Below are 114,461 nucleotides of genomic sequence, written 5' to 3'. Positions count from 1 at the left end.
TGCGCGGGCACCTGTTCAGCGGGGCTCCGCACGGGGTCGTCGAGGCGTACGCCCTCGGCGCGGCGGGCCCCTGGGCCGCGCCGACCGCCGTGGCGCTCGCCTGCGGAGGGCTGTGGACCCTGACGATGCTGGCCGGCGAGGTACTGCACGCAAAGCGCCGCCGAGGGGTGCGCCGGACCGAACTCGTCGAACGCGCACCCCTGTTGCCGGGAGAGGAGCCGGGCGGACGGCTGGTGGTCCTGGAGGGCGAACGCCCGGACGCCTACTGGCTTCCCGGTACCACACCCCAACTCGTCGTCACCACGGCCGCCCTCCGCCGACTCAAGGGCAGCCGCCTGGACGCCCTGTTGGCCCACGAACAGGACCACGCCCGCTTCCGCCACGACTGGCTGCTGCACTGCTCCGCCGCCCTGGCCGGCGGTTTCCCCCAGGTCCCGGTCTTCGCCGCCTTCCGCGACGAGATGCACCGCCTGGTCGAACTGGCCGCCGACGACACCGCCTCCCGCCGCTTCGGCCGCATCACCACGGCCCTCGCCCTGGTCGACCTCAACGAGGACCGAGGCGTCTTCGGCCCCTCCCCCACCCCCCACGCCCAACTTCCCCACCGCGTGAACCGCCTCCTCACAGCCCTGCCCCGTCTCCCGGCACCCCGACGCCTCCGCCTGACGGCGACGGCCGCGCTGGTACCGGTACTCCCGGTGATCGTCGCTTTCGTTCCGGGGCTGGGGGCGTTGCGTTAGGGTCTGTCGCCCGCACCGGGCCGACGCGTCGGGTGATGCATCGGGGCCCTCATCGACGAGGATCGCCCCATGCCCCACCAACCCACCCGGACCACCCTCCTCGCCCTCTCCTCCGCCCTGCTCCTCGCCCTCGTCGCCCTCAACTGGTCCCCCCTCCTCGCCCTGGACGAAGACATCGCCCGCACCACCCACCGGTGGGCCGTCAGGGACCGGGGTCTCACGCAGACCTTCCGGGTGCTGACCGACTGGGTCTGGGACCCGGTGACCATGCGGCTGCTCTGCGCCGGGGTTGCGCTGTGGCTGGTCTGGAGAAGGGCGGCCTGGTGGACGGCGTTGTGGCTGCTGGTCACCTGTGCTGTCGCGGCCGTGGTGCAGCAGACCGTGAAGGCGGCTGTCGCGCGGCCACGGCCGGTGTGGCCGGACCCCGTGGACAGTGCGCGCTATGCCGCGTTCCCGTCCGGGCATGCCATGACGGGAACCGTGGTGTGCGGCTTGCTCCTGTGGCTGATCCGTCAACACGGGGTCCGTGGGGCCCGTTGGTACGGTGCGGTCGCCCTGGCCGCCGTCTCCGTACTCGGCGTCGGCCTCACGCGGGTCTGGCTGGGGGTGCACTGGTTCTCGGACGTGCTCGGAGGCTGGCTGTTCGGCGCCCTGATGGTGGCTTGCGCCGTGCTGGTTCATGAGCGGCACCGCAGGAGTAGGGTCCGCGCATGACCGCTGTGCTGTTCGACTTCTCGGGCACGTTGTGCCGGATCGAATCCACCGAGTCCTGGCTCCGCGCCACCCTCGCGGCGACCGGCACCAGGATGGAGGAGCCCCAACTCATCGAAGCGGCAACCGCGTTGGAGAGCGCGGGTGCGCTGCCCGGCGGTGCCGAACCGAGCGCCGTGCCGGAGGAGTTGGCCGGGGCGTGGGCCGAGCGGGACCTCAGTGCCGCTTCGCACCGAGCCGCGTACACCGGCCTCTCCCGGCAGGTGCCCTTGCCCGCGGACGCCCTCCACGACGCGCTGTACGCCCGGCACATGACCCCCGCCGCGTGGACCCCGTACCCCGACACGCTCTCCGTCCTGAAAGAGCTGCGCCGGCGCGGGATGGCCGTCGGCATCGTCAGCAACATCGGCTGGGACCTGCGACCGGTCTTCCACGAGCACGGGCTCGACGCTTACGTGAACGCGTACGTGCTGTCCTACGAGCACGGCGTGCGGAAGCCGGACCCCCGGCTGTTCGCCGCCGCCTGCGCGGAGTTGGGGGCGGAGCCCGAGCGCACGCTGATGGTCGGGGACAGCAGGGTGGCGGACGGGGGCGCGGCCGCGCTCGGCTGCCGGGTGCACTTCGTGGACCATCTGTCGGTGGCCGACCGCCCGGACGCGCTGCTGCCGGTGCTGGACCTGGTGCCGGAAGCGGAACTGCCGTCCGTCTGAGGCGCTCCCCCGCGGCGCTCAGACGAACGGCAGCCCTGATAAGGCCCCGCGCGATGCGGTGCCTCACGCCTTGAGTATAGTTGGCTGACAGCCAGTCAACGCAGGAGTTCGACAATGTCCCCGCGCAGCGCCTCGGTCAATGAAGAGCTGCGGCGACGTTCACGCGAGCGGCTCCTCCAGGCTGCGGTCGAACTGGTGGACGAGCGCGGGTTCGAAGCGACCACCCTCGGCGACATCGCGGACCGCGCCGGATCGGCGCGCGGACTGGTCTCGTACTACTTCCCAGGCAAGCGCCAGCTCGTGCAGTCCGCCGTGCACCGGCTGATGCACCGCACGCTGGAGGAGGCGCTGGAGCGGGAGCCGCGTACCGAGGACGGGCGGGAGCGGCTGGCCCGTGCCATCGACGCGATCCTCGGCCTGGCGCGGGAGCGGCCGGTGCTCATGCGCCAGCACATGGCGGGCCTGCTGCGCGAAGAGGGCTTCGTGCAGTGCCCGGAGCAGCAACGCCTCTCCGAACTCCTCGGCGACACGATCGCCCGCAGCGGCGCGGACGACATCACGGCCGGCTACCCGATGCTCCGGGCGCTGCTGATGGGCGCGGTGTACGCGGCACTGGTGCCGGGCGTGCCGATGCCGATCCCCGTCCTGCGTGCGGAGCTGTTCGAGCGGTACGGGCTCGACGGGGAGCTGGGCCTGCCGCCCGGCGACGACATGGGCGGCGAGCCCGGCCGGGGCGACCTGTCCCGCTTCTTCGCCACGGAGAAGCAGCCGGACGACCGGGGCGAGTAGCCCGGCCCCCCTGCCGACACCGCCGCGCGGTGCCATGCTGGAGCCGTCAGGGCTGTCTCCCGATGCCACGGGGTGAGGAGTACACCGTGCTGCGGGTCGCCGTCGTCGGCTCCGGACCGAGCGGGTGCTACACCGCGCAGAGCCTGGTGGAGCGCCACCCCGACGTGCACGTGGACGTGCTGGACCGGCTGCCGGCCCCCTTCGGGCTGGTGCGGTACGGCGTCGCCCCGGACCACGAGAAGATCAAGTCGCTCCAGGGCAGCCTCCGGGCGGTGCTGGAGCACGACCGGGTGCGGTTCCTGGGCGGGGTCGGGGTGGGCGGCCCGGACGGGGTGCCGGTGGAGCGGCTGCGGGAGCTGTACCACGCGGTGGTGTACTGCGTGGGCGCGGCGGCGGGCCGCCCCCTGGGCATTCCGGGCGAGGAGCTGCCGGGGAGCTGGTCGGCGTCGGAGTTCGTCTCCTGGTACAGCGCGCATCCGGACGCGGCCGACGAGGGTTTCCTGCGCGATGTGCGCTCGGCGGTGGTCATCGGGGTCGGCAATGTGGCCGTCGACGTCACGCGGATGCTGATGCGCGGCGCGGCCGAGCTGCACGGGACGGACATGCCGCAGGCCGCGTTGGAGATGCTGACCGGGGGCGGGGTCGGCGAGGTGACGATGGCCGGGCGGCGCGGGCCCACGCAGGCGCGGTTCACCACCAAGGAGCTGCGTGAGCTGGGCCACCTGCCGGGCGTCGGGGTCTCGGTCGACCCGGCTGAGCTGGCGCTCGATCCGGGTTTCACGGACCTGTCGACGCTGCCGGCCGCCCAGCGCCGTAACGCGGAGGTGCTGCGCGACTGGGCCGCCGCCTCTCCCCCGGACACCGAGCGGACGATCCACCTGCGGTTCTTCCTGCGCCCGGTGGAGGTGCTGGAGGCGGACGGCCGGGTGGGCGGGGTCCGCTTGGAGCGCACCGAGCCGGACGGGCAGGGCGGGGTGCGGGGCACGGGCGCGTTCGAGGACGTCCCCGCACAGTTGGTGCTCCGCTCGGTGGGGTACCGGGGGATGCCGCCGGAGGGACTGCCGTCCGACCCGGTGACCGGGACGGTGCCGCATCTGGCGGGCCGGGTGCTGAGCGACGGCGTACCGGTGCCGGGCGAGTACGTGGCCGGGTGGATCAAGCGCGGCCCGACCGGCGTCATCGGCAGCAACCGCTCCTGCGCCAAGGAGACGGTGACCTCGCTGCTGGAGGACGCCCCGGCGCTGGAGTCCCGTGAGGTGCCGCAGGACCCGCTTCCGGGGCTGCGGGCGGCGGGCGCCGACCCGGTGGCGTGGCCGGGCTGGCTGGCGATCGAGCGGGCCGAGGCGGAGCTGGGCGCGAGCCTGGGCCGGAACCCGGTCAAGCTGTCCGACTGGGACGCCCTGTGGGCGGCGGCGCGGTCGCAGTAGCGCGGCGGAGGGTGTCTCCACCTTTCACGTGGGCATGACACACAGCGGCAACGCACCGGAAATCAACAATCTGTTCAAGGCCCCTACGGTCTCGTGCAGTCCGGTTGCCGCTCCCCGCCCGCCGCTCAGGAGGCCCCATGGCCACGACCGCCGAAGTGCACCCCGTCGACGAGATACCCCCGGTACGGCAGCTCGCGGCCTTCGGGCTCCAGCATGTGCTGGCCATGTACGCGGGCGCCGTGGCGGTCCCGCTGATCGTGGGCGGCGCCATGCGGCTCTCCCCCGCCGACCTGGCGTATCTGATCACCGCCGACCTGCTGGTGTGCGGGGTGGCGACGCTGATCCAGTGCGTCGGCTTCTGGTGGTTCGGGGTACGGCTGCCGATCATGCAGGGGTGCACCTTCGCGGCCGTCTCGCCGATGGTGCTGATCGGTACGACGGGCGGCGGGCTGCCCGCGATCTACGGTTCGGTGATCGTCGCGGGCCTGGCGATCGTGCTGCTGGCGCCGGTCTTCGGCCGGCTGCTGCGGTTCTTCCCACCGCTGGTCACCGGCACGGTCATCCTGATCATCGGGGTCTCCCTGCTGCCGGTCGCGGGCAACTGGGCGGCCGGCGGAGCGGGCGCGCAGGACTTCGGGGCGCCCCGGAATCTGGCGCTGGCCGCGTTCGTCCTGCTGGTGGTGCTGGGTGTGCAGCGCTTCGCCCCGCCCTTCCTGGCCCGGGTGGCCGTGCTGACCGGCATCGTGGTGGGTCTGGCCGTCGCGGTGCCGTTCGGCTTCACGGACTTCGGCGGGGTCGCGGACGCGGACTGGGTGGGGATCAGCACCCCGTTCCACTTCGGGGCGCCCGAGTTCCGGGCGTCCGCGATCGTGTCCATGCTGGTGGTGGCGCTGGTGACGATGACGGAGACCACCGGCGACCTCATCGCTGTGGGCGAGCTGACCGGCCGCGAGGTCGAGCCGCGCTCCCTGGCGGACGGCCTGCGCGCGGACGGTCTCTCGACCGTGCTGGGCGGGGTCTTCAACACCTTCCCGTACACCGCGTACGCGCAGAACGTGGGCCTGGTCGGCATGACACGGGTCCGCAGCCGCTGGGTGGTCGCCACCGCGGGCGCCCTTCTCGTCCTTCTCGGCCTGCTGCCCAAGCTGGGCGCCGTCGTGGCCGCCGTCCCGGCGCCGGTGCTCGGCGGGGCGGGCCTGGTCATGTTCGGCACGGTCGCGGCGAGCGGCCTGCGCACCCTGGCCCGCGTGGACTTCCGGGACAACCACAACCTCACCGTCGTCGCCGTCTCGGTCGCCGTCGGCATGCTGCCGGTGGGCGTGCCGACGGTGTACGCGAAGTTCCCGCACTGGTTCCAGACGGTGATGAACAGCGGCATCAGCGCGGGGTGCCTCACGGCGATCGTGCTCAACCTGCTGTTCAACCACCTGCCCGGCCGGAAGGCCGAGGAGGGGCCCGTGCTGGTCGAGGAGAGCGTCTAGGCCGGTTCCTCCGTCGGCACCAGTCCCGCGACGATCTCCTCCAGCCGGGGCAACGTCCGCTGGGCCGCCAGGGCGGCGGCGATGGCCACGGCGACGCCCGCCCAGGCCACCGGGCCGAGCGGGGTGCAGCCGACCAGGTGACTGACGGCGGGTGTCTGGATGACGGCCACCAGGACCGCGGCGGAGCCTAGGGCGGTGACGCGGACCAGGGTGCTGCCGCGGCGGTCGAGGAGGGTCTGCACGAGCTGGGTGCCGACGACGCCGCACAGGGCCATGGTGCTGGAGCGGCGGGCGGTGCCGGGGGTGAAGCGGCCGATGAGCCAGGCCGTGAGGGCGCCCAGTGCGGTGGTCAGGGCGCGGTGCCGGATCTGCCGGATCAGCGGCGCGCCGAGGACTCCGCCGGTCACGTCCTGTGGAGCCGCGGTCCGGCTGCGGACCTCGGTGTCGTCGCCGTCCTTGGGCGTCACGGCCACCGCCATGGCCGGGAACAGGTCGGTGAAGAGGTTGACCAGCAGCATCTGCCGGGTGGACAGCGGGGCGGTGCCGGAGACCAGGGTGCCGAGGATGCCGAAGCCGACCTCGCCCGCGTTGCCGCCGATGAGGATGGCGATGGCGTCCGCGACGCTGTGCCACAGTGAACGCCCTTCGCCGATGGCGTCGATGAGAACGGTCAGGTCGTCGTCGGTGAGGACGATGTCGGCGGCGTTGCGCGCGGCGGCCGAGCCCCGCGCGCTGATGCCGACGCCGATGTCGGCGGCGCGGATCGCGGCGGCGTCGTTGGCGCCGTCGCCGACCATGCCGACCACCCGGCCCGCGTCCCGCAACGCCTCCACGACCTGGAGTTTCTGTTCGGGCGCGACGCGGGCGACGACCCCGGCGTCCCGCAGCATCCGGGCGCGGGCGCGCCGGTCGGCGGCGGCCAGTTCGTCACCGGTGACGACCTCGGTGTCCTCGGGCCAGCCGAGTTCCCGGGCGATCGCACGGGCGGTCTGCGGGTGGTCGCCGGTGAGCATGACCGGCCGTACACCCTCCTCGTAGAGGCCGCGTACCAGCGCCTTCGAGGTCTCGCGGGGTACGTCGGACAGCGCGAGCAGGCCGGTGAACTCCAGTCCGTGCAGCAGGCCTTGGAGGGCGTCGGACTCCGTCTCACCCTCGTCGAGCCGGCGCATGGCCACCGCGAGGACGCGCAGGCCCGCACCCGCGAGGGAGTGCGCGGAGTCGTGGGCGCGGTCGGAGAGGTCGACGCAGCCGGGCAGGACGGTCTCGGGGGCGCCCTTGACGACCAGGGTCCGGGGGCCGTCGCCCTCGCGGCCCACGGCGGCGGCGTATCCCCGTGCGGCCTCGAAGGAGAGACCGCCGAGCTGGGTCCAGCCGGGGTCGGGGGCGGCGGCGTCGATGACGGCCTCGTCGGTGGCGTGCACCGGGCGCCCGGAGGCGCCGTTGACGCGCGGGCAGGCCCGGGCGGCGCGGCGCAGGGTCGCGGCGGGGCCCGCCTCGCCCGCGTCACCGGCCGCCCACTCGGTGCCCTCGGCGTCGGAGACCCGGACGACCCGGAGCCGGTTCTCGGTGAGGGTGCCGGTCTTGTCGAAGCAGAAGGTGTCGACGCGGCCCAGCGCCTCCAGAGTGCGCGGGGTGCGGACCAGGACGCCGTCGCGGCTCAGCCTGCGGGCGGCGGCGAGCTGGGCGACGGTGGCGACCAGCGGCAGCCCCTCGGGCACGGCGGCGACCGCGACGGCCACGCCACCGCTGACCGCCTCACGCACCGGCGTGCCGCGCAGCAGGGCCAGCCCGGTCACGGCGGCGCCGCCTGCCAGGGTCAACGGCAGTGTCTTACGGGTGAGTTCCTGGAGCCGGGCCTGTACCCCCGCCGCCGGGGGCGTACGGGCGGCGAGGTGGACGGCGCGGGCTGCCTCGGTACGCTCGCCGGTGTCGACGACGACGGCGTGCGCGGTGCCCGCCACGACGGTGGTGCCCTCGAAGACCATGCAGCGCCGGTCGGCGACGGCCGCGTGCGGGGTGGCCCCGACGTGCTTGTGCACCGGCAGGGACTCGCCGGTCAGCGCGGACTCGTCCACCTCCAGGCCGTCCTGCCACAGCAGACGGGCGTCGGCGGGGACCACGTCGTCGCCCTTCAGCTCGATCACGTCGCCCGGCAGCAGTTGTCCGGCGTCCACCGTGCGGGTGCCGCCCGCGGGCGCCTCCTCCGGCGGGGGCGCGACCCGCGCCTTGCGCTGCTGCTCGGTGTGCAGCCCGGACAACGCCCGCTCGGCGCGCAGCCGCTGGACCCCGCCGACCAGTGCGTTCAGGTCGAGGGCGCCGACGACGAGCAGGGCGTCCACGACCGAGCCGAGGATCGCGGAGGCGGCGGAGCCGACGGCCAGCACCGGGGTGAGCGGGTCGTCCAGCTCCCCCCGTACGGCCTGGCCGAGCTGCCAGGTGAAGCGGGCCGGGGCGAGGGCGGGGACGCGGGCGATCCGGCCGGCCCTCTTGCGGGCCTCGGCGGCGGCCCGCTCCAGCACGCCCGGCTCGGCGGGTGCCTCGCGGTCCAGGCGTTCCACCGCCTCGTCGGGGTCCAGTTCGTGCCAGCGCACGCGGGCGCGCGGGTGCGGGGCGCGGGCGGCGGCCACCCTGAGGGCGGCCCAGACGCCGTACACCAGGGCGGTGAGCGCGCCGGTGTCGACGGGGGCGTGCCGCAGTCCGGGCAGGACCGAGCGGCGCCCCCGGCCGCGCCGGGCCTCGCCGATGGCCACCAGCAGTCCGGAGAGCGCGGCGCCGGAGCGGGCCAGGATCTGGCCCCGGCTGCCGACGGCGCGGGCGGCCGGGATCGCGGTGAGCAGCCGCCACACGTCGGGCAGGCCGTGCGGGGCGAGGATGTCGGCGCCCCAGATGACGGCGCCCTCCAGGTCGGTGAGCGCGACGGCGATGTCGGCGGCGTCGAGCCCGGCCAGTACGTCGGTCTCCTCCAGGGCGCGCGGCCGGGCGACCGTGATGACGACGCGTTCCTCGCCGCCCTCCGCCTCGTCCTCGGCGTCCAGTTCACCGCGCAGGGCGTGGACGACGTCGTCCAATGGCCTTCTGGCGTCCACCACTTGGTCCGCGAGCCCGGTGAAGTCCTCCAGCGCCGGGTCGTCGACCAGGACGACGCGCAGCCGGGCGCGGCGGGCCGCGTCGAGCACGGCCTCGGTCCACGGGTCGGGGAGCCCCTCGTCGGTGCGTAGCGCGCTCGGGTGCAGCAGGAGGGTGCCGGCCATCTCCAGTTGTCTGAGCCGTTCCGGGTCGCGGACCAGCACGTCGGCGCGGGCGAGAGCGGTGCCGAGTACGGCGTGGAAGGCGGCGGGGGCGTACCGGGCGGCCTTGGGCGAGCCGGAGAGGGCGGCCTCGGCGGACGAGCTCAGGTCCCGCTTGACCAGCAGCGCGACCATCGCGCCGAGCACGCTGCCCGCCGAGGCGTGGGCGGCATACACCTGGGCCGGGGACTCGCGCAGCGGTGGGCGCGGGGAGCCGGTGGGGGCGACGCTGAGGCGCTCGGGGCCGCACAGCTCGTCGTGCAGGGAGTCGAAGGCGGCGGCGCGGGCCACGGTCTCGGCGAGCTGGAGGGAGCGCAGGGTGCCGTCGAGGACGAGCGAGGTGGGGGTCTGCCCGGCGGCGTGCACGAGCGCGTTGGCACCGGCCAGCAAGAGGTCCATGCGGGCGGCGCCGATCCGGCGGCGCAGCAGGGCGCGGACGCGGGGGTTCTCCCGCAGCAGGGTGACGCAGGCGGTGGCCGCGCGGGGCGTGGGGGGCAGCCGCAGCATGTAGCCGGTGAGGGCGGCGGCGATGCCGATCAGGTCGACGCCGAGGGTGGTGGCGGCGGCGCGTACGCCGGCCGGGTCGGCGGGGTGGTCGTACTCCTCGGGGTCGCCGCCCGCCACGAGCAGTCCGTCGCGTACGGCGAGTTCGGCGGCGCGGTCCACGACCCGGTCGCTGACGGCGTCCTCGGTCATGGTCACGACCAGGCGGGCGAGGCCGTCGTCCCAGTAGGCGAGGAGGACGTCCGGCCGGTCGGCGAGGGCCGCCGCGATCCGGCGGGCCAGGTGGGCGCGGCCGCCCTCGCCCCGGACCTGGCCGGGTTCGGCGGTGCGCAGCGGAAGGTGGACGCGGGCGCCTGAGCGCCAGTGGGCGGGGCCGCCGGGCAGCGCGGTGCGGGCGACCCGCGTCACGCGTACAGCCGCGTCCGCGCCGCGTACGCCCGCCCGCGCGGTGCCCACGGCGGCACCCGCCGCCGCACCGATCAGGGGGGCGGCGGCCTCCGCGAGGAGCCGGGGCAGGCGGGTGGCGGCGGAGGGGGCGGTGAGGAGGTTGAGGACCATTCGGGGCCGTCAGAGGCTGGTGCGTTCGGGGCGGGCGGTGGGCCCGAGTTGGCCGGTGGCGCCCTTGGGCTGCTTGCCGGACTTCTTGCCGTGCTTCTTGTGCGACTCCGGGTGCGCGGGCTCCGGATGCGCGGGCTCGGTGTCCGTGGCCTTCACCGGGCCGGGGGCGTCATGGTGCCCGGTCCGCAGGGCCGCCTCGCCCACCTCGGCCTCGCTCGCGGGGGCAGGCTCCTCGATCAGGACGTCCGTGGTCTCGGCCACCGGGGTCACGAGCGGCGGACGGGGCTGGGTCAGCCAGGCGATGGCGGCTCCGGTCAGCGCCACGGGCCACTCAACGACCCCGGCGACGCCGAGTACGCCCGCCCCGGTGTACACCGCGAGGCGCCGCCCCCGGGGCGAGACCACGCCGATCACGTCCAGCGTGTCCTGGGCCGCCTTGGAGACCATCGACGCGCCGGGCACCTTGCTCAGGACGGAGGCGGCGCCGCGCAGGGGCGCGGTGAGGACCGACGACGACGTGTGCTCAGCCATGACTCTCCTCGGGCGAGATCGCCTGCCGTGCCCCACCCGGTGCCCGGAAGCACGCGCACGCTGGTCACCCCCTCCACTCCCAGGAGACGCCAAGCACCGGGCCCGCGCCACTCGGCGAGACACCCCCTAGGACGTGGCCAGCTCCCGCTGGTATCCGGCGTAGGCCGCCCGGAGCGCGTCGCCCGGCCAGTCGGCGGGGAGCAGGGGGGCGGGGAGGACCGGGTCGGTGAGCAGATGGCGCACGACGGCCGCGTAGGCGGTGAGGCGGTCGGCCGGGTGGCGGGCGCCGGTGGCCCGGCCCAGGAGGGCGCGCGCCTCGACCGCCCAGGTGTCCAGGGGCCACAGCCGGGCCACGAGTTCGGCGGCGGGCTCGTCGGGGCGGGCGGCGTACGTCAGGGCCACCCCGGTCAGCTCTGCGGGCAGCGGCCGGGCGAGGTTGGCGGGGCGCAGCCAGACGCCCTCGCGGAGTTCGGCCAGGCGCAGCGCGGCCAGCCGGGCACGCAGGTCGGCGCGCTCGGCCGGCCCGCGTCCGGTCGCCGTGATCACGACCATCTCCCAGTCGCCGTCCCACGCGCGCGTGCGCGGCGCGACGGCCTCGTCCTGGCGGCGCTGCCGGGCCAGCAGGCGGTCACTGAGCCCGTACACGGCGTCGGTGCGGCGCAGGTCGCCCGCGGCCACCATCCGGCTGAGCGCGGCCCGCAGCGTGGAGCCGCCCACGCCGAACGGCTCGACCAGCCGCACCAGCTCCCGTACCGGCAGCCGGGGCGGGTGCGCGCCGAGCAGCAGGCTCAGCACGACCGACCGCGCGGACAACGGCCTGGTCACCGGATCGGCCGACGGGTTGATGCGCATGGGGACGTACTGTACGTGCGCCGATCTGTGTTGCGTCATTGCTACAACCGTATGGAGAGTGCAACATGGTCGTATGGTCCCGATGCCCGAGCAGTCGCCGCCGTTCGCCACCCACGACGTCACCAACCAGCCCCCGCCGCTGGCTCCCTATGACGCGTCCGCCGACGCCGCCCTGCTGGAGGGGCTGCGCCGGGAGGGCGCCGGGTGGGCCGAGGACGGTGTCCGGCTGCTGGGGCTGCGCGCGGGCGGTGCCGAGGCGCAGGAGTGGGGCGAGCTGGCCAACCGGCACGAGCCGGAGCTGCGTACGCACGACCGGTACGGCAATCGCGTCGACGAGGTCGAGTTCCACCCGAGCTGGCACCACCTGATGCGCACCGCCGTCGCCGAGGGCCTGGCGGGCACCCCGTGGGCGGAGGACCGCCCCGGCGCGCACGTGGCCCGTACGGCGGGCGGCCTGGTCTGGGGGCACACCGAGGCGGGACACGGCTGCCCGACCTCGATGACGTACGCCGCCGTCCCCGCCCTGCGCGCCCAGCCGGACCTGGCCAAGGTGTACGAACCCCTGCTCACCAGCCGGGAGTACGACCCCGGGTTGCGCGTGCCCACCGAGAAGCGGGGCCTGCTCGCCGGGATGGGCATGACCGAGAAGCAGGGCGGCTCCGACGTCCGCACCAACACCACCGTGGCCACGCCCACGGACGAGCCCGGCGTGTACACGCTGCGCGGGCACAAGTGGTTCACCTCGGCGCCGATGTGCGACGTGTTCCTGGTGCTGGCGCAGGCTCCGGGCGGGCTCTCCTGCTTCCTGGTGCCACGGGTGCTGCCGGACGGCACCCGCAACACCTTCCGCATCCAGCGCCTCAAGGACAAGCTCGGCAACCGCTCCAACGCGTCCTCCGAGCCGGAGTTCGACCGTACGGTGGCGTGGCTGGTCGGGCCGGAGGGGCGAGGGGTGAAAACCATCATCGAGATGGTCAACTGCACCCGGCTGGACTGCGTGATGTCCTCGGCGACCCTGATGCGCAAGACGCTGGTCGAGGCCGGCCACCACGCCCGGCACCGCAGCGCCTTCGGCGCCCGGCTGCTCGACCAGCCCCTGATGCGGAACGTCCTCGCCGACCTCGCGCTGGAGTCGGAGGCGGCGACGACACTGACCCTCCGGCTCGCGGGCGCGGCGGACCGGGCGGTGCGCGGCGACGAGGGCGAGCGCGCGTTCCGCCGGATCGCCACCGCCGTGGGCAAGTACTGGGTCACCAAACGCGGCCCGGCCTTCACCGCGGAGGCCCTGGAGTGCCTCGGCGGCAACGGCTACGTCGAGGACTCCGGCATGCCCCGCCACTACCGCGAGGCCCCGCTGCTGTCGATCTGGGAGGGCTCGGGCAACGTCAACGCCCTCGACGTCCTGCGGGCGTTGGGCCGGGAGCCGGAGAGCGCGGAGTCGTTCTTCGGGGAACTGGCCCTCGCGCGCGGGGCGGATGCCCGGCTGGACGCGACGGTGACCTCGCTGAAGCGGGAGCTGGCGGAGGCGGACCAGGTGAGCGCGCGGCGGGTGGTGGAACGGATGGCCTTGGCCCTCCAGGCGTCGCTCTTGGTCCGCCATGCGCCCTCGGCGGTGGCGGATGCGTTTTGCGCGACGCGGCTGGGGGGCGACTGGGGGCACTCCTTCGGGACGCTGCCTTCGGGGACGGATCTGGCGACGATCGTGGATCGGGCCCTGCCGGTCTGAGGGCCCTGCCGGTCTGAGGGCCCTGCCGGTCTGAGGGGGCTGCCGGTCTGAGGGGGCTGCCGGTAAGAGGGCGCGGTTCACCGGGGCGAGCGCCGCGCGAGCGGGTTGGGCACGCCTGCCTGGGGCAGCCGTTGTCCGCTGGGCCGGGCGCTGCCCGGCGCCCCGGGGGGCGTCAGCCCGTCATGCGGCCCCACTGGGGGCCCAGGCGGGACCACTCCGCGTCCCAGAGGGACAGGCGGTGGCGTTCCAGGCGGGCGAGGAGGAGGCGGCTTGCGGCGAAGGGGACGGCTGCTGCTGCGGCGCCGGCCAGTGTGCCGATGAAGGCGGCGCGCACGGCGGCCTCGGTGGGGGTGGCGGGACGGTTGGCGAGGCGGCCGTGCTCGTCGGTCCAGATGGCGACCGGTGCGCCGGTGGCCGCGCCCGCCGTGACCCGGACCCGGCCGGTGCGGGGCGAGCCGTCGGCGGCGGTCCAGCGGACCTCCGCCCAGACCTGTTCGCCGCTGGAGCTACGGGCGCCGGAACGGCCGGGGGCGTGCGCGACGACGTAGGCGACCATCGGACGCGTGGCGGCCCGCTCCTGGGCGAGGCTGTGCTCGACCGCCCGCGCGGTCACAAGCCCCGCCACCGCCCCGGCCAGCAGGGTCAGCAGCCAGGTGCCCACCAGTACCCACCCCTCCACCACGTCGGCACGACGCCGCAGCGGACTCCTCCGCCACCGCCAGAGCCACCGACGCGGACCACGGAACGCCTTCAAGGCCAGCCTCCTCCCGAGCGCACCGAAAGACCGGACCGCCTTCCGATACGTGCGCCCGCCGCCCGTTGCTCAGGGTCACTGTCAGTGGTGGGGTGCAGACTGGGCGGAATCGGAAGACGCCGCGTCCGACACCGATGCGGCACAGTGGACAACGAAGTCCCGGAGGTGGTCGTCATGACCGAGGTACTGCTCGCCGTGGGAACCCGCAAGGGCCTGTTCATCGGCCGACGGCGCGGAGGCACCTGGGAGTTCGACGACGGCCCCCGCTTCAACGCCCAGGCGGTCTACGCGGTCGCCATCGACACACGCGGTGACGCGCCCCGGCTACTGGCCAGCGGCGACAGCTCGCACTGGGGCCCGTCCGTGTTCCACTCCGACGACCTGGGCCGCACCTGGTCCGAGCCGGCTCAACCCGCCGTCAGGTTCCCCAAGGACACGGGCGCCTCGCTGGAGCGCGTCTGGCAACTGCACCCGGCCGCCGCCGAGCCGGACGTGGTGTACGCGGGTACGGAACCGGCCGCGCTGTACCGCTCCGAGGACCGGGGCGAGAGCTTCGCGCTGGTGCGCCCGCTGTGGGAGCATCCGACCCGCTCGCGGTGGGTGCCGGGCGGTGGCGGGGAGGGGCTGCACACGGTACTGACCGACGCCCGCGATCCGCGCGCGGTGACGGTGGCGGTCTCCACGGCCGGAGTCTTCCGCACGACCGACGGCGGCGAGAGCTGGGCCCCGTCGAACTCCGGCGTGTCCGCCGTGTTTCTGCCCGACCCGGACCCGGAGTTCGGCCAGTGCGTGCACAAGGTCGCCCGGGACGCGGACGACCCCGACCGCCTGTATCTCCAGAACCACTGGGGCGTCTACCGCAGCGACGACGCGGGCGCCCACTGGACCGACGTCGGCGAGGGCCTCCCCTCGACCTTCGGCTTCGCCATCGCCGCACACCCGCACCGAGGCGGCACGGCTTACGTCTTCCCCATCAACGCCGACACCGACCGCGTCCCCGCCGACCACCGCTGCCGCGTCTTCCGCACCCCGGACGCCGGCAAAAGCTGGGAGCCCCTCTCGCGGGGCCTCCCCCAGGACGACCACTACGGCACGGTGCTCCGCGACGCCCTGTGCACCGACGACGCGACCCCGGCGGGCGTGTACTTCGGCAACCGGAACGGGGAGGTGTTCGCCTCCGCGGACGACGGGGACACGTGGCAGCAGTTGGCGTCACATCTGCCGGATGTGCTGTGTGTGCGGGCGGCGGTGGTGGGCTGAGGAGCGCGTTCGCTGCGGGCAGGGGGAGGCCGAGGCGGCCATCGTTGACACGCCCGGCGAGCAGCGGATGCGGGCGGGGGGCGGCACTCACAGAGGTCGCGGCCCGGCGCGGGTGCGCCGGGCCCTTCTCGCGGCGCCGATCCGCCCCCCTACGGCAGGCGCCAGTCCACCGGCTCCGCGCCCTGGTCGGTCAGCAGTTCGTTGGCTCGGCTGAAGGGGCGGGAGCCGAAGAAGCCGCGGTCGGCCGACATGGGTGAGGGGTGGGCGGACTCGATGGCCGGGTAGTCGCCGAGGAGGGGGCGGAGGTTGCGGGCGTCGCGGCCCCAGAGAACGGAGACCAGCGGCTTGCCGCGGGCGGCGAGGGCGCGGATGGCCTGCTCGGTGACCTCTTCCCAGCCCTTGCCGCGATGCGCGCCGGGCTTGCGGGGCGCGGTGGTGAGGGCCCTGTTGAGCAGCAGGACGCCCTGGGAGGTCCACGGGGTCAGGTCGCCGTTGGAGGGCCGGGGCAGGCCCAGGTCGGTGTTCAGCTCCCGGTATATGTTCTCCAGGCTGCCCGGCAGCGACCGCACCTCGGGCGCCACCGCGAAGCTCAGCCCGATCGCCATGCCCGGCGTCGGATACGGGTCCTGACCTACGATCAGGACCCGCACGTCGTCGAAGGGCTGCTGGAAGGCCCGCAGGACATTCGCCCCGGACGGCAGATAGGTCCGTCCCGCCGCCACCTCGGCACGCAGGAAGTCCCCCATGGCCGTGATGCGGTCGGCCACCGGGTCCAGGGCCTTCGCCCAGCCGGCCTCTACAAGTTCGTTCAACGGTCGTCGTGCCACGTCAAGTCACTCTACTGGCCACCACTGACATCACCCGAACGGCTGTGGACCGCCCCCCGCGCACTTCCCGTTCCCCGCTACCCTGCCTCCGTCGTAGGCGCTCCGGAGAGAAAAGGGGAATCCCATTGTTCCCAGAGGGCAGCGCGGCTCACCCGCCCAACTCCGGCTTCCTCGCGGTCGATTCCGGGGGTTCCGGCCTGCGCGTGGCCGTGGGTGCGTACGGCGGACCGCCACCCGTGGAGGGCAAGTCCGGTCGACCGGTACGAACCGGGGAACGCGGCATCGACCCGGCCCACCTGCTGGAACTGCTACTGCCGTTGGCCCGCACCCTCGCGGCGGAGGCCGGGGTGGAGGAGCTGACCATGGCCGTGATCGGCGCCGCCGGCTTCGCCACCCTGGGCGACGCCCTCCGCACCGAGCTGCCGGACGCGCTGACCGCGGCCCTGGGCGTACGGACCGTGGCCCTGGCCGCCGACGCGGTCACCGCGTACATCGGCGCCCTCGGACCACGTCCGGGAGCCGTGCTCGCGGCCGGCACCGGCCTGATCGCCATCGGTACGGACCTGACCGCCTGGCGCCGCGCGGACGGCTGGGGCCACCTGCTGGGCGACTGCGGCGGCGGTGCCTGGATCGGGCGAGCCGGCCTGGAGGCGGCGCTGCGGGCGTACGACGGCCGCGCGGGCGGCTCCGTACCGCTGCTGGAGCGGGCGCGGGAGCGGTTCGGGCCGCCCCCGGAGCTGCCGGCCCTGGTCTACCCTCGCCCCGACCGCGCCGCCGTACTCGCCTCCTTCGCCCCCGAGGTCGCCGCCTGCGCCCCGCACGACCCCGTCGCCACCGGCATCCTGCGCGCGGCCGCCCGGCACATGGCCGAGTCCGTGGCCGCCGTGTGCCCGAAGTCCGGCGAGCCCGAAGTGGCGTGCACAGGTGGGCTCTTGAAGTTGGGAGAGCCTCTTCTCCCCTTCCTGTCAGAGGAGTTGGCGCAACAGGTACCTCACGCCAGACAGACCGCACCCCAGGGCGATCCACTGCACGGCTCAGCCCGGCTCGCAGCCGCGATCGCGGCGGGAGACGCCGTCTGGCCCGAGGACCCGCGCCTGCTGTGTGTAACCGCCGCACGGAAGAGCGCGACATAAGGGGGAATCCATCCCACCGAGCCCCCAACTACCCAATACGGGACGGGATCAGCCGCCCCATGTACGCAACTCATCCGACAAAACCGGACGGATACCGCTCACCTGCACCCTCCCCGAACAGGGGCGCTCGGGAAACCAGTAACATGCGGCGCCATGAGCTCCCCCACTGGACCCGAGTCCGGCCTGCCAGTACGAATGCCGCGACCCCGCCAGCCCGGACGGCACCGCCGTCCGGAGCCGCTGGTGGCTCCCGAGGGCGCGCCCGCGTTCGTCCTCGCGGTGCCCGGTGCGCCCAGCGCCGCCACGCGCAGCCTCGCCGAGGAGGTCGTGAGCATCGCCCGCTCCGAGCTGCCCGGCCTCGACGCGCGGATCGGTTACCTGGACGGGGACGACGACGAATTCCCGACCCTGAGCGCCATCCTGGCGCGCGCCGCCGAGGAGCGCACGGCCCGCCACGAGCAGGCCGTCGCCGCCGGTTCCGACGCCAAGGCGCCGGACGGCCCGGTGGCCGTGGTCGTACCGCTGCTGGCCGGTCCCGACAACGCCCTGCTGCGGCAGACCCGCCAGGCCGTGATGGACAGCCGGGTCGCCGCCGAGCTGACCGACGTCCTCGGCCCGCACCCGCTGCTCGCGGAGGGGCTGCACGTGCGGCTGTCGGAGGCGGGCCTCGCCCGTGCCGACCGCGCCCGCCTCTTCACGGTGGCGACCGCGGCCGACGGCATCATCCTGGCGTCCGTGGGGGGCGAGGAGGCCGTGCAGGCCGCCGGCATCACCGGCATGCTGCTCGCCGCGCGCCTCGCCGTGCCGGTGATGGCCGCCGCGCTCGACCAGGAGGGCTCCATCGCCTCCATCGCCGAGCAGCTCCGCGCCTCGGGGTCGCAGCAGCTCGCGCTCGCGCCGTACCTGATCGGCCCGGAGATCGACACCGCGCTCCTGACGGCCGCGGCCGCCGAGGTCGACTGCGCCACCTCCGAGGCCCTCGGCGCCTACCCGGCCATCGGCAAGCTGGCCCTCGCCAAGTACACGGCCTCCCTGGGCATCGCCCAGCAGCCCCAGGGCGCCCCGGCCTTCTGACAAGGCCCAGCCCCAAGCACGTGAGAAGGGCCCGCCCGGCAATCCGGAGCGGGCCCTTCTCACTACCCGGCGCGAGGAGGGGCGCCGAGGGCGACCATGCGGCGCTCGACTCCGCTGTGGCAGCGCTCACCGTTGCGGACCTTGGACAGCGCACGGTCAGAAGTGCGCGGATTCGTGGATTCCCGTACGGGGAGACGCTGGTGTTGGGGCAGCCCCCACGTGGTGGAGGGACGTAGCTACGGCTGGCGGGTGGTCGCGCGGCGGATTCCGTAGGCGGCGGCGCCGACGACGAGTACGGCGGTGCCGCTGATCACGGAGGGCAGCGGGAGGGCGAACGCCAATGCCAGGCAGCCGGCGAGGCCGAGTACGGGAATGATCGGGGCCGGGCGGCCTTCCATGCGAGTCAGGGTCCACGCGGAGGCGTTGGCGATGGCGTAGTAGGCCAGCACCCCGAACGAGGAGAATCCGATCGCTCCGCGCACGTCCCCGGTCGCGGCCGCTGCGGCGACAATGGCGCCGACAAGCAGTTCCGCCCGGTGGGGGACTTTGAACTTCGGGTGCACGGCGGCGAGAGCGTGGGGCAGGTGGTGGTCGCGGGCCATGGCGAGGGTGGTGCGGGAAACGCCGAGGATGAGGGCGAGCAGGGAGCCGAGGGCGGCGACGGCCGCGCCGATGCGTACGACGGGGACGAGCCAGTCGGCGCCGGCCGCTCGCGCGGCGTCCGCCAGCGGGGCCCCGGCCGTGGCGAGGCCGTCAGGGCCGAGGACCAGCAGGACGCCAACGGCGACGGTGGTGTAGGCGATGAGGGTGACGGCGAGCGCGATCGGGATGGCACGCGGGATGGTGCGGGCCGGGTCGCGGACTTCTTCGCCGAGAGTCGCGATGCGGGCGTAGCCGGCGAAGGCGAAGAACAGCAGGCCCGCTGCCTGCAGTACGCCGTCGGCCGTCGCGTCGGAGCCGATGTCCAGGCGGGCCGTGTCCACGGCACTGGAGGCGAGAGAGGCGACCACGACGACGGCCAGCACCGCTAGGACGATCGCCACGATGACGCGGGTGAGCAGCGCGGACTTCTGAACGCCGGTGTAGTTGACCGCCGTCAGGGCGACGACTGCGGCGACGGCGACCGCGTGCGCCTGCCCAGGCCACAGGTAGGTGCCCACGGTCAGGGCCATGGCCGCGCAGGAGGCGGTCTTCCCGACGACGAATCCCCAGCCGGCCAGGTAGCCCCAGAACTCGCCGAGACGCTCACGGCCGTAGACGTAGGTGCCGCCGGAGACCGGGTAGAGGGCGGCGAGCCGGGCGGAGGAGGTGGCGTTGCAGTAGGCGACGGCGGCGGCGAGGGCGAGGCCGAGGAGCAGGCCGGAGCCGGCTGCTTGGGCGGCCGGGGCCAGGGAGGCGAAGATTCCGGCGCCGATCATCGACCCCAGCCCGACCATCACCGCGTCCGGCACCCCCAGGCGCCGGTGAAGCTCGTCCGGCAACCCGGATACGGGTGAGGGCGTGCTGCTCAAGTTCGTGGCTCCTTGCCGGGCATCACCGCGGACAGGTTCCGCGGTCCGCGGCACGATAAGGGATCGAGCTGAACACCACACCGGGTGCCGCTGGCCAACCGGCATGGAAGCCTCCGCCTGCTCCCACCAACCCGGCGAACCATCCCGGTCGGAGCACTAGGGGCGCGGGAACCTGCGCGACCAGCCACAACGCCCCGGCACCCGCACGCCCGGCACAGGCACCCGCACCCTCAAGCCCCCACCAGCCGAGACGCCCCCGCCGCCTCCCGAAGAGGCTCCGCCAGATCGGCCAAGGCGTGCTCAAGTCCATGCAGATGGACCAGCGCCGGCTCCACCGGCGCCTCACCGGGCCGGTGCAAAGGCTCGGAGCCACCCTCGGTGAGCGCCTCCACAGCCGCCTCCACCCGCCAGCAGGCAGCCGCCAGCCGAGCGTCATGGGACGCCTCAGGGTCACCCGCGACAGCCACCAACCCCCGAACCTCCCGCGCACACTCGTCCAAAAGAACCAGCACCCGCCGCGCCCTCCCCTTACGCCCCACCAAGGGATTCAACGGATGCACCAACGGTGCGACGGACATCCGCACCCGCCCGAGCAACTGCTCCAGCTCAGCCACCCGCGGCGCGGGATCAGCCGTAGCGGACCCCGCAAGCCGCGCCGCGGCCTCGGCGGTACACACGTGCACACACCGCAAGGCCCGCTGAATCCACGCATCGGTGGTGACATGCGTAGTCACCGGCAGCACAACAAGCACGGCCAGCATCGCCCCCACCGCCCCGACCGCCGTCTCGGCCACCCGCAGCGCGAGCAACGCCGGCGTGAGCACACCGAGCAGCCCGTAGAGCACCTCGGCCAGCAGCGTCACCCAGAGCATCATCCAGGTGTAGGAAACGGCAGCCGAGTAGAAGATCCCGAACACCGCGACCGCGACCAGCACCACGGACGGCACAACAGCCCCATCCACCGGCAACACCACCAGCAGCCCCAGCCCGATCCCCAGCACCGTCCCGAGAACGCGCCGGAACCCCCGTACCAGCGTCTCCCCGCGCGAGGCGGTGTTGACGAAGACCCACCAGGTCGCCCCGACGGCCCAGTACCAGCGCTGCCCGGACAGCACCTGCCCAAGGACCAGCGCGAACCCGGCACCCGCGACCGCCTGCGCGGCCTGCCGGGTGGTCACGCGGGCCAGCCCGGTGCCGCCCGGAGGGACGGGCACCGCAGGCACCGGGAGCCGACGCTCGTAGCACCAGACCCCGAAGCGCACCGCGGCAGCGCTGAGCACGGACAGCAGGACGGCGGCGTACAGCTCGGGCAGTTGCACCGGGGTGACGTGCAGGAACTGTCCGACGAAGAACATCATGAAGGCGAACACACCGAGGCTGTGCCCGCGCGGCCCCCACCGGCGCGCGTACACCCCCGCACCGACGACCGCGAGGAACGTCAGGTCACGCGCGACCGGATAGGCGTGCAGCTCGGCGGCGACCGCCAGCACCAGCACGCCGACGCCGGGGAGAAGCGCCGTGGTGACGGCCTGCCCGCGCACGGTGGCGTCGGCGACGGTGAACAGGGCGAGCAGCGCGGCGAGCCCGCCGGCGACCATGCCGGTCAGCGACTGCCCCGCGAGCCCGCACACCACGACGGCAAGCCCGATACCGAGCACGGCCCGCGCGGCGAAGCGCAGCCGCACCCGCCCCGGGTCCGGCGCCATGAACACCTTCTTCAGCACTGCTCGTCCGCCCCCTAGTGGCCGTTCGCACGAAAAAGGCGCCGCGGAATCCGCAGCGCCATCGACCCCCCTATGACAGCACCTCAGGTCCGTTTGGCTCAACTGCCTCCCTTTTCACTGAGCCATTGGCCCACAAGAGCTGCACTCCGGCAGGGGCCCCACGGACCAACGGACCAGGTCGCGCGGCATGCGCCCACCAGGAGACACTGAGCCATTGGTACAGTCACCGCTGGTCGACGACCGTGAGGAGGCCGGAACGCGATGGCCGTGGACGAGCTGGACACCCGCATCCTGCGCCTGCTGCTGGAGCAGCCGCGCACCAGCGTGCGCGAGTACGCCCGCCTCCTCGGCATCGCGCGGGGCACCCTCCAGGCGCGGCTCGACCGGATGGAGCGGGACGGTGTGATCACCGGCACGGGCCCCTCCCTCTCTCCCGCCGCGCTCGGCCACCCCGTGCTGGCGTTCGTGCACATCGAGGTCACGCAGGGCCACATGGACGATGTCGGGGAGGCGCTGGCGGCCGTTCCGGAGATCGTCGAGGCGTTCTCGACCACCGGCGGCGGGGACCTGCTGGCGCGGGTGGTGGGCCGGGACAACGCCCATCTGGAGGACGTGATCCAGAAGCTGATCAGCGTGCCCGGCGTGGTGCGCACCCGGACCGAGGTGGCGCTGCGGGAGCGGGTGCCGTACCGGCTGCTACCCCTGGTGGAGTCGGTGGGCCGGTCGGCGGCGAAGCCCTGACCGCCCGCGCGGGCCCGATTCCCGTGGTGCGGAGGTAAAGGTCACTGCATAGCGTGACCCCATGACTACAGTCCAGACCCGCCCTGCCGCCGCCGGAGACCGACGGCGGTGGCAGGCGCTCGCGGTCTGTCTCGTGGCGGGCTTCATGACGCTGCTCGACAGCTCGATCGTGAACGTCGCCCTGCCCTCGATGGAACGCGGGCTCGGCGCCGACGCGGCCGACGTGTCCTGGGTGTTGTCGGGCTACGCGCTCACCTTCGGCCTCGCCCTCGTCCCGGCGGGCCGGCTCGGCGACGTGCGGGGGCGGCGGGCGGCGTTCCTGTTCGGGCTCGCGCTGTTCACGGTCGCCTCGGTGGCGTGCGGGCTGGCGCCGAGTTCGGGCTGGCTGGTGGTGTTCCGGCTGGTGCAGGGCGCGGCCTCGGGCATCGTCGCACCGCAGACGACCGGGCTGATCCAGCAGATGTTCCAGGGCGCCGAGCGGGCGCGCGCGTTCGGCATGCTGGGCAGCGTGGTCGGGATCTCCACGGCGGTCGGACCGCCGGCGGGCGGCCTGCTGATCCAGGCGTTCGGCGTCGACGACGGCTGGCGCTGGGTGTTCTACGTCAACCTGCCGATCGGCGTGGCCTTGTTCTGCGCGGCGCTGCGGCTGCTGCCGCGTACCCCGGTGGCGGAGAAGCGGCGCGAGGGCGCGGACCTGACGGGCGTGCTGCTGCTCGGCGCGGGCATGCTGGCGCTGATGCTGCCGCTGGTGCAGGAGCAGCAGTGGGCGGGCCGGACGAAGTGGGCCCTGATGCCGGTGGCGGCGCTGCTGCTGGCCGCGTTCTGGCGGTGGGAGCGGCGTCAGGGCAGGCGCGGACACGATCCGCTGATCGACCTGGAGCTGTTCTCCCTGCGCTCCTTCACCCTGGGCGTGCTGCTGAACCTGGTGTACTTCGGCGGCTTCACCACGGTGTTCTTCGTGTACACGCTGTACTTGCAGAACGGCCTCGGCTACGGCGCGCTCGCGGCGGGGCTGGCCTCGCTGCCGTTCGCCATCGGTTCGGCGGCCGGGGCGGCGCTGGGCGGCAAGCTGGTGGTACGGCACGGCCGCAAGGTGGTGGTCGTCGGGCTGGTCGGGGTGGCGGTGGGCCTGCTCGCCGTGATCGGCGCCGTACAACTCGTCCAGGGGCCCGGCGCGGCGTGGGCGGCGGCGCTGCCGCTGCTGCTCGCGGGCGTGGGCTCCGGGGTGACGATCTCTCCCAACACCACGCTGACCCTCACCCGCGTCCCCGTACGCCGGGCCGGGGCGGCGGGCGGCATCCTCGTGACGGCCCAGCGCATCGGGTCGGCGGCCGGGATCGCGGCCGTGGGCGCGGTGTACTTCGCCCACCTGGCCAACCACGGGACCTCCACCCGGGCGCTGCAACTGGGCCTGCTCACGGCGGTCGGGATCATCCTGGTCGCGCTGGTGCTGGCCATCGCCGACCTGTGGGAACGGCAGGCGCACCCGGAGCCGCCGATGGGCGACGGCCCGGCACCGGAGCCTGCGGAGCGCACGCCGTCGAAGGCGTGAGCGCCCGGCTCAGGACTTGCGGCGCGGCTTCCCCGGACGGCCGCCGGAGCGCCCGCGCACGGGCCGCCCGGTGGGCTTGCCGCTCTTCTGCCGGGCGGCGCCCTGCGCGGGCTTCTTCTTCTGCTGCTTGGGCTCCGGGGGCGTCGCGCGGCCCCGGGTGCTGTTGACGGTGCGGCCCCGGACGATGCCGATGAAGTCCTCCACCCGGTCGGTGGTGGCCTCCTCCGGCCAGGCGAGGGCGACCTGGGACTGCGGGGCGTCGACGACCGTGCGGTAGGTGAGGTCCTTGCGGTGGTAGAGGCGCGCCAGGGACTGCGGGACGACCAGCAGGCCGACGTTGGCCGCGACCAGTTCCAGGGCGTCCGGGGTGGTGGCGGGCCGCTCGAAGCCGGGCTCACCGGGCGGCGCGTCCCAGTCGAAGACGTCGTCCAGCGGGTGGAAGAGCACCTCGTCGGCGAGGTCGGCGAGCGTGACCTCCTCGGCCGCGGTGATCACGTGGTCCTTGGGGACGACGACCACCGTGTCCTCGGTGTACAGGGGGATCGCGCTGAAGAAGTCGCGGTCGACGGGAAGCCGTACGAAGCCCGCGTCCGCCTCCCCCGCGCGCAGCAGGGCGTCCGCCTCGGCGGCGGGGACCTGGGTGAGGACGAGGGGGGTGCCGGGCAGGCGCTCGTTCCAGATCCGCACCCATTTGGCGGGCGTCACTCCGGGGACGTACGCGAGCCGGAACGACGGTGATTCTTCCGAGCCTGTCACCAGGCCAGGCTACCGGCCGTGGTCGGCTGCCACGCACACGGCCGATACCCTTGACCTCATGAGTTCGCAGCAGAGCCCCCAGATGATGAAGCCCGCCACCGCGGCGAAGAAGCTGGGTGTGTACCTCCCCGCCACCCCCGCCGCCTTCCAGGAGGGTGTGGTCTCGCGCGCCGAGCTGAACGAGCTCCAGACGAACCCGCCCGAGTGGCTGCGCGAGCTGCGCCAGAACGGCCCCCACCCGCGTCCGGTGGTCGCGGCCCGCCTCGGCATCTCCATCACGGGCCTGGCCCGCGGCGGCGTCACCGAGCCCCTGACCACCGCGCAGATCGAGGCCCTCCGCGAGGAGAGCCCCGAATGGCTGGAGAAGGAGCGCGCCACCCAGGCCGAGGTCCGCAAGGAGACCGCGCGCATCAAGAAGCTGCACGAGGAGAAGGAAGCCAAGGAGAGCTGACGCTCCGCGAGCAGGTACTGACAACGCGGCCGCGCCCTGGGTGCGGCCGCGTTGGTAATTGCGTCGACAACCCCCCGCCGCTCCCGGCAAAGTGACCGCCCGTGACGAGCAGCGAGCTGTGGGACCGTGCCAGTGCCGAGCGCTACGACGCCGAGGAGACGGAGATGTCCTCGCTGGCGGTGCTCGGTCCGACCCTGGATTTCCTCGCCGACCTTGCCGGTCAGGGGCGGGCGTTGGAGTTCGCCGTGGGTACCGGGCGGGTGGCGGTGCCGTTGCGGGAGCGTGGGGTGCCGGTGGCGGGGATCGAGTTCTCCGAGCACATGGCGGCGGTGCTGCGCCGGAAGGTGGACGAGGAGACGCTGCCGGTCACGCTGGGGGACATGGCCACGACGGTGGTACCGGGCGAGTTCAGCCTGGTCTACCTCGTCTACAACACGATCTCGAACCTGCTCACGCAGGACGAGCAGGTGGAGTGCTTCCGTAACGCCGCCCGGCATCTGGCGCCCGGGGGCCGCTTCGTCATCGAGCTGGGTGTGCCTCCGCTGCGGCTGTTGCCGCCCACACAGGTGGCGGTGCCGTTCGATGTGTCGGCGCACCATATCGGCTTCGACACCTTCGACCTGGTGGAGCAGATCCTGGTCTCGCACCACCTCACGAAGGACGGCGAGGACGGCCGGTACCGCCGTTCCGCCTCCCGCCACCGCTACGCCTGGCCGGCGGAGCTGGACCTGATGGCCCGCATCGCCGGCCTGGGCCTGGAGCGACGGGTGGCGGACTGGACCGGGGCCCCCTTCACGGACGCCTCGACCAACCACATCTCGGTCTGGCGGAAGCCGCTCTGAGCGGGCGCGGGCCACTTCCCCACCATGGTCCACACCTGATAGACGCAGGAGGCATGACACGACTCTCCAGCGCCGCACGCGGTGTCATCACCGCCGTAGCCGCCCTGCTCACCCTCATCGCCGCCTCCGCCACGGCCCGCGCCACGCCGGAACCGAAGGCGCCGAAGGACTTCGTGGCCCTGAGCACGGTGGACCCGACGATCATCCAGGAGATGCGCTACTTCACTCCGCACAACTTCGTCGGCGAGCGCATCGACGGCTACCGGCAGCCGATCTGCATCCTCACCCGCCCCGCCGCCGAGGCCCTGCACCAGGCGCAGCGCCAACTCCTGCGCCGCGGTTACAGCTTGAAGGTGTACGACTGTTACCGGCCGCAGCGCGCCGTCGACCACTTCGTCCGCTGGGCCGAGGACCTGGACGACGAGACCATGAAGGGCGAGTTCTACCCGAACGTCGACAAGACCCGGCTCTTCGCCGACGGCTACATCGCGGCGAAGTCCGGCCACAGCCGGGGCTCGACGACGGACCTGACGATCGTCCGGCTCCCGGCGCGGCCGACCCGCCCGTACACCCCCGGCCGCCCCCTGGTCCCCTGTTACGCCCCCAAGCAGCAGCGCTTCCCCGACAACTCCCTGGACATGGGCACCGGCTTCGACTGCTTCGACCCGCTCGCCCACACCCTGGACCCGCGCATCCAGGGCCAACAGCGGGCCAACCGGCTGCTGTTGAAGAACCTCCTCGAGAAGCTCGGCTTCGTGAACCTGGCCGAGGAGTGGTGGCACTACACGTACAAGCCGGAGCCGTACCCGAACACGTACTTCGACTTCCCGGTGGCCTGGAAGTCGCTGCCGGCCAAGCGCTGATTCACCTGTGGCCGCCTGGGACGGACCGGCCGAGCCCCGGAGGGCGGCCCGTTTCGCGGCGGCGGACAATGGGCTCCACGGGGAGACTCCAGCAAAGGGGAAGCGTGACCGAGACCAGCAGCACCCCATCCACCGCCAGTGACGCGCAAGAGGCGCCGCGCAGCCGACTGCAACGCCTGATGCGCTACCTCCCCCTGGTCGCCCCCGTCCTGTTGTGGGCCGTGCCGTGCGGGGTGCTCCTGTACACCGGCCAGCACTGGCCGCTCCCCGTGACCCTGGCCGGTACCGCGCTGTTCGTCCTCGGCCTGATCGGCATGCCGCTGGCGATGGCACGCGGCCACGGGCGGCGCCAGCAGGACTGGGCGGCGATCGTCGGGGACTCACTGCTGGGCAGCGTCTGGGTGCTGTTCACCTGGTCCGTTCTGCTGGGGGTCCTGCTGCGGCTCGCCCTGACCGTGGCCGGCGTGGGCGACGGACAGGACCGGGCGCGCATCGTCACCTGGGCCGTCCTCGGGGTGACCGCCGTGCTGCTCGCCTGGGGGTACGCCGAGGCCCGGCGTGTGCCGCGTGTGCGCCGGCTCGACGTGGAACTGCCGCGCCTGGGAGCCGGGTTGGACGGCACCCGGGTCGTCCTGATCACCGACACCCACTACGGCCCGCTCGACCGCGCCCGCTGGTCGGAACGGGTCTGCGAGACGGTGAACACCCTGGAAGCGGACCTGGTCTGCCACACCGGCGACATCGCGGACGGCACGGCCGACCGCCGCCGCGCCCAGGCCGCCCCGCTGGGCACCGTCGAGGCGACCCGGGCCCGTGTCTACGTCACCGGCAACCACGAGTACTACAGCGAGGCCCAGGGCTGGGTCGACCTGATGGACAAGCTGGGCTGGGAGCCGCTGCGCAACCGCCATGTGCTGCTGGACCGCGGCGGTGACACCCTCGTGGTGGCGGGCGTGGACGACGTCACCGCCGAGTCCTCCGGCCTGGCGGGCCACGGCGCGAACCTCGCCGAAGCCCTGAACGGCGCCGACCCCGACCTCCCCGTCCTGCTCCTCGCCCACCAGCCCAAGTTCATCGGCCGCGCGGCGGCCCACGGCATCGACCTCCAGCTCTCCGGCCACACCCACGGCGGCCAGATCTGGCCCTTCCACTACCTGGTCCGCCTCGACCAGCCCGCCCTCGCCGGCCTTACCCACCACGGCCCCCGCACCCTCCTCTACACGAGCCGCGGCACGGGCTTCTGGGGTCCGCCGTTCCGCGTCTTCGCCCCCAGCGAGATCACGCTGCTCGTACTCCGCTCGGCGTCGTAGGGCGGCGTGGGTCAGCCCGTTTTCGGCGGGTGCTGCGTGTCGAAGGCGAAGAGCGTGTTGTTCGCCGCGGCCACGATCACCGCACGTCCCGCGACGACGACGCGGGGACTTGCCCCCTGCTCGCCGGTCAGACCATCGGCCTGCGGCCCCGTCATCCACAGGGGTGTTCCGTCGTGCGGCGACAGGGCGACGACCCGGCCGGTGGCCGAGCTGAAGTACAGCGCTCCGTCTCCCGCCACGGGACCCGAAGCGCCCTCCACATCGGCCTGGCGTGACCACCTGCTCCGGCCGGTCGAGGGGTCGATGGCCGTGACCAGACCGGTCTGGCCGCTCACATAGACGGTGCCGTCCACCATGCCTGGTGTCCCCGCGTACGTCTTGGCCAGTCGGGAGTAAGTGACCTTCCGCGATGCCGGGTCGACCCGCATCACCCCGTCGTACCCCTCCGACGCGACTCCCTCCAGATGCTCCCGAAGAAGTACTAGCCTGCCGCCCGCGACGCCCAGCGGCACGGCGGGTCCCTCGACCGCGATGGGCGCGCCGAGTCTCCCCGAGGTCCGGTCGACCTCGTACAGGGTGGGGTGGCGCACCGCTACGGCAGCCACCTCATCGTCCGTCGCGCACATCGCCAGGAGCCGGGGGCCAGCCGGGACGGGAGCGCACTGCGCACCCGCGGGGAACGACGTCGCCCAGCGGATCGCGCCGCTGTGCGCGTCCCGGGCCTCCAGGCGGGAGTTGGAACCGTCGACCATCACGACGGCGGAGCCGACCACGACGGCGTCCTGAGTCCGGCCCGTGACGGCCTGCGACTGCGCGCCGGACGGTGCGGACCACAGCTCCCGGCCCGTCTTGGCGTCGACGGCCACCACCTCCGTGAGAGGGGCCTTCGGGTCCTCCTGGGCGGCGATGCGGTAACCGAGCACCGTGTCGTCGGTCGCGCCCACCAGGTGCATGCCCTGGGCGGGGACACCCGGGCTCTTCACGGCCCACACCCGTGAGCCGTCGTCAGCCCGCAGACGGGCCGCTACGACACCGCCGCCCCCGCAGTACACCGCGTCGCCGCGCGCGACGCAGCGCAGTTCGTCCGGGATGTCCTCGCGGCCACCCAGCACGACCTTGTGCCAGGGCTTGAAGCCGTCCGGAAGGGCGGCTCCCGACACCGCGACACTCTTGCCCTGGTCGCCGTCGCCCCCGGAGCGGACCGCGTTCAGCGCGGCGACCGCCCCGCCGATCGCCGCCACCGCGACGGCGACCGCGAGCGCGGGCCGCCATCGGTGGCGCAAGCTGCGACCGCTGAGAGTGCCGCCGCTCCCCGCGCCGGGACCGGCCGGTTCGGCGGTCCGGGCAGCCGGCGGCACAGTGACCGGCGTCGCGGAGTGATGCTGGGTGATCATGTCACCCGGCCGGCCCGCGCCGAGTCCGTCCGACTCGGTTCCGCCGAGGTCGACCGGCAGGTTCCGCAGCAGCACCAGGAGTTCGTCCGACGAAGGGCGCTCCCTCGGCTCTTTGTCCAGGCACGGCTCGACGACCACACGCAGCGCCTCCGGCACGGCCCCGAGCGACGGCTCCTCGTGCACCACTTGATACGCCATCAGGTAGGGGCTGTCGGCCCCGAAGGGCCCGCGGCCCGTCGCCGCGTACACCAGCAGGGTGCCCAGCGAGAAGACGTCCGACCGTGGCCCCACGTCGCGCGGCGACTGCAACTGCTCCGGCGACATGAAGGGCGGCGTACCGATGATCCGCCCCGTCATCGTCAGCGTCTCCTGGCCCACGGCACGCGAGATGCCGAAGTCGATGACGCGGGGACCCTCGGGCGAGAGGACGACGTTCGAGGGCTTCAGGTCACGGTGGACGACACCGGCCCGGTGGATGTCGCGCAGCGCCTCCGCCAGCCCGATGGCGAGGTTCCTCAGCTTCGCCCCGCTCAGCGGGCCCTCCGCGGCGCAGTGCTGGGCGAGCGTGCGCCCTTCGATGTAGGCCGTCGCCATCCATGGCTGCTCGGCCTCGGGATCGGCGTCGACGACGGCGGCGGTGAAGGCGCCGCTCACCCGCCGCGCCGCCGCCACCTCCTGCCGGAAACGGATACGGAACTCGTCGTCCTCCGCGAAGTGACGGTGGATCAGCTTGACGGCGACAGGCCGCCCCGAAGCGGTACGGGCCAGGAAGACCGTGCCCATGCCGCCCGAGCCGAGCCGCGCCTCCAGTGGATAACCGCCGATCTCGGCCGGATCACCTTCGCGCAGCGACATCACTCCCGGCTTCTCGCTTTCCACGTGCACCTCTGCCACCACGGACCTGCTCACCTGTCCCGCACAAGCTAACCGCAAGGCGGTTCGGCACAGCGACACGGGTGACCGACAGCGAGCCGGGCCGTCCTGCCGAAAGTGATCCCTCCCGGAGAAAAGCTCAGCCGCACCTGACGGTAGGGGTTGTCCACCCCGCAGTGGAGGTCGCGGCTCAGGAGCGCGTCGGGTCCGTCGACGGCGCCGCCGTGCGCGAGCGCGGGGTGGGGAGCAACGGCCGGTGCTCCGTAGGGGTGGCCGAGGGAACGGCTGACGGCGAGGCGGTGGCTGCCGGCTGGGTCGGCGTACTGGTCGAGGAGCGGGCGTCGGGGCGTGGGGAGAGATTCACGGGATCGGACTCGGCCGGGGTCGGCTGGGCCGTCGGGCTGCTCGCGGGGGGCGGGGCGAGGGGCACCGTACGTGGGTCAGGGTCCTGAACTGCGCCGCGCAGGAAGGGTACGGCGAGGAGGGCGGCGACCGCGCAGGTCGCGCTGGTTACGAGAGCGGTGCGCACGATACGGCGACGGGCCGCGCCACGGCGGATCTCCTCGTACCGGCCGGGCGGAGGTGCGAGGTGTTCGGACGGGGGCCGCAGGATGACAGCGAGGGGGTCGTCGGGTCCGAAGTCCGGATCGTCGTCACTGTATGTGATCAAGGCTTCTCCTCAAGTGGGCGCGGAGCAGTTCGCGGGCCGCGTGCAGGTCGGCCTTGACGGTTCCCTCCTTGCGCCCGGTCAGCACGGCCACCTCCCGGATCGGCAAGTCAGCGTAGTAGTGCAGGAGGGTCGGTATGCGCAATCGTTCGGGGAGCGCCTGGACGAGCAGGCGGACCGACGGATCGTTCTGCTCGGCGGGCGGGAGAACGGACGCCTCAACGGTGGCGCGGCGCATGGCCCTGCGTTCGCGCTCCAGACGGCGCCAGTGGTCGCGGACGATGTTGGCGGCCGTGACGTAGAGGAAGCCCCGGGGCTCCGACACTGACGTCCAGCGGGCCCAGAGGCGGGTGAACGCCTCCGAGGCGATCTCGTGGGCGGTCTCGTCGTCGTCAACCAGACGGCGGCACCAGCCGGCCAGGCGCGGGTAGAGAATGGCGAACAGCTCTGCTGCCGCCTTCTCACGGGACCGTTTCAACACTCTCCATGGGGGGGTGGGGTATGCCTGGCGCCCAGGTGCGCGGGGCAACCCGTGGGGAAGACCCCGGACCGACGCCGTGCGCTCCACGGCGTACGTTCCGTCGGCCCGGGATCGGGGCGGGCGGCGCCCGGTCAGTGACGCGTGGTGTGCGACGCGGCGAAGACGATCACGTTGTCGAGATAGCCGTCGCCGGTGCGGGGGCCGCCGCAGGTGATGAGTCGCAACTCCGGCCGGTCGACGTCGCCGTACACCGCCTCCGTAGGGAACTCGGCCTTGGCGACGGTCCGTACGGAGGTGACGGTGAACTGGGCCGAGGTGCCGTTCTCCAGGCGCACGCTGATCTCGTCGCCCCGGCGCAGCCGGTCGAGCCGACGAAAGACGCCGTCCCCGTAGGGGCCGACCGTGACGTGACCGAGGATCACCGACGGGCCCGTCTGCCCCGGCCTCGGGGAGTTCTGGTACCAGCCCGCCTGGTCGTGCGCGGTGATCGGGGGGACCTGCACGCCGCCGTCCTGTGCCAGCCCGAGCCGCATGACCGGGGTGTCGACACCGATCCCGGGAATCCGCAGGCGCACCGGGACCGAACGGCTTCGCGCGGCCGACGCGTTCGACAGGTCGGCGGAGGGCCGGGGGGTCACGTGCGTGCCACCGGGGCGAGCGGCAGATGCCCCGTCACCGCCGTGCTCGGCGCAGCTCGCGAGCAGCAGGGCCGCCGCCGCGGTGACGAACACGCGCCTGGAGAGGTGGGTCATACCCCGCTCGCCCGTCGGCGGCGCACGAGGATGAACGCCGCGCCGCCCACTGCGAGCGCGCCGGCGGAACTGCCGCCGATCAGCATGCCGTCGGAGCCGGAGCTGTCAGAGCCGGTGGGCACGCCGGTGTTGGGCGCGCCACTCGGTACGACGCCGACCTGGCCCCGTCCTTCGCTCGGCGCGACGGACGGCACGGGGGTGGCCGCCCGGCTCGGCACCCGGGTGGGGACCGCACTCGGCTCCGCACTGGCCGGCGCGCTCGGCCGGGCCGACGGTGCGGAGGCGGCGGGACGGGGGCTCGGGGACGAGTTCGCCCCGCCGGCGAACGCGGGCACCGTGCTCGCCAGCACGGCGACGCACGCGGCTGCCGTGGCACTGAGGACTGTTAGGCGCATGTATCGCTCTCTTTCGTCGGCCGGCCCGGCGGGTGGCCGGGCCGGCTGCGTGACGGAACGAGCGGAGAGACGAGACAGGCTCGGCAGAGGTTGTAAAGGATCGGCAAAGTCGTGCGAGGTGTGGCACGTGGCCCGGGTCCGTCGAAACCGCCTTGTTGCGCCTCGGAATGCCATTGGACGGACGCGTCAGCCGCAGGTCCGTGCTGGCCGTCCCGGGAACCCCGTCCGACGTGAATCACTGGCCAAGGAAGCTCAACCGCACCTGACGGTTGGGGTTGTCCTTGTTCGTGTCCACCAGGCAGACCGACTGCCACGTACCCAGCTCCAGGCTGCCGCCGATGACGGGGAGGGTGGCGTGCGGCGGGACGATCGCGGGGAGTACGTGGTCGCGGCCGTGGCCGGGGCTGCCGTGGCGGTGCTGCCAGCGGTCGTCGGCCGGGAGCAGGGTGTGCAGCGCGGTGAGCAGGTCGTCGTCGCTGCCGGCGCCGGTCTCGATGACGGCGACGCCGCAGGTCGCGTGGGGAACGAAGATGTTGAGCAGGCCATCGCGGCCCGCCGCGACCTCGCCCAGGAAGTGTTCGCACTCCTGAGTGAGGTCCACGACCCGCTCACGGGAGCCGGTGGCGACGTCGAGCACGCGCGTGGTGAAGGCATCTGACATGCCTCCATCCTCACCCACCGTTCGCGTTTCACGCCTTCCGGCACGGCTGTTCGCCGAGACGGGCAGTCCACTGACCGAGACACCGTTGACCGGCGAACGCCCGCCTGGCTACGTTCACCGGCATGTCGCGTTCAGCCCTGCTCACCACGCGCGGTCACATCGACCTGCTGCGGGTGGCCTCCGCCGCGTGTCGCCCCGGCCGCTGACGCCTTTCTCTCGTTCCACCCCCGCCCTCCCTCCGGGCCGCCTCGCGCTCCCCGCCCGCCGCACGTGACCCTCCGCTGAGCCGAGGGCGCCGTGGCGGCGACGGGCGCATCCTCGTTCCCGCTCTCCACCCTGTGGAGCACCCATGAGCATCAGCCATGCCCCACCGCATCCATCCGACGCGGCGGGCACAGCCAAGCTGCCCGCCGCCCCCGCCCTGCAACGCCTCGTCCCCGCCTCCTCCCGGCGCTCCCGGCTCCCCCGCTGGCTGCGCCGCACCACCGGCCCGCTCGCCCTTCTCATCTTGTGGCAAGTGCTCAGTGCCACAGGGGTGTTGGCACCCGACGTGCTCGCCTCACCGGACCGGATAGCCCAGGTCGCCGGTGATCTGATAGCCGACGGCTCGCTGCCCTCGGCCATGGCCATCTCCCTGCAACGCGTCGCCGCCGGGCTGGTCCTCGGCACCGTCGTCGGTACTGGACTCGCCCTGATATCAGGGCTGTTCCGCATCGGAGAGGACGTGGTCGACGCGCCGGTGCAGATGTTGCGAACCGTGCCGTTCGTGGGCCTGATCCCGCTGTTCATCATCTGGTTCGGCATCGGCGAGACCCCCAAGATCGCCATCATCACGCTCGGCGTGACCTTCCCGCTCTATCTGAACGTCTACGCGGGCATTCGCGGGGTCGACTCCCAACTCATCGAGGCAGGTGAGTCGTTGGGGCTCTCCCGCTGGGGTCTCGTCCGCCATGTGGTGCTGCCGGGGGCCCTGCCCGGCGCGCTCACCGGCCTGCGTTACTCCCTCGGCATCGCCTGGCTCGCCCTGGTCTTCGCCGAACAGGTCAACGCCGACTCCGGCATCGGCTTCCTGATGGTCCAGGCCCGCGACTTCCTGCGGACCGACGTGATCGTGGTCTGCCTGATCGTCTACGCATTCCTCGGCCTCCTCGCCGATTTCATCGTCCGCTCCCTCGAAAGGCTGTTGCTGCGATGGCGACCGACGTTCACGGGCCGGTGAGCCCCGCGACCACGCCGGTCGCCCAGGCCGTCCATGTCGAGGGGCTGACCCGCGCCTTCGACGGGCGCGCCGTCATCGACGACCTCCATCTCGACCTCGCGCCGGGCGAGTTCGTCGCCCTGCTCGGCCGCAGCGGTTGCGGCAAATCCACGCTGCTCCGGGTGCTCGCCGGGCTCGACCGGGACATCGACGGCACGGTACTGGTCCCCCGCCGCCGCGCGGTCGCCTTCCAGGCACCCCGGCTCATGCCGTGGAAGCGGGTGTGGCGCAACGTCCTGCTCGGCCTGCCCGGCAAGCTCGAACGCGCCTTGGCCGAGCGGGCGTTGGAGGAGGTCGGGCTCGGCCACCGGGTGAACGCCTGGCCGAAGACCCTCTCCGGCGGCGAGGCCCAGCGCGTCTCCCTCGCGCGTGCCCTGGTCCGTGAGCCCGATCTCCTGCTGCTGGACGAGCCGTTCGGTGCCCTGGACGCGCTCACCCGCATCAACGCACAGCGTCTGGTGGGTGAGTTGTGGCAGCGCCGGGGCTGCGCTGTCCTGCTCGTCACGCACGACGTGGAAGAGGCCGTACTGCTCGCCGACCGCGTCCTGGTGATGGACGGCGGCCGCATCGCGCACGAGCAGCGCGTCGAACTCGACCGGCCCCGTGAACTCACCGACCCCCGCTTCGCCGCGATCCGCGCCGATCTGCTGGGCCGCCTCGGCGTCACGCCGGCGGTCGAAGCGGCCTGAACCTCCCCCGTCCCCTCGCACCATGACCCTCGCACCATGAACGGAACCTTCATGCGACGACTCCTGGTCCCCGCAGCGCTGCTCCTCCCCCTGACCCTCCTGCTCACGTCCTGCGGTGGGGACTCCGCCGCCGACACGGGCGCGCGGATCGACGGCTCGGGCTCCGTCACCCTCGCCGTCGGCGACCAGAAGGGCGGCTCCGAGGCCATCCTGCGGGCCGCCGGGGAGCTGAAGAACCTTGACTACCGGATCAAGTGGTCGACCTTCACCTCCGGACCACCCCTGCTGGAGGCGGTCAACGCCGGGGCCGTGGACGTCGGCGGCGTCGGCAACACCCCGCCCGTCTTCGCGGCGGGCGCCGACTCCAAGATCTCGGTGGTGGCCGCCTGGCACGGTAGGTCCCGAGGCGACACCATCCTCGTCCGCAACGACTCCGAGCTGACCAGCCCGAAGCAGCTCAAGGGCAAGTCCGTGGCCGTCGCCCAGGGCTCCTCCGCCCACTACCAACTGGTCGCCTCCCTCGAAGCCGCCGGGCTCCGTCTCAAGGACATCAAGGTCAAGTACCTCCAGCCCGCCGACGCGCTCGCCGCGTTCAACTCCGGCAAGGTCGACGCCTGGGCGGTCTGGGACCCGTACACCTCGCAGGTCCTCCAGGGCAAGCAGGGCCGGGTGCTCACGACCGGCGACGGTGTCACCAACGGCCTCTCCTTCCAGGTCGCCTCGCCCGCCGCGCTGCGGAACTCCAAAAAGGCCGCCGCCGTCAAGGACTACCTGGCCCGGCTGCGGCGCGCGCAGGACTGGGTGCACAGCCATCAGGCGGAGTGGGCCAAGGTGTGGGCGAAGGACACCGGTCTGCCGTACGACGTGGCGCTCGCCTCCGTACGCCGGACCAACGCCACGCGTGTCGCCGTCGCCGTGGACAAGCCCCTCGTCGCCTCCGAGCAGCGGATCGCCGACACCTTCACCGAGCTGAACCTCATCCCGAAGAAGGTCGACTTCGGCGACTTCGTGGACCCGCGCTTCAACGGCGACCTGCCGCCCTCCACCACTCCGGCCGAGCACTGACACGGGAGGCCCCCTCATGACCGTACGACTCCACTGGTTCCTGCCGACCGGCGGCGACGGCCGCACGCTCGTCGACCGGCACGCCTACGGCTCCAACATCGGCCGCGAGACCCGCGGTCTGCGCACCCCCGACATCGAGTACCTGGCGCAGATAGCCAAGGCGGCCGAGCAACTGGGCTTCGAGGCGGTACTCACCCCGACCGGCACCTGGTGCGAGGACGCCTGGCTGACCACGGTGGCCCTCGCCCAGCACACCGAACGCCTGAAGTTCCTGGTCGCCTTCCGCCCGGGCCTGCTCTCGCCCACCCTGGCCGCCCAGATGGCCGCGACCTACCAGCGCCTGACCCGCGGACGGCTCCTGCTCAACGTCGTCACCGGCGGCGACTCCGCCGAACAGCGCCGCTTCGGTGACCACCTCGACCACGACCGGCGCTACGAACGCACCGACGAGTTCCTGTCCGTCGTACGCGGCGTCTGGCAGGGCGAGCCCTACGACTTCCACGGCGCCCACTACGACGTGGACGGCGGCCTCACCTCCCTCCCGCCGGACCCGGTCCCGGAAATCTTCTTCGGCGGCTCCTCCCAGGCCGCCGGTCCGGTGGCCGCCCGCCACGCCGATGTGTATCTGACCTGGGGCGAGCCGCCGGCCCAGGTGAAGGAGAAGATCGACTGGATTCGGTCGCTGGCCGAGCGGGAGGGGCGCACGGTCCGGTTCGGCATCCGGCTGCACACCATCTCCCGCGACTCCTCCGCCGACGCCTGGTCGACGGCGAACCGTCTCCTCGACGACCTGGACTCCGACACCATCGCCGCCGCCCAGGCCGCCCTGGGACGCAGCGAGTCGGTCGGCCAGCGGCGGATGCTGGAGCTGCACGGCGGCTCCCGCGACCAGTTGGAGATCTACCCCAACCTCTGGGCGGGCGTCGGCCTGGTCCGGGGCGGCGCGGGCACCGCCCTGGTCGGCAGCCATGCGGAGGTCGCCGACCGGATCGAGGAGTACCACGCCCTCGGCGTCGAACACTTCGTGCTCTCCGGATATCCGCATCTGGAGGAGGCGTACTGGTTCGGTGAGGGCGTGATCCCCGAACTGGCCGCCCGCGGGCTGCTGCCCCCCGACACGGCATCCCGGGCCACCGGGCGCCCGGCTCCGCTCCTGGTCGCCCGCGGCCGCTGAGCCCGCCGGGCATCGCTCACCCCTGGCCGCCCCGGCCGCTCACTGGGGCGGCCGGGTGACGGGGCTGTGGCTCCCGGACGGCGTGCTCGACCGGGCACCGGCCTGTTGCTGGGCGTTGAAGTCGGCCACGTTCCGCAGATGCTGGGTGTAGTCGGCGGTGAAACGGGTGTCGCCGGGCTTGACGGTGACGAAGTACAGCCAGTCCCCCTTCGGCGGGTTGATCACCGCCCGCATGGCGTCCTCGCCGGGGTTGTCGATCGGCGTCGGCGGCAGCCCCATGCGCTGGTAGGAGTTGTACGGGCTCTCGATCCGGGTGTCGTTGATGCTCGTGTGGACGGTGTTGCGCTTCAGGGCGTAGTTGAGGGTCGAGTCCATCTGGAGGGGCATCCCGCGCTCCAGCCGGTTGAAGACGACGCGGGCCACCTTCCCCATGTCACTCTTGGTGGCCGCCTCGGCCTGCACGATGCTGGCGACGGTGACGGCTTCGTAGACGTTCATCGCGTTCCGCTGCGCTCCGGCCGCGACCGGTGCGCCGTTGAACCGCCGGTTGGCCGTCTCGACCATCTGCCGGAGCAACGACTCGGCGGTGGTGTCGTCGGTGAGGGTGTAGGTCGCCGGGAACAGATAGCCCTCCGGGTTTCCCTCGGCGGCGGACTCCAGCTTGAGACCCGCCTTGGCGACGGTCTTGCGGGCACTGCCGGGCGGCAGTACGAGCGCCTTGTCGATCGCGTCGTAGATCTGGCTCGCGCGCCAGCCCTCCGGGATGACCAGGGTGGTGGGTTCGTCGTCCCCGAATCCTCCCAGGCTCAGCGGCACCACCACGGCGGTGCCGGCCAGGACGGCGCCGATCCCGACGAGGGCGAGCCTGCCCCGGCGCGTCAGTCGCATCATGCTCCGTGACCGAGTCTTCGTGTGCATGCGGGCACGGTAATACGCGTATGACCGCAAACCCGACATATCTTCAGCTTGTCGGCTTCCGATCGCTCGTCATGACGGCATGTCAGCCGGTGGGTTCGAGCTGAGCGTCCCGGCGCACCAGCGCCGCATAGCGTCCGTCGCGCTCCAGCAGTTCGTCGTGCGTGCCCAGTTCGGCGACCCGGCCGGAGTCGAGGACGGCTATCTGGTCGGCGTCCCGGACGGTTGAGAGCCGGTGGGCGATGGTGATGGTGGTCCGGTCGGCCGACAGGGCGTCGATCGCTTCCTGGACCGCCGCCTCGGTGCGGGTGTCCAGGGCGCTGGTCGCCTCGTCGAGGATGAGGACGGGCGGGTCGCGCAAGATGGTGCGGGCGATGGCCAGGCGCTGCTTCTCTCCACCGGAGAACCGGTGTCCGCGTTCGCCGACGATGGTGTCGTATCCGTCCGGCAGGGCGGTGATGTGGTCGTGGATCTGGGCGGCTCGGGCCGCCGTGTGCAACTCGTCGTCGGTGGCGTCGGGTTTGGCGAAGCGGAGGTTGTCGGCGACGGAAGCGTGGAAGAGGTACGTCTCCTGCGCGACGACGCCGACCGCGCGGGCGAGGGTGTCGAAGTCGAGGTCGCGGACGTCCACGCCGTCCACGGTGACGCGGCCTCCGGTGACGTCGTACAGCCGGGGCACCAGACAGCCGAACGTCGACTTGCCCGCACCGGTCGGCCCCACCACGGCGAGGCTCCCCCCGGAGGGCACGGTGAGGTCGATGCCGTCGAGGACCGGGCCGCTCTTGTCGTCGTACCGGAACTCGACCCCCTCGAAGCGGACCTCGCCCTTGATGTCGTCGAGGTGGACGGGGTCCACGCGCTCGGTGATGTCTATGGGCAGGTCGAGGTACTCGAAAATGCGCTGGAAGAGCGCGAGGGACGTCTGGATCTGGACGCCGGTGGACAACAGGCTCACCGCGGGCCGGAACAGCCCCTGCTGGAGCGAGACGAAGGCGACCAGCGTGCCCAGCGAGACCCCGGGGCCGCCGAACTGGAGAGCCAGACCCGCGGCCCAGTAGATGAACGCGGGCATCGCCGCCATGACGATGGTGATCACGGCCATGCGCCAGCGGCCCGCCATGCTCGCCCTGACCTCCAGGTCGACCAGGCGCTCGGACTCCTCGGCGAAGCCGGCGGTCAGCGAATCGGAGCGGCCCATGGTGCGGCCGAGCAGGATGCCGCTGACGGACAGCGACTCGGTGACGGTGGCGGCCATGACGGCCATCTGTTTCTGCCGTCGGGTGGTGATCTTCTTGCGTTCGTCCCCGACCCGGCGGCTGATCCACACGAAGACCGGGAGCAGCACCAGCGAGACGATCGTGAGCCGCCAGTCGAGGGCGACCATCGCCACGATCGTGGCGACCACGCTGGTGGTGTTGGAGACCAGGGAGGTGGCGGTGGAGGTGACGGTCGCCTGCATCCCGCCGATGTCGTTGGCGATGCGGGACTGCACCTCGCCGGTGCGGGTGCGGGTGAAGAAGGCGAGGGACATCCGCTGGAGGCGGCCGTAGACGGCGGTGCGCAGGTCGTGCATGACGCGCTGGCCGACGGTGGTCGAGATCAGCGTCTGGAGGACGCCGAAGACGCTGGAGAGGACCGCACTGAGGATCATGCCGAGCGCGAGCAGGCTCAGCAGTCCGGTGCGGCCCTGCGGGATGGCGACGTCGAGGATCTCGCGCAGGAGGAAGGGTGTGGCCACCGAGACCAGCGAGGAGGCGCCGACCAGCAGGCCGACGACGGCGAGCCGGCCGCGGTAGGGACGGAAGAGTTTGAGGATGCGGCGCACCTGCCGGGGTTGCTCCCCCGTGTCAGGAGGCGGCATCCAGGACGTTTCTCGTTCGAGGCTCAAAGGACTCCTAGGAAGGCAAGAAGGGCCGGACCGACGGGCGGCCGACTCTGGCTCATTGAGCGTAGCTCATTGTTACCTGTACTCACAATGAACAAGGTCCTGATATTGTTCCCGCATGTCTACCCCAGATCCCGAGGGTGTGCTCGCCGAGCAGTTGCTGCGGCTGACCCGCCGGGTGTACCGCATCCAGAAGCGCCATCTCGAGTGGCGTGATCTGGGCGTCACTCCCGCCCAGTCCCGTCTGCTACGCACTCTCGCGCACTACGACTCACCGCCGCGCATGGCCGATCTCGCCCAGCGCCTCGAAGTGGTGCCGCGTGCGGTGACGACCCTGGTCGACGGCCTCGAAGCACACGGCAAGGTCCGCCGAGTGCCGGACCCCTCCAACCGGAGGGTCACCCGGATCGAGCTGACGGACGAGGGCCGCGCCACCTTGAGCGAGCTGCACGGAGCACGCCGTTCCGCCGCAGAGGAGATCCTCGCCCCGCTGACCGAGAAGGAGCGGCAGGTGCTCGGCGTCCTGCTGGACACCCTGGTCGACGGCGACACCCCGAAGCGGTGAATCCTCCGCCCGCCTCCCCCGCCATCCGCCCGGCGTTGAACCGGGTCTAGCGGGGCGGCGGCGCCTGGCTGGAACGCGGTGACGGTCATGCCACACCGGAAAAACCGTTTGAAATTCACCTCCGCGCAAGGCGAACCTTTCACGGCTTGCCGCCGCCTCCGGGTGTCGCCGCAGCATGCCCTTCCCTGACACGAGCCACTGGGACGCCATGCAGATCCAAGACCTTCCGTACTCAGATCCAGGCGTACCCGACGCGCGGTCCGGACCCCGCCTGCTGTGGTGGCTCGGGCGCAACCAGTTGGGCGGGCAGTGCGGGGCGCTGCTGTGGGGCATGCTCCACTTCACCTCGGTCTGCGCCCTGCCCTTCTGTGTCGGCCTGGCCGTTCAGGCGGCTGTGGACCGTTCCGCCGATCGGCTCGCCTTGACGGGCGGTCTGATGCTGCTGTGCGGTACGGCCATCGCGGTGGGTGACACCTTCCTGCACCGCGCCGCCGTCACCAACTGGATCACGGCGGCCGCCCGCCTCCAGCAACTTCTGGCACGCAAGGCCGCTCACCTGGGCTCCGCACTGACGCGACGCGTCGCGGCGGGTGAAGTGGTCACCGTTTCCACGGGTGACGTGGAGAAGATCGGATGGTTCGTCGAGGCGGTGTCCCGCTTCACCGCGGCCGCGCTGACGGTCGTGGCGGTCTGCGTCGCGCTGTTGATCTACCAGCCGGCTCTGGGTGTGGTCGTGGCCGTGGGCCTGCCGGTGGTCGCGCTCGCGGTGCTGCCGCTGCTGCCCAAGGCCACCAGCCGGGCCGACGTTCAGCGCGAGAAGGCCGGCCGCGCGACCGAACTGGCCTCGGACACCGTGGCCGGGCTGCGGGTGCTGCGGGGCATCGGCGGCGAGGACCTGTTCCTCGACCGCTATCGCCGCGCCTCGCAGGAGGTCCGGCACGCCGCCGTGCGCAGCGCCCGGATGTGGTCGGTCATCTCTGCCCTCCAGGTATTGCTGCCTGGCCTGCTGCTGATCGTGGTCGTCCTGCGTGGTGTCCAACTGGCTCGCGAGGGCCGGATCACGGTCGGTGAGCTGGTCACCGTCTACAGCGCGGTCATGATCGTCAATTATCCGCTGCGGCACTTCGTCGAGATCGCCATGGCGTACTCCTTCTCCCGGCCCTCCGCCCAACGGGCCGCGCGAGTGCTGTCGTTGGAACGCCTCACGGATACCGAGGGCTCGGGCGCGACCGAGCTGCCGGGCGGCGACCTGTTCGATCCGGCTACCGGTTTGCGCGCCCCCGCCCTTGGGTTCACCGCGGTGGTGTGCGGCGATCCCGACTTGGCAGGGCGCCTGGCAGATCGCCTGGGTGGCCACGCCGCCGAGCCCGGCCGGTCGGTACTGCTCGGCGGAGTGCCGCTGGACGAGCTTCCTCTCGACCAGGCCCGCACCGCCGTCCTGGTCCAGGACAAGGACCCGGTGCTGCTGTCCGGCACCCTGCGCGAACTCCTCGACGTCCCCGCCTCCGGCACCGTCCGCGCGGAGGACGCGCTGGCGGCCGCCCAGTGCGCGGACGTGCTGGACGCCCTGGTGCAAGGGTCGCTGGACGCGTCCGACCCGATGGACGCACGGATCACCGAGCGCGGACGCTCCCTGTCCGGCGGCCAGCGCCAGCGTCTCGCCCTGGCCCGCTCCCTCGTCGCCGATCCAGAGGTTCTGGTCCTGGACGAACCGACCTCCGCCGTGGACTCGCACACCGAGGCGAGGATCGCGGACGGTCTGCGCCGGCTGCGCTCGGGCCGTACGACCGTGGTGCTCACCTCCTCACCGTTGCTGCTGGACCGCGCCGATGAGGTCGTCTTCCTCCACGAGGGCCAGGTCGCGGCGACCGGCAAACACCGCGAGCTCATCGGCACCGATCCCCGGTACCGCGCCGTCGTGACGCGTGAGACCGAGGACGAGCAGCGTGAGTCAGCCGCCAACGACACCGCAGCCCCGCCTCCCTCACAGGAACGGCCGGACACCTCCGACGGAGCCGCTCTCCTGGGCGCTCTCGAACCGCTCGAAGAGATCGAGGAGAGCGCATGATCGGCGTAGCGCCACCGGCCCACGACCCGGCAGCCCCGACGACCGCCACCACCCTGCCCGTCGGTGCGGCGTCGACCGTGCGCGACTATGTGGCGGAGCTGTTCCGCCGTCATCGCCGGGCCTTCCTGTTGCTCATCGGCGTCAACACCGTCGCGGTCATCGCCTCCATGGTGGGGCCGTACCTGCTCGGCGGCCTGGTGGAACGCGTCGCCGACCGGGCTTCCGACCTTCAACTGGGCCTGACCGTCGGCCTCTTCGTACTCGCGTCGACAGTGCAGGCGCTCTTCACGCTGCAAGTGCGGCTGCGCGGCGCGATGCTCGGCGAGCAGATGCTGGCCGACCTGCGCGAGGACTTCCTCGTCCGCTCGGTCCGGCTGCCTCCGGGTGTGCTGGAACGGGCCGGGACGGGCGACCTGCTCTCCCGCATCACGACCGACATCGACCGGCTGTCCAACGCCATGCGGGAGGCCGTTCCCGAGTTGGCGATCGGTGTCGTGTGGGCGCTTCTGCTGCTCGGTGGCCTCGTCGTCACGGCCCCGCCGCTCGCGGCCGCCGTCCTGCTCGCAGTGCCGGTGCTGGTGGCCGGATGCCGCTGGTACTTCAAGCGCGCCCCCTCCGGCTACCGCTCGGAGGCCGCCGGATACGCGGCCGTCGCCGCCGCGCTCGCCGAGACGGTGGACGCCGGCCGCACCATCGAGGCCCACCGCCTCGGCGCCCGCCGCGTCGCTCTCTCGGACCGGCGGGTCAAGGAATGGACCGCGTGGGAGCAGTACACGTTGTGGCTGCGCTCGGTGTTGTTCCCCGTGATCAACGCCGTTCACATCATCGTGCTGGGTTCTGTCCTCATGGTCGGCGGTGTCTTCGTCCTGCGGGGCTGGATGGACGTGGGGCAGCTCACCACGGGCGCGCTGATCGCCCAGATGCTGGTCGACCCGATCAATCTCATCCTGCGCTGGTACGACGAGGTGCAGGTCGCCCAGGTGTCGCTGGCCCGGCTCGTCGGAGTACGGGACATCGAGCCGGACGCCGGTGACGCGTCGCTGGTGCCGGACGGGCGGGACGTGGACGCCGACCGGGTGCACTTCGGTTACCGCGAGGGCGTCGACGTGCTGCGCGCGGTTTCCCTGCGGGTCCCGCCGGGCACCCGGCTGGCGCTGGTCGGCCCCTCGGGCGCGGGCAAGTCCACTCTGGGCAGGCTGCTCGCCGGTGTCTACGCACCTCGGGACGGCCATGTCACCCTGGGCGGCGCCGAGCTGTCCGGGATGCCGGCCGAACGCGTCCGGTCGCATGTCGCCCTCGTCAACCAGGAGCACCACGTCTTCGTCGGCTCCCTGCGCGACAACCTTCTGCTGGCCCGCACCGAGGCACGCGACGCCGAGCTGTGGGCGGCACTGGGCGCGGTCGACGCGGACACCTGGGCGCGGGCGCTGGAGGCGGGGCTGGACACCGAGGTCGGTTCCGGTGGTCTCCCGCTGACCCCGGCGCAGGCCCAGCAGATCGCGCTGGCCCGGCTGGTGCTGGCCGACCCGCACACGCTGGTGCTGGACGAGGCGACCTCGCTCCTCGATCCGCGCGCCGCCCGGCACCTGGAGCGTTCGCTGTCCCGTGTCCTCGACGGGCGCACGGTGGTCGCCATCGCCCACCGTCTGCACACCGCCCATGACGCCGATGTGATCGCGGTCGTCGAGAACGGCCGCATCAGCGAGCTGGGCAGCCATGACGACCTGGTCGCGGCGGACGGAGCCTATGCGGCGCTCTGGCGTTCCTGGCACGGGTGAGGGCCGGTCCACCGGACCAAGACGGAACCGGGTGGCGCGGCGGGTCGGCGGCCGCCTCTTCCCCGCTACCCAGCGTTGCCGTTGCGCGGTCCCGAATGGGGGTGGAAGGCTGGATACAGGCACCGGGCCCGGAATCCGGGGGACGTTTTCCCGGCCGTTCCGTGGGACAGGAGGGCCATGTGTGCCGATGGGCCCGCCCCCGTTCTCACGGCGTCGGGTCGTGCTTACCGGATGGAGGTCCACGTGAACAGCGCCGACGGATGGGGTGACGACGTCTACCAGCCCGACCCCGACGAGATCCCGGAGGACTCGGGGGTGCTCGACGTCGAGGACACGTTGGACGACGACGGTGTCGATGATCCCCTCGACCGGGGCTGGTCCCCTCCCGAGCGGCCCTGGGCGGTCGAGCACACCGGGGTGACGGCGGCGGAACGCGAGGCCGGCGAAACGCTCGACCAGCGGCTCGCCGAGGAGCTGCCCGATTCGGCCGTCCCCGACGGCGACGGCCTCGGCGACTGCGAAGGCACCGATGGCGAACTGCTCGACAACGAGGTCGGGCTCCGCCGTTCCGGTCGCCTGGTCGCTCCCGACGAGGGCGTGCATGAGGACGACGAGAGCGCGCTCGTGGCCACCGACGTCGGCATCGACGGCGCCGCCGCCTCCGCCGAGGAGGCCGCCGTCCACATCGTCGACGAGAACCCCCTTCCCGGCTGATCCGGAAGCCTCCCGCCCCACCCACCCGTGCGAGGAGCCGCCATGCAGCAGGACAAGCAGCCCGCGTACCGCCCGGTCGTCTTCCGCGACCGCTCGGCGGGCTACGCCTTCCTCACCCGGTCCACCGCCGGCAGCGAGCAGACCATCGAGTGGGACGACGGCGAGACGTACCCGGTGATCGACGTGGAGATCTCCTCGGAGAGCCACCCCTTCTACACCGGCAAGGCCCGCACGCTGGACAGCGAGGGCCGCATCGACCGGTTCGAGCGCCGGTACGGCGGGCAGCGCCCGGACGCGAGCGCCTGACGAGGAGCGGCTCGGCCGGGGAGTCAGATGAAGTTGAGCGCCGCCGCGCCGCCCACTCCGCCGAGCAGCATGAACGCGGGCATCAGCACCCGCAGCTCGACCCAGCTCCCCGCCCGGAAGCGCAGCACCTTCGGCGGCCCGACCGGGTACCAGCGCTTGCGGCCGACGGGGATGGGCCACAGGACGGGGCAGCCGGAGACGGTCAGCGCGTCCCCGATGTCGTGGACCAGGGCGCCCAGCACGACCGGCAGGCCCAGCCACATGTACGCCTGGCCCGGCTCGCTGAACAGCCAGTCGGCGCCCTGGCCGGGCTTGTCCAGCATCCCCGCCAGAATCCAGGCACTGGTCGCCGCGAGCAGCCAGACCAGCACATCGCTGCTGGAACCACGTGCCGCTCGCCACAGCAGGCCCTCGATGGCCAGCACCATGTGCACGAACAGGATGGCCAGGACGCCCCAGCGGCCACAGGTGATCGCCACCACGGAGCTGCCCACCCCGATCAGGACCGCCCACAGCCAGGTGTGCGTGAGGGTGCGGTGACCGCCCGTGCGGCGCGCGTCGCCCGGCTTCCGGGTGGCCTTGTAGACGGCGTACGACAGCTTGTCGACGATCTCGCAGACCCAGCCGGACACCGGTCCGAAGGCCCGCGAGATGGTGGCCGCCTTGTGGTCCAGGTCGGGGGCGAGGGCAGCGCCCGCACAGACCAGGGAACCCACCAGCAGGACCGGCCAGGGCATCGGGTACCCGAAGGCGGCGGCCGCCGCTCCGACACCGAGCCAGGCGGCGGCCCCCGACAGTGAGTGTGCTGGTCCCATCATGGCCGCGTCCCGCCCTATTCCTCGTGTGCCGCTGTCCAGTTGACCTGCGGTGCTGATGATCCGTCGGCGACACAGCGTAGCCTCCATGATCTTGACGCCCGCAGCCGATTCCCCGGTTGACCGCATGGGCAGGCAAGATGGGGGCGTGACCCTCATCGATCAGCTCCCGCGGACCGCCGACCCCGACGCCCTGTACGAAAACTTCGAGTCGTGGGCCCAGGATCGCGGCCTCACCCTCTATCCCCACCAGGAAGAGGCGCTGATCGAGGTGGTGTCCGGGGCGAACGTGATCGTCTCGACGCCCACCGGTTCCGGCAAGAGCATGATCGCCGCCGGCGCGCACTTCGCGGCGCTGGCCCGTGACGAGGTCACCTTCTACACCGCTCCGATCAAGGCCCTGGTGTCGGAGAAGTTCTTCGAACTGTGCAAGATCTTCGGCACCGAGAACGTGGGCATGCTGACCGGCGACGCCTCCGTGAACGCCGACGCGCCCGTAATCTGCTGCACGGCCGAGGTACTGGCGTCCATCGCGCTGCGGGACGGCAAGGACGCGGACATCGGCCAGGTCGTGATGGACGAGTTCCACTTCTACGCGGAGGGCGACCGCGGCTGGGCCTGGCAGATCCCGCTGCTGGAGCTGCCGCAGGCCCAGTTCATCCTGATGTCGGCCACGCTCGGTGACGTGTCCTTCTTCGAGAAGGACCTCACCCGCCGCACCGGGCGCCCCACCGCGGTCGTCCGTTCGGCCACCCGCCCGGTACCGCTCTCCTACGAGTACCGGCTCACCCCGCTCACCGAGACGCTCACCGAACTGCTGGAGACCCGGCAGGCTCCGGTGTACATCGTGCACTTCACGCAGGCGCAGGCCGTGGAACGGGCGCAGGCGCTGATGAGCATCAACATGTGCACCCGCGAGGAGAAGGACCGGATCGCCGAGCTGATCGGCAACTTCCGCTTCACCACCAAGTTCGGCCAGAACCTCTCCCGTTACGTACGGCACGGCATCGGCGTCCACCACGCCGGCATGTTGCCCAAGTACCGGCGCCTGGTGGAGAAGCTGGCCCAGGCCGGTCTGCTGAAGGTCATCTGCGGCACGGACACCCTCGGCGTCGGCGTCAACGTGCCCATCCGCACGGTGCTGTTCACGGCTCTGACCAAGTACGACGGGAACCGGGTGCGCACGCTGCGAGCCCGCGAGTTCCACCAGATCGCGGGACGGGCGGGACGCGCCGGCTTCGACACCGCCGGACTCGTCGTCGCGCAGGCGCCCGAGCACGTCATCGAGAACGAGAAGGCCCTCGCCAAGGCGGGGGACGACGCGAAGAAGCGCCGCAAGGTGGTGCGCAAGAAGGCTCCGGAGGGCTTCGTCGGCTGGACGGAGAACACCTTCGAGAAGCTGATCGCGTCCGAGCCCGAGCCGCTGACCTCGCGGTTCCGGGTGACGCACACCATGCTGCTGTCGGTGATCGCCCGGCCGGGCAACGCCTTCGAGGCGATGCGCCATCTGCTGGAGGACAACCACGAGCCGCGCAAGCAGCAGCTCCGGCACATCCGCCGTGCGATCGCCATCTACCGCTCGCTGCTGGACGGCGGCATCGTCGAGAAGCTCGACAAGCCGGACGCCGAGGGCCGCATCGTCCGTCTCACGGTCGATCTCCAACAGGACTTCGCGCTCAACCAGCCGCTGTCCACCTTCGCGCTCGCGGCCTTCGAACTCCTCGACCCCGAGTCGCCCTCCTACGCCCTCGACATGGTGTCCGTGGTCGAGTCCACCCTGGACGACCCGCGTCAGATCCTCGCCGCCCAGCAGAACAAGGCGCGCGGTGAGGCCGTGGCCCTGATGAAGGCGGACGGTGTCGAGTACGAGGAGCGCATGGAGCGGCTCCAGGACATCAGCTACCCCAAGCCGATGGAGGAGCTGCTCTTCCACGCCTACGACACCTATCGCAAGAGCCACCCCTGGGTCGGCGACCACCCGCTGTCGCCGAAGTCGGTCGTCCGCGACATGTACGAGCGCGCCCTGTCCTTCACGGAACTGGTCTCCCTCTACGAGCTCGCCCGCACCGAGGGCATCGTGCTGCGCTACCTCGCCAGCGCCTACAAGACCCTCGACCACACCATCCCGGACGACCTGAAGTCCGAGGACCTCCAGGACCTCATCGAGTGGCTCGGTGAGATGGTCCGCCAGGTCGACTCCAGCCTCCTGGACGAGTGGGAGCAGCTCGCCAACCCGGAGGTGATGACCGCCGAGGAGGCCCAGGAGAAGGCCGACGAGGTGAAGCCGGTCACCACCAACGCCCGCGCCTTCCGCGTGCTGGTCCGCAACGCCCTCTTCCGCCGCGTGGAGCTGGCCGCCCTCGACCAGGTCGACGAACTCGGCGAGTTGGACGCCGATTCCGGCTGGGACGCGGACGCGTGGGGCGAGGCCATGGACAAGTACTGGGACGAGTACGAGGACCTCGGCACCGGCCCCGACGCCCGCGGCCCCAAGCTGCTGGTGATCAAGGAGGAGCCGCAGGACAAGCTGTGGCGCGTCCGTCAGATCTTCGACGACCCGAATGGTGACCACGACTGGGGCATCAGCGCGGAAGTCGATCTCGCCGCTTCCGACGCGGAGGGCCGTGCGGTCATCCGTGTCACCGATGTCGGCCAGTTGTGAGCACAGGAGAAACCCACCGATGACGAATCCGGCCGAGAGCCTGGTCGATCTGCTCGACCTGGAGCAGATCGAGGTCAACATCTTCCGCGGCCGTAGCCCGCAGGAGTCCCTCCAAAGGGTCTTCGGCGGCCAGGTGGCGGGCCAGGCGCTGGTCGCCGCGGGGCGCACCACGGAAGGCGACCGCCCCGTGCACTCGCTGCACGCGTACTTCCTGCGTCCGGGCCGGCCGGGCGTGCCGATCGTGTACCAGGTGGAGCGGGTCCGTGACGGACGCTCGTTCACCACGCGCCGGGTCACGGCCGTGCAGCAGGGCCGCACGATCTTCAATCTGACCGCCTCCTTTCACAAGCCTGAGGAAGGACCGTTCGAGCACCAGCTCCCGCCCGCCCGTGTCGTGCCGGACCCGGAGTCCTTGCCGCCCGTGGCCGAGGAGATCCGGAAGCATCTGGGCGCACTCCCGGAGCAGTTGGAGCTGATGGCGCGCCGCCAGCCCTTCGACATCCGCTATGTCGACCGGCTGCGCTGGAACGCCGACGAGATCGACGGTGCCGAGCCGCGCAGCGCGGTGTGGATGCGCGCGGTCGGTCCGCTCGGCGACGACCCGCTGATCCACACCTGCGCGCTGACCTACGCGAGCGACATGACCCTGCTCGACGCGGTCCGCATCCCGATCGAGCCGCTGTGGGGTCAGCGGAACTTCGACATGGCGTCGCTGGACCACGCCATGTGGTTCCACCGTCCGTTCCGCGCCGACGAGTGGTTCCTGTACGACCAGGAGTCCCCGATCGCCATCGGCGGCCGTGGCCTGGCCCGCGGGCGCATCTACGACGTGCACGGGCAACTGCTCGTGTCGGTCGTCCAGGAGGGCCTGTTCAGGTCCCTCTAGTGTGATCACCGGCTGGTGTGCTCCGGGGGCTTCTGCGACGTAGCCAGGTCAGCAGCCCTCGGGGCGGTCGCGGCGCATCGGCTCCGGGCCCGGGGTCGCTGCGCGGCAGTGGCAGGGAGGCCGGGGTGTCGGAGCATGCTCGGGCCGTGGCGAGGTCGACCGGTGCTGCCGGGGAGGAAGCTCGCGGTACTGGCGCTGTGGGCACGCGTCGTACACGCGGTCGCCGCGCGGCATGATCCCGCCGGCCCGGAACGGGTGAAGACGCGGACCAAGGTGCCCGTGTCGCTTCCAACTGCCGCGCCAGGTCCGCACTCAGCCAGGCGATCTCGTCCGCGTCCTGCGCGGTGATGATCTGCTCGCCGAGCAGCGCGGAGGGTGATCCAGGGGCGCCGGACTCGGGCAGGGTTGGCCTCTGGCGGTCCAACCTGGCCCGTTCATAAGGGCTTTTGACGATCGCCGCAATCTTGTCGCTCGGCAGGAAGGCGGCGATGGCTCCGGCTCGCGCCCATGGGTCCTCGGCCTGCCGCAGCAGGAATCCGAGGTGGCGTCCCCGCCAGTTCCTCGGGCGCAGGTCGAGCCCGGCCGTCAACTGGCTCCTGAGTGTCTCGGGCATCCTGCCCGTGATCAGATCGGCGTGCTCACCGTTCGCCACGAACTCCCGCAGTTCCTCGGCCAGATACAGCCACACGACGGCTCGGTACCGGTTGAGATAGAAGCGCACCGGCACCAGCAGTCCCAGTCGGGCGAGCCTGGCGAATCTGCCTTCGGAGACGCCCAGGAGCGAGGCGCCCTCCTTGGTGCCCACGACCCGCACCCGCTCGCGCAGCGTCTGGGGAAAGCCGGCCTGCGCCTGGAGGCGGGCGATCTCGGTCCGAGCGACCCGTCGGCCGCCGCTTGCCCCGTCGGACACGATGCGGATGCGGCCCAGCTCGACGGCCAGGTCGAACTCGTAGCGCTTGAGACCCAGTTCCCGAGCGGCGCGGCTCGGTGCGCAGAGCGCGGGGCGCTCCGGGGTCAGGGTGGTCACGGATGCGATGGTGGTTCCCGGCATGGCTCTGCTCCCCCGTGGAGTGGTCGGCTCACGCCCTGCGCGTTCGCCGTGCACACACCGTAGCCATTTCCGTGCACTCCGCGACGGCCCTGTGGATAACCTTCCGCACTCCCGTGAATCCGCAGGTCAGAGATCGGATACCGGAGAGTGTTCGGGCTGCCGGGTGTTCACCCCGAGGTGTTCGCCGACCCGGTTCACGAGCAGCGTCATCTCGTAGGCGATCTGACCGATGTCCGCCTCCGCACCGCTCAGCAGGCACAGGCAACTGCTGGGCCCGGCCGCGGTGACGAAGAGTACGGCGTCGTCGTACTCGATCATGGTCTGCCGGACGCGGCCCGCGCCGAAGTGGCGCCCCGAGCCCTTCGCCAGGCTGTGCAGTCCGGAGGAAACGGCCGCCAGATGCTCCGCGTCCTCGCGCCGTAGTCCGGTGCTCGCCCCGGTGACCAGTCCGTCGTTCGAGAGCACCAGCGCGTGCCGAACGTGGTCCACGCGCTGGGTGAGATCGTCCAGGAGCCAACCCAGTCCCTGGTTCTGCGCCATGTTCGTTCTCCCCGTGTGGCCTCTCCCCCTGGCTGGAGGAGCTTTCCGCAAGCCTTCCCCACGCCCGGCGTCCGGGCAAGCAGGATGGGCTCATGGCACACAAGATGACCGACGAGGAATGGCGGGCGTTCGTCTCGTACGGCACCCGAACCGGCAAGCTGGCGACCGTAAGGGCCGATGGAAGCCCTCATATCGCCCCGATCTGGTTCCTGATCGACGGTGACGAACTGGTCTTCAACACCGGGGAGGAGACAGTGAAAGGGCGCAATCTCGCCCGTGACCCACGGGTCGCGCTCTGCGTGGACGACGACCGGCCGCCGTTCTCGTTCGTGGTGCTGAACGGACAGGCCCGGTTGTCCGAGGATCTGGACGAGATCCGCCGGTGGGCCACCCGGATCGCCGCGCGGTACATGGGCGAGGACCGCGCCGAGGAGTTCGGCGCGCGCAACGGCGTTCCGGGCGAACTGCTGGTGAGGGTGCACATCGACCATGTGGTGGCCGTGCGGGACCTCGCGGACTGAGGCGGCCTCAGCTCACCGAGTCGAGAAGCCGGGCGGTGTGCATGCGCCCGGCGTACTCGACGAGGCGGATCAGCACTTCCTTGCCGGAGTCGCGGTCCCGGGCGTCGCAGAGCACCACGGGCGTGCCCTGGTCCAGGTCGAGAGCGCGCGAGACGTCGTGGGCGCCGTACGGGCGCGCGCCGGGGAAGCAGTTGACGGCGACGACGAACGGGATGCGCCGGTGCTCGAAGTAGTCGACCGCCGGAAAGCAGTCCTCCAGGCGGCGGGTGTCGGCGAGGACCACGGCTCCGAGGGCTCCTTGCGAGAGTTCGTCCCAGATGAACCAGAAGCGGTCCTGGCCCGGGGTCCCGAACAGGTAGAGGGCGAGGCCGGAGCGGATGGTGATGCGGCCGAAGTCCATCGCCACGGTGGTGGTGACCTTGCGGTCCACGCCGTCGGTGTCGTCGACCAGTTGACCCGCCTCGCTGAGCAATTCCTCGGTGCGCAGCGGCCGGATCTCACTGACGGAGCCGACCAGCGTGGTCTTTCCGACGCCGAATCCCCCCGCCACCAGTATCTTCAGCGCCAGGGCGGAGATGTCGTCGGCGGCTTCGACGTGCTCAGAGGCCATGATCACTTCTCTCGGGAGGGCCGGCTGCGGTCGACGTGCTCGGGCATGAGGTCAGCATCATGACAACTTCGACACCGCCTCGGGGGTTCGGACTGAAAAGCACCAGATGTGACCGGCTTCCGGCCGATCGACCACCGGAAGCGTGCGGAACGGCGGCCGAAGAGGCGCCGGGTCGGTCGTGAACGTTCATCTACAGGGCCCGCAACCCTTCGATGACCTCGCGCAGAATCCGCTCGTCCGGCAGATGCGCGGGCGGCACCGGGCGGCTGACGGTGACACAGCCCAGTTCCAGCAGGTCACCCAGGAGCACGCGGACCACACCCACGGGCAGGTCCGCGTCGGCCGCGAGTTCAGCGACCGACTGTGTCTCGGTGCGGCACAGCTCGATCAGGGTCCGGTGTTCCGGACCCAGGGCGCTGCCGTCGTCCATTCCCGGCGCGGCTGGGTCGAGGGTGACCAGGGCGATGAGGTCGAAAGGCACCCCGGTCGGGCCGGGCTGGGTGCGTCCGCCGGTCATGGCGTAGGGCCGCACCAGGGGTCCGGCCTCGCCGTCGTACCACTGGCTGCCCTCGTCGCGAAGGTCGCCCGGCGGGTTCTCGGTCATCTGTTCCGGCCTTCCCGGTCAGCCTGCCGCGGGCGGCCGTGAGGCGACGCGCGGTGCCGCGTAGAGGTGTTCGCCCACGCGTCTGACCAGGCGTGCCATCTCGTAGGCGACCAGGCCGATGTCGGCCGTGGCGGCCGTGAGGACGGCGAGGCAGGAGCCGTCGCCGGCGGAGACCACGAAGAGGAAGGCGTCGTCCAGCTCCACCATGGTCTGGCGGACGCCGCCCGCGCCGAAGTGGCGTCCTGTGCCCTTGGCCAGGCTGTTGAAGCCGGACGCGACGGCGGCCAGGTGCTCCGCGTCGTCGCGGCCGAGGCCGGTGGAGGCGCCGACCGCGAGGCCGTCGTTGGACAGCACGACGGCGTGGCGGACTTCACCCACCCGCCTGACCAGGTCGTCCAGGAGCCAGTCGAGTTCGCCGGATCGCTGGTTCGCGGTCGTGTTCGGCTCCTGGATCATGCGGGTTCTCCTTCGGTGCTGTCGCTGCCCGTTGCGGGCGCTGGTGCGACACGGCCGGGACGGCGGCCGCCGCCGCGTACCCAGCCGTCGCGGTAGGCCGCCATGCGGTCCCGCACGATTTCCGGGGTGCGCCCTTCGTCATTGGGTGGTTCGGGTTCCGCTGCCGGTTCGGCGGGGCGCTCCTTGCGGAGCTGGGGCGCGAGGCTGGCCTGGCGCACGCGGCGCGGGAGGTCGTCCGAGGATGCGGCCTCGGTGGGCGGACGGTGGGGCCTCAAGGTGCTGACTCCGGGAGGCGGTGTGTCGGGGACGGGTTCCGCCGGCGGCGGCACGGTGGCGGCCAGGGCGGGTCGCTCGCTCTGGGTGGTCACCGCGGCCGGGGCGGGCACCTCGGGCACGCGCGCGTACTCACGTGCCGGCTCCTGAGGGGCCGGGGGTGCCTCGGCGGGTTGCTGCGAGGTTCCTTGGTGGACCAGTGCGGTGGGTAGCAGCACGACCGCGGTGGTGCCGCCGTACGGGGAGGTGCGCAGGTGCACCTTGATGCCCTGGCGGGCCGCGAGTCGGCTGACCACGAAGAGGCCGAGGCGGTCGCTGTCGAAGAGGTCGAGGGCCTCGGACTGCTCTATGCGCCGGTTGGCCTCCACGAGCGTCTCGGCACTCATGCCGAGCCCCCGGTCCTCGACCTCGAGGACGTAGCCGTTGCCGACCGGCTCACCGGACACGCGCACGCGCGTGTGAGGCGGCGAGAACTGGGCGGCGTTCTCGACCAGCTCCGCGAGCAGGTGCGTGAGGTCGGCCACGGCCGCCCCGATGACGGCCGCCTCGGGGAGCTGACGGACCTCGACACGCGCGTAGTCCTCGATCTCGGAGACGGCCGCGCGAACGACGTTGGTCAGGGACACCGGCATGCGCCAGGCCCGGCCGGGTGCCGCTCCGGAGAGGATGATCAGACTTTCGGCGTGGCGCCGCATGCGCGTGGTGAGGTGGTCGAGCCGGAACAGGTCGCTCAGCTCGTTCGGGTCGTCGGAACGGCGCTCCATGCTGTCCAGCAGACTGAGCTGGCGGTGGACCAGCACCTGGCTGCGACGGGCGAGGTTGACGAAGACCCCGGAGATGCCGCTGGCGAGTTCGGCGCGTTCGACGGCGGCGTGCAGGGCGGCTCGGTGCACGGTCGTCAGGGCCTCCGCCACCTGCCCGGTCTCGTCCTCGGCGGGCGGTCCGGCGGGCGCCTCGGCCCGGATGTCGATCTCCGCACCGGCGCGGAGTTTCCGCATGGCCGCCGGGAGTTTACGGCGGGCGATCTCCAGAGCGTCGTTGCGCAGACTCACCAGCTCGACCACCAGCGCGCGTCCGATCCGGACCGAGATCACGAGCGAGGCGACGACCGCGGCCAGGCCGAAGAGCACGGCGGCGCCAGCCGGACTCAGCACGCCGTGCGTGAACGGGTCGGCGCGGCCCGCGACCGCCCGGCTCGTGGCCGCCGCGATGGTGCTCATGTCGGCCCGCACGCGCGCGTGGGCGGTGGCCCAGGCCGAACCGGGCGCCGTGTCGACCGCCTTGGCACCGGAGCCGGCGGCGAGGACGCGGTCCTCGGTCGCGGTGAGGGCGAGGTAGGCGCTGCCGTGGGCGACGCGGTTCCAGGCGGCACGCTGGGCGGCGGGCAGGTCGGCGACGGCGACCAGGGTGAGGGCGCGCCGGTTGGCGACGGCACCGTCCAGCAGCAGGGCACGCCGGCCACGGAGCGTGTCGTCCGGACGCGTGCTGCCGAGGACTGCGTTCTCCTGGGCCAGTGCTTCGGCGGCCCGGGAGAATTCGAGCAGCACGCGCGCGTCGGAGCCGATATCGGCACGCTGGATGCCGGAGAGCGCTCCGTCCACGGCGAACGCGGCGTCGATGGTCCTGGAATACCGGTCGTACGCCTTCGCCCAGTCCGCCTTGCGGCCGAGCACGGCGGTCCGCAGCGCGCGGAGCTGCTCGACGCCGTCGACGAAGGTCTCCAGGCGGCTGCCGACTCCTGCGGGGAGCTGCTGACCGGCGGCGACGGTGCTGTCGTCACCGAGTCGCAGCTTCGCCACCGCCCGGTCGGTGGAGGCCGCGAGACCGCGAAGGTCGTTCCCGCGTGCCGCGTCCGGTTCGGCGGCGTACCGCACGGCGGCGGCCCGTTCGGCCTGCAGCGCGGCGACGGCGACCGCGACGGGCGTACGCAGCTCGGCGTCGACGCGCTGGGACTGGCGCAGCCCGGACACGTCCTGAGCGGTGGTCACGGTGGCGTACGCCCACAGCGCGAGGAGCGAGACCACCGGCACCATCAGGAGGCAGACCACCTTGGCGCGCACGGTCCGGGGGCGCATGTGCCAGCGGCCCGGGCGTGGGGGCGTGTAGTCCGGCGCCATGTCGAGGTACGCCTCGGGGCCCTCGTCGGCCGGGGGCCCGGCGTGTGCGCGCCGGCCGCGCGGCGGGGTCGGGGACTGCGCCGGTGGTCCGGCCTTCGGGGTGCTACGGGGTGGGCGCATGGCCTCCTCGCTCAGGCAGGGGGTCGGGGCTCTCGGGCCGGGCTTCCGCTAGCGGGCGGCGCTCTCGACGGGCCGTTGGGCCGTGGCGGACGCTTGGCGCTCGTCAGCCGAGGGCGAGAGGGCGACGAAGGCCGAGGTGATGAAGAGGTAGGAGCCGAGGCCCACGGCGAGCGGGAAGATGAACTGCATGGCTGTGGCTCCCGGCAGGGTCGCGCCGGAGGGGTCGACATGGACGCTCACCGCGAACATGCCGCTGTAGTGCATGCTGCTGACGGCCGCCCCCATGACGAGGGAGGCGAGGGTGACCGCGAGCGGGGACTTGATGTTCAGGCCCGCCCAGAGCGCGGCCGTCGCGGCGACCACCGCGATCAGGATCGACAACCCGACGAGGACAGGGTCGTAGGTCACGTCCCCATGCAGCCGGACGGCGGCCATGCCCAGGTAGTGCATGCTGGCGACACCGAGGCCGGTGGTGAGGCCGCCGATCAGAAGGGCGCGGTTGCGGTCCTTGCCGTAGCCGACGGCGAAGACGCCCGCGCACACGACGACCATGGCGACGACGAGGCTGAGGATCGTCAGCGGCACGTCGTAGCGGATGTCGGTGCCACTGACGCGAAAGCCGAGCATCGCCACGAAGTGCATGGTCCAGATGCCGGTCCCGATCGCCGAAGCGGCCGTGATCAGCCAGTTGCGGCGGGCCCGGCCGCTCGTCGCCAGCGCGCGCACCGTGCAGCGCAGGCCGAGTGCGGCACCGATGCAGGCCATCGCATACGAGAGCGCCGGGGTGAGCAAGCCGAAGGCCGCGTGGTCAAGGTGTCCCATGGCTCACGGACGCTAGCCGGGGCAGGGGCGTACACAGGGGGCGCGTTTCGAAAGCTGTCACAACATGACACAGCGGGTGTCCGAACATGACGTGGAGTTGCGGTGAAAGGACCGCATCGCGGCCTATCCCTGTGCGTGCGGCGTCAACGGGAGCGGTGAGAGATCATCGGAACATGAGTGACGACCACACACACGTCCAGGAGTTCTTCACCGCGCGGGCGGCGGCCTGGGACAGCAAGTTTCCCGACGACGGGCCCGCCTATGAGGCAGCGGTGTCCGAGATGGGGCTGGGTGTGGGCGAGCGTGTGCTCGACGCGGGGTGCGGCACGGGCCGCGCACTCCCGTCGTTGCGCGCCGCCGTGGGGTCGTCCGGGACGGTGATCGGGGCGGATCTCACGCCGGCCATGCTCGAGGCCGCCTCGCAGGCCGGGCGGGACCAGGAGGGTGCCCTGCTGCTCGCCGACGTCACGGCCCTTCCCTTGCGGACGGAATCCCTGGACGCCGTCTTCGCGGCGGGCCTGATCGCCCACCTCCCTGAGCCGAGCGAGAACCTGGGTGAACTGGCTCGCGTGGTGCGGCCCGGTGGCACCCTGGCGTTGTTCCACCCCATCGGCCGGGCCGCGTTGGCCGCTCGCCAGGGCAGGCAGCTCACACCCGACGACCTGCGCGCCGAGGCCAACCTCGGTCCCCTCCTCGCTCGTTCCAGGTGGCGCATGACGTCGTACGTCGACGAGCCCGGCTACTTCCTCGCGCTGGCGCTCCGCGAGCCCTGAAATCGGACGGGCGGCGACCACTCGCCTCAGTCCACCGCGTCGCTCAACTTCACCTGCCGCACCGGGCAGCCGCTCATTCCCGGCGCCGGGTGGGTGCCAAGATCGGCGGTGCGGTAGCCGTTCGGATAGCTCTTGATCTCCCAGTTCTGCCGGGCGAAGTGGGGCGCGCGGCGCGGAGGCAGCAGTCTGACCAGCCGTCCACGGGCCTTTACCGCACGGCGCACCACGGAGGTGGCGGTCGCGCCAGGCGCCTCGTAGCGAAAGGCGCGCAGCAAGGGCTCGTCGAGGAGGGCGAGCGTCGCCGTGCGCAACAGCGGTGCGAGCGGACGCGGATACCAGGACGCCATGAGGTCGAGCGTCGCGTCGGACACCTGCCGGGACCGTTGATCCCAGGCGAAATGCTGCATCTCGTAGGAGTCGAGGAGAGCCTCGAACTCCTCGAACGTCTCCGGGATGTCGGGGATGCCCATGTGGCGCCCGAGGGTGCGGTAGTACTCGGTAGTGGCGACGATCTCGTGCCGGGACAGCCGCCGCCAGCCGAAGGTGTCGATCCAGCGTCTGGGCATGACGACGAAGGTCGAGAGCACGTAGCGCATGTCGTCGTCGCTGATGTCGTAGCTGCGGTGCATCTGGTTGATGCGCCGGATCGCGGTGCGGCCCTCCTGGGCGGTGAAGCCGTGCTCCATGACGGCGTCGAGCAGCAGGGCGGTGTCGTCATACCGCCGTTGTGAGCGCTCGGTCAGCTCCGCGGTATCAGCGAGCAGCCGGCCGATGCTGGGGACGGCGTAGGTGCGGTAGAGAGCCAGTTCCAGCGCTCGTGTGTAGTCCCAGGGGAATTCGAACGCGGCGCTGAGCCGGTAGATCTCCGGGGCGTCGGCGACCGGGTCCATCCGCCGGATCTGGTCGAGCCGCTCGAAGCGTTTCACCGTGAGATCCCCTTCTGTCGCGGAAATTCAAACTCTACTTTGAGTAACGGGACATGGGTGATGAGCGAGCCCCGGACCGGGGAAAGGTGGTTCGCATGTTCGACGTGATCCGCAAGTACGCCGCAAGGCTGGGTACTTCCTTGCGCGGGGAGGCTCCCATCGAGCAGAAGCAGCGCGGACACAACCTCTTCGAGGCCGCGGCTGCCTATGTGGCTGCCCGCGCGCGGGACGACCAGGACGGAGTCGAAGAGGCATCGTCATGGGTGTCGCCGGAGGCACTCTCCTTCGGTGTGGGCGAGTTGGCGAGCCGAGCCGTGGTCGCCCTCGCTCGCGAGCGTTCCACGACCCCTCGGGCGGTGGCCCGGGATCTGCTGGGCCTGCCGGCGGACTGAGGAGACTCTTGACGGCCAGCGGGTGTTTCGCCCCCGTCCGGCAGGAAAACCGCAGCTCCGCCCGGTGCGCGGAGTCGTGACAAGCCTCTCCCCGGCGCACTAGGGTGCGCGCCGACGGACGAACCACTGGGGAGGCTGAGATGGCCGGGTCGGACGATGCACCCGTGGCTGCCGCAGACGACGCGCTGTACGTGTTGACGGCGGTGCTGCTGACACCGGCGCAGTTCCCGAGCGTGCTCGGTGACGACTATCCCGCGGCCTGCGCGGCGCTGGGTCTCACACCACTGGACGAGGGGTACGGCCTGGTTCTCGGGCAGGACGGAGACGGAGCCCGGTGGACGGCCGTCATCGACGACGTCTCCTTGGTCGCCGTGGCGATCGCTTCCTGGGACTGTGGCATGGAGTACGAGTTGTCGCCCGACGGGCGCACGCTCGTGGCGGCCCTGCCCGGCTGGCCCCTGGCGCTGGCCGTCGCCGCGCCCGATGTACCGGCCCCGCACGACCCGGACACCGAGGCCACGGACCCACCTCCTCTCACCCCGCCCGACACCAGCACCTGGGGACCGGCTCAGCGGCGGCTCGGCGCCGACGAGATAGCGCTCCAGTGGGCCGATTGGCGCGGCCGGCTCGATGACGCCGACGTCCTGCCGAACACACAGGCGTCCGGGACCGAGGCACCCGCCCCGGAGGCCGAAGCAGCACCGGAGACGGAGGCCGAGCCGCAAGCCACAGCCAAGCCCGGCCATCCCGGCGTCCGGCAGGTGCTCGCGGAGGCACGCGCCTACATCGATGCCCCACCGCCCCTCGGACGCGTCCGCTCGTCGTTCGCCCCCGGGGACGCGCGGACCCTGCGAGCCGACGGTCCCGGCTGGTCGATCGTGGCCCGCACCGACGACATCGCCTTCATCCTGCTCGACACGGAACCCGGCGAGGTCATCCCCGTGGGACGGGGCCCGGAACTCCCCGGTCTGCTGGAAGGGCTGGACAAGATCGCCGTACGTCCACTGTGACGCCGTGCGAAGCACCACCCAAAGGCGTCAGCGGCCTATCTCCTTGCGCGCCACCCGGCGCAGCCTGCGCCGCTGGGAGGGGTCCAGCGTCAGGTACGCGGCGGCGGGCACACCCACCACGATCAGCAGCGCCACCCACCAGGGCAGCCAAATCAGAAGGATCAGCCCGACCGCCACGCCACCTACGGCGATCTTCGCGTTTCTCGACATGAACTCCGCCTCCTACGTCACGACCCACTGCCGCTCTCTGCATGGGAAACGGTCCCCAGGGCCCCACGGTTCCGGCCTCCGCCCCTGAGACATCCCTGAGGCCCGACCCTGAGGGACCCCTGAGACCCGGTTCGAAGGACAAGCGATCTCGGTTCCCTGGGGGTGAGTACCCACCTCCGACGCAGCTTGCTCAACCCTCACTCAGCGTGGCACGCAGGACGCGCGTGACCAGCCACAACAGACTGGTCACGCGCGATCCCGTCAGCCACGGGCGCCGAGCAGGTGGTCCATCGCCAACTGGTCGAGCCGCTCGAAGGCCATACCCCGCGCTGCGGCGGAGTCGACGTCGAAGCCCTCGAAGGCGGAACTGTCGGCCAGCAGGGCGTCGAGGCCGTCCGCAGCCGTGGGCTGGGCCAGCTCGTCGAGCCGCGAGGCGCGAAGCGCTTCCTGCACCTCCGGATCGGCGCGGAAGGCGGCGGCGCGATCCTTCAGGATGAGGTAGTTGCGCATGCACCCGGCGGCCGAAGCCCAGACACCGTCCAGGTCCTCGGTGCGCGGCGGCTTGAAGTCGAAGTGCCGGGGCCCCTCGTAGCCGGCGCTCTCCAGCAGGTCGACGAGCCAGAAGGCAGCCCTGAGGTCACCGGCTCCGAAGCGCAGGTCCTGGTCGTACTTGATGCCCGACTGCCCGTTGAGGTCGATGTGGAAGAGCTTGTCCGCCCACAGCGCCTGGGCGATGCCGTGCGGGAAGTTGAGCCCGGCCATCTGCTCGTGCCCGACCTCGGGGTTGACGCCGTACAGCTCGGGCCGCTCCAGGCGCTCGATGAAGGCGAGAGCGTGGCCGACGGTCGGAAGCAGGATGTCGCCGCGCGGCTCGTTCGGCTTGGGCTCGATGGCGAAGCGGATGTCGTAGCCCTGGGCGGTGACGTACTCACCGAGGAGGTCGAACGCCTCCTTCATGCGGTCCAGGGCCGCCCGGACGTCCTTGGCGCCACCGGACTCGGCGCCCTCGCGGCCGCCCCATGCGACATAGGTCTTGGCGCCCAGTTCGGCGGCGAGGTCGATGTTGCGGATCGTCTTGCGTAGCGCGTAGCGGCGCACGTCGCGGTCGTTGGCGGTGAACGCGCCGTCCTTGAAGACGGGGTGGGTGAAGAGGTTGGTGGTCGCCATCGGCACGGCCATGCCGGTCGCGTCCAGGGCCTGGCGGAAGCGCTTGATGTGGGACTCGCGCTCGGTCTCGGAGGCGCCGAAGGGGATCAGGTCGTCGTCATGGAAGGTCACGCCGTGTGCGCCGAGCTCGGCCAGGCGCTGCACCGACTCGACGGGGTCGAGGGCGCGACGGGTGGCGTCACCGAACGGGTCCCTCCCCTGCCAGCCGACGGTCCACAGACCGAAGGTGAACTTGTCCTCGGGGGTGGGCTGGTAGTTCATGCCGCGGCTCCTTGGTGCGTACGACTATTTCGTCATGGCCGTTTACAAATTAGTATGCGAAGGCGCCTCTGGGAAGAGACCAGATGTCCTCGACGCCGGGGCGCCATCGATGAACGGCGTCGCTGCCGGTCGATGACGCCGCGGAAGAGGGAGAGCCCGATGTCAGCAGCCGAGGGTCCGCTCGTCGTCGGTGTGGACACGTCCACCCAGTCCACGAAGGCACTGGTCGTCGACGCGTCCACCGGGCAGGTGGTGGCGAGCGGCCAGGCCGCGCACACGGTGACCTCGGGCGCGGGACGGGAGAGCGATCCGCGTCAGTGGTGGGACGCGCTGTGCGAGGCGCTGCGCCAGTGCGGCGAGGCGGCGCACGAGGCGGCGGCGGTGTCGATCGGCGGCCAGCAGCACGGCTTGGTCACGCTCGACGCGCGCGGCGAACCGGTGCGTCCCGCGCTGCTCTGGAACGACGTCCGCTCGGCGCCGCAGGCCCGCCGCCTCGTGGATGAGTTGGGCGGCCCGGATGCCTGGGCGGAGCGCACGGGCAGCGTGCCGGGCGCGTCGTTCACGGTGACCAAGTGGGCATGGCTGGCGGAGCACGAGCCGGACGCTGTCCGCGCCACCCGGGCCGTGCGTCTCCCCCACGACTACCTGACCGAACGCCTCACCGGCCTCGGCACGACCGACCGCGGCGATGTCTCCGGCACCGGCTGGTGGGCGTCCGCGACGGAGTCCTACGACGAGGCGACCCTGGCGCACGTAGGACTCGACCCCGCGCTACTACCGCGCGTGGTGCGCCCCGGAGAGGTGGCCGGCACCGTGCGCGACGGCCATGACCTGCCGTTCTCCAAGGGCACGCTGGTGGCGCCGGGCACGGGGGACAACGCTGCCGCCGCGCTGGGCCTGGGCCTGCGGCCTGGCACTCCGGTGCTCAGCCTCGGTACCTCGGGCACGGTGTACGCGGTCTCCAAGCGCCGCCCAACGGACCCGACCGGCACGGTGGCGGGTTTCGCCGACGCGCACGGCGACTGGCTGCCGCTGGCCTGCACCTTGAACTGCACCCTCGCCGTGGACCGGGTCGCGTCCCTGCTGGGGCTGGACCGGGAGGCCGTGGAGCCCGGCACCTCGGTCACCCTGCTGCCGTATCTCGACGGCGAGCGCACCCCCAACCTGCCCCACGCCTCGGGTCTGCTGCACGGTCTTCGCCATGACACGACCGCCGGTCAGGTGCTCCAGGCCGCCTACGACGGAGCGGTGCACTCGCTGCTCGGCGCACTCGACCTGGTTCTCGACGAGGACGCCGACCGCACCGCTCCCTTGCTGCTGATCGGCGGCGGCGCGCGCGGCACGGCTTGGCAGGAGACGGTGCGCCGGCTGTCCGGGCGGCCGGTACAGATCCCCGAGGCGAAGGAACTGGTCGCCCTTGGCGCGGCCGCGCAGGCCGCGGGGCTGCTGACCGGTGAGGACCCGGCGGCCGTCGCCCGCCGCTGGAACACGACGGAGGGGCGGGTCCTGGACGCCGTGGAACGGGACGAGGAAGCCCTGAACCGGATCGCCGGGGTACTCTCCGACGCGTCCCCGCTGCTGGAGCGGGGTCCGGACTCCCTCTGACTCCCGCCCCGCTGGGTTGCCGGGATTGCGGGCGAGGTCCGGCAGCGAGCGACCGAATCACGAGCCACGCAGAGACTACGGACACCGGGGATCGACGGAGGCATGACCGCACCGCCGCACGACAGCCGACCGACGGGGACCGGACGCGCCCTGCCGGACACCCAGCAGGGTATGCGTCGCCGCAACCTGGCGCGGGTCATGCACACCGTCAGTTCGGACGGGCCGCTGTCGCGCGCCACGGTCGCCTCGCGCATCGGTCTCACACGGGCAGCCGTGTCGTCCCTCGTGGACGAGTTGATCCGCTGGGACCTGTTGGAGGAGCTGGGCCCCGAACGACCGAGCCGGGTGGGACGGCCCGGCTCCGCGCTCGCGGTGAGCGGGCGTGGCCCTGCGGGGATTGGGGCGGAGATCGGTGTGGATCATCTGGCGGTGTGCGCGGTCGACCTGCGGGGCACGGTTCGTGCGCGGGCCGTGCGGCGCGGCGCGAATCGAGGGCGCTCCCCCGAAGCAGTGGCCGAGGAGCTGGCCCCGCTTGTTCAGCAGGTCACGGCCGAGGTGGAGAAGGACGGCCTGTGGGTTGCCGGGCTCGCGGTTGCCGTTCCCGGCCTGATCGCCCGCGACGGCCGTACGGTCGTGCGCGCCCCCAACCTCGGCTGGCATGACACCGACCTCGGCGGCGTGCTGACCCGCAGAGTGCCCCTGACCGTGGACAACGAGGCCAACTTCGGCGCGCTGGCGGAGCTGTGGCTCGGTGCCGGCACACCGGGCGACTTCCTGCACGTGTCTGCGGAGATCGGCATCGGTGCGGCGATCGTCGTGAACGGTCAGTTGCTCCGTGGTACCCGTGGCTTCGCCGGAGAGCTGGGCCATGTTCCGGTCCGGCCGGACGGGCCTCCCTGCCCATGCGGAGGACGCGGCTGCCTGGAGCAGTACGCCGGAGAGGAGGCCGTACTGCGGGCGGCCGGGATCGAACCCCGCGAGGACGTGGTGGGGGTGCTCGCCGCTCAAGCCGAGGCGGGCAACGAGGACGTACGCTCGGCGCTGTGCGACGCGGGTACGGCGCTCGGCATCGCCCTGACCGGGGCGGTCAATCTCCTGGACCCGGATACGGTCGTCCTGGGTGGCGCGCTGGCGGCCCTCTCGCCATGGCTTCTCCCCTCTCTGCAGCGTGAGCTGCGCAGCCGCACAGCCGGTCCGGCATGTCCCGTGGCGGTCTCCGAGCTGGGGTCGGACGGTCCGCTGCTCGGTGCCGCGCATTCGGTGGTGCGGGCCGTGCTGGATGATCCGGCGATGGTGGCGGAACGGCCCTGACACCTCGGCGGATGCCCGCGACGAAAGCCCGCCACGCCCGCTGACGCCCGAAGCCCCTCGAACGGGTGACCGACTTATCCACAATCCACCAGTCGTCCACGGACTGGGTGCTCGCCCTTCTGCCCAACTCCCCCGCGCCGTACCGTGATTCAGGCGAGCCGTAACCGCTGAACCTCAACGGCGGAGGCGCATGCCGCCCACGTGCTGAGCACCACCTGACACATGCATCGGGGGATTCATGTACGCGAAATCGACCGGCGCACGACGCCACCACCGACACCCTCACGACCATTCCCGGTTCTCGCTGACCGGAGCTGACACTGTGTCGGTCATACGTGCAGGGCTCCGCTGAGCCGGACGTGCACCCCGCCGTACAGACGCATCCAGACTCACCACAGTCCCGAGCACCGACACACGCAAATGCCTTGCCACAAAAGGCAGATGACACCTCGCACTGCTGAAGGGCAGCCGACGATGGAGATGAACCAGCTCCGTACCCACCTCACCCGACGCGGCATCCTCAAGGGCGCGGCGCTCGCCGCTGTCCCCTATGCACTCCTCCCTGGCCCCCAGGCGGCCGCGCAGGCGGCGGTGGACTATCCGCCCGGCGAATGGCAGCCCGCGAGCAGCGGCAACTACACGGTGTCCAGCCGGCCGGCGGCCTACGAGATCGACCGGGTGATCATCCATGTCACCCAGGAGACCTACACCAACACTCTGACCATCTTCCGGAACACCGACAAGAAGGTGTCCGCGCACTATCTCGTGCGCTCGGCTGACGGCCACGTCGCCCAGTGCGTCCGGGAGGCGGACATCGCCTGGCACGCCGGAGACTGGGGCTACAACACCCGGAGCATCGGCATCGAACACGAGGGCTGGGTGGACCAGCCGGCCTACTTCACGAACGCGCTCTACGAGCAGTCCGCGAGACTGACGGCCGCGGTGTGCAACAAGTACGGCATCCCGAAGGACAGGGAGCACATCATCGGCCACTACCAGGTACCCGGCACCGATCACACCGACCCGGGAGCGAACTGGGACTGGGTCCGCTACATCAGACTTGTCAATTTCTCCTGACCTCATGTCGGCCCGGTTGTCCGCGGCGGAGCCGCGCGTGACGATGGCCCAGTTGATTCCCTTGCAGGGAGGACCGTTGACCGATCAGTGGGTGGCTCTGGAGCCGGGAGCCGACCCAGACGAAAGAGTTCGGGCACTGCGCCGAGCGCATGAGACCTTCACGACCGCCGGTACGGTCCCGCGTCCGGTCCGGCCGGTGGTGGCCGAGTCCTGGCGACGCAGCGCACGGGCCGGCGTCGGGCCGGACGGCACCGCGAGCGTGGAACTGACCGACGACGACCTGGGCGCATACTGCGCCGAACATCCCCTGGCCCAGGTGATGCCGCTGGTCCGGGAGCTGGTGGGCACGTTCGCCGCCGATGGCTCGCATCTGCTCGCGGTGTGCGACGCGCACGGCAGGCTGATGTGGGTCGAGGGCCATCCGACGACGCTGCGGCGGGCGGACCGGATGAACTTCGTGCCCGGGGCACGCTGGTCGGAGGCGGCTGTCGGGACCAACGCGCCGGGCACGGCGGTGGCGGTCGACCGTCCGGTGCAGGTCTTCGCGGCAGAACACTTCATAAGGCGGGTGCAGCCGTGGACCTGCGCGGCCGCGCCGATCCACGATCCGCACACCGGCCGGGTCCTGGGAGCCGTCGACATCACCGGCGGGGACGGTCTGGCGCATCCGCACAGCCTGGGCTTCGTGCAGGCGGTGGCACGCGCGGCCGAGTCACAGCTCAGCCTGCTCACCTCGCCGAAGCAGGCGGAGGACACGGCCACGCTGAGCGTGCTGGGCCGGGACGAGGCGGAACTTCGTCCGGGTGGCGGCCGCCGGATCAGGCTGAGCCGTCGGCACAGCGAGGTTCTGGTGCTCCTGGCCCGCCATCCCGAGGGCATGACCGGGGACGAGCTGCTGTGCGCGCTGTACGCGGACGAGTCGGTGACACCGGTGACCTTGCGCGCCGAGCTGGCCAGACTGCGCCCGCTGCTGCCGCCCGGGCTGCTGGCGTCGCGGCCCTACCGGCTCTCCGTGCCGGTCGAGTGTGACGCGGCTCTGGTGGAACGGCAGTTGGAGACGGGTGCGCTCACGGCCGCCATACGGGCATATCGCGGCCCCCTCCTACCGAGCTCCCAGGCCCCGGCCGTGGTGGGACTGCGGCGCCGACTCGCCGCGGCTCTGCGGACGGCGCTGATCACCCGCGGCGACCCGGATCTGCTGGCGGACTGGGCTCACGCGCCGTGGGGCGAGCACGACCTGCTGGTCTGGCGAGCCCTGGCGGCTGTGCGGCCGACCGCTCCGGTGCGGGCGCGGATCGCGGCGCTGGAGGCCGAGCTGGCCGTACCGGGAGTACCGAGCCGACGCCCTCATGTCCGCCAGACACCCTGGGTGACCAACGGTGCAACGTACTCGCAACGTCCGCCTGTCTAGCCTGCACGACGGGAGCTGCCCGATGGCGGGCAGCGCTGCATCGGGAGGCACACCAGCATGACCCGTTACGCGACGCCCGGCTCCGAGGGCTCGATCGTCTCCTACCAGCCGCGCTACGACCACTTCATCGGCGGGGAGTACGTACCGCCGGCGCGCGGGCAGTACTTCGAGAACCCGTCGCCGGTCAACGGGCAGCCGTTCACCGAGATCGCGCGCGGTACCGCGGAGGACGTCGAGCGGGCACTCGACGCGGCGCACGCGGCCGCGCCAGGCTGGGGCCGTACGTCGGTCACGGAGCGCTCGGACACCCTGCTGAAGATCGCCGCCCGCATGGAGGCGAACCTCGAATCGCTGGCGGTGGCCGAGAGCTGGGAGAACGGCAAGCCGGTCCGCGAGACGCTGGCCGCGGACATCCCGCTGGCCATCGACCACTTCCGCTACTTCGCAGGGGCGATCCGCGCGCAGGAAGGGTCGCTGGGCGAGATCGACGACGACACCGTGGCGTACCACTTCCACGAGCCGCTCGGGGTCGTCGCGCAGATCATCCCGTGGAACTTCCCGATCCTGATGGCGGCCTGGAAGCTGGCGCCCGCACTCGCGGCGGGCAACGCGGTCATCCTCAAGCCCGCCGAGCAGACCCCGGCGTCCATCCACTACTGGATGAGCCTGATCGCCGACCTGCTGCCGCCGGGCGTGGTCAACATCGTCAACGGTTTCGGTGCGGAGGCGGGCAAGCCGCTGGCCTCCAGTGCTCGGGTGGCGAAGGTGGCGTTCACCGGGGAGACCACGACCGGGCGGCTGATCATGCAGTACGCCTCCGAGAACATCAAGCCGGTGACGCTGGAGCTGGGCGGCAAGTCGCCCAACATCTTCTTCGACGACGTGTGGGCGCACGACGACGACTTCCGGGACAAGGCGCTCGAGGGCTTCACCATGTTCGCGCTCAACCAGGGCGAGGTGTGCACCTGTCCTTCCCGAGCGCTCGTCCAGAGCGGCCACTACACCGACTTCCTGGAGGCGGCAGTGGCCCGCACCCAGCAGATCAAGCCGGGGCACCCGCTCGACACCGACACGATGATCGGCGCGCAGGCGTCCAACGACCAGTTGGAGAAGATCCTCTCCTACCTGGACATCGGCCGTCAGGAGGGTGCGAAGGTTCTCACCGGCGGCGAACGCGTCGAGTACGACGGCGAGCTGAAGGGCGGGTACTACGTCCAGCCGACCATCTTCGAGGGCGACAACCGTATGCGGATCTTCCAGGAGGAGATCTTCGGCCCGGTCGTCTCGGTGACGTCCTTCGACGACTTCGACGACGCGATGAAGCTGGCCAACGACACGCTGTACGGCCTCGGCGCTGGCGTCTGGACCCGCGACATCAACACCGCCTACCGCGCCGGCCGCACGATCCAGGCAGGCCGCGTCTGGACCAACTGCTACCACGCCTACCCGGCCCACGCGGCCTTCGGTGGCTACAAGCAGTCCGGCATCGGCCGGGAGAACCACAAGATGATGCTGGAGCACTACCAGCAGACGAAGAACGTTTTGGTTTCATACAGTCCAAAGAAACTTGGGTTCTTCTAGAGCCTGAAGTCGGTTGCCTGGAGACGCCGTTGCGCTCCAGGCAATCCGACACCGGAGTCACTCTCGGTAAACAACAGGCTGCCTCAGGTCAATGGTCGACCTGCACGAGGACTGTCCCCGGACCAGTCGCGGACCAGACTCCCGTCCGGGGTGAGGCAGGCGACAACCCTCTGACACCTGTGGTGGCACGACATAGCGGGACCGCTCGCCCGACTGCTTTCATCACATGGTCCCCATGACCATCGCGCTGGCGGCCATGTGCCTGGCGTGGTGTGTCAACTCACCCCAGAGTGGTGCACGGTCATAGCGTGCCCACTCCTCGTCGTGCCCAGCCACCATGACTGCCCCCGCCCCGACCACGCCGCTCACCCGGCCGAGAGGCGCGTCGCCCAGCACGCGGTGAACTGCCTGCCGGCACGCCAGATCGCCGACGCCGAGACGTTGTCGCACCACACGGCCCACGCGTCCGAACAGATGCAGGACTCGGTTGGCGCCATTGCCGCCGACCTGGGACGCGCCCTCGGTACCCTGCCGATGGTCCGGGTGCACCGCGCCGAGGACCGCGAGGCGGCCTGCATCGGCGCACGTGTCGAGGCGGCCTACGGCGCGGGGGTACGCACCGCGAAGCTTGCTTTTGTCATGAGCCTCGCCGTCGAACTGCCATGGGTGACCGGCGACGAAGCCTACGGGCAGGACCCTCGGCTTCGTGCCGCCCTGGAAGCGCGCGGCGTCGGCTACGTGATGGCGGTCGCCTGCTCCACACGGGTGCGGATCAACTCAGGCCTCCCCCATCCGCGCGAACACCGTCGCCGCGACGAGTTCACCGAGAGCCAGGCGAGGGCGGCAGGACCGCATTCACCGGAGTGCCGGCCGCGATCTGAGCATGGCCTTCTTCTGCAACGAGGCGGAGCACGCGCTCCCGCTCCTGGCGGCCCCAGGTCTCCTTGGTCGCGAGGATGCCGACGAGACCGATCAAGGCCGCGCCGAGGTAGAGCAGCGCCGCGCCCGGCCACCCGAAGGCGCCTACCAGGGCGGCGGCGAGCAGTGGTGCGAAGCCGCCGATGGCCGCGGCGACCTGGTAGCCGAGCGAGGCGCCCGAGGTACGAGTGGCGGTGCGGAACTGCTCGGTGAGCAGAGAGCCCTGGGTTCCAGTCAGCGATGCGTGGATGAGGCCGATGCCGATGATGAACACCGTCACCACCAGGGCAGGTCGGGCGGAGTTGGTGAGCAGATACATCGGGAAGGCGAAGAGGATCGCCGCCGTACAGGCCGTTATGTAGATGGGGCGGCGTCCGATGCGGTCGGTGAGTGCGCCGGCGAGGAAGGTGACTGCCATGGCGAGGACGCTGGCGGCGGTGATCGCACTGAGGGCCACGGGCCTGAGGTCGGGGTGGCGTTCGGTGATGTAGTTGAGCAGGTAGGTCGCGGTGGAGTAGTAGGCGAAGGATTCCACGACGCGCAGGGCGATGACACGCACGATGCCGCGCCAATCGCCGGCCAGGGTCGCGAGGAGCGGGTTCTTCTCGGTCTTGCCGCTTGCCTGGGCCTCCTTGAATTCGGGCGATTCCGTGAGACGGGAACGCACGATCAGCGCGACGATCACAAGGACGGCGCTGAGCAGGAAGGGCGTCCGCCACTGCCAGTTGCCGTCGAGGGTGTCACTCCACGCGAACACGCCGCTGGCCAGAGCAATGCCCAGAGGGTTGCCGGACTGGGGGATCGCGGCGTACATGCCGCGGCGGTGCCACGGCGCGTGCTCGTAGGCCATGGTGATCGCACCGCCCCATTCGGCACCGAATGCCAGGCCCTGAAGCATGCGGAGGGCCACGAGCAGGATCGGTGCAAGCGCGCCGACCTGTTCGTAGGTCGGCAGCGCGCCGATGAGGAAGGTGGCGGCACCCATGACGAGCATCGCCGTGACGAGGACGGGTTTGCGGCCGACCTTGTCGGCGAAGTAGCCGCCGATGGCTCCTCCGAGCGGTCGCATGACGAAACCGACGGCGAGGGTGGCGAAGGAGAGCAGGGTGCCGACGAACCGGTCGCTCTCGGGGAAGAAGACCGCTCCGAAGTAGAGCGCGGAGGCGGTGCCGTATGCGATGAAGTCGTAGTTCTCGACGCTGGTGCCGAGGCCCGCGGCGACTGCTGTCTTGACGCGGTCCTTGGAGCCGAGCACGCTTCGCCGTCCGGCGGGGGCGCTGGTGGACATGAGGATCTCCTTGGTGAGTCGCCGGGGAGAAGCCGGCGTCTGCGCAGTGAGGAGGATGGGGCCGCACGAGGGGGAGGCCGGATCCTTCGACTGGGTGCTTCTGGGCATGACGAACAGGCGCCCGGCGCAGTCGTTCGCGGGCGGGGCACTTCGGTGTCAGCAGAAGAGAGAGTTCACCCGCTCAAGGGGTGTGTGGGCTGCTTGTCAGGAGGCCGAGGTCAGGGCGTCGAGCGCGTTGAGCTTGGCGACCCGGCGGCGGGTTTCTTCGTCGTCGTCGAAGACGGCACCGAGGAACTCACGGACGATGTCGGGCACGAGTGCGTGCGGGACCAGCCAGGCCCCGATGGCGATGGCGTTGGCGTCGTCGTGCTCGACTGCCTGGTGGGCGGAGTAGGGCTCGTGGGCGAGACCGCAACGAACGCCGGGCAGCTTGTTGGCGGCCATGACGGCGCCCTGGCCGGTGCCGCATACGAGCACCGCTCGATCGGCGGAGCCGGAGAGCACCACCTCGCAGGTGCTGCGGGTGATGTCCGGGAAGTCGACAGGGTCGCAGCTGTGGGTGCCGCAATCGATCACGTCGTGGCCAAGAGCCTCAATGGCCTGGCGGACGGCATCTTTGAGCGGATATCCGGCGTGGTCCGCGCCGAGGGCGACCTTCATCGGTGGTTCCTTTCAGGACGGGCGCACTGCCTGCCGTCGGACTGGGGACGGAGGTTGTGGTGGTGGGTCTGGTCTGAAAGCGACGGTGAGTGCGTGGTGCGGGTGTCGGTCGCACGCTGCGCGATCGCGTAAGCGCAGGCGACGGCCTTGCCGGGCATTGCCCGCTCGGCGCCGGGCCCCGAGGGGGTGCTCTCCACCTGGCGGCTGTGGCTGTGAAGCCGCCGGGATCGCGGGCGAGGAAGGCGTCCAGGGGGCATCCCCGTCGACGGCGTCGGCTTCGAGGTGGACTGCACAGTTACGCCTTGACGACGCGGATGGCTGAGGAAGCCGGCGTCCTCGCTGGGGGCGGCGCCGAGGGCGATCCCCATGCTCATCGGACGTCCTGCGCGGACCGGTCGGCGAAGGTGGTGGGGACACGCTGTCCGGGTGCGGCGCGGCCGGCGATGAGGTCGACGAGCCCGCGTACACCGAGCCGGCCGATCGACGACGCGTCGTTGCGGACCGCGCTGATGGGCGGAGAGGCGAACTCGAACCAGTCGAGGTCGTCGAAGGAGACGACTTCGATACGGGCTGCCTGCTCTGCGCCGAGCCGCTCACGCAGGGCGCGCACGGCTCCCAGGGTGGTCAGACCGTTCGCGCCGAACACAGCCGTGAACGTGACGCCACGGTCGAGGATGCGGGACATGGCCTTGGCCGCTCCGCCGGGCAGGAAGTCACCGGCGTCGAGCAGCCTGTCGTCGGCGCTGATGCCGTGTGCCTGGCGCCCGGCGAGGTAGGCGGCGCGGCGCTCGGCGCCGGTGGAGATCGAGTCCGGGCCTCCTATGAAGGCGACGTCGCGGTGGCCACGGCGCTGCAGCCAGTCAAGCACCTGCTGCACGCCCTGAGCGTTGTCCGTGCCGTAGAGCGGGGCGTCGACGCCCTCGATCGTGCGGTTGAGGAACACGACCGGCAGTCCGGACGCGAGCGTGGCGGCAACCTGCGGCGAGACGGTGCCCTGCGGTGAGAACAGCAGGCCGTCGATGCGCTGAGCGGCGAAGGTCCGAAGGTATGCGTCGGCCTGCTCGGCGTTCTCGTTCGCGTTGGCCAGCAGCACGGTGTATCCGTGGCGGCGCGCCTCCTGCTCCGCGGCGTGAGCCAGCTCGGAGAAGAACGGGTTACGAATGTCCGAGACGAGCAACCCCAGCACGTCCGTACGGGCACGCCGCAGCGAACGGGCGGGGCCGTTGGCGATGTATCCCAACTCGGCGGCGGCCGCGAGCACACGGGCACGGGAGTCGGCCGACGTCTGGCTGCTGCCGCTGAGCACACGAGATGCGGTACCCAGCGCGACGCCGGCTCGTGCCGCGACATCCTTGATCGTGGCCATCCACCCCACCTCTTACGGAAACGTTTCCATGGCTGGAATGAGACTAAGATCGCACATCGATCGTGAGATGAGCAAGGGTCCAAACAAATGCAGCAACGAGCTGCTGCCCCTGCCCGACAGGGCGCCAGCGGTGGACCGCGTCGTCGGACGGCCCCGGCGATGGCTCTGGCGAGGGTCGGCGAGGGCTTCGATGGTGTCCGTGTCGCGTGCGCGCACAGCTTGAGGGCCCGCTTGCCAGGCATGCCTCTTCTCGAATTGGACGATTCGTCCCGTTCCGTCATAAAGCGCGTGTGCGTGCGCCGGTCGCGCCGGGTCGGCGTGGCGTTCAGTTGGCCGGGGTACCGACCCGCTCCGCCAGAGGGGGGGCCTCGATGCCTGCGGGCAGCAGCGGGTCCGGCTCCAGGTCGTACCCCGTGACGCGCAGCGGCAGAACGGCCTGCCTCCAGGCCGAGTCGAGCGTCCTCGCCGGCGCCGTCGTCCGGGGCTCCGGTGCGTATCCTGACGAACGCCTCGTCCAGGGGGGAGAGCGAGCAGCGCCGTTACGCGAGTTCCGTGCGGCTGGGACGGCGGGCGTAGTCACACTGGCCGGGCGTGGCTTGCTCGGTCAGGCGGCGCAGGCCGGCGAGTTTCTCATCGGGGTTGCTTGATGCGGACGGCTCCGGGGTGACGCCAACTGGGGTGGCCAGACGCGCCAGCGTCGCACCGGGCCGTCAGCTACGTCCGGCCACCGGTGCAGCGTCGGCGGCCGGACGTCCTGGCCGGAATTCCAGCGCGGCGGCGCCACCGACCCGCGCCGACCGCGGCTGGGCCCTTCCCCCAGGCGAGACCGCCGACCAAGGCCTGCCCGGCGGATCAAGTCGGAGGAAACCGGCGGTGCCTTGGAGCCCAGGTGAGCGAGGGCCGACGCGTCTGGCTGCACGGCGAAGGAGGGCGTCGACGCGGAGCGTCGACAACCGACGACAACACCGCAGACAGTCATGCCGGCCCTCGCGTCTCCGGCGTGATCCGCCGGACAGGCCCTAGACCGCTCACGCGACTGGCGCGAGCTGCTGGCAGCGGCCCGGATCGCATACAAACGCACCCGCCCCTACCGACCCCAGATCAGGGCATTACACCTAGGCCTCGCCCGCAGCGCGCACAGGGGTACGCGCACGTTGCGGGCCACTGCACGGGGCGCGCGAGTGGGTGGCGCTCAGAGTGCTGGTTGAGCGGCCAGACCGCGGGACTGATCGACTCAGCCACCGCTCTTGCGCCTGAACGACCGCTGGCTCGCAGCCGGGCCGTGCGCCGCGCGCACCTTCGACGCATCCGGGTTGGCGGCAACATCGGCGGCGTCCGCCTGCGCAGCGCGCTTGCGCGCCAGAGCTTCGCGGAACTTGCGCTTGAGGTCGTAGTTGCCGTCGCTGTCCGGCGCCAGAGGGGACGTCTCGGGGGCAGCCGGCTCCGAACCTTCCCTAGATGCGGGCTCTGCGGTCATGGTGACCTCCTGGGTTCGGGGGTGGGCAAGCACAGCTTGTCATGCCGGGCGCAGTGCGGGGCGCCGACAACATCATTCTGTTCCGTCTCGGCGGGTATCCCTCTCGCTGCCGAGGACGTTCGCTTCGTAGGCGGGTGGCGCAGGACGGGCTTCGGGCCGGGCCGAGGGTTGGCGGTCCCGTGGCCAGGAGATTCGCTGCCAGGGCAACGGCTTTCAGCCGATGCGACGCACGTGGGCGGCCTTGCGGGCCTCGCCGGCCTTTCGGGATTTGCCGCCGGTGCCGCGGGAGGTGTCCTTGCTGGTGCCGAGGCCGCGGAAGGGAGCGTTGGTGTTCTTGGGCCGGGGAACGGCGGGCCCGCCGTCGAGCGGGATGCCGGAGGGAGCCTCGGCGCCGGTGCTCCGGCTCAGCTCCGCGCCGCCCGAGCGCACCTTGGTGACGGTCGGCTCGATGCCGGCCCCGGCCATCATTCGGCTCGTCTCGCGGCGCTGGCCCGCCAGCACGAGCGTGACCACGCTGCCGGACTCACCGGCGCGGGCGGTGCGGCCCGCCCGGTGCACATAGTGACGATCCAAACCGATGTCGCCCGCCATACCGTATGGATCTTCTCCGGTCGGATTCCGGGCTGACCGCCTCCCCGCCGTGCCAGGCGCGGTCGATGGCGGACAAGCGTCTTGGCCTGGTCGACCGGCCGCCCGTCCACCAGGCAGTCTCTCGATATCGCTGCCGGCAGTGGGGAGGTCCGCCGGTGTACTACGCCGAGCATGCCCTGCTCGGCGCCCTCCTGTCCGAACCGCAGCGCCTCACTAACGTGACCGGCAGCGGCCCAGACGCGTCTCCACCGCGGCGCACGCCGCGGTGTCCGTCGGCACTCGTGCCCTGTCGGCCCCCGATCCGGCCGAAACCACCGATCACGCCACCGTGTTCGCACTGCGTGCCCGGTCCGCCCCTGGCCCGGCCGAGCGCACCGAACACACCGCCTGGCTCGGCAAGGCGCTCGGGGTGGTTCCCGAGGGGCTCCGCCGCATCACCCGCTGTCACACAGGTGTCACCAACCGGGTCGGTCACCTCCCGGACCTCAAGGCCCTGACCTGCGATTTCGTGTCCGAGATGGAAAGACTGGACGCCGATGGACGGGCGGTACGACCTGTGCCATGTCGTACCGCAGGACTCGCACGCCAACACCAAAGATCACGGACCAAGATCCGGACCAGGTGCGGACCAAGTCGGCTCAGCAGCAAACGATTCCACCCTTTGTCGCAGCTCAGAGGCGACGGTGAGCGTGTACCACCAGCAGACGAAGAACCTCCTGGTGTCGTACTCGCCGAAGAAGCTGGGCTTCTTCTAGAGCCTCAAGTCGATTGCCTGGAGGCTCCGTTCCGCTCCAGGCAATCTCACACCCGAGCTACTCCCCGCGATCGCCGCTCGAAGTGAACTGACAGCGCCAGGGCGAGAATCAGGCATGGAAGCCATCGCCCAGGAACTCGCTCACCCGGCAGATCCCAGTCGGCTGGCACGAGCTCCTCGGCGATGACACTGCTCATCCGTTCCTCTTGTGCGCCGGAGCACGATCTCGGCTCGCATCTGCTCTCCCTATGCTGTGACTGGCTGCCGGACCCGTACTCACTCTGCTGCGAGACCTCCTCGGCCTGGCCGTCAGCCGTACCCACGTCACCCCCCACCGCTCCACGATCTCCGCCGCCCGCCACCGCTTCTTCGCCTACGTCGCCGACCACGCCCACCTGCCCGAACTCGTCACCCTCGCCGAGACCGTCGAGCAGTGGTGGGACGGCATCGAGATTTACCTGACCACCAGGATCAAGCTCGAAGCGCGTTACGCCTTCGGCTTCAGGAACGAAGAGAACCAACGCCCGCGCTCATGCTGTGCAACCACTCGGCGAAGCCGATGGGAGGCGCACCCCTGGATTCCAAGAGCATTGTTGTTGCCCCGCCGCCGGGATAACCTTGCGACCTTCATGGGGGCAGGGGAGGCCCCCGTGACGACAGGGGGTACTCCTTGAACACCGCGAAGGACAAGAGACCGAGAGCGGCGGGGACCCTGAACCGGAGACGCAGGCGCGGCTCCTCGATCAAGATCTTCTTCCTCGTCCTGCTGCTCAGCGGTCTCGTCGTGCTCTTCCGGATGGGCGGGAACGTGGAGCGCGTCAACACGATGTGGGTGGGCGCCGAGGTCGCCGCCGACGGCAGCATGCGCGTCACGGAGGTCATCGACTACGACTTCGGAGAGCCCGACAGTACCCGGCGCGGCATCTACCGCGACCTGCCGGACCTGATGTACGACGAGGACTACGCCAAGGTCAGCGCCAGCTTGGACGGAGCCCGGGTCCCGTGGGAACTCACCACCGGGGACTACTACGAGAAGCCGAACGGCCAGCGGGAGATAGCCACTCGGATCAAGGTGGGCGACCCCGGCGGCTCGGTCACCGGCGTGCACCGGTACCGCATCAGGTACACGCTCACGGACGTTGTGAAGAAGGGCAAGATCGCCTGGGACGCTGTCGGCACCGGTTGGCGGGTCGACCGCTCGGACGTGGAGATCCACGTCGTGGCCCCGTACGAACTCACCGGCGCACGCTGTGTGCACGGCACCAACGGTTCCGAGGACGCCTGCACCACCCGCGGGAGCGGTCCTGGCCGGCTGGACGTCACCCTCGACAAGCTGAAGGGGCACGAGGGTGTCACCCTCTACGCCTCCCGCGGGCAGAAGCTGACCGGAGCGAAGGTTGCCCTGCCCGCGCCGCCCTCCGGAAAGGCCGTCGGCACCACCGTGGAAAGCCCGCTGCGGGTGGGTCTGCTCGCGTTCGGTTTCACGCTGGTCTGCGCCGCGGTGACGCTCTTGCTGCTGCGTTTCCTCGGCCGTGACCGGATCGCTGAGGAAGGACCCGACGGCACGCCCGGCCGGACGCGGCGCGTCGCCCTCGACCGGCTCGCCGCCTCGCTCACGCCGTCGCCGGTGCCTCCAGCGGAATTGACGCCGGCACAGGGCGGGATCCTGCTCGATGAACGGGTCGAGAACCACCACCAGGTGGCCTGGCTCCTCGGCGCGGCGATCGACGGACACGTCGGTATCGAGGGAACCGACCGGCATCCCACCCTCACGCGCCGCGATCCGGCCGACGCACCCGCGGACCCGCTCGCCAGGGTCGTCTTCGGCAGCATTTTCTCGGGACGCGACTCGGTCACCCTGGGCCTGCGCGACCCTCAGTTCCGTTCGGCATGGGAGAGCCTCCACCGCGGGCTGACACAGTGGCAGACCGACAGTGATCTGTGGGACGCGGCCGCCGCGCGTCGCGCCCGCATCGGACGCACGATCGGCACCGCCGCCACCCTGCTCGGCTTCGTCCCGACGGCCGTCGGGGCCTGGCTCAGCGGCCACCGGAACGCGGCCGGCTACCTGGTCCTCGTGGCGGGTCTGATCGCCGTGGGTGCCGGCTTCGCGCTGCGGCTGCGCTCCTGGGAGTTGCACACCCGCACCCCGCGCGGCACCGCCCTCTGGCTCCGGACGGAGGCGTTCCGGCGCTATCTCATGGACCCCTCCTTCCGCCGGCACGACGAGCACCCCGACGAGACACGACTGAAGCTGTACACCGCGTGGGCGGTGGCTCTGGACGTGGCCTACGCGTGGGAAGGAGCGATCGCCGACACGACGGCCGCTCCCACGCACCGCTCGACCCTCGTGGCCGGGTTCGCCCCAGGCTTCGCCCTCGGCCTGATCACCGCCGCCTCGACGTCCAGCGCCGCCCCTCCCTCCAGCGGCAGCGGTGGCGGAGGGGGCGGCGGAGGATCCGGTAGCGGCGGAGGTGTCGGTGGGGGTGACGGCGGAGGTGGCGGTGGGTCCTGGTGACCGCTGGTACTTGGGGGGCCTGGCGCAGGCTTCTACGCCGCCGCCGCGACGATGAGCGGGTGCCACGGGCCCAGAGCTCGGCACTGTTCGACGTCCTGGCCTCAGCCGAGAAGAGGCCGCACGCCACGGCTACACGTCTCTGCTGAACCTGCTTAGACGTACCGTCCGGCGAGGACGTTGGAGATGCGGGCTTGGCGGGCGCTGAAGTCACGTGTACGAAGCTCACCGTCCGTCCACACAGGCTCATAACCGCCTGCGTGATGTTGGAACCTACGGGAACGTGCGGCGCCATCCTCATGGCGGCCGTTCACCATGATGGCGACGCGGCGGCGGGTGGTTGCTGTTGATGATCTCCGCGTCGGTGACCTGCGCAGGGGTACCAAGGAGGACCGTCTCGGCACCTGACTGGGCGACATATGTGGCGATGCGCCAGGTTGCGGAACCCACAGGCTGTCGGTTGCCTCGTGAACAGAGCGCGAAAGATGCGCCGCGCCGGGTAGGCCGGACACCGTTCCGTTGGAGGATTCGCATGCGTTACAGACTCATAGGTGCAGGTATCGGCCTGGCTCTCGGTGCCCTCGGACTGCAGATCCCGGTCGCTGCCGCCGACGAGGACTCGGATGTCCGTATCGACCCGTGGAACGCCGCCCCGGGCTCCACGGTCACGGTCAGTACGAGCGCCTGCGACCCCGACGCGGACTACGGCAAGGGGCGGTCGGAGGTGGGCGGGGATTTCCACCTTTTCGAAGGTGACGAGGAGGGGGAGCTCACCGGCGAGTTCCAGATCCCGGAAGGAGCCAAGGCGGGCAGTGACGTCGTCACCCTGAAATGTCCGCCGCTGACCAAGGTCACGGAGACGTACCAGGTCACCGGTCACTCTCCGAAAGGCTCGGTCAACGCCGGATTCGGGCCGGCCGAGGACAGCGGCGTGGGGCTTGCCCTGGGCGGCGGACTGCTAGCCACGGCCGCCGCCGGAGGGCTGGTGGTGCTGTGGCGCCGCCCGGACGGCATCCGAGCCTGATCGTCGAGCCTGGCGATGGCACCTGGACTCGGGCTGAGACTCGGACGCCGTATCAGCGCTTCCCGTGATCCGTACCTCTGCGCACGGCTCGGTCTGGCCTGCGCCATGGCGGCGGGTGCGGTGCTGCTGATCTCCGGCGTGAGCGACGAGGGCCCATCCCAGCGCCGGCCGCCGCAGGCGGGCTCGACCGCTGTGGACTCCGGCCGCCTCCCAGGGGCCTCCGCGGACCCGGCCCGCCTTGCGGTCTCTGCGCTGCCTCCCGCGGAGCCGGTCCGGCTGCGGATCGGTGCCATCGGCGTGAGCGCGCCGATGGCACGAGTGGGCCTTGACGCGGCCGGGGCGCTGCGGGCCCCGGCCGCGTCAAGCCCCGGCGTCGCCGGCTGGTACGGCGACGGCACGGCTCCCGGCTCGGCGGGAACTGCCATCGCCACCGGGCATGTGGACACCCCCACCGGCGGTCCCGGCGTCTTCTACGACCTCGGCGACCTGACCGAGGGCGCGACCATCGAGATCAGCCGGGCGGACCGGCGGACAGCGGTGTTCACCGTCCGCGCCGTCGAGCTTCACGACCGGAAGAACTTCCCCAGCGAGAAGGTCTATGGCAGTACCGGCCGGCCCGAACTCCGGTTGATCACCTGCGGCGGCCGCTACGTCAAGGGCACCGGCTATCAGAGCAACGTCGTGGTCTACGCGACACTGACCGCGGTCACGTAGGCCGAGCGGCTACTCCTCCGTACGGGGCGCGTTCCGGATCTCCTCCGGAACGCGCCCCGCCCTCGTCAGGGGAGCGCCCGGACCACCGACCACAACAGGCGCTCGTTATCCGGGGCCGCGCCGCCCGGGGAGGCGTGCCGGCGGCGAGTGTAAGCGTAGGAGGAGCCCTGCCACGGGTCGGCGAACGCGAGGGAGCCCGCGGCGCCGCAGCGGCCGAAGGCGCCGGCGCCGTAAAGCGGAAAGAGTGGCCGAACGTGCTGAAGCCCAGGCCGAACGCCTGCGACTGGCCGCTCACCAGGTCCTTTCCCTCGGAGCGGATCCGGGCGAACTCGGCGACGGTGTCCGGCTTCGGGAGCGGGCCGTCCCCGCCCAGGCCGAAGGCCGCCGCCGCGTACATGGCGGCCAGCCCGCGCGCGGAGCCGGTTCCTCGGGCGCGTCCTGGCCCGGCGCCCGCGATCCCCTTGGCATGATGGCCGCCCGGGTTCCCGAGGACAGAACGGAGCCGGTGTCGTGCCCTTCGCGGAGTCGGCCGGTGGCGGTGCGCCCGGGCCCCCTGGAGCTCCGCCGGCCGTGCGGCGGTCCGTGGCGCCGCTGCTGGCCGTGTGCACGGGATACTTCATGGTCATCCTGGACGTCACGGTCATCAACGTCGCCGTACCCGTGGTGGGCCGGGAACTGCCGGCCTCGCTCACCGGCATCCAGTGGATCACGGACGGGTACACCCTGGTCTTCGCCGGATTCCTGATGACCGGTGGCGCGCTGGGCGACCGCCTGGGCAACCGGCGCGTCTTCGAGGCGGGCGTCTCGGTGTTCACGGTGGCCTCGGCCGCCTGCGCGTTCGCGCCGAGCGCCGCCTTCCTCGTCGCGGCCCGGCTGGTGGAAGGGCTCGGTGCGGCGCTGATCGTCCCCGGCTCGCTCGCCCTGCTCCAGGAGGCGTACCCGCTGCCCGCCGCACGTTCGCGGGCTTTCGGACTGTGGGGGTCGATGGCGGGTGTCGCGGCCTCCGCCGGGCCGCTGCTGGGCGGGCTGCTGGTGTCCACGGTGGGCTGGCGCTGGGTCTTCCTGATCAATCTTCCCGTCGGCGTGGCCTGCCTGTTTCTGACATGGCGGCACGTGGCGCCCTCGCCGCGTCACGCCGGCCGGTCCCTGGACTGGCCGGCGCAGTGTGCCGTGGTGGCGGCGGTGGCCCTGCTGACCGGCGCGCTGAACGAGGCCGGCCGGCGCGGCTGGTCCGATCCCCTCGTGCTCGCCGGGCTGGGCCTGGTCGTGCCCGCCGTCGCGGCGTTCGTGTGGCGCGAGCGGGTCGCCCGTTCCCCCGGCCTTCCGCCGCGCCTGCTCGGCTCCCGCACGATGGCCGGCGGGGCCGTCGTCGGCCTGCTGTTCAACTTCGGCTTCTACGGCATGGTGTTCACCGCCAGCCTGGACTTCCAGCACCAGCGCGGCTTCAGTGCCCTCAGGACCGGACTGGCGCTGTTCCCGGCCGTGGCGATGACGATGTTCGCCTCCATCCTGTCCGGACGGCTCGCCCGCCGCACCGGTCACCGTCCACTGGTGGTCTCCGGCATGTTCCTCGGCGCGCTGGGGCTGGCCGGCTGGGCCGCGGCGGGTACCGATCCGGCCTACCCTCTGCTGGTGGCTCCGATGATGGCCGTCGGGTTCGGTACGTCCTTCGCGCTCACCGGCTCGACCGCCACGGTGATGGGTGCCGCGCCCCAGGAGTACGCCGGCGCCGCCTCCGCCCTGTTCAACACCGCCCGCCAGATCGGTAGCGCGACCGGCGTGGCCCTCGGCGGCAGCCTGCTGGCCACCGGCGCCGACTACGGCACCGGACTTCGCGCCAGCATGGCCATCGGAGCCCTCGCCTATCTGACCGCGGCGGCCATCGCGTGGGTATGCGTCCCGGGCGGGCCGAAGGCACCGCCCGAACGCCCCACCTCCCCCGCTGACCGCACGTCCCGCTGACCGAACGTCCCGCCTCCCGCCCCACTGACCAGGCAACCACCGCCCTCCCAGGCTCCGTGTCCAGCGGCGGCATGAGAGTCGCGATCAGGGTTATCGGGAAGAGCATGGTGCGTTTCGGAGCCCTGGGCCTCCTTCTGTCACCGAGCGAGCCGGGCAAGACCAGCACCACGACACACACCGGCGGCAGCAGCGCGAGAACCGCCAGCGAGGCCAACTCCTCCTCATCCGGGGAACCGTGGAACCCCGCCGCCCGCGCCGCACCGTGGTCGGACACATGGCCTGGGACCTGCAAACCGTCGCCGCGCCGCGGCCATGGGCCGACCTTCAACCGGCTGGCACCCTGCGAGGAGGGGCTAACGGCCGTGTGTCCGCACGCTCGTGGAGCGACGGAGCGATGCCTCCAGCAGGACGCTCACCAGTTCGGTCTCACCGGTAGTGGTGAGTAGCCGCTTGGGCACGATCAACAGGCCGCGCTTCCAGCCGAGGCGGCCGGTCACCACGTAGACCAGCTCCGACTCGTAGTAGCGGGACATCGTGCGCCACGGCACCCGCATGAGTTCCTCGGAGCCTCGGGAGATGACGCAACCGGTGTCGTCGATGACGGCCTGCTTCTCCCCCGTGGCCTGGTCGGCACGGAACATACGGCCGGCAAGCATCGAGGGCAGGAACATGCCGAGCGCACCATAGACAAGAGCGAGCATCAGCAGCCCCGCGTTGATCGAGTTGCCGTCAGCGGAGGGCTTCAGGCTCAGCGCCGCCATCACTGCCGCGGCCACGACAAAGAGCCAGCGCAGGCGTCGCCACCATCCAGTTGCCGCGAGGGCCTCGTCGAACTCCTCCCGCGTCAGGGTGCCGCTGAAGGTGATGGTTGTCTGCGGTATGTCGTCCACGGGCGCGGAGCTTACAGGTCCACGCCTGGCCCGCCGGTACCCCATCGGAATGGGTCTTGATGACCTGAGTCTTTGGCATCAGATCAGGTCAATTGGCGTGCCTTTCGGAGCAGACGCGTACCTCTGCCCTGCTTCGAAGGTTCCTCCGACTCGGCTGCGGATGGCATGGGCAGTGGGTTCGGTCAGTCGCCCTCCCCGTAGTTCATGAACCAGTGCGTGTCGAAATAGCGGGCCATCGTGAACCGGTGATGCGGGTCGAGGAGGATGCGACAGACGAACTGCGCAGTCTGGCAGTCGAAGCGGACCTCATCCTCGCCATCGAAGGACCGGACAACGACGGGCCAACGGTCGGGATCGTCGCCGTCAGCACGCCAGCAGTACACGTCCTCGTGCTCCGTGCCCGCCCAGATGAGTAGCCCGTCCTCCTTCAGCGACGTCCACGGCTCCTGGTTCAGGCTGAGGTACGCGTCGAAGGCGCCCGCGCCGAACGCTTCGACCATGCGCTTGTGGTCGGCGGGGAGCGCGGTGCCCAAGCGCGACTCCACCTCCGCCCAGTGCACGTCCGGTCGCTGGGCGGGCTGCGTCCAGCCGGTGATCCGTACGAGCCGCTCCACCCAGTCGACGTCCCCGTACTCGTCCGGGGCGACCGCCCGAAGTTCGGGCACCTGCCTCTGAGCGCCCACCAGAACCGGGCGCATAACGCCCTCGTCGTCTCGCGCCGTACCCGTGCCGACCCACTGATTCCCGTAGGCCCACGCCCGCATCGTCACCACCCGGTCCTCGAACGGGGAGCACCGGGGCCCTCGCCGTATTTCAGAGGGATACCCGCGCTGTTCTGCCAGCGGCAGAACAGCGGCCGGACCGGGCTCGACGATCATTACAGTCCAGTCTCATGACGGCGATTACGACGCGTACGGTCGAGTACCCGGCCGACGGTTTGACGATGATCGGGCACCTCGCGCTCCCGGCCGGTGTCGACCGCCGACCCGCGGTGCTGCTCGGACCGGAGGGCATGGGGCTCAGCGAAGTCGAGCGCCGCCGGGCCGATGCTCTCGCCGAGCTGGGATATGTAGCGCTGGCCTTCGACCTTCACGGCGGGCGCTATGTGGGTGACCCCGAGGAGATGCTGGCCCGGTGCCTGCCGCTGCTCGCCGATCCCGACCGGATGCGGGGGATCGGCCATGCGGCGCTCGACGTGTTGTGCGCCGAGCCCCGGACCGACCCTGCCCGGATCGCCGCCGTCGGCTACGGCACCGGGGGCGCCATCGCACTGGAACTCGGGCGCGATGGCGTCGACCTGCGCGCGATCGCGACAGTCAACGGGCTGATCACGGGCCGACCGGGTGAGGCGGCGCGCATTCGCTGCCCGGTGTGGGCCGGGGTCGGGTCGGAAGACCCGATCATGCCGCCCGCACAACGAAACGCGTTCACCGCCGAGATGCAGGCTGCAGGCGTCGACTGGCGCCTCACGGTCTATGGCGGCGCCTTGCACGCCTTCCACCACCCGCCGGTCGACCACCCCACGGTCCCCGGCGTCGGCTACCACCCACAGCACGCACAGCGAGCCTGGCGCGACGTCGTCGACCTGCTCACCGAGTGCCTGCCCGTGACGGAAGATCTGCGGGCGTGACCCCGGGGCAAACATGCTGGTGCCAGGCTTTCGGGGTACTAGGAGCTCGTAACACGATCATATGTTCGGGCCTTCTTGAGGAGTCTCCAGCAGAACAGGCTGCAGGCCAGGGAGACGAAGGCATCATGGAGCTCGGTTCCCAACCCCGTCGGCCCTCCCGCCAATTGGACCTGCCGAAACCGAGTAGAACGGCCGGCCGTGGGCAAGATCAGGGCTTCCGAACGGGCATCTCCGCTCGCCTACGCGCAAGGATCGCCGATGCTTCCTGAGGTCCGCCCCCACGTATCCACCGCCCTCGCAGACCAGTTGAAACATCAACTGGACCTGGCTCCGCATCTCGAGGCCGGTCAGCTCGATGTGGAGGGCGTCGCCGGCATCGCAGTCGTCGCAGCCGCCCACTCCGACGGCTATGCGGCCACCGGCCATCTCCTCGGTCTGCTGGCCGCGCTGCCTGCCCCCACCAAGGCAGGAGAACGCTTTTGGTCGGACCTGTGGAGGTCGTCGGGCACCGCATACCTGCTACCCGTCAACATGAGGGCTCAGGTGCTGCGTTCTCTGGACGGAGAGGGAACCGCCCTGGCCAGGCAGATCCTGTCGGCCGTCGATGAGATGACTCCGCCCCAGCGCGTAGCGACCGGGGAGGTGATCGGTCAAGCCCTCGCCGAGTCCGACCATTTGCCTGACCTCAAGACACAGGTCATCGGCGAGTTGTGGCTCCGAGATCTCGAGCTCACCGCCTGGCGCGTTCTGCATGCGGACCGCAGATGGGACGATCCGGTTGGACGGCAAGCCTTCCTCGACGCCTGGACGAGCCCCTGACCTTCTGCTGCTCCCAACTGCGCGAACAGAGGCACAGGGCATGCGGTACCCGAACCGGACGATGCTCGAAGCAACTGGGGTCAGGAAGTCGGGGCCGACGTCGCACCCGTCTCCGCCTCGACAGGTCAGGGGCCGCGCAGCCTTGGCTGCGCGGCCCCTGACCTGTGCACGCCCGGCACGAGAGCAGGCGCTTCGCCCGGTGGGCGACAAAGCCCGCACGGGCGGCGCTCACCGGACGCAGTGTGCGCGAACCCTCGGGCAGGTCTGCGAGGTCAGGCCAGGTTGATGTTCTCGGCCTGCGGACCCTTCTGGCCCTGGGTGACATCGAACGTCACGGCCTGGCCCTCCTGGAGCTCACGAAAGCCCGTGGAGTTGATCGCGGAGTAGTGGGCGAAGACATCCGGGCCGCCGCCGTCCTGGGCGATGAAACCGAAGCCCTTCTCCGCGTTGAACCACTTCACAGTTCCCGTTGCCATGTCTGATGCCTTCCAGTCGATGAACGCCTCCCACTCCATGTGGAAGGCAGAGGTGATCGCCCTGGTCCCTGCGGCAAAGCACAGCAAAAAGCCCACACCAGAGGCGTAGGCACGGGGGAATTCCGAACCACGACAGCTGACGCAGACGCTACACGCCCACACGCCGCGTCACCATAGGGAAACGATCACACCGCACGGCAGACCATGCGTGCGGCGCCCGCCGACACGGACGGGCACGCTCGTCTCACGCTGCTGCGGTCGGGTTCGCCGAGTCGCTGGCGCGGCGGTATTCGGCGTTGAGGCGCTGGGCTTCCTCGAGCTGGTCTTCGAGGATGATGATGCGGCAGGCGGCCTCGATGGGGGTGCCGTTGTCGACAAGTTGCCGGGCGCGGGCGGCGATGCGCAACTGGTAGCGGGAGTAACGGCGGTGTCCGCCCGCGGAGCGCAGCGGGGTGATGAGGCGGGCTTCGCCGATGGCGCGCAGGAAGCCCTGCGTGGTGCCGAGCATTTCGGCAGCCCGGCCCATGGTGTAGGCGGGGTAGTCGTCGTCATCGAGACGGCCGAACGTGTCGTCTGGTGTCATTGCACCTCTCTGTGGAACGCGTGGAGGGGCCCTGGCGCCGTACGGCACCAGGGCCCCGAAGGAACTGCTACACCATCTGCCGGCCCTGATACTGCACCGGCCCTCTGTTTCCGCAGACCCGACCGAGACGCTGTCGGGGGCGCGGGGATCGCGGTTGCTCGACCGGAGACCACCTCACTATCGATGTCCTGCGGTACCCGGGTCCAAGACTTGCACCCGGGCGATCCTGATGGCGCTCGGCTCCTCCGCTCTTCCCTCTTAAACAACCATTCACTAACGGAAACTGCGAACTGCTGGTACCGCGAACTGCTGGTGGCCTCGAACAGCGCCACTCTTCGGCAGCCAGCCCCGTCGCCCGTCCTGCGTCTGCTCTGGCTCAGAACCCCACTGCCGAACCTCCCGGAGCGCGCGCCCGCAGCCGGCGCCTTCACCGAGGTACTGCCACTGACTTCACTGCTGGGTACTGCGAACCTCACTTATCGGTACTGCCACTGCGGTACTGCTTATGGCGGCCCCTGATGACTGCGGGCCACCCGGTCCGGTCGTCAGTCCCGTCGCCGTCCTGCGACCACCCTGGCTTCGAAACTCCACCACCGCACCGTCATACCAACTGCAACTGCGTACTGCTGCACGGCAGTTCTTGTCTGCCGGGCCTTGCTCGATCTCGACTACGAGAGAAACCATAACTACACCGCCGCCGAATGTCTACTCCCGCTGGCATAGATTTCCGCGCCCTCGAAGAGGAGATAGTCCGCCTCGTACGGTCCACGGTTGGTTCAAGCGGCTTGCGGCTCAGCCCGGCGCGCAGGGATCCCCCTCTCGCGCAGGCATGTCGGGCTAAACGGCCGTCACCCCCCGGGCCTCCGGCGGCAAGACCGTGAACACGCCTTGCTGACGGATTCCACCCACTTGGACGAGTTCGCCGCCGTCTTCGACTGAGCGACGCCGACGGGCACCGGCCGCACGCAGTGTGGGCCCGACCGGCGTACCGGTCGGGCCCACACTGCCGGTCAGATCGCCCGCCGCGGTGTTATCGGGGCCCCGCTGCTGTCAGCGGGGCCCGGGAAGGTGCGGCGTCATCGGGTTCGGTCAGACGGGTGCCGGCCGGGATCGGTCGCCCGTGGGTTCTAGGCGGACGACGATGCCCTTCGACGTGGGCTGGTTGCTTATGTCGGCGACGCTGTCGAGCGGCACCAGGACGTTCGTCTCCGGGTAGTAGGCGGCGGCCGAACCCTTGGCCGCCGGGTAGGACACGACCTCGAAGTTCTCGGCCCGGCGCTCGGTGCCGTCCTCCCAGACGCTCACCAGGTCCACGCGATCACCCTGGGCGAGGCCGAGCTCGGAGAGGTCGGCCGGGTTGACGAGGATCACGTGGCGGCTGCCGTGGATGCCGCGGTAGCGGTCGTTGTTGGTGTACGGGACGGTGTTCCACTGGTCGTGCGAGCGCAAGGTCTGCAGAAGCAGGTGACCCTCGGGGGCCCGGGGGACCACCCGCTCGTTGCAGGTGAACCGGGCCTTGCCGGTCTCGGTCCTGAACACGCCCTCGTTGACCGGGTTGGGTAGCTGGAAGCCTCCCGGCCGGGTCACCCGGGCGTTGAAGTCGTGGAAGCCCGGCACGATCCGGGAGATGCTGTCGCGGATGGTGTCGTAGTCGCCCTCGAACTCGGCCCAGGGGATGTCGCCCTCGCCGCCGAGGCTCAGCCGGGCGAGCCGGCACAGGATGGCGACCTCGCTCAGCAGCACGCGCGAGGCCGGTTCGAGTCGTCCCTGGGAGGTCTGCACCTCGCTCATGGAGTTCTCGACGGTGACGAACTGCTCGCCGTCGGCCTGGACATCACGCTCGGTGCGCCCCAGCGTCGGCAGGATCAGGGCGGTGTCGCCGCAGACGGTGTGCGAGCGGTTGAGCTTGGTGGAGATGTGGGCGGTCAGCCGGCACGAACGCATCGCCTTCTCGGTGACCTCGCTGTCGGGCGCTGCGCGCACGAAGTTCCCGGCCAGGGCGAGGAAGACCTTGACGCGGCCCTCCAGCATCGCCTTGATCGAGTTCACCGAGTCCAAGCCGTGCGGGCGCGGCGGATCGAAGCCGAACTCCTCCTGGAGGGCGTCCAGGAAGGTGTCCGGCATCTGCTCCCAGATGCCCATGGTGCGGTCGCCCTGGACGTTGCTGTGGCCGCGCACCGGGCAGGCGCCCGTGCCGGCGCGCCCCAGATTGCCGCGCAGCATCAGGAAGTTGACGATCTCCCGGATGGTGGGTACGCCGTGCTTGTGCTGGGTGATGCCCATCGCCCAGCACACGACGACGCGTTGGCTCCGCAGGACCTCGTCGCGGACCTTCTCGATCTCCTCGCGGGTCAGTCCCGTCGCCGCGCGCACGTCGTCCCAGTCGACGGTGCGGGCGTGCCGGGCGAACTCCTCGAAACCGGAGGTGTGGGCGTTGATGAAGTCGTGGTCCAGGACGGTGCCGGGACGCGCGTCCTCCGCCTCCAGCAACAGCCGGTTCAGTGCCTGGAACAGGGCGAGGTCCCCGCCCGGCTTGATGTGCAGGAAGCGGTCGGCGATCTGGGTGCCCCGTCCCACGACCCCACTCGGCTTCTGCGGGTTCTTGAAGCGTCGCAGCCCCGCCTCCGGCAACGGGTTCACCGCCACGATGCGGCCGCCGTTGAGCTTGGCCTCCTCCAGGGCCGAAAGCTGCCGCGGGTGATTGCTGCCCGGGTTCTGCCCCACCAGGAAGATCAGGTCCGCGTGGTGGAGGTCGTCGAGACTCACGGTGCCCTTGCCGACGCCCAGCGTCTCGTTCAGGGCGAAGCCGCTGGACTCGTGGCACATGTTGCTGCAGTCGGGCAGGTTATTGGTGCCGTAGGCGCGGGCGAAGAGCTGGAAGACGAAGGCGGCCTCGTTGCTGGCCCGGCCGGAGGTGTAGAAGACCGCCTCGTCGGGCGAGTCCAGCCCCTTCAGTTCCTGCGCCAGGACGCCCAGGGCGTCGTTCCAGCCAATGGGCTCGTAGCGGTCCGACCCGGGCCGTTTGATCATCGGCTCGGTGAGCCGGCCCTGCTGGTTGAGCCACATGTCGGAGCGGGCGGCCAGATCGGACACGCTGTGCTCACGGAAGAAGTCGGCGGTGATCCGGCGTGTCGTGGCCTCGTCGTTGATGTGCTTGGCGCCGTTCTCGCAGTACTCGTTGCGATGGCGCCGGCCCGGAGCGGGGTCCGCCCACGCGCAGCCGGGGCAGTCGACCCCGCCCACCTGGTTCATGGTGAGCAGGTCGACCCCGGTCTTGCGCGGGGAGGTCTGCTCCAGGGAGTACTCCAGCGCGTGCACGACGGCGGGAACCCCGGCCGCCCACTTCTTCGGCGCTGTCACGGAGAGGGAGGTCTTCGGCTCCTCACCGGGCGGGTTCTGCATCGCTTGGCCTTTCTCTTGCCGTGTGCGGTACGCGGGTCAGCCGACGGGCCACTGGGCGACACGGCTCCTGGGCGGTTCCGGGGAGTCGTGCTGAACCCGGCCGTTGCGGATGGTGCCGCGCCAGGCACCGCCCTCCTGACCGAGTCCTTCGATGAAGTGCTTGAAGCTCACCAGTTCCCCGCGCACCAGTCGCACGATCAGCCCCACGACCCTGGACGAGCGGCTGAGGACCTTCGCGGCCCCACGCGGTTGGAGGAGCATCCGGACCGTGATCGCGGTGCCACCGGACTCCGTCGGCCTGAACTCGATCTCGCCCTGGTGGGTGGGATGCTGCTCCAGGCCACGCCAGGCCAGGTAGGCGTCAGGGTCCTGTTCCACGATCTCGACCGCGAAACGGTGACGCAGGGGGCCGTAGCCGATGGTCCACGCGGTGACGGTAGGCCTGATCTGCTCGACGTCGCGCACCACGGTCGAGAAACGCGGGAACGTCTTGAACTGCGTCCACTGGTTGTAGGCCGTACGGACCGGCACCGCGACCTCGACCGTCTCCTCGACGTGCCGCTCGCGCAGGGGGCGGCGGCGTGTGACGCCGTCACCGTCGGAGGGCATGCCCGGGGTGTTCGGCACGGCCTGCCCACCGTCGTCTTCGTGCGCCATCATGGTCCTTCTTCCGGTGAGGGAGCCGGGCGTCGGGAGCCCCGGCCCTCCCCTTATGGGGCAGGGCATCTCTTCAGGTTCCCCGATCCCGGGTTTCGAGTCATCCGACCGCGTAGGCGTCCCGGGCCGCCCCGAGCGGGAGAAGGGGCCGGGCCCGGCTCGTAGGAGGGGCGTGGCCGGACGACTGGCCCGGGATGCGCTGGAGCACCTGGACGAGGCCGCTTTCGCCGACGACGAGGCCCGTTCTCCGGTGGCCCCGGGCTTCGCCGGCCGAGCCCTTCGCGGTCTGCCCCCAGCGGCTCCGCCTGTCGCTCGACGGAGGCCACCTCTTCGAGGCCCTGAGCCCCGAGGGGCTGGACCACAAGGTGCTCAAGGTCGTGAAGTCCGTCGAGCAGGAGCTAACCGACAGAGCGGTCGCCGCCTACAAGGGTCTCGCCCACGGACGGTGAGACCTGCCGCCCACCCGCAAGCCGCGGCAGGGGGGGGGGGAGCGGGCGGCCCGTCCGGGCAACGCGAGGAGCACGGACGGGCTCGGGCTTGGGGTGTTCCTGACCGGCAGCGCCAGCGGACGCCGACAGACCGCGGAGAACCTCGTCCGGCGGACACCGTCCCCCTGGGCGGACGCCGGCGCAGACTCCCATTCCGTCCGGAGTTCTGAGGTGGTGCGACGTCACCACGAGGGCGCGGCCGTCGACCACCGAAGCGGCCGGGGTGCCTGCCGCAGGAGCGGGTACCCGCGCCACACAGCGTCGATTGTCGGCTTTGCTCGCGGTGACAGTAACGGAGAGACGAATGAACGGCCCCCGAACAGACTTCCCGCCGACGCAGAGGGTGTCCGCCGAGACCGTGGGTGGCCGGTACCGGCTGGGCGCCGGTATCGGCCGAGGAGGTGCCGCCGACGTCTACGAGGGCGTCGACGTCCGCCTCGGACGACGGGTCGCCGTCAAGATCTTCCGGGCGGGAGCCGACCCGGAGATGGAACGACGGTTCGCCGAGGAGGCCGTCCTTCTGGCGCGGCTTCAGCACCCCGGCCTGGTGACCGTCTACGACGCCGGCCGGCACCAGGGCCGCGCCTACCTCGTCATGGAGCTGGTCACAGGGCGGACGTTGCGCGAGTGCCTCGCGAGCGGGCCGCTGTCCCCCCGGCGCGTCGCCGAGCTGGGCGCCGCCCTCGCGCGGGCGCTCGCCCATGTGCACGACGCCGGCATCGTGCACCGCGACATCAAGCCGTCGAACGTCCTGCTGGACGCCTCCGGCGCTCCTCACCTCGCGGACTTCGGCATCGCCCGGCTGGTGAACGCCACTCGTCACACCGCTTCCGACGTCCTCATAGGAACCGCTGCCTATCTTGCGCCGGAGCAGGTCATGGGCAGGGAGGTCCGACCGGCCGCCGACATCTACGCCCTCGGCCTGGTCCTGCTCGAATGCCTGAAAGGGGAACTGGAGTACCAGGGGACCCCGCTGGAAGCGGCTGTGGCACGCGTGCACCGGCCGCCCGTCGTCCCGGGCTCGCTACCGCCCGGTCTGGCCCGTCTCCTGCACGCCATGACGGCTCAGGACGAGACGACGCGGCCCGACGCCCCGAGTTGCGCCTGGGCGCTGTCCGCTCTGTGCGCCGCACCTCCACACGCCGTAACGAACGCCGCGCTGTCCTCGGTGGCCCCCGTGACCCTCTCCGCGCGGGCGGACGACGAGACGCGCAGCCGGGCCCGGGCACGGCACACCGGCAGGACGGGACACGCGCGCCGCCTCGCGGTCGGCACCGCCCTGACCGCGCTTTCGGCGGCTCTGGGAGCCACCCTCGCCATGACCCTGGGCACCGGCGCGCACAGCGACGAACGCACCGGCTCCGGCTCCCCCGCCTCCGAACTGGCCCAGCCGCCCTCCGACTCCGCCAAGGCGCCGAGGACCGCCGCCGCAGACCCGAACACGCGGCGGCGCGAGTCGAGTTCGGCGTCCGAGCCGTCACGCTCCACCACCACCGCAGCCACCGCCAGCGACACATCCCCGGCCAGCGAGACAGCCGTGACCGAAGCCGCGGCCCCGGCCGCCGCGCGCCGGACGTCACCCGGTGCGGAGAAGGGCGGCAACACCCGCCAGCACCACGCGCCGGGCCGCGACAAGAAGGCGACCAAGGGTGCTCCCGCCCACGCCGAGCCCGGCGGCGCGCGGAAGCCGGCCGGGGCATCCGGCGGCTCCCAGGACAAGGCAGGCCGGAAGAGCCACGGCTGACCTGCGGCGCAGGGCTCCTGGGGTGCCTATGGAACATGACGGATGCTCTGGTCGCCGGTGGGTGGGGGCTGCTCGCCGGATGGGCTCTCCTGGTGGGGGTGGCGCTCGGCCATCTGGTGCGGTACCGCTGCGCGTGATCGCGTACGTGAGGGCCTTCGGCGCCGGGGTACTGCTTTCCGCCATCTCCTTCGAACTGCTCGACGAAGCCCACAAGGAGGCGTGCCTGGTACCGACAGCGGTCGGTACGCTCCTCGGGGCAGCGGCCTGCACGGTCGGTAACGTGTGGCTGGCCCGCCGCGGCGCCCGGCACCGCGAACGGTCCGGTCACCGGGAACAGCAGCCGTTCCAGGAGCAGCAGGCTGGATCGGGCAGTGCCCTGGCGCTCGGCGCGCTGCTGGACGGGGTCGCGGAGTCGGCGGCCATCGGTGTGAGCCTGCTCGGCGGCAGCGGCGCGGTCAGTCTGGCTCCACGCCGCTGCGAGGTCTCGACTCCCTTGCAGGTCATGTGGCCGGGTCGTCTCCGTGACCGACGAAGATCTCATAGACCTGCCGCTGACCACAGCTCGCGCGATCGAGCTGGTCGTATTCATCCCGGCCGCCGCCGTGGACGTGCTACGCATCGGCCCCGGCTACCGCCTCCAACCACCGGGAGCCGCCGCCAAGCCCCCCGCAGGGCGGCCATAAGGTCTACGGGCTGGGCCGGAAACGACCTGCCCCTACGCCCACCAGTCGGGGCCACGGCCGATCACGCCCCAGCACGCGATCCCCGGCGGCCCACGCTGCAACCGGCTTCCTGATAATTTCAACAGCGCGTAATCACCCTGGCGTCAACATCAAGTCGCTGCCAAAATGGCGTCGTTGACGGTTACTCAGGAGGTTGGGCGTGAGCGAAGCCCGTCCCAGCACCAGCGCACCGGCAGTCCTGCGTGCGATCCTCGGCCGTCGGCCGCAGGACCTCCGACTCGACGCCGGGGCCTCGCTGGAGGACGCGGCCCAAGCCCTGCGCGTGAAGGTCCTGACGATCCGTCGCCTGGAAAAGACCGAGGTCGCGCTGAAGCCTCTCTACCACTTGGAGCGGCGCGAGGATGTCGTCACCCGTCTCGAGGCCGCATTCCCGTATGGCGCTGCTGACGTCGTCGGAGGACAGCAGGGCGCTCTTGAACCGCGTGCGCACGGAGTATGCGTGACACTCACCGACGAAGGTGTCTGCACCGGGATGCCGGTCAGCCACCTCGGCAAACGGCGCGGGGAAGAAGCGCCCCTGGAGCGGACCCTACGACGGTCGGTCCGCCGAGAGGGAATCACTCGCCGGCGGCCACGTGGCCGTTCGGCAGTCGAGCGGACCGGCCAGGCAGAAACTGAACCGCGCGCCGGAGGACACACGGGACGACAGCACCAGTCCCGTTCCTGGCCTACGGGCCGACAGACACACGCGTAAAGGGGAGAACATGACCACCAGGCAGGTCGGCCGGGATCTCGACACGAGCAAGGCGCACTCGGCCCGGATGTACGACTACTTTCTCGGCGGCAAGGACCACTTCGAGATCGACAAGGAGGCGGCCCTGGTCGCCGCCGACGCCCACCCCGGCATCTATATGACCGCTCGCGAGAACCGGGCGTTCATGCACCGCGCCACGCGGGTCCTGGCGCAGGAGCACGGCATCCGCCAGTGGCTCGACATCGGCACGGGTATCCCGACCGAGCCCAACCTGCACCAGGTCGCTCAGTCCGTCGCGGCCGACGCCCGTGTCGTGTACGCCGACAACGACCCCCTCGTCCTGAAGTACGCCGAACGCCTCATGCGCAGCACGACCCAGGGACGCACGGCCTACGTCGAAGCCGACATCAGGGACCCCGATGCGCTGATGAGCGCCGTGGAGGCCTCGGAGGTCCTGGACTTCGACCAGCCCATCGCCCTCTCCCTCAACGCGCTCATGCACTTCATCACCGACCCGCACGACCCGTACGCCATCGTCCGCCGACTGCTCGACCCGCTCCCGGCGGGCAGCGCCCTCGCCATGAACCACTGCACCCCCGACTTCGACCCCGTCACCTGGAACAAGGTCGCGGAGGTCTACACCAAGTCCGGTTCTCCGGTGAGGTTCCGTTCGCACAGCGATGTCCGCCGTTTCTTCGACGGACTCGACCTGATCGACCCCGGCATCGTGTGCTGCCACCGCTGGCGGCCCGCCGGACCGGCCGAAGGGCCGGAGCCCACGGACGCCCAGATCAGCCTGTTGGCGGGCGTAGGCATCAAGCGCTGACCGGTGCCCGGCCGATCGTGCGACCGACTGGGCGCCCGCATCCGTAGCACCCGACGTCCGCCGACCGCACCCCGCACAGGCCGACTGAGCGACGGCCAACGCTCCGGGGACTCCCGGTCGGCACCGGATACGGGGGCGCGCCGAGCGCCCAGCGCCGAGCCTCTGACCGGCGATCCCACTCGGCCGGTTCTCCGCGACGTGGTCAGCGGTCACCAGGCGGCGCGGTTGCGGCGACTTCGCCGCTCGGAGCCGCGACCTCAGACCCCCCAGCGGTGTCCTTGGGGGACTTGTCGGACCTCGCCAGCAGCCAGTACAGCGTGGCCGGTACGGCGAGACCGACGATCCATGACACGTCCGCGCCGCCGAGCGGTGCGACGAGTGGGCCGGTGTAGAACGACGTGGCCAGGAAGGGGAGTTGGGCCAGGACGCCGACCGCGTAGACGATCAGGGCGTCGGCGCGCCAGGCGCCGTAGCGGCCGTGCGGGTCGAAGAGGGCGGGGATGTCGTAGCGCTCTCGGGAGATCAGGTAGTAGTCGACGAGGTTGATGGCCGACCAGGGCGTGAAGAAGGTCAGCAGGAACAGCAGGAAGTCCTTGAACGAGACGAGGAAGCTGTCCTTGCCGACCAGGGCCATCGCGGTGCCGGTCACCATGATCGCGGCGATGTACGCGGCCCGGCCGCGCGGCGACAGCGTCCGCTGGCCACGGAAGCCGCTGATCCCCGTGACCATGGAGATGAATCCGCCGTAGGTGTTGAGGACATTGATGGTGAGCTTGCCCAGGGCGATGACGAAGTACAGGAGCGACGTGGCCGCGCCGGCGCCGCCGAGCGAGACGACGTAACCGACCTGGTCGTCGAGGAACCGCTCCCCCGCGCTCGCCGCCACCAGCACGCCGAACGTCATGGACCACTGGGAGCCGAGCGCCGAGCCGGACAGTGTCCACCAGAACGTCGCCCGGGCACTGGTGGTGCGCGGCAGGTAGCGCGAGTAGTCGGCGACGTACGGGCCGAAGGCGAGCTGCCAGGACGCGGACAGCGACATGGCCAGCAGGAACATCGGCAGGGAGAAGTGGGCGTCGCCGAAGAGCGCGCCCACGTCGACGCGGTCGAGCAGCCGGACGCCCAGGAAGACGAAGGCGACGGCGCAGACGGCGCTCGCGACTCGGCCCACGACGTGGATGACGCGGTACCCGATCGCGGCCACGACGGCGGTGAGCACGGCGAAGGCGATGATGCCCGTGGTGTCGTCGGTGTGGGTGAGCCGGGCGGTGGCCTGCCCGGCGAGCACGCTGCCGCTCGCGAAGAAGCCGATGTACATCAGGATGACCAGGAGCAGCGGCACCGCGGCGCCCCGGACGCCGAACTGTGCCCGCGACTGGATCATCTGCGGCAGTCCGAGTCTCGGGCCTTGCGCGGAGTGCAGTGCCATGACGGCGCCGCCCAGCAGGTTGCCGGCGACGAGCCCCACGAGCGACCAGACGACGTCACCGCCGAAGACGACGGCGAGGGCGCCGGTGACGATGGCGGTTATCTGAAGGTTCGCACCGAGCCAGAGCGTGAACTGGCTGAACGCGCGACCGTGTCGCTCGCTGTCCGGTACCACGTCGATGGAATGTCGCTCGATCATGCCGTCGGCGCGGCCGGGGCTGCTCGTGGTGCGTGCGTCCATGTCGTCGGTACGACCCGCCCCGGTCATCGTCTGCCCTCCGCGTGCTTGCCCACCCGTCCTGCATATTGCCATGCAGACTCTGGCCCGCTGAATGATTTGTCAATACCCTGCCGTCCCGGCAGTGGCAGTGGTCAGCGCACGCGTGGGGCTGCCATGGGTGGGCACCTCCTCTCCGCGCCGCGTTCGTCTCTCAGCCCCGTCCGCGCTTCAGGTAGAGGACACCCGCGCTCCAGGCGTCTCCAATAAGTCTGACCAGAACGGAAGGCCAGCTCCCACGGCAGTTGCCGGCAGCCGCGCCACCCGCGCTCTCTGTCTGGCCCGCGTCCTACGCTGGTCCTGTGCGCACCGTGGAGTTGCTGCCCGATGAAGCGACTGAAGCGCGGGTTCGGCGGGTCTGGGGGCGGCTCGCGGAGGCGGAGTTGCCCAGTCTGGCTGGTCACCGGCATTCCACGAATCGGCCGCACCTCACTCTGACGACCGCGTTCGAGCTGCCGTGGGACGCGCGGCCTGCGCTGACGGCGGCGCTCTCGGTGCTTCCCCTGCCGCTGCGGCTGGAGGGGACGCTTCTCTTCGAGGGGCGTATGTCGGTGTTGGCGTGGCGAGTCGTGCCCGACGCCGGGCCGGCCGCTCTTCAGCGGCAGGTGTGGGAGTTGCTGTCCGGGGGCGGGAACCCGCTGTTCGAGCCGGACAACTGGGTGCCCCATCTCACCCTCGGCCGGTCGCGGTCCACGGCCGACCCGTGGCCCGTGGAACTCCTGCCCGTCGAGCTGTTCGAGCCCTGGGAGGGAACGTTCACCGCGGCGCGGAGCTACGACACCGAGTTGCGGACCGTGGAGCGGCTCGCATAGATCTCGAGGCACCGTCCGGCCATCGGTATCGGTCTCGCAGCGGCCGCCGGACCGACAGAGCGATTGGCGTCGATACCGGCAGCACGTCGGCCTCGCGTGCCGCAGTCTCGGTAGCGTGACCATCAGATCTGTGGAGCGTCCACATGGCCGGCTGGTCCGTCTGACGGCTTTCGGCGGAGAGTGATGAGGTTGCAGTGAGTGAACTGACGAAGCCCGAGGTCGACGTTCCTGAGGGGGCTGCGCCTACGGAGCTGACCATCCGGGATCTGGTCGTCGGGGACGGGGTTGAGGTCAAGCCGGGCATGGTGGTCAGGGTCCACTATGTGGGCGTGACCTTCGAGTCCGGTAAGGAGTTCGATGCCTCCTGGGATCGGGGTCAGCCGTTCAAGTTCGCCCTCGGCAGTGGCAAGGTCATCAAGGGATGGGATCGGGGGGTCAGGGGGATGAGGGTCGGCGGGCGGCGCGAGATCATCGTTCCCCCGCGTCTCGGGTACGGCAATCAGTCGCCGTCGCCGTTGATCCCGGCGGGCTCCACCCTGGTCTTCGTGGTGGACCTGCTGGACTCGTACTCCAGCACGACCGGGTGGAGCCAGCCTGAGGCGAGGGGATCTTCCTGACGAGCAGTGGTCGATACAGGAGCCGAGGGCGGTATCGGCCCGCCGGTGGTGGCGCCGAGTCGGAGCTTGCCCTGACTTCCGGCAGCTCGGCCCTGGCCTCCTCCCGTCGCCGCCGGGAGTCCTGAATCAGAATGGTGGCGTCGCTCCGCGCTTCGGCTAGGAACCTGGCGGAGCAGCGGACGAGGACCTGGATGCTCCGCCCGGCCCGGCGCACACACCACGGGGGCGACGCCGACATCTCACGAGGGATTCAGTCGGTCTTCTCGGCCCGCCCCAGGCGGAGTGCGGAGACCAGGAAGAAGACCCCGCCCAGGAAGGCGTAGCCGGCCAACGCGCCCAAGGAGGCATTCGCCTTGCCGGCCTGGGCGATGAAGGAGGTACCGGCGAGGGTGGAGATGGCGCCGCTGAGGATCATCGGCCACTGTCCCGCCATGCCGCGTCGGCGCCGCAGGGCGCCGACGGTCAACTGGACGACTCCGGCGGTGATGGCCCAAGCGCCCCAGACTCGTAGGACTGCCGGGACGCCCGATGTGGCTGCGGCGACCAGACCTGCGGCGGTGAGGGTGCTGAGCGTGATGTTCGCGTACAGACCGCGCACCGGCCCACGGTTCGCTTTGGCGGACCGGATGTCCACGACTGCGCACGCCACGTCGAACACGGGGTAGATCACCAGCAACGTCGCGCTGAGCGGGCTCAGGGTGTGTGCGGCGGCAAGGACGAGGACGGCCCACACCGTGGCGAACGCGAAGCGTAGGAAGTACAGGCGGCGTAGCGCAGCGGTGTCGCCCTTGGTGGGGGCGGAGGCGGCGATGGATGAGGCCATGAGATGCCCTTTCGGCGAGGCGAAGGCTACGGCAGGTGCTACGGGCGGAGTTCGTTCGTCTGACGCTGCGGCCTGCATGGATGCACCGCGATCCGCCCAACTCGAAAGCTTTCGCCAGGAGTTGAAAAAGAGGGAGAACGTTCGGTCTCCCTCTTTCATCTAAGGGACCTACGGTCGGGCTGTCAAGACCGAACGTTCTCCCTCACCGCCTGCTACCGTGGCCGCCATGAGCACGGGCACAGAAGGCAAGAGCACGTCCGAGGCCCGGGCGCGGCTGCTCGACACGGCGACCCGGATCTTCTACGCCGAGGGAATCCATTCCGTCGGCGTCGACCGGATCATCGCGGAGGCCCAGGTCACTCGCGCCACCTTGTACCGGCATTTCAAGGGCAAGGACGATTTGATCCTCGCCTACCTCCAGCAGGCCGATCACGGCATCCGGGGACAGGTGACCGCCATCCGGGCACAGGGCCTTGCGGCGGCCGACACGGTCCGGGCCGTGAGCAGGTCCATCGCCGAGGGCATCCAGTCCCCCGGCTTCCGCGGATGCGCCTTCCTGAACGCGGCGGCCGAGTATCCCGACCCGGCGCACCCCGTACACCAAGCCGTGCTGGACCACCGGCAATGGTTCCTGGAAACCGCCACGCAGCTCATGGAAGACGCCGGCTGTTCTCCCGCCGACGTGACCGGACGGCACTTCGTCATGCTCCGGGACGGCGCCATGGCAGCCGGCTGCCTCTTCGACCCGACGCTGATCTGCGCGACCTTCCTGGACGGTGTCGAGGGCATCTTGCACACAAGCACAGCGCCGACACCTGAACCCGACTCCCCCGCCGCGCTGCCCACATGACCATCTGAACAGCGGCGGTACGGCGTGAAGACTCAGCGGCGGAACCGGTGCCCCTGGAGCCGGTCGACGGCGAGGAGGATCTCGTCGGTCGTGCCGGAGGGTATGAACACCCAGAACCGGGCGACGAGCCGCCCCTCGTAGTGCACGAGCAACACCTCGTCCTCGAAGACGAGGCGGAGGCCGGCCCACGGATGGCTCCAGCGCAGGGTGTCGTCGTCCCAGTGCTGGAGACCGCGGTTCGTCATCCGCAGCATCAGCGGCGACTTCTCACGCTCCGGGGAACTCTTCGGCCGGTCGAAGGGGAGGAACACCTTGTAGTCGGTGAGCGTGTACTCGCCCGGCGCGAGCCCCTCATCACGAACGGCGGCCACCCGGCCCGCCTCGGCACCCGCGCGGACCTGCTGGACACCGAACACGACACTGAACACCACCACGGACCCCAGTCCCCACCAGAGCCCGAACAACTCCGAGGTGTCCTCGTACAGTTCCAGCGCCGGAGGCATCACGGCGGTCAGACCCAGAGCGGCGTACACCTTCCTCCGCCGCCGCACCCGCAGAGCCGCACTCGCGCCCACCCCGCCAGCCATCACACGTCCCCCGTGACTCACCCGCCCCGCCACGACAGGGGACGGACGTTCACCCGGCGGCGGTTGCCCACGCCAGGCGATCACTGCCCCAGAAGAAGACCCGCTCAGCATCACGCGATGCGCGTCACCGCCGAGCACGCCGATGACGCTGCCTTAGCCATGGATGTGAGAATGCCGCCTCCAGCACTAGGCCGTGTATCGAAAAGGCTGGTCAGGACCATTGAGTCCTCGGAAACCAGGACTAGGACCAGCGCCCGATGGCACGCAGTCGCTTAATCTCTAAGCTCACTGCTGTCCAAGCCCACGGACACAGCCACTGGTTCATGCTGGGCCTGCCCCTATCACGAGGTAGAACGATGTCGGCCGACGCCGCAGCTCACATCCGCATAGCCCGACCCTCACACGACCTCCGAGCGGCTGAACGCTTCTGGGTTTCAGGTCTCGGCCTCGACGTCCTGTATCAGCATGCGGCGGACGGCACCCCGGGCCGGAGCTCGCTCCTGATGGTCGGCTGGCCCGGGGCCGGCTGGCATCTGGAACTCGTTCACGATCCTGCTGCTCCTTTCGAACCGCGGCCAACCGTTGAAGACCTGCTGGTCATCTACCTCCGCGAACCAGTGCCCGACTCTCTCGTGGAGCAGCTCGAGCGGCACGGCGGGAAGCGAGTGCCCGCCCATAATCCGTACTGGGACACCTGGGGCATGACTTTTCAGGACCCCGACGGCTATCTGCTGGTGCTGTCCACTCGCGACTGGTCCAACTCGTAGACCTCACAAACATGCATGGCAAAGCCACTCGTTGATGGCAGCGACCAGCACGGTCGCCTCGAAGCGGACCGCGAGCTTGTCGTATCGCGTGGCGACGGCTCGGTGTCTCTTGAGCCGGTTGATCCCGCACTCGACCGCATGGCGCTCGCGGTAGTCGGCCGGGTCGAAGCGCGGCGGCCGACCGCCGCGGGAGCCGAGCTTTCGGCGGTTGCGTGCCTGGTCAGCCTTCTCCGGGATGGTGCAGCGGATCCCGCGGCGGCGCAGGTAGGCGCGGTTCCTGCGGGAGGCGTACGCCTTGTCGCTCGGCGCGCGATTCGTCCAACTCGACGTGACCGACGACGCGTCGGTGAACAACGCGCTGGAGAAGATCGGTTCGGACGAGGGCCGGCTCGATGTTCTGGTGCACAACGCGGGCGTCCTGGGCCTCGGCGACCTGGACGGTCCCAGCGCCCTGCGCGTCTTCGACACCAACGCGGTGGGGATCGTACGTGTCACCGAAGCGGCCCTCCCCCTGCTGCGCCGGTCCGCCGACCCCACCGTGGTCACCGTGTCCAGCAGCGCCGGTTCCTTCTGGGCCGTGAACAACCCCGAGCGGCCCGAGTTCAGCCTGCCGATCCTGCTGTACTCCGCGTCGAAGTCGGCGGCGACCATGCTGACGGTCCAGTACGCCAAGGCCTATCCGGACATCAAGTTCAACGCGGTCGAGCCCGGCACCACCGCCACCGACATGACCGCGGGCTTCGGGATCGGGCGGTCGCCCGAGGAGAGCGCCAAGGTTGTCGTTCGCCTCGCGACGCTCGACCCGGACGGTCCTACAGGGACGCTCCAGGACGAGGGCGGGGAGCTGCGCTGGTAGTCACCGGGCGAAGAAGCGGTGCATGCCCACTGAGGCGGGTGCCGTCGCCTCGAAGCCGAACTTCTCGTACAGGAACCGTGCGTCGCCGTCGGCGATCAGGGACGCGTACGTCCCCTTCGGCGCCCGGCGCTCCAGCTCCCCCACCAGCTCGGCCATGATCCGCTTGCCCAGCCCGCCACCCTGGTGCTCGGGCAGCACGCAGATGTCGACGATCTGGAAGAAGCAGCCGCCGTCACCGATGACGCGCCCCATCCCGACCGGCCGCCCCTCGCAGAACACGGTCACGGCGTGCCATGAGTTCGGCAGGCCGATCCGCGCGGCCTCGGGCGTCTTGGCGCTCAGCCCCGACTCGGAGCGCAGCCGGAGGTAGGTCTCCACGGAGGGCACCTCGGCCCGCACGTCGTAATAGTCAGTCCCGTGTTTCACCTACTACACGCTACGGATCGGACAGGAGTAACACAAGGCCGCCCCGCCGCATCCGCCCGACCCTCACCGAGCGAAGTTCTCCGAGAGCGGCCGTCAGGCGGGAGGAGTGGTGTGGAGATCCGGGGCGCACGCGTTCTCGTCGCCGGGGCGACCGGTGACATCGGCTCGGCACTGGCCGAGCGGCTGGCCGGGCTCGGGGCGGTGACCGCGCTCGCGGGACGGCACCCGGGCCGGCTGGCCGAGGTACGCGAGCGGTGCGGTCCGGGCCCCTCCCGGACCTTCGACGCCTGGGACCTCGACGGCGCCGAGGGCACGGCGGCATGGGCGGCGTGGGAGCTGGGCGGGCTCGATGCCGTGGTCGTCTGCGTGGGGGTGGCCGCGTTCGGGCCGGTCGGGGAGATCGGGGAAGCGGTCGCGGAGCACGTGATGGCGGTGAACGCGCTCGCGCCCATGGCGATCCTGCGTTCCGCGTCGGCCCACGTGTCCTCGGGCGGCCTGCTCGCCGCCGTCACGGGTACGGTCGCCCGTTCGGCACCGGCCGGCATGGCGGACTACGCGGCGGCGAAGGCCGCCCTGGCTGACGGCCGCTCGCCGGGAGTTGCGGCGCTCCGGCATGGGGGTGCTGGAGATCTGCCTGCCCCACGTCGAGTCCGGATTCGCGGGGCGCGCGGTGACCGGCACCGCTCCGGCCCTGCCACCGGGCATCATGGTGGCGGAGGCCGTGGACGCGATCGTGGAGGGCATGCGCATGGCAGCGCGGGTCGTGGGGACCGATGCCGTACCGGCTCGGGCGGAGCGGGGTACGTCGTGACGGGTGGCGCGTCGCCGGGCGGTCCCGTGGAGGACGTCACGCCCCTGTCCCCGCGCCCCCTGTCGCGCGTTCTGTTCCGGCAATGGTGGCGTGAACTGGTCTTCCTGCACTGGGCCGCCGACCCCGACGAGGTGGCACGACTGCTACCTCCGGGCACGTCCCCCGACCTCCACCTGGGCCGCACCTACGTCGGCCTCGTCTTCTTCCGCATGGACCACCTTGCCCTCGGACGGGGGCCCGCGCTGCCCTACCTGGGCAACTTCGGCGAGGTGAACGTCCGCCTGTACAGCAGGGACGCCCTCGGGCGGCGCGGAGTGGTGTTCCGCTCCCTGGACTGCGACCGCCTGCTGCCCGTCCTGACGGCCCGGGCGGCGTTCGGCCTGCCCTACCGGTGGGCCCGTATCCGCACCCGCCGCACCGGCGCCGGAATCTCCTACGACAGCCTCCGGCGCGACGGCTCCGGAGCGGGCGCGCGCGTGCGGGCCGAGGTCTCCCCCGAGCCGTACGAGGCGAACGCCCTGGAGGAGTTCCTCACCTGCCGATGGGGACTGCACGCTCAACTCCGGGGTCACACCTACTACTTGCCGAACACCCACCCCCGGTGGACGTTCAGCCGGTGTGAGCTGACCTCGTACGACGAAACCGCCATCGCGGCGGCCGGGCTGCGCGCCCCGCGCGAGGACCCCGTCAGCGTGCTCTACGCACGAGGCGTCCCCGTCCGCTTCGGTCCGCCGCTCCGACTGGCCTAGCCGGCCCGAACTCGGCCCGGCAGCACACCGATCGCGCCGCTCTCACCCACAGCATTGACGTGTGCACGCCCCACCACTACGTTGCCACAGCGCTGAGACAACGTTGTCACCAGGCCAGGGAGGTCCCCGGCTCCGCCTCACTCTCCCCCACTCCCGCAGGAGGCACAGAACGATGTCCTGGATCTCGTCAGGCAGACCCCGGCGTGCGCGCCGAGGCTACGCGGCGGTTGCCGCCGTGGCAGGGGCCGCGCTGGTCGGTGCGTACGCGCTGCCCGCGTCGGCGGCGCCCGCGCGGGCCGCCGAGTTCGTGGCTCATCCGGCCGATCTGGTCAACCCGTTCATCGGAACGTCCAACGACGCCAATGACTTCCCGGGCGCGGACGTGCCGTTCGGCATGGTGCAGTGGAGTCCGGACACCTCGTCGCGGCCACCGGGCGGCGGATACGAGTACAAGGACTCGTCGATCACGGGCTTCAGCCTCACCCACATCGCGGGGCCGGGCTGCGGGGCGGCGGGGGACGTACCGGTGCTGCCGACGGTCGGTGCCGTCAACAACTCGGCCACCGACTCCTTCTCGCACGCCAACGAGTCCGCCGCGGCGGGGTCGTACAAGGTCGCGCTGGACAACAAGGTGACCACCGAGCTGGCCACCACCACGCGCAGTGGGATGGCGCGGTTCACCTTTCCCGCGACCACTCAGGCGAACCTGCTCTTCAAGCTCAACGGGAGCCAGAACGGCGGCAGTTCGACCCAGTTCACCGTGGTGTCCAGCACCGAGGTCAGCGGTCAGGTCACGAGCGGCCGGTTCTGTGGGGCCGGGAACAGCTACACCGTCTACTTCGACATGGTCTTCGACCGGCCGTTCGCCACCAGCGGCAGCTCGCTCGCGCCGTCGAAGCCGGCGCCGAGCGCGAAGCGGGCCGGGAAGAACGCGGCGGACAAGCCCAACCACCCGCGTCTGCACGGCACTTCGCCCAAGGCCGTCACCGGCGGCGCGACCCCCAAGGCCGCCGCGACCAACGCCCACGTCACCTTCGACACCAGCTCCAGTCAGGTCGTCCAGGCCAAGGTGGGCGTCTCCTACGTCTCCGTCGCCAACGCGAGCGCCAACCGCGCGGTGGAGAACCCCAATTGGAACTTCGACACGGTCCGCACCTCGGCGCGTGACGCCTGGGACTCGGCGCTGGGCAAGGTGCTGATCGGTGGCGGGACCTCGGACCAGCAGAAGATCTTCTACACCGCGCTCTATCACTCGCTGCTGCACCCGAACGTCATCAGCGATACCAACGGCCAGTACTTCGGCTTCGACGGCCGGACGCACTCGGTGGACTCCGGTCACCGTGCCGCGTACGCCAACTACTCGGGCTGGGACATCTACCGTTCCCAGGCCCAGTTGGAGGCGCTGGTCAGCCCCCAAGTGGCCGCCGACACCGCCCAGTCGATGGTGGACGACTACCAGCAGACCGGGATCTTCCCCAAGTGGTCGGAGAACAACGGCGAGTCCTACGTCATGGTCGGCGACCCGGCCGCCGCCATCATCGCCGACTACTACGCCTTCGGCGCGCGGAACTTCGACACCTCGGCGGCACTCGCGGGTCTGCTGAAGCAGGCCAGCACCGCCAACAACGACCGGCCGGGCCTCAACTACCTCGACACTCCGGGGTACGAGCCTCACGACGGCAGCTACGGGTGCTGCAACTTCTACGGTCCCGTCGCCACCACGCTGGAGTACAACACCGCCGACTTCGCCCTCTCCGCCTTCGCCGGCGCCCTGGGCGACAGCCAGAGCCAGAAGACGTACGCGCACCGGGCGCAGGACTGGCGCAACGTCCTCAACCCCGCGTCCGGCTTCGTCCAGCCCCGCAACCTCAACGGCACCTGGACCGGCGGGTTCGACCCGACCAGCGGGACGGACATGGTGGAGGCCGACTCCTGGATCTACACGGGCATGGTGCCGTTCAACGTGGCCGGGCTCGCCACCGCCAAGGGCGGCGACAAGGTGATGGGCGACTACCTCGACACCGTCCTGCGCAGCTACACGGGCGCCAACGGTTACGCCTGGGTCGGCAACGAGCCGAGCATCGAACTGCCCTGGGAGTACGACTACATCGGCATGCCGTACAAGACCCAGACGACGGTACGGGCGGTCCAGGACCAGATCTGGTCCAACTCCCCCGCCGGTCTGGCCGACGGCAACGACGACCTGGGCGCGATGAGTGCCTGGTACGTCTGGTCGGCGCTCGGCGTGTTCCCGATGACGCCGGGCACGGCCGATCTCGCCCTCGGTTCCCCGCTGTTCCCGCAGGCCCGGATCACTCTGCCCTCGGGCAAGACGCTCACCGTCAACGGCTCCGGCGCGGCGGACGACGCGCCCTACGTCCAGTCCGCGACCTTCAACGGCTCGGCGTGGAACAACGCGTACGCCCCGACGTCCGCGCTCACTTCGGGCGGCACCCTCGGCTTCACCCTGGGGGACACCGCCAACACCGCTTGGGCCGGCGGGGCTTCCGCCGCTCCCCCCTCCTACCCCGGTGACGCCTCCGCCCCCGCCAAGCCCCGGGTGGGCGCGGTGAAGTCCGGTGTCAGTTCCGGGCTCTGCGTGGACGACGCCAACTCCGGCACGGCGGACCACACGGCGATCCAGCTCTGGACCTGCAACGGTACGTACGCCCAGGACTGGACGGTCGCCACGGACGGCACCCTGCGCACACTCGGCAAGTGCCTCGACGTGACGAACAGCGGAACGGTCAACGGCACCCTCGTCCAGCTCTACGCCTGCAACGGCACCGGCGCGCAGAAGTGGACCGCCGGCTCGGACGGCTCACTGAAGAACGCCAACTCCGGTCTCTGTCTGGACGATCCCAACTCCGCCACGACGGAGGGCACCCGGCTGCAGATCTACGCCTGCAACGGGTCGACGGCCCAGAAGTGGACACTTCCGGCTGCCTGAGCGCCTGAGCGTGGTCCCGTCCCCGGGCGGGGCCACACTCGGCCGGCCGGGAAGTGACTCCGGGCGCGGCGCGGTCCCCGTTCGGGCACCCGCGATGCCCGCACAGTGCCTCGCTCGCCCTGGCGTCTCCCGCGAGCGTTCCACACCATGGAGCCACTGAGGGAAGGTGCGAGATGGCGACACACCAGCGGCGGAACCGGCAGGATGCCGGGAACGAGGCGGCGGAGGACCGGAGTTCGGCTTCCGGAGGCCGGACGGAGGCCGTTCGGCCCGCCGGGCCCGGGCGGGCGGTGAGTCCGGCCGGTGTCGCGGCACTCCAGCGGTCCGCCGGGAACGCCGCCGCGGCGGCCGCCGTGCAGCGGTCCTCGGTCAACCGGGTGCTGCGCGGGGCCGGGCGGCCGCTGGACGCCTCGGTGCGCGGGGAGATGGAGGCGCGGTTCGGCACCGGGTTCGGGGATGTGCGGGTGCACAGCGGGCCGGACGCCGAGCGGTCGGCGACCGAGATCGGCGCCCGTGCGTACACCGCGGGCAGCCATGTCGTACTGGGACGCGGGGGCGGGGACAAGCACACTCTCGCGCACGAGTTGACGCACGTCGTGCAGCAGCGGCAGGGGCCGGTGTCCGGGACCGACTCGGGGCACGGGTTCGCCCTGTCCGATCCCGGTGACCGTTTCGAGCGGGCGGCGGAGGCGAACGCGCACCGGGTGATGTCCGGCCCGGTACCGGACCGCGGGGGCGCCTCCGACCCGGTACAGCGGGCCGCCGGCGCGGACCCGGGCATGGTGCAGCGTGCCCTGACCATGGACCTGGAGAATGCGCAGGTCTCGCACTACGTGCCCTCGAAAAAGGGGGCGGGGACCGCGCAGAACCTGCGGATCGAGCGTCCGCACGAGGTGAGCGGCCCGGTCCACAAGAGCGGCACCAAGGGCCGGCCCCCCGCACCCAACCCGATCGCGGTGCGCAAGCTCCAGCAGGCGTACAAGGCGCAGGCGGCCGCCAACAAGTGGAAGGTGCCCAGCGAGGCGGACGTGTGGCGGGACCTGTTCGGCGGCGCCGGGTACGACCGCGGGCATGTCATGGGTCTGGAGGTCGGCGGCGTGGACGACCCCCGGAACATCGTCCCGCAGTGGTCCCTCAACCAGGGCACCGGCATGTGGCGGCGCATGGAGCAAGCACTCGCGGACATCGACTCGGGCACCGTGCGCTTCGTGGTGCACTACGCGTCGGCGAACGGCAACCACCGTGCGGTGATGGTGCCGACCCGGATCGACGTCTACCACGACGGAGCGCCCTACAAGCAGTGGGACAACGAGCCGGACACCAACGACCTGATCAGGTCCGGTGCCGACCCCAGCGACCTGTTCTTCTTCTACGAGAAGGCCATGGACGACCTCGACCGCCGCTCCGGAGACACCCTGACGCACGCGGAGATGGACGACTTCGTCCTGCTCGCGCTCGGTGCGGACCGGGCCGACATGCTCTCGCACAACGACTACCACGACGCGCGCGCCCAGGGCGGAACGCCGGCCGCCGATGCCGCCGAACAGCACGCGGCGGGCATGTCCAAGTCCGTCATCCCCGCCGACCGCCGCAAGAAGCAGCTCGAACGGTACGTGGCGGCGGGCCTGGTGACCCAGCACGGTACGGGCGACAAGGCCACCTACACGCTGCACGACGCACCGGGGCCGTCGCCGGACAGCGACTCCAGCTCCTCCAGCAGTTCGGACGTGGAGATGTCCGACGGGTCCCAGCCGTCGGGGCAGCCGTTCGTGACCATGACCTTCGACTCGCAGAGCAGCGGGGACGAGTACCACGAGTCCGACGACCAGATGTCGACCTCTCCCTGAGACGTCCGGCCGCCCGGCACCCGCTCAGGCGGCCCCCGGCGAGCCCGAACGGGGCGACTCACGGGCGGAGTTGGAGCGGGTGTTGGGCGGGCTATTGGTGTCCCGGAAGCGCAGGTCGCGGCCATGGCGGCGGAAGAGGTCGCTGACGAACTCGTCGAGCGTCTCGATCTCCTCCTCGCGCGAGTGGATGTCGGCGAGGGCGGCGCGCTGCTCCTGGTCGATCACGCGCTGCTTGTCGCGCCACGCCTGGTCGCCCGGGGCCTGGGGCAGGTCCTCGAACTCCTTCTGGGTACGGACGTGGAAGCTCTCGACCGGCTCCAGGATCGCCCGGCCGCCCGAGGGGTCTTCTCGGGAGTGGTAGACGACGAAGACTGGGCAGGCCGAAGAGGAGGCCGTCGAAGATACGGCCCTGCACGGACGCCTCCAGCACCACGCCCCGGCCCACGCTCGCGTCCTCGGTGGGGATGGCCGAGTTCATCTTGGCCCAGAGCTGACCGTGTTCCGCCGAGGCGGCCGCGACCCGGTCGAGCGCCTCCTGGAAGCCCTCCTTGCCCTGCTGCCGGGCGTACCAGGCGTACTGGACGCGGTGGCCCTGCACCCGGGGGTCGTGGAAGCCGGTGACGATCCGGCCGATGGCGCCGCCGTCCACGCCGGTGGGCTGCCCGGCCTTCATGTCGGCCTCGATGTTGTCGAGGAGGCCGTGGATGCCGGACATGAAGTCGGGCATCGTCGCCAGCACCCCGATCCTGCCGATGCGCTTGAGGAGTTCGCCCTTGTCCTGGGTGAACCGGTCGGCGACCGTCATCGAGTGCGCGGACTCCTGGGAACTCTCGGTCCCCTGCGAGTCCTGGGACTTCTGCGAGGTGCGCGAGGGCGGCCGCGAGGGCTCGGGCGAACGCTGTACGACGTCTTCGGACCGGGCGTCCGCGACCAGCCGGGACACCGCCGCGTTGCCCGCCGACCGCTGAAGGCCCAGAAGCGGAGGAGTCGGGACGCCCCCCGGTCGCGTGTGGTCGGCACCCGAACCGTGCGGTCCATCCCGGTCCGTCCCGTGCCTGTGTGTGCACAACGCGCTCCGTCACCCCACTCGAGCGGAACCGGATCATGACGGTGATCCCGCTCCGGCGCTTAGAGAAGATCAAGCCAAGTTTGATTCGTGGCCAATGGCGCCTACACACGGTTACCGAGAGAAATTCAGGCAAGACACCCGAACACAGTTGTGCAATTCGGTCATACGGCCGGAAGAGCCGGGGGTCCGTTTTCCGGACGCCCGGCCCTGTCGCGGCTTTGCATCACGGCGCGTCTCGAAGAGCATGTGCGTGACGCCCAAGTCACCTGATGTCGCTGAGCACTCCGCTGACGTTGAGCACCTCATGGCACTCCTGAGCCCGCCGGCCGGTGGCGGGGGTGCCCGGCTTGGCACAGGTGACCTGGGCGGTGACCGTGTCGTTCGCGGCGATCCTGATGGGGGTGACCCAGTGATAGTCCTGGTTGCGGAAGGTCTCCAGCGCGATCGTCGTGATCTTCCGGTCACCGAAGTTGATGGTCAGCACCCCCTCGTCGCCCTGGAAGTTGGCCACGACGATGTCGGTGACCTGGAACACCTTGTCCGCGGGGACCGTGTAGGTGCCGGTCTTCTCCGCGCCGCCGCCCGTCTGTACGTCGATGGTGGCCGAGCCCTGCTGGCCACCGCCCGCGACTCCGCCACCGCCACCATCGCCGGTTCCGGTCCCGGTGCCCGTACCGTCGCCGCCACCCGTGCCCGGCTGGCTGCCCGCGCCGCCGCTGCCGGTGCCGGGCCGCCCTCCGTCGCTGCCCGTACCCTGGCCGGCCTGCTCGCTGCCGCCGGGGGTGGGCCGCTGCTGGACGACCTCGTCGGCCGCCTCCTTGGCGGCGCTGCGTACGGCGGGCCGTACCAGGGTGAACCAGGCCAGGAGCAGGGCGACCAGTGCGGCGAGCACCACGAGCAGCCACTTGGGGAAGACCGGGATCTGGACGAACTCGGCGTCCAGCGATGTGCGGATGGTGTCGGCGGGCTCGGGCTGCGTCGCGTCGGGTTCCGCCGTCTCGGCGACGGTGACCGTGAACGGCCAGATGACGGGGGCGCCGAACCACACCGGCTTGCCGATGCGGGCCCGCAGACCCACTTCCGCCGACTCGCCGGGCTCCAGCGTCTGTTCGGCGGGCTTGAGGGTGAAGCGCAGTTCCTCGCCGGGCTGCGCGGGGGTGAAGCCCAGCGTCACCGGGGCGTTGCCCTCGTTGCGCAGCGCCAGCCGGTAGCGGCCGCGCAGCCAGCCCCGGCGGCGGCGCGGGGCGACCTCGGCACGCAACTCCCGGAACTCCTCGACCCGTACGGTCGATTCGGGCACCCGTACCGCCTCGGGGTGCTCGGTGGGCAGCACGCGCACGGCGAGCGGCACCTCACCGGCCCGGACCTCGGGGGACCTCGGGGGTTCGAGGCGGATGGTCACCGTCTCGGAGGTGCCCGGATACAGGGACACGCGCGCGGGCTCCACCGTCGCCCAGGCCGCGCAGTCACCGACCACCTCGAGGCCGTATGCCTCGACGATGTCGCTGTCGTTGCGGACGGTCAGGGTGGTGGTGGCGAGCCCGCCGGGCGTCACCGACACCGCGGGGATGTCGGAACCGGGCGCGCCGGGGCTGGGGGTGGGTGCTGGAGACGTCACCCGGTGACCGTATGACGCGGCCCCTTCCCTTCGGAGAGACGCGAGGGCAAGCCCGCGGGCAGCGCTCGTGCCCCGGAAAGCGCTCCCCTACTCCCTTTCGGATAGCACCAGTTGACCTTCGAAGACCGGGCGCGGGCCGACTTCCGCCGCTCGGTCCCGCACGTTGCTCAACCGGCGCGTCGCACCACCCCCACACGTTCGATGGAAACAGGACTCATGACCACGAGCTGCCCTCAGGCCAACCATCCCGCTCCCGCCGCCCACACCGCCCCCTGGACCACCTCGGCCAGGCGGCCCGACCGGGTGTCCGTCACCGTCTACGCCCCCGACCCCGTCCTCTACGTCGGCATCGTGCACCAGTTGCGCCAGCGCCCCGAGATCGAGTTCGTGGAGGCCGGGGCGGCCGACAGCGCCCAGGTCTCCCTGATCACCGTCGACACGGTGGACGACGAGACGTCGGCGCTGCTCAACCGGCTGCGCCACAACTCCGCGACCCGCACCGGCCTGGTGGTCGGCACCTTCGAGTCGGGTGACGCTCTCCAGCGCGCCATAGACAGCGGGGTCGCCGCGGTGCTCCGCCGTGCCGAGGCCGACCAGGACCGGTTGCTGCGTCTGGTCCTCGCCATAGCCAACGGCGAGGGCATGCTGCCCGGCGATCTGCTCGCCAAACTCCTCAGCCACGTGGGCAGCATGCAGCGCTCCTCCCCGCTGGACCCGCGGGCGGCGTCGCTGTCCACGCTGGCGCCCCGGGAGACGGAGATGCTGCGGCTGGTGGCGGAGGGCCTGGACACCGGGGAGATCGCCCGCAAGACCTCGTACTCCGAGCGCACCGTGAAGAACGTGCTGCACGAGGTGATCACCCGGCTGCAGCTCCGCAACCGGGCCCACGCGGTCGGCTACGCCCTGCGCAACGGCCTGATCTGACAGGTGCATTGACCACCGGCTGTCGGCGCACTGCCCGAAAGCCCCTCCGCCGCTTCCCCCGGGAGCGTCCCGTCGGCCCTGCCGCACCAGGGACGGCGACGCCCAGGATGGCGGACGGTTGTGCGAAAGCGGAGTGCGGACGGTGAGGTGGGCCCGTGACGGGCACGGACAAGGCCGGCGGGTGGCGGTACCCGCTGGAGCGGATCGGCCTGGCGTTGTTGCTGCTGGTCCCCCTGCTGGCGGTGACCGCGGCCGCCGGTCCCGGTACGGCGAAGGCCCGCCCCCGAGCCGGTGACGCGGCGGTGACCCGGATCGCCTTCGCGGGTACCCGGCACCGCAGCCTGGGCCGGGTGGCGACGACGAGGTCCAGCACCCCGCTGTTCGGCGCGGGCGCGACCCACTACGACGTGGAACCCTCGGCACTGGGCGACCAGTTGGTGTTCGCCAGCCGCCGGGACGAGCGGAACCCGCAGGTCTACCTCAGGGTCGCCGACGGCTCCGTCTCCAAGCTGACCAGCGGCCGGGACGCGGCGCATCCGCGGCTGACGCCGGACGGCCGGGCGGTCGTCTTCGACTCGGCCGAGCCCGGCGGCCCCGGTGGTGCGGCCCAGCGCGATCTGTGGCTGGTGCGCACCGACGGCACGGGCCTGACCCGGCTGACCGACACCCCGGCCGACGAGGAGTGCCCGACGGTGTCGCCGGACGGGCAGCGCCTGGCGTACTCCAGTGACGCCGATCCGCTCGTCGGGCAGCAGGTCTACGTCCGCCCGCTGCGGGGCGGCACCGCGAACCGGGTCACCGATCCCGCGAACGGCACGGCGGGTGAACCGGCGTGGAACCCGCTGGACAACCCCGAGAAGCGCGACATCATCGCCTACACGGCGACCGGCGCCGACGGCCCCAAGCTCCGCTATGTCTACGCGAGTTCGGGTGACGGCGGTCCGCTGCTGGGCAGCACGGAGGCAGGCTGGCGCACCCATGGGGCAGCCTGGTTGCCCGATGGGAACCAGTTGCTGTTCCTCAGCCCGGACCGCGACTGCACTTGCGAGGGCGACTACGACCACGTCTTCAAGACGGTCGTGCACTCCGACAACGACGGCAACCGGTCGCTCGTACTGAGCGAGGACCGCGAGGTCGGTACGGCGACCTGGCTCGGGCCGCTGGACGGAGGCGGGGCCGTGGTGGACCGCACCACCGCCGCCGGACCGCACGTGGTGACCCTCCAGGACGCCCGTGCGGACGGCTCGGACCCGCGCGACCTGGGCCTGGCCATCCTCAAGGAGGACCCGGCCGCCGACACCAACACCGATCCGACGAAGGACCCGCTGTTCCAGCCCGCCGCCGGGTCCGACCCGTGGACGGAACGGCAGAACTACACGCCGGACGGGCGGCAGATCGTGCTGACCCGGTTCGAGGACTCCGACGCCGGACGCATCGAGCGGATCTGGCTGGCCGACGCCGACGGCTCGAACGCGCGGCCGCTGCCGTTGGCGGGGCGCGGCCCGAAGGACTGGGACACCGACCCGACCTTCTCCCCCGACGGCAAGTCCCTTGCCTTCCGGCGGACTTCACCCGGCGGTACCGGCGATGCGGCCGGGCCGAGCCGGGTACTCATCGCGGACGTGGCGACCGGGGCGCTCCGGGGCACGATCACGCCGCCGGCCGGCCAGGCGCAGGGCACCGACGCGCAGCCCACCTGGTCCTCGGACGGCACCCGGCTCGCCTTCACCCGTACGCAGGTCGTCGACGGCGGCAACGGCAACAAGCACATCTGGACCGTGCCGGTGGACCGGCTCGACCAGCAGCGCGACCTCAGCGCCGCCAACTGCCCCGGCGCCTGTGACGTCATCGACGACAGCCCGGCCTTCTCGCCC

The 114,461-nt window shown here is 71.2% G+C and carries 101 protein-coding genes and 5 pseudogenes (2 of these 106 cut by a window edge); 60 read left to right on the top strand and 46 right to left on the bottom strand.

Annotated elements, in window-relative coordinates:
* From OG448_RS27665 to OG448_RS27640, 6 genes are all read left to right on the top strand, one after another.
* A protein-coding gene (locus OG448_RS27665) for a M56 family metallopeptidase (protein WP_405557776.1) crosses the window boundary here: on the top strand, positions 1-740 show its 3' portion. 193 nt of this gene lie to the left of the window's left edge; 740 of the gene's 933 nt are visible here — the last part of the coding sequence; the start codon falls outside the window, past its left edge; it ends in the stop codon at positions 738-740.
* A 69-nt stretch (positions 741-809) separates the two neighbouring features.
* Positions 810-1,454: a phosphatase PAP2 family protein gene (locus OG448_RS27660; RefSeq protein ID WP_405557774.1), complete on the top strand. Its 645-nt coding sequence runs from the start codon at positions 810-812 to the stop codon at positions 1,452-1,454.
* A complete protein-coding gene (locus tag OG448_RS27655; RefSeq protein ID WP_405557772.1) occupies positions 1,451-2,161 on the top strand; it encodes an HAD family hydrolase in 711 nt (236 codons plus the stop codon). The genes OG448_RS27660 and OG448_RS27655 overlap by 4 nt, the downstream gene beginning before the upstream one ends.
* 114 nt (positions 2,162-2,275) lie before the next feature.
* Complete coding sequence (locus OG448_RS27650; RefSeq protein WP_405557770.1) at positions 2,276-2,950, top strand: TetR/AcrR family transcriptional regulator; 675 nt, start codon at positions 2,276-2,278, stop codon at positions 2,948-2,950.
* 86 nt (positions 2,951-3,036) lie between these two features.
* A complete protein-coding gene (locus OG448_RS27645; RefSeq protein ID WP_405559001.1) occupies positions 3,037-4,377 on the top strand; it encodes an NAD(P)-binding protein in 1,341 nt (446 codons plus the stop codon).
* 137 nt (positions 4,378-4,514) lie between these two features.
* A complete protein-coding gene (locus OG448_RS27640) occupies positions 4,515-5,858 on the top strand; it encodes a nucleobase:cation symporter-2 family protein (protein ID WP_405557768.1) in 1,344 nt (447 codons plus the stop codon).
* Here the strand turns inward: OG448_RS27640 and OG448_RS27635 are convergent.
* The 3 genes from OG448_RS27635 to OG448_RS27625 all read right to left on the bottom strand — a co-directional run bounded on the left by OG448_RS27635 (position 5,855) and on the right by OG448_RS27625 (position 11,590).
* Complete coding sequence (locus OG448_RS27635) at positions 5,855-10,207, bottom strand: HAD-IC family P-type ATPase (RefSeq protein WP_405557766.1); 4,353 nt, start codon at positions 10,205-10,207, stop codon at positions 5,855-5,857. The genes OG448_RS27640 and OG448_RS27635 overlap by 4 nt on opposite strands.
* Positions 10,208-10,216: 9 nt before the next feature.
* A complete protein-coding gene (locus tag OG448_RS27630) occupies positions 10,217-10,738 on the bottom strand; it encodes a hypothetical protein (protein WP_405557764.1) in 522 nt (173 codons plus the stop codon).
* Between the two features lie 126 nt (positions 10,739-10,864).
* Positions 10,865-11,590, bottom strand: coding sequence for a PaaX family transcriptional regulator C-terminal domain-containing protein (locus tag OG448_RS27625; protein ID WP_405557762.1), 726 nt, complete (start codon positions 11,588-11,590; stop codon positions 10,865-10,867).
* Positions 11,591-11,663: 73 nt separating this feature from the next.
* On the opposite strand from OG448_RS27625, the gene OG448_RS27620 reads away from it, so the two are divergent.
* A complete protein-coding gene (locus tag OG448_RS27620) occupies positions 11,664-13,316 on the top strand; it encodes a DNA alkylation response protein (protein WP_405557760.1) in 1,653 nt (550 codons plus the stop codon).
* Between the two features lie 172 nt (positions 13,317-13,488).
* Here OG448_RS27620 and OG448_RS27615 read toward each other — a convergent pair whose 3' ends face one another.
* Positions 13,489-14,070, bottom strand: a complete 582-nt coding sequence (locus tag OG448_RS27615; protein WP_405557758.1) for a hypothetical protein — start codon at positions 14,068-14,070, stop codon at positions 13,489-13,491.
* 84 nt (positions 14,071-14,154) lie between these two features.
* Between OG448_RS27615 and OG448_RS27610 the strand changes: the two genes are divergently transcribed.
* Positions 14,155-15,330, top strand: a complete 1,176-nt coding sequence (locus OG448_RS27610; RefSeq protein ID WP_405557756.1) for a WD40/YVTN/BNR-like repeat-containing protein — start codon at positions 14,155-14,157, stop codon at positions 15,328-15,330.
* A 149-nt stretch (positions 15,331-15,479) separates the two neighbouring features.
* Here OG448_RS27610 and OG448_RS27605 read toward each other — a convergent pair whose 3' ends face one another.
* Complete coding sequence (locus OG448_RS27605; RefSeq protein WP_405557754.1) at positions 15,480-16,157, bottom strand: uracil-DNA glycosylase; 678 nt, start codon at positions 16,155-16,157, stop codon at positions 15,480-15,482.
* 125 nt (positions 16,158-16,282) lie between these two features.
* Here OG448_RS27605 and OG448_RS27600 point away from each other — a divergent pair, with 125 nt between their 5' ends.
* Both OG448_RS27600 and OG448_RS27595 read left to right on the top strand, forming a co-directional pair.
* Entirely contained in the window at positions 16,283-17,290 is a 1,008-nt protein-coding gene (locus tag OG448_RS27600; protein WP_405557752.1) for an N-acetylglucosamine kinase, read from the top strand.
* A gap of 153 nt (positions 17,291-17,443) precedes the next feature.
* Positions 17,444-18,364 (top strand): sirohydrochlorin chelatase, encoded by a 921-nt coding sequence (locus OG448_RS27595; RefSeq protein WP_405557750.1) that lies wholly within the window; start codon positions 17,444-17,446, stop codon positions 18,362-18,364.
* A 236-nt stretch (positions 18,365-18,600) separates the two neighbouring features.
* Here the strand turns inward: OG448_RS27595 and OG448_RS27590 are convergent, their stop codons facing one another.
* Both OG448_RS27590 and OG448_RS27585 read right to left on the bottom strand, forming a co-directional pair.
* The gene (locus OG448_RS27590; protein ID WP_405557748.1) at positions 18,601-19,875 is read right to left on the bottom strand and encodes an APC family permease; all 1,275 of its coding nucleotides are present in this window, start codon (positions 19,873-19,875) and stop codon (positions 18,601-18,603) included.
* A 230-nt stretch (positions 19,876-20,105) separates the two neighbouring features.
* Positions 20,106-21,599 carry an FUSC family protein gene (locus OG448_RS27585; protein ID WP_405557746.1) on the bottom strand — a complete coding sequence of 498 codons (1,494 nt, stop codon included), beginning with the start codon at positions 21,597-21,599 and terminating at the stop codon, positions 20,106-20,108.
* 261 nt (positions 21,600-21,860) lie between these two features.
* On the opposite strand from OG448_RS27585, the gene OG448_RS27580 reads away from it, so the two are divergent.
* Positions 21,861-22,340: an Lrp/AsnC family transcriptional regulator gene (locus tag OG448_RS27580; protein ID WP_030803612.1), complete on the top strand. Its 480-nt coding sequence runs from the start codon at positions 21,861-21,863 to the stop codon at positions 22,338-22,340.
* 61 nt (positions 22,341-22,401) lie between these two features.
* Entirely contained in the window at positions 22,402-23,892 is a 1,491-nt protein-coding gene (locus OG448_RS27575; protein WP_405557744.1) for an MFS transporter, read from the top strand.
* 9 nt (positions 23,893-23,901) lie between these two features.
* Here the strand turns inward: OG448_RS27575 and OG448_RS27570 are convergent, their stop codons facing one another.
* Positions 23,902-24,648: a LysR family substrate-binding domain-containing protein gene (locus OG448_RS27570; protein WP_405557742.1), complete on the bottom strand. Its 747-nt coding sequence runs from the start codon at positions 24,646-24,648 to the stop codon at positions 23,902-23,904.
* Positions 24,649-24,706: 58 nt separating this feature from the next.
* Here OG448_RS27570 and OG448_RS27565 point away from each other — a divergent pair, with 58 nt between their 5' ends.
* The 4 genes from OG448_RS27565 (at position 24,707) to OG448_RS27550 (ending at position 28,114) form a co-directional block, all read left to right on the top strand.
* Entirely contained in the window at positions 24,707-25,099 is a 393-nt protein-coding gene (locus tag OG448_RS27565) for a DUF5997 family protein (protein WP_405557740.1), read from the top strand.
* Positions 25,100-25,200: 101 nt separating this feature from the next.
* Positions 25,201-25,941 (top strand): class I SAM-dependent methyltransferase, encoded by a 741-nt coding sequence (locus tag OG448_RS27560; RefSeq protein WP_405557738.1) that lies wholly within the window; start codon positions 25,201-25,203, stop codon positions 25,939-25,941.
* 53 nt (positions 25,942-25,994) lie between these two features.
* Positions 25,995-26,804: a M15 family metallopeptidase gene (locus OG448_RS27555; protein ID WP_405557736.1), complete on the top strand. Its 810-nt coding sequence runs from the start codon at positions 25,995-25,997 to the stop codon at positions 26,802-26,804.
* 104 nt (positions 26,805-26,908) lie between these two features.
* Positions 26,909-28,114 (top strand): metallophosphoesterase, encoded by a 1,206-nt coding sequence (locus OG448_RS27550; protein ID WP_405557734.1) that lies wholly within the window; start codon positions 26,909-26,911, stop codon positions 28,112-28,114.
* Between the two features lie 11 nt (positions 28,115-28,125).
* On the opposite strand, the gene OG448_RS27545 is transcribed toward OG448_RS27550, so the two are convergent.
* The 6 genes from OG448_RS27545 to OG448_RS27520 all read right to left on the bottom strand — a co-directional run bounded on the left by OG448_RS27545 (position 28,126) and on the right by OG448_RS27520 (position 33,337).
* Positions 28,126-30,363 (bottom strand): serine/threonine-protein kinase, encoded by a 2,238-nt coding sequence (locus OG448_RS27545; RefSeq protein ID WP_405558999.1) that lies wholly within the window; start codon positions 30,361-30,363, stop codon positions 28,126-28,128.
* A gap of 208 nt (positions 30,364-30,571) precedes the next feature.
* Positions 30,572-31,051 (bottom strand): hypothetical protein, encoded by a 480-nt coding sequence (locus OG448_RS27540; RefSeq protein WP_405557732.1) that lies wholly within the window; start codon positions 31,049-31,051, stop codon positions 30,572-30,574.
* Positions 31,035-31,526, bottom strand: coding sequence for an RNA polymerase sigma factor (locus OG448_RS27535; RefSeq protein WP_030803588.1), 492 nt, complete (start codon positions 31,524-31,526; stop codon positions 31,035-31,037). Before OG448_RS27535 ends, OG448_RS27540 begins: the two co-directional genes overlap by 17 nt.
* Positions 31,527-31,660: 134 nt before the next feature.
* Positions 31,661-32,281 carry a class F sortase gene (locus tag OG448_RS27530; protein WP_405557730.1) on the bottom strand — a complete coding sequence of 207 codons (621 nt, stop codon included), beginning with the start codon at positions 32,279-32,281 and terminating at the stop codon, positions 31,661-31,663.
* Complete coding sequence (locus tag OG448_RS27525) at positions 32,278-32,676, bottom strand: sortase-dependent protein (protein ID WP_405557728.1); 399 nt, start codon at positions 32,674-32,676, stop codon at positions 32,278-32,280. The genes OG448_RS27530 and OG448_RS27525 overlap by 4 nt, the downstream gene beginning before the upstream one ends.
* 235 nt (positions 32,677-32,911) lie before the next feature.
* Positions 32,912-33,337, bottom strand: coding sequence for a YjbQ family protein (locus OG448_RS27520; RefSeq protein WP_405557726.1), 426 nt, complete (start codon positions 33,335-33,337; stop codon positions 32,912-32,914).
* A gap of 122 nt (positions 33,338-33,459) precedes the next feature.
* Here OG448_RS27520 and OG448_RS27515 point away from each other — a divergent pair, with 122 nt between their 5' ends.
* From OG448_RS27515 to OG448_RS27495, 5 genes are all read left to right on the top strand, one after another.
* Positions 33,460-33,543, top strand: coding sequence for a putative leader peptide (locus OG448_RS27515; protein ID WP_343235472.1), 84 nt, complete (start codon positions 33,460-33,462; stop codon positions 33,541-33,543).
* A gap of 143 nt (positions 33,544-33,686) precedes the next feature.
* Positions 33,687-34,556: an ABC transporter permease gene (locus OG448_RS27510; RefSeq protein ID WP_405557724.1), complete on the top strand. Its 870-nt coding sequence runs from the start codon at positions 33,687-33,689 to the stop codon at positions 34,554-34,556.
* On the top strand, positions 34,529-35,284 hold the full coding sequence (locus tag OG448_RS27505) for an ABC transporter ATP-binding protein (RefSeq protein WP_405557722.1): 756 nt from the start codon (positions 34,529-34,531) through the stop codon (positions 35,282-35,284). The genes OG448_RS27510 and OG448_RS27505 overlap by 28 nt, the downstream gene beginning before the upstream one ends.
* A gap of 51 nt (positions 35,285-35,335) precedes the next feature.
* Entirely contained in the window at positions 35,336-36,349 is a 1,014-nt protein-coding gene (locus tag OG448_RS27500; protein WP_405558996.1) for an ABC transporter substrate-binding protein, read from the top strand.
* A gap of 16 nt (positions 36,350-36,365) precedes the next feature.
* Positions 36,366-37,523, top strand: coding sequence for an LLM class flavin-dependent oxidoreductase (locus tag OG448_RS27495; RefSeq protein WP_405557720.1), 1,158 nt, complete (start codon positions 36,366-36,368; stop codon positions 37,521-37,523).
* 39 nt (positions 37,524-37,562) lie between these two features.
* On the opposite strand, the gene mltG is transcribed toward OG448_RS27495, so the two are convergent.
* The gene (gene mltG / locus OG448_RS27490; protein WP_405557719.1) at positions 37,563-38,441 is read right to left on the bottom strand and encodes an endolytic transglycosylase MltG; all 879 of its coding nucleotides are present in this window, start codon (positions 38,439-38,441) and stop codon (positions 37,563-37,565) included.
* An 82-nt stretch (positions 38,442-38,523) separates the two neighbouring features.
* Entirely contained in the window at positions 38,524-40,299 is a 1,776-nt protein-coding gene (locus OG448_RS27485; protein WP_405557717.1) for an ABC transporter ATP-binding protein, read from the bottom strand.
* A 142-nt stretch (positions 40,300-40,441) separates the two neighbouring features.
* On the opposite strand from OG448_RS27485, the gene OG448_RS27480 reads away from it, so the two are divergent.
* The 5 genes from OG448_RS27480 (at position 40,442) to OG448_RS27460 (ending at position 45,754) form a co-directional block, all read left to right on the top strand.
* Positions 40,442-40,888, top strand: coding sequence for a MarR family transcriptional regulator (locus OG448_RS27480; RefSeq protein ID WP_391298274.1), 447 nt, complete (start codon positions 40,442-40,444; stop codon positions 40,886-40,888).
* Between the two features lie 208 nt (positions 40,889-41,096).
* Positions 41,097-42,956, top strand: coding sequence for an ABC transporter transmembrane domain-containing protein (locus tag OG448_RS27475; protein WP_405558994.1), 1,860 nt, complete (start codon positions 41,097-41,099; stop codon positions 42,954-42,956).
* A complete protein-coding gene (locus tag OG448_RS27470; protein WP_405557716.1) occupies positions 42,953-44,734 on the top strand; it encodes an ABC transporter ATP-binding protein in 1,782 nt (593 codons plus the stop codon). The genes OG448_RS27475 and OG448_RS27470 overlap by 4 nt, the downstream gene beginning before the upstream one ends.
* 243 nt (positions 44,735-44,977) lie before the next feature.
* Positions 44,978-45,448 (top strand): DUF5709 domain-containing protein, encoded by a 471-nt coding sequence (locus OG448_RS27465; protein WP_405557714.1) that lies wholly within the window; start codon positions 44,978-44,980, stop codon positions 45,446-45,448.
* 42 nt (positions 45,449-45,490) lie between these two features.
* A complete protein-coding gene (locus OG448_RS27460) occupies positions 45,491-45,754 on the top strand; it encodes a type B 50S ribosomal protein L31 (protein ID WP_350906180.1) in 264 nt (87 codons plus the stop codon).
* A gap of 23 nt (positions 45,755-45,777) precedes the next feature.
* On the opposite strand, the gene OG448_RS27455 is transcribed toward OG448_RS27460, so the two are convergent.
* Entirely contained in the window at positions 45,778-46,572 is a 795-nt protein-coding gene (locus tag OG448_RS27455; protein ID WP_405557713.1) for a metal-dependent hydrolase, read from the bottom strand.
* A gap of 145 nt (positions 46,573-46,717) precedes the next feature.
* Here OG448_RS27455 and OG448_RS27450 point away from each other — a divergent pair, with 145 nt between their 5' ends.
* Positions 46,718-49,231: a DUF3516 domain-containing protein gene (locus tag OG448_RS27450; RefSeq protein ID WP_405557711.1), complete on the top strand. Its 2,514-nt coding sequence runs from the start codon at positions 46,718-46,720 to the stop codon at positions 49,229-49,231.
* Between the two features lie 19 nt (positions 49,232-49,250).
* Positions 49,251-50,117, top strand: a complete 867-nt coding sequence (locus OG448_RS27445) for an acyl-CoA thioesterase (protein WP_405557709.1) — start codon at positions 49,251-49,253, stop codon at positions 50,115-50,117.
* On the opposite strand, the gene OG448_RS27440 is transcribed toward OG448_RS27445, so the two are convergent.
* A complete protein-coding gene (locus OG448_RS27440; protein WP_405557708.1) occupies positions 50,104-51,168 on the bottom strand; it encodes a DUF6397 family protein in 1,065 nt (354 codons plus the stop codon). The genes OG448_RS27445 and OG448_RS27440 overlap by 14 nt on opposite strands.
* Positions 51,169-51,294: 126 nt before the next feature.
* Positions 51,295-51,708: a roadblock/LC7 domain-containing protein gene (locus OG448_RS27435; RefSeq protein WP_405557706.1), complete on the bottom strand. Its 414-nt coding sequence runs from the start codon at positions 51,706-51,708 to the stop codon at positions 51,295-51,297.
* A gap of 92 nt (positions 51,709-51,800) precedes the next feature.
* Between OG448_RS27435 and OG448_RS27430 the strand changes: the two genes are divergently transcribed.
* Complete coding sequence (locus tag OG448_RS27430) at positions 51,801-52,229, top strand: PPOX class F420-dependent oxidoreductase (protein WP_405557705.1); 429 nt, start codon at positions 51,801-51,803, stop codon at positions 52,227-52,229.
* 7 nt (positions 52,230-52,236) lie between these two features.
* Here OG448_RS27430 and OG448_RS27425 read toward each other — a convergent pair whose 3' ends face one another.
* From OG448_RS27425 to OG448_RS27405, 5 genes are all read right to left on the bottom strand, one after another.
* Entirely contained in the window at positions 52,237-52,839 is a 603-nt protein-coding gene (locus OG448_RS27425) for an ATP/GTP-binding protein (protein ID WP_329009052.1), read from the bottom strand.
* 190 nt (positions 52,840-53,029) lie between these two features.
* Positions 53,030-53,443 carry a DUF742 domain-containing protein gene (locus OG448_RS27420; protein WP_391298257.1) on the bottom strand — a complete coding sequence of 138 codons (414 nt, stop codon included), beginning with the start codon at positions 53,441-53,443 and terminating at the stop codon, positions 53,030-53,032.
* A gap of 18 nt (positions 53,444-53,461) precedes the next feature.
* On the bottom strand, positions 53,462-53,899 hold the full coding sequence (locus tag OG448_RS27415; protein ID WP_350750437.1) for a roadblock/LC7 domain-containing protein: 438 nt from the start codon (positions 53,897-53,899) through the stop codon (positions 53,462-53,464).
* Positions 53,896-56,409, bottom strand: a complete 2,514-nt coding sequence (locus OG448_RS27410) for a nitrate- and nitrite sensing domain-containing protein (RefSeq protein ID WP_405557703.1) — start codon at positions 56,407-56,409, stop codon at positions 53,896-53,898. The genes OG448_RS27415 and OG448_RS27410 overlap by 4 nt, the downstream gene beginning before the upstream one ends.
* Positions 56,410-56,457: 48 nt before the next feature.
* Complete coding sequence (locus tag OG448_RS27405) at positions 56,458-57,231, bottom strand: MHYT domain-containing protein (protein ID WP_405557701.1); 774 nt, start codon at positions 57,229-57,231, stop codon at positions 56,458-56,460.
* 173 nt (positions 57,232-57,404) lie between these two features.
* Here OG448_RS27405 and OG448_RS27400 point away from each other — a divergent pair, with 173 nt between their 5' ends.
* The gene (locus OG448_RS27400; RefSeq protein ID WP_405557699.1) at positions 57,405-58,004 is read left to right on the top strand and encodes a class I SAM-dependent methyltransferase; all 600 of its coding nucleotides are present in this window, start codon (positions 57,405-57,407) and stop codon (positions 58,002-58,004) included.
* Positions 58,005-58,030: 26 nt separating this feature from the next.
* Here the strand turns inward: OG448_RS27400 and OG448_RS27395 are convergent, their stop codons facing one another.
* A complete protein-coding gene (locus OG448_RS27395; RefSeq protein WP_405557697.1) occupies positions 58,031-58,930 on the bottom strand; it encodes an oxygenase MpaB family protein in 900 nt (299 codons plus the stop codon).
* Between the two features lie 95 nt (positions 58,931-59,025).
* Between OG448_RS27395 and OG448_RS27390 the strand changes: the two genes are divergently transcribed.
* Complete coding sequence (locus tag OG448_RS27390) at positions 59,026-59,322, top strand: hypothetical protein (RefSeq protein ID WP_405557695.1); 297 nt, start codon at positions 59,026-59,028, stop codon at positions 59,320-59,322.
* 140 nt (positions 59,323-59,462) lie between these two features.
* Positions 59,463-60,332, top strand: coding sequence for a hypothetical protein (locus OG448_RS27385; protein WP_405557693.1), 870 nt, complete (start codon positions 59,463-59,465; stop codon positions 60,330-60,332).
* A 27-nt stretch (positions 60,333-60,359) separates the two neighbouring features.
* On the opposite strand, the gene OG448_RS27380 is transcribed toward OG448_RS27385, so the two are convergent.
* The gene (locus tag OG448_RS27380) at positions 60,360-60,542 is read right to left on the bottom strand and encodes a hypothetical protein (RefSeq protein ID WP_164189926.1); all 183 of its coding nucleotides are present in this window, start codon (positions 60,540-60,542) and stop codon (positions 60,360-60,362) included.
* Between the two features lie 261 nt (positions 60,543-60,803).
* A complete protein-coding gene (xylA, locus tag OG448_RS27375; protein ID WP_405557691.1) occupies positions 60,804-61,970 on the bottom strand; it encodes a xylose isomerase in 1,167 nt (388 codons plus the stop codon).
* A gap of 159 nt (positions 61,971-62,129) precedes the next feature.
* Between xylA and xylB the strand changes: the two genes are divergently transcribed.
* From xylB to OG448_RS27345, 6 genes and pseudogenes are all read left to right on the top strand, one after another.
* Positions 62,130-63,575, top strand: coding sequence for a xylulokinase (xylB, locus tag OG448_RS27370; RefSeq protein ID WP_405557689.1), 1,446 nt, complete (start codon positions 62,130-62,132; stop codon positions 63,573-63,575).
* Positions 63,576-63,677: 102 nt separating this feature from the next.
* Positions 63,678-64,886 (top strand): ROK family protein, encoded by a 1,209-nt coding sequence (locus OG448_RS27365; RefSeq protein WP_405557687.1) that lies wholly within the window; start codon positions 63,678-63,680, stop codon positions 64,884-64,886.
* Positions 64,887-65,366: 480 nt separating this feature from the next.
* Positions 65,367-65,963, top strand: coding sequence for an N-acetylmuramoyl-L-alanine amidase (locus OG448_RS27360; protein WP_405558992.1), 597 nt, complete (start codon positions 65,367-65,369; stop codon positions 65,961-65,963).
* 76 nt (positions 65,964-66,039) lie between these two features.
* Positions 66,040-67,374 carry a GAF domain-containing protein gene (locus OG448_RS27355; protein ID WP_405557686.1) on the top strand — a complete coding sequence of 445 codons (1,335 nt, stop codon included), beginning with the start codon at positions 66,040-66,042 and terminating at the stop codon, positions 67,372-67,374.
* A 57-nt stretch (positions 67,375-67,431) separates the two neighbouring features.
* On the top strand, positions 67,432-68,955 hold the full coding sequence (locus OG448_RS27350) for an aldehyde dehydrogenase family protein (protein ID WP_405557684.1): 1,524 nt from the start codon (positions 67,432-67,434) through the stop codon (positions 68,953-68,955).
* Between the two features lie 462 nt (positions 68,956-69,417).
* A pseudogene (locus OG448_RS27345) lies at positions 69,418-69,615 on the top strand (ABC transporter ATP-binding protein); the annotation flags it as partial.
* Positions 69,616-69,775: 160 nt separating this feature from the next.
* Here the strand turns inward: OG448_RS27345 and OG448_RS27340 are convergent.
* The 6 genes and pseudogenes from OG448_RS27340 to OG448_RS27315 all read right to left on the bottom strand — a co-directional run.
* The gene (locus tag OG448_RS27340) at positions 69,776-71,161 is read right to left on the bottom strand and encodes an MFS transporter (protein ID WP_405557682.1); all 1,386 of its coding nucleotides are present in this window, start codon (positions 71,159-71,161) and stop codon (positions 69,776-69,778) included.
* A gap of 204 nt (positions 71,162-71,365) precedes the next feature.
* Complete coding sequence (locus tag OG448_RS27335; RefSeq protein ID WP_330237004.1) at positions 71,366-71,821, bottom strand: RpiB/LacA/LacB family sugar-phosphate isomerase; 456 nt, start codon at positions 71,819-71,821, stop codon at positions 71,366-71,368.
* A gap of 370 nt (positions 71,822-72,191) precedes the next feature.
* Positions 72,192-73,187, bottom strand: coding sequence for a LacI family DNA-binding transcriptional regulator (locus tag OG448_RS27330; RefSeq protein ID WP_405557681.1), 996 nt, complete (start codon positions 73,185-73,187; stop codon positions 72,192-72,194).
* Between the two features lie 325 nt (positions 73,188-73,512).
* A pseudogene (locus tag OG448_RS27325) lies at positions 73,513-73,831 on the bottom strand (pyridoxamine 5'-phosphate oxidase family protein); the annotation flags it as partial.
* 590 nt (positions 73,832-74,421) lie between these two features.
* A complete protein-coding gene (locus tag OG448_RS27320) occupies positions 74,422-74,664 on the bottom strand; it encodes a DUF5302 domain-containing protein (protein WP_329009127.1) in 243 nt (80 codons plus the stop codon).
* 213 nt (positions 74,665-74,877) lie between these two features.
* A pseudogene (locus tag OG448_RS27315) lies at positions 74,878-75,231 on the bottom strand (RNA helicase); the annotation flags it as partial.
* Between the two features lie 1,448 nt (positions 75,232-76,679).
* On the opposite strand from OG448_RS27315, the gene OG448_RS27310 reads away from it, so the two are divergent.
* From OG448_RS27310 to OG448_RS27295, 4 genes are all read left to right on the top strand, one after another.
* Entirely contained in the window at positions 76,680-78,527 is a 1,848-nt protein-coding gene (locus OG448_RS27310; RefSeq protein WP_405557679.1) for a DUF2207 domain-containing protein, read from the top strand.
* 529 nt (positions 78,528-79,056) lie between these two features.
* Positions 79,057-79,548 carry a sortase gene (locus OG448_RS27305; RefSeq protein WP_405557678.1) on the top strand — a complete coding sequence of 164 codons (492 nt, stop codon included), beginning with the start codon at positions 79,057-79,059 and terminating at the stop codon, positions 79,546-79,548.
* 15 nt (positions 79,549-79,563) lie between these two features.
* The gene (locus tag OG448_RS27300) at positions 79,564-80,262 is read left to right on the top strand and encodes a class F sortase (RefSeq protein ID WP_405557676.1); all 699 of its coding nucleotides are present in this window, start codon (positions 79,564-79,566) and stop codon (positions 80,260-80,262) included.
* A 570-nt stretch (positions 80,263-80,832) separates the two neighbouring features.
* Positions 80,833-82,224 (top strand): MFS transporter, encoded by a 1,392-nt coding sequence (locus tag OG448_RS27295; RefSeq protein ID WP_405557675.1) that lies wholly within the window; start codon positions 80,833-80,835, stop codon positions 82,222-82,224.
* 353 nt (positions 82,225-82,577) lie between these two features.
* On the opposite strand, the gene OG448_RS27290 is transcribed toward OG448_RS27295, so the two are convergent.
* Both OG448_RS27290 and OG448_RS27285 read right to left on the bottom strand, forming a co-directional pair.
* Entirely contained in the window at positions 82,578-83,114 is a 537-nt protein-coding gene (locus OG448_RS27290; RefSeq protein WP_405557674.1) for a hypothetical protein, read from the bottom strand.
* Between the two features lie 182 nt (positions 83,115-83,296).
* Positions 83,297-83,992 carry a hypothetical protein gene (locus tag OG448_RS27285; protein WP_405557672.1) on the bottom strand — a complete coding sequence of 232 codons (696 nt, stop codon included), beginning with the start codon at positions 83,990-83,992 and terminating at the stop codon, positions 83,297-83,299.
* Between the two features lie 14 nt (positions 83,993-84,006).
* On the opposite strand from OG448_RS27285, the gene OG448_RS27280 reads away from it, so the two are divergent.
* Positions 84,007-84,744, top strand: a complete 738-nt coding sequence (locus OG448_RS27280; RefSeq protein WP_405557671.1) for a dienelactone hydrolase family protein — start codon at positions 84,007-84,009, stop codon at positions 84,742-84,744.
* A 198-nt stretch (positions 84,745-84,942) separates the two neighbouring features.
* Entirely contained in the window at positions 84,943-85,563 is a 621-nt protein-coding gene (locus OG448_RS27275) for a hypothetical protein (protein WP_405557669.1), read from the top strand.
* A gap of 272 nt (positions 85,564-85,835) precedes the next feature.
* Here OG448_RS27275 and OG448_RS27270 read toward each other — a convergent pair whose 3' ends face one another.
* The 4 genes from OG448_RS27270 to OG448_RS27255 form a co-directional block, all read right to left on the bottom strand.
* Positions 85,836-86,039 (bottom strand): cold-shock protein, encoded by a 204-nt coding sequence (locus OG448_RS27270; protein ID WP_030052720.1) that lies wholly within the window; start codon positions 86,037-86,039, stop codon positions 85,836-85,838.
* Positions 86,040-86,283: 244 nt separating this feature from the next.
* Entirely contained in the window at positions 86,284-86,622 is a 339-nt protein-coding gene (locus tag OG448_RS27265; protein WP_405557666.1) for a MerR family transcriptional regulator, read from the bottom strand.
* Positions 86,623-87,711: 1,089 nt separating this feature from the next.
* Complete coding sequence (locus OG448_RS27260) at positions 87,712-90,024, bottom strand: FdhF/YdeP family oxidoreductase (RefSeq protein ID WP_405557664.1); 2,313 nt, start codon at positions 90,022-90,024, stop codon at positions 87,712-87,714.
* Between the two features lie 36 nt (positions 90,025-90,060).
* Positions 90,061-90,681: an SRPBCC family protein gene (locus OG448_RS27255; RefSeq protein ID WP_405558990.1), complete on the bottom strand. Its 621-nt coding sequence runs from the start codon at positions 90,679-90,681 to the stop codon at positions 90,061-90,063.
* 792 nt (positions 90,682-91,473) lie between these two features.
* Here OG448_RS27255 and OG448_RS27250 point away from each other — a divergent pair.
* From OG448_RS27250 to OG448_RS27230, 5 genes and pseudogenes are all read left to right on the top strand, one after another.
* Positions 91,474-92,913, top strand: a complete 1,440-nt coding sequence (locus tag OG448_RS27250; protein ID WP_405557662.1) for a serine/threonine-protein kinase — start codon at positions 91,474-91,476, stop codon at positions 92,911-92,913.
* A gap of 35 nt (positions 92,914-92,948) precedes the next feature.
* Positions 92,949-93,376: pseudogene (locus tag OG448_RS27245) on the top strand (ZIP family zinc transporter); the annotation flags it as partial.
* Between the two features lie 58 nt (positions 93,377-93,434).
* The gene (locus OG448_RS27240) at positions 93,435-93,596 is read left to right on the top strand and encodes a hypothetical protein (protein WP_405559066.1); all 162 of its coding nucleotides are present in this window, start codon (positions 93,435-93,437) and stop codon (positions 93,594-93,596) included.
* Positions 93,597-93,795: 199 nt separating this feature from the next.
* Positions 93,796-93,978: pseudogene (locus tag OG448_RS27235) on the top strand (transcriptional regulator); the annotation flags it as partial.
* A gap of 382 nt (positions 93,979-94,360) precedes the next feature.
* Positions 94,361-95,176 (top strand): SAM-dependent methyltransferase, encoded by an 816-nt coding sequence (locus OG448_RS27230; protein WP_405557660.1) that lies wholly within the window; start codon positions 94,361-94,363, stop codon positions 95,174-95,176.
* Between the two features lie 202 nt (positions 95,177-95,378).
* Here OG448_RS27230 and OG448_RS27225 read toward each other — a convergent pair whose 3' ends face one another.
* Entirely contained in the window at positions 95,379-96,803 is a 1,425-nt protein-coding gene (locus OG448_RS27225) for a purine-cytosine permease family protein (protein WP_405558988.1), read from the bottom strand.
* Positions 96,804-97,183: 380 nt separating this feature from the next.
* Between OG448_RS27225 and OG448_RS27220 the strand changes: the two genes are divergently transcribed.
* The gene (locus OG448_RS27220) at positions 97,184-97,693 is read left to right on the top strand and encodes a 2'-5' RNA ligase family protein (RefSeq protein ID WP_405557659.1); all 510 of its coding nucleotides are present in this window, start codon (positions 97,184-97,186) and stop codon (positions 97,691-97,693) included.
* A gap of 194 nt (positions 97,694-97,887) precedes the next feature.
* Positions 97,888-98,310: an FKBP-type peptidyl-prolyl cis-trans isomerase gene (locus OG448_RS27215; RefSeq protein WP_405557657.1), complete on the top strand. Its 423-nt coding sequence runs from the start codon at positions 97,888-97,890 to the stop codon at positions 98,308-98,310.
* Positions 98,311-98,560: 250 nt separating this feature from the next.
* Here OG448_RS27215 and OG448_RS27210 read toward each other — a convergent pair whose 3' ends face one another.
* Positions 98,561-99,133, bottom strand: a complete 573-nt coding sequence (locus tag OG448_RS27210; protein ID WP_405557656.1) for a hypothetical protein — start codon at positions 99,131-99,133, stop codon at positions 98,561-98,563.
* Between the two features lie 226 nt (positions 99,134-99,359).
* On the opposite strand from OG448_RS27210, the gene OG448_RS27205 reads away from it, so the two are divergent.
* Positions 99,360-99,983 carry a TetR/AcrR family transcriptional regulator gene (locus OG448_RS27205; RefSeq protein WP_405558986.1) on the top strand — a complete coding sequence of 208 codons (624 nt, stop codon included), beginning with the start codon at positions 99,360-99,362 and terminating at the stop codon, positions 99,981-99,983.
* 32 nt (positions 99,984-100,015) lie between these two features.
* On the opposite strand, the gene OG448_RS27200 is transcribed toward OG448_RS27205, so the two are convergent.
* Complete coding sequence (locus tag OG448_RS27200) at positions 100,016-100,516, bottom strand: hypothetical protein (RefSeq protein ID WP_405557654.1); 501 nt, start codon at positions 100,514-100,516, stop codon at positions 100,016-100,018.
* A gap of 410 nt (positions 100,517-100,926) precedes the next feature.
* Between OG448_RS27200 and OG448_RS27195 the strand changes: the two genes are divergently transcribed.
* On the top strand, positions 100,927-101,337 hold the full coding sequence (locus OG448_RS27195) for a VOC family protein (RefSeq protein ID WP_405557652.1): 411 nt from the start codon (positions 100,927-100,929) through the stop codon (positions 101,335-101,337).
* A gap of 3 nt (positions 101,338-101,340) precedes the next feature.
* Here the strand turns inward: OG448_RS27195 and OG448_RS27190 are convergent, their stop codons facing one another.
* Complete coding sequence (locus OG448_RS27190; RefSeq protein WP_405557650.1) at positions 101,341-101,691, bottom strand: transposase; 351 nt, start codon at positions 101,689-101,691, stop codon at positions 101,341-101,343.
* On the opposite strand from OG448_RS27190, the gene OG448_RS27185 reads away from it, so the two are divergent.
* Positions 101,666-102,193, top strand: a complete 528-nt coding sequence (locus OG448_RS27185) for an SDR family NAD(P)-dependent oxidoreductase (protein WP_405557648.1) — start codon at positions 101,666-101,668, stop codon at positions 102,191-102,193. The two genes, OG448_RS27190 and OG448_RS27185, sit on opposite strands and share 26 nt — an antisense overlap.
* Here the strand turns inward: OG448_RS27185 and OG448_RS27180 are convergent, their stop codons facing one another.
* Positions 102,194-102,619, bottom strand: coding sequence for a GNAT family N-acetyltransferase (locus OG448_RS27180; RefSeq protein WP_405557646.1), 426 nt, complete (start codon positions 102,617-102,619; stop codon positions 102,194-102,196).
* 111 nt (positions 102,620-102,730) lie between these two features.
* Here OG448_RS27180 and OG448_RS27175 point away from each other — a divergent pair, with 111 nt between their 5' ends.
* The 3 genes from OG448_RS27175 (at position 102,731) to OG448_RS27165 (ending at position 108,976) form a co-directional block, all read left to right on the top strand.
* A complete protein-coding gene (locus tag OG448_RS27175) occupies positions 102,731-104,179 on the top strand; it encodes an SDR family NAD(P)-dependent oxidoreductase (RefSeq protein ID WP_405557644.1) in 1,449 nt (482 codons plus the stop codon).
* 235 nt (positions 104,180-104,414) lie between these two features.
* Positions 104,415-107,129 carry a lectin gene (locus OG448_RS27170; protein ID WP_405557642.1) on the top strand — a complete coding sequence of 905 codons (2,715 nt, stop codon included), beginning with the start codon at positions 104,415-104,417 and terminating at the stop codon, positions 107,127-107,129.
* Between the two features lie 173 nt (positions 107,130-107,302).
* A complete protein-coding gene (locus OG448_RS27165; protein WP_405557640.1) occupies positions 107,303-108,976 on the top strand; it encodes a DUF4157 domain-containing protein in 1,674 nt (557 codons plus the stop codon).
* Positions 108,977-109,000: 24 nt separating this feature from the next.
* Here the strand turns inward: OG448_RS27165 and OG448_RS27160 are convergent, their stop codons facing one another.
* Entirely contained in the window at positions 109,001-109,201 is a 201-nt protein-coding gene (locus OG448_RS27160; protein WP_405557638.1) for a hypothetical protein, read from the bottom strand.
* Positions 109,202-109,680: 479 nt separating this feature from the next.
* On the opposite strand from OG448_RS27160, the gene OG448_RS27155 reads away from it, so the two are divergent.
* Positions 109,681-109,944, top strand: coding sequence for a hypothetical protein (locus tag OG448_RS27155; protein WP_405557636.1), 264 nt, complete (start codon positions 109,681-109,683; stop codon positions 109,942-109,944).
* Positions 109,945-110,307: 363 nt separating this feature from the next.
* Here the strand turns inward: OG448_RS27155 and OG448_RS27150 are convergent, their stop codons facing one another.
* A complete protein-coding gene (locus OG448_RS27150) occupies positions 110,308-111,663 on the bottom strand; it encodes a hydrolytic protein (protein ID WP_405557635.1) in 1,356 nt (451 codons plus the stop codon).
* Between the two features lie 216 nt (positions 111,664-111,879).
* On the opposite strand from OG448_RS27150, the gene OG448_RS27145 reads away from it, so the two are divergent.
* Together OG448_RS27145 and OG448_RS27140 are read left to right on the top strand one after the other, a co-directional pair.
* Positions 111,880-112,587 (top strand): LuxR C-terminal-related transcriptional regulator, encoded by a 708-nt coding sequence (locus tag OG448_RS27145; RefSeq protein WP_405557633.1) that lies wholly within the window; start codon positions 111,880-111,882, stop codon positions 112,585-112,587.
* A gap of 155 nt (positions 112,588-112,742) precedes the next feature.
* On the top strand, positions 112,743-114,461 hold the 5' portion of the coding sequence (locus OG448_RS27140; protein ID WP_405557631.1) for a hypothetical protein. The gene runs 1,485 nt beyond the window's last position; the window shows 1,719 of its 3,204 coding nt (coding positions 1-1,719); it begins with the start codon at positions 112,743-112,745; its stop codon lies off the right edge, out of view.

Origin of the sequence: Streptomyces sp. NBC_01171, assembly GCF_045039805.1 — a bacterium.
In the GTDB taxonomy this organism is placed as follows: domain Bacteria; phylum Actinomycetota; class Actinomycetes; order Streptomycetales; family Streptomycetaceae; genus Streptomyces.
The sequence above is the reverse complement of the archived record's forward strand: the minus strand, read 5'-3'. Positions and strand labels throughout refer to the sequence as shown.

Excerpts from the sequence above, each read along its gene's own strand:
- OG448_RS27230 (WP_405557660.1), top strand. The coding sequence starts at position 94,361 with ATGACCACCAGGCAGGTCGGCCGGGATCTCGACACGAGCAAGGCGCAC.
- OG448_RS27530 (WP_405557730.1), bottom strand. The coding sequence starts at position 32,281 with ATGACCCACCTCTCCAGGCGCGTGTTCGTCACCGCGGCGGCGGCCCTG.
- OG448_RS27575 (WP_405557744.1), top strand. The coding sequence starts at position 22,402 with ATGACTACAGTCCAGACCCGCCCTGCCGCCGCCGGAGACCGACGGCGG.
- OG448_RS27520 (WP_405557726.1), bottom strand. The coding sequence starts at position 33,337 with ATGTCAGATGCCTTCACCACGCGCGTGCTCGACGTCGCCACCGGCTCC.
- mltG (WP_405557719.1), bottom strand. The coding sequence starts at position 38,441 with ATGCACACGAAGACTCGGTCACGGAGCATGATGCGACTGACGCGCCGG.
- OG448_RS27265 (WP_405557666.1), bottom strand. The coding sequence starts at position 86,622 with ATGACACCAGACGACACGTTCGGCCGTCTCGATGACGACGACTACCCC.
- OG448_RS27660 (WP_405557774.1), top strand. The coding sequence starts at position 810 with ATGCCCCACCAACCCACCCGGACCACCCTCCTCGCCCTCTCCTCCGCC.
- OG448_RS27415 (WP_350750437.1), bottom strand. The coding sequence starts at position 53,899 with ATGATCCAGGAGCCGAACACGACCGCGAACCAGCGATCCGGCGAACTC.
- OG448_RS27545 (WP_405558999.1), bottom strand. The coding sequence starts at position 30,363 with ATGTCGCTGCGCGAAGGTGATCCGGCCGAGATCGGCGGTTATCCACTG.
- OG448_RS27455 (WP_405557713.1), bottom strand. The coding sequence starts at position 46,572 with ATGATGGGACCAGCACACTCACTGTCGGGGGCCGCCGCCTGGCTCGGT.
- OG448_RS27480 (WP_391298274.1), top strand. The coding sequence starts at position 40,442 with ATGTCTACCCCAGATCCCGAGGGTGTGCTCGCCGAGCAGTTGCTGCGG.
- xylA (WP_405557691.1), bottom strand. The coding sequence starts at position 61,970 with ATGAACTACCAGCCCACCCCCGAGGACAAGTTCACCTTCGGTCTGTGG.
- OG448_RS27620 (WP_405557760.1), top strand. The coding sequence starts at position 11,664 with ATGGTCCCGATGCCCGAGCAGTCGCCGCCGTTCGCCACCCACGACGTC.
- OG448_RS27330 (WP_405557681.1), bottom strand. The coding sequence starts at position 73,187 with ATGGCCACGATCAAGGATGTCGCGGCACGAGCCGGCGTCGCGCTGGGT.
- OG448_RS27595 (WP_405557750.1), top strand. The coding sequence starts at position 17,444 with ATGAGCTCCCCCACTGGACCCGAGTCCGGCCTGCCAGTACGAATGCCG.
- OG448_RS27250 (WP_405557662.1), top strand. The coding sequence starts at position 91,474 with ATGAACGGCCCCCGAACAGACTTCCCGCCGACGCAGAGGGTGTCCGCC.
- OG448_RS27340 (WP_405557682.1), bottom strand. The coding sequence starts at position 71,161 with ATGTCCACCAGCGCCCCCGCCGGACGGCGAAGCGTGCTCGGCTCCAAG.
- OG448_RS27640 (WP_405557768.1), top strand. The coding sequence starts at position 4,515 with ATGGCCACGACCGCCGAAGTGCACCCCGTCGACGAGATACCCCCGGTA.
- OG448_RS27515 (WP_343235472.1), top strand. The coding sequence starts at position 33,460 with ATGTCGCGTTCAGCCCTGCTCACCACGCGCGGTCACATCGACCTGCTG.
- OG448_RS27380 (WP_164189926.1), bottom strand. The coding sequence starts at position 60,542 with ATGTCGAGAAACGCGAAGATCGCCGTAGGTGGCGTGGCGGTCGGGCTG.
- OG448_RS27440 (WP_405557708.1), bottom strand. The coding sequence starts at position 51,168 with ATGCCGGGAACCACCATCGCATCCGTGACCACCCTGACCCCGGAGCGC.
- OG448_RS27210 (WP_405557656.1), bottom strand. The coding sequence starts at position 99,133 with ATGGCCTCATCCATCGCCGCCTCCGCCCCCACCAAGGGCGACACCGCT.
- OG448_RS27445 (WP_405557709.1), top strand. The coding sequence starts at position 49,251 with ATGACGAATCCGGCCGAGAGCCTGGTCGATCTGCTCGACCTGGAGCAG.
- OG448_RS27430 (WP_405557705.1), top strand. The coding sequence starts at position 51,801 with ATGGCACACAAGATGACCGACGAGGAATGGCGGGCGTTCGTCTCGTAC.
- OG448_RS27625 (WP_405557762.1), bottom strand. The coding sequence starts at position 11,590 with ATGCGCATCAACCCGTCGGCCGATCCGGTGACCAGGCCGTTGTCCGCG.
- OG448_RS27650 (WP_405557770.1), top strand. The coding sequence starts at position 2,276 with ATGTCCCCGCGCAGCGCCTCGGTCAATGAAGAGCTGCGGCGACGTTCA.
- OG448_RS27500 (WP_405558996.1), top strand. The coding sequence starts at position 35,336 with ATGCGACGACTCCTGGTCCCCGCAGCGCTGCTCCTCCCCCTGACCCTC.
- OG448_RS27260 (WP_405557664.1), bottom strand. The coding sequence starts at position 90,024 with ATGCAGAACCCGCCCGGTGAGGAGCCGAAGACCTCCCTCTCCGTGACA.
- OG448_RS27565 (WP_405557740.1), top strand. The coding sequence starts at position 24,707 with ATGAGTTCGCAGCAGAGCCCCCAGATGATGAAGCCCGCCACCGCGGCG.
- OG448_RS27510 (WP_405557724.1), top strand. The coding sequence starts at position 33,687 with ATGAGCATCAGCCATGCCCCACCGCATCCATCCGACGCGGCGGGCACA.
- OG448_RS27475 (WP_405558994.1), top strand. The coding sequence starts at position 41,097 with ATGCAGATCCAAGACCTTCCGTACTCAGATCCAGGCGTACCCGACGCG.
- OG448_RS27285 (WP_405557672.1), bottom strand. The coding sequence starts at position 83,992 with ATGATCGTCGAGCCCGGTCCGGCCGCTGTTCTGCCGCTGGCAGAACAG.
- OG448_RS27225 (WP_405558988.1), bottom strand. The coding sequence starts at position 96,803 with ATGATCGAGCGACATTCCATCGACGTGGTACCGGACAGCGAGCGACAC.
- OG448_RS27385 (WP_405557693.1), top strand. The coding sequence starts at position 59,463 with ATGGCCGGGTCGGACGATGCACCCGTGGCTGCCGCAGACGACGCGCTG.
- OG448_RS27410 (WP_405557703.1), bottom strand. The coding sequence starts at position 56,409 with ATGCGCCCACCCCGTAGCACCCCGAAGGCCGGACCACCGGCGCAGTCC.
- OG448_RS27320 (WP_329009127.1), bottom strand. The coding sequence starts at position 74,664 with ATGACCGCAGAGCCCGCATCTAGGGAAGGTTCGGAGCCGGCTGCCCCC.
- OG448_RS27400 (WP_405557699.1), top strand. The coding sequence starts at position 57,405 with ATGAGTGACGACCACACACACGTCCAGGAGTTCTTCACCGCGCGGGCG.
- OG448_RS27555 (WP_405557736.1), top strand. The coding sequence starts at position 25,995 with ATGACACGACTCTCCAGCGCCGCACGCGGTGTCATCACCGCCGTAGCC.
- OG448_RS27145 (WP_405557633.1), top strand. The coding sequence starts at position 111,880 with ATGACCACGAGCTGCCCTCAGGCCAACCATCCCGCTCCCGCCGCCCAC.
- OG448_RS27155 (WP_405557636.1), top strand. The coding sequence starts at position 109,681 with ATGCCGGACATGAAGTCGGGCATCGTCGCCAGCACCCCGATCCTGCCG.
- OG448_RS27525 (WP_405557728.1), bottom strand. The coding sequence starts at position 32,676 with ATGCGCCTAACAGTCCTCAGTGCCACGGCAGCCGCGTGCGTCGCCGTG.
- OG448_RS27205 (WP_405558986.1), top strand. The coding sequence starts at position 99,360 with ATGAGCACGGGCACAGAAGGCAAGAGCACGTCCGAGGCCCGGGCGCGG.
- OG448_RS27365 (WP_405557687.1), top strand. The coding sequence starts at position 63,678 with ATGACCGCACCGCCGCACGACAGCCGACCGACGGGGACCGGACGCGCC.
- OG448_RS27655 (WP_405557772.1), top strand. The coding sequence starts at position 1,451 with ATGACCGCTGTGCTGTTCGACTTCTCGGGCACGTTGTGCCGGATCGAA.
- OG448_RS27420 (WP_391298257.1), bottom strand. The coding sequence starts at position 53,443 with ATGACCGAGAACCCGCCGGGCGACCTTCGCGACGAGGGCAGCCAGTGG.
- OG448_RS27435 (WP_405557706.1), bottom strand. The coding sequence starts at position 51,708 with ATGGCGCAGAACCAGGGACTGGGTTGGCTCCTGGACGATCTCACCCAG.
- OG448_RS27390 (WP_405557695.1), top strand. The coding sequence starts at position 59,026 with ATGTTCGACGTGATCCGCAAGTACGCCGCAAGGCTGGGTACTTCCTTG.
- OG448_RS27270 (WP_030052720.1), bottom strand. The coding sequence starts at position 86,039 with ATGGCAACGGGAACTGTGAAGTGGTTCAACGCGGAGAAGGGCTTCGGT.
- OG448_RS27195 (WP_405557652.1), top strand. The coding sequence starts at position 100,927 with ATGTCGGCCGACGCCGCAGCTCACATCCGCATAGCCCGACCCTCACAC.
- OG448_RS27360 (WP_405558992.1), top strand. The coding sequence starts at position 65,367 with ATGAACCAGCTCCGTACCCACCTCACCCGACGCGGCATCCTCAAGGGC.
- OG448_RS27165 (WP_405557640.1), top strand. The coding sequence starts at position 107,303 with ATGGCGACACACCAGCGGCGGAACCGGCAGGATGCCGGGAACGAGGCG.
- OG448_RS27460 (WP_350906180.1), top strand. The coding sequence starts at position 45,491 with ATGCAGCAGGACAAGCAGCCCGCGTACCGCCCGGTCGTCTTCCGCGAC.
- OG448_RS27305 (WP_405557678.1), top strand. The coding sequence starts at position 79,057 with ATGCGTTACAGACTCATAGGTGCAGGTATCGGCCTGGCTCTCGGTGCC.
- OG448_RS27405 (WP_405557701.1), bottom strand. The coding sequence starts at position 57,231 with ATGGGACACCTTGACCACGCGGCCTTCGGCTTGCTCACCCCGGCGCTC.
- OG448_RS27505 (WP_405557722.1), top strand. The coding sequence starts at position 34,529 with ATGGCGACCGACGTTCACGGGCCGGTGAGCCCCGCGACCACGCCGGTC.
- OG448_RS27300 (WP_405557676.1), top strand. The coding sequence starts at position 79,564 with ATGGCACCTGGACTCGGGCTGAGACTCGGACGCCGTATCAGCGCTTCC.
- OG448_RS27470 (WP_405557716.1), top strand. The coding sequence starts at position 42,953 with ATGATCGGCGTAGCGCCACCGGCCCACGACCCGGCAGCCCCGACGACC.
- OG448_RS27350 (WP_405557684.1), top strand. The coding sequence starts at position 67,432 with ATGACCCGTTACGCGACGCCCGGCTCCGAGGGCTCGATCGTCTCCTAC.
- OG448_RS27630 (WP_405557764.1), bottom strand. The coding sequence starts at position 10,738 with ATGGCTGAGCACACGTCGTCGTCGGTCCTCACCGCGCCCCTGCGCGGC.
- xylB (WP_405557689.1), top strand. The coding sequence starts at position 62,130 with ATGTCAGCAGCCGAGGGTCCGCTCGTCGTCGGTGTGGACACGTCCACC.
- OG448_RS27635 (WP_405557766.1), bottom strand. The coding sequence starts at position 10,207 with ATGGTCCTCAACCTCCTCACCGCCCCCTCCGCCGCCACCCGCCTGCCC.
- OG448_RS27335 (WP_330237004.1), bottom strand. The coding sequence starts at position 71,821 with ATGAAGGTCGCCCTCGGCGCGGACCACGCCGGATATCCGCTCAAAGAT.
- OG448_RS27280 (WP_405557671.1), top strand. The coding sequence starts at position 84,007 with ATGACGGCGATTACGACGCGTACGGTCGAGTACCCGGCCGACGGTTTG.
- OG448_RS27580 (WP_030803612.1), top strand. The coding sequence starts at position 21,861 with ATGGCCGTGGACGAGCTGGACACCCGCATCCTGCGCCTGCTGCTGGAG.
- OG448_RS27255 (WP_405558990.1), bottom strand. The coding sequence starts at position 90,681 with ATGGCGCACGAAGACGACGGTGGGCAGGCCGTGCCGAACACCCCGGGC.
- OG448_RS27425 (WP_329009052.1), bottom strand. The coding sequence starts at position 52,839 with ATGGCCTCTGAGCACGTCGAAGCCGCCGACGACATCTCCGCCCTGGCG.
- OG448_RS27495 (WP_405557720.1), top strand. The coding sequence starts at position 36,366 with ATGACCGTACGACTCCACTGGTTCCTGCCGACCGGCGGCGACGGCCGC.
- OG448_RS27485 (WP_405557717.1), bottom strand. The coding sequence starts at position 40,299 with ATGCCGCCTCCTGACACGGGGGAGCAACCCCGGCAGGTGCGCCGCATC.